The following is a 115,343-nucleotide window of genomic DNA, read 5'->3' on the forward strand; positions in this document are numbered from 1 at the left end:
ACCAGCTTTTCTTAAACGATATGCAAAAGCTTGGCAGACTACTTGACATACTCTGCACCTTTTAGCAGACACTTATACACTAAATTTATACTTTTTCATGGGCTTGCACCCTTTTAAAATTTATTTTTAGTACGGGGGGGGTAGAATGCCTTTTTAAATCAAAAAGGAGATATCAAGATGAAAAAGCAAATTTTAGCTTCAGTCTTAGCTAGCGTGTTGGCCACAAGTAGCGTATATGCTTGGGGCTTTGGAGGAAGTAGTAAAGAAAAGCCTAATTATGATTATAGTGGCGAAAAAGAATTTATTCAGAAAAATACTCAAAAGCTTGGGACTAATGACGCAAAAAGATGGTGCTTTGATAAAGGTAACGATCTAGGTTGTCTTTGGCTAGAAAAATTAGAGGCTATGGAAAGCAAAGATCTTAAAAAAGTTGTAAATTTTTATGAGAAGACTATTCCAGAGTATTGTTATGATAAAAAATTTGCCCCAGCTTGCAATATACCAGCTCTTGATTTGATAAAATGGAAAATAGTTTATTTTGCAAAAAAAGATAAAAATACCAAATCTATTTATTCTGACTATGCAAAAGCACTTTCTGAGTCAAAAGCAGATGTAAAAATGCTTGAATATGGTTGTAATGAACTAAAAAGTTCCTATATATGTAGAGATCTGCGTGATATGTATAAAAACTTAGGCGATAGAGAAAAGACTAAAGAATATAACGACAAAATGAAAAGTGGTGATGAAAAGTGGAATTCGGTCCTTTATGATTATCAGCACATGAGATATATAAATAGTAATAACTCTGCATGGTGGCTTTTAGAAGATTAGTTATTTAAATATGCAGGAGAAATTCCTGCATATTTTTAAAAAATATCTATTTTTAAGTTGGGATTTTCGCTTTAGCTGACTTGTAAATTTAGTAAATTTCTCCATTTTCAAGTCAGCCACTTTAAATTTAAAGCTAAATTTAGCTCCCCTGCTCTTTTAAATTTAGCGCTCGCCTCAAGAAAGACAAACGCCAAATTTATCCTAAAGCATCTCTATAAATGCCTCCAGCCTTGTCTTGATCTGCCCAGCGTCGCTCGTCGAAAAGTCCGTCTCAAGCGCCATATAAGGCGTATCCACATCGTTGCACGCTCTTTTTATATTGGTAGTTTCTACGTTATAGGTGTGACAGGCTTGCAGCACAACGTCGATCACGCCGTCTGCCTTATACTCTTTTATCATCTCTTGTAGCACCTTTTCTCTCTCTTTATTTGGCGACATGATCGAGCAAGGTATCGCCATGTAGCGTTTTGCTATGGCGCTCACTGGATCGTCATTTTCATCGACAAGGTTGCCAAAGTTTTTAGTGCCAGTGCAGTTTTCGTAAGCTACCACGACGCCGCCTGCCTCTTCTATGGCTGGCACGATCTTATCATAGACCCCACCACTTGGACAGCCTGTGATGATGATGCGTTTGGTATCCTTATGCACGGGTGAGATTTTATCTCTCACACACTCTTTTAGCTTCTCAACGATGATCTCAAGGTCGCTTATCTGCTCGGCTTTATCAAAAATAAAGCCATTTCCATATAGCAGTGCGTGCAGCTCTTTGCCGTTCATTGGTGGTGGCGTTAGTTTCATGAAATTTTGAATTTCCCCCATTAGCTCTCGCTCTTTGTTAAATAGCCTGATAGAGTTTCTAAGCTCCTCGTCGCTCACGCTCACGCCAAATTTAGCCTCCAGACGCTTTTTTAGCTCCCTGACCTCATCTTGCCAAAGCTCCAGGCTCTTTTGGCTCTTGAAGTGTGGCAAATGCATAACATGCACATCTTTAAATTCTCCCATTAGCTCATACATCTTCTTCTTGCCGTCGCACGTCGTCTCACCGATAACGATATCAGAGTTTCGCACAAATGGGCACTTGTTCGCTTTTGCAAAGCCGTAGCTTGCCTTTATGAGCGGGCAGAGGTTTTTAGGCAAGTACTTTTCGCCCTCGACCACGGCATTATCGCCAGTTGCGCAGACACTCACACTATAAGCGTTTGCCGCGTGGATGACCTCCCTTGGCGTGTAGGTGCAAAAGATAGCAGCGATCTTTTGGCCGCTATTTTTGACCGCTTCGACGTTTTGGGCTAAATTTTTCTTAGCGCCATCATAGGTAGCGAAAATTTCACTCAAACTCATATTCTCATTTATCGCCATTTTCTCTCCTTAAATTTCTTATCCCTGCAAGGCTAGCGCCTATCGCACCGCAGTAGATCGCATCTTTGTGCGTGCTGACTTTAGCTTGCAAGCACGCTTCTAAATTTTCTCTCACATACTCGCTCTTACTAAAGCCACCGCTTAGAAAATAGCTCGTATTTGCCTGTTTTTTGACCAAATTTGAAATTTTATTTATAGCTGAAATGATCACCGCTTTTGCGATATTTTCTCGTGAGACGTTTTGAGCGATGAGACTTATGATCTCAGACTCTGCAAAGACCGTGCACATCGAGCTTATGGATATATCTTTGTCGCTATTTTTAGCAAGGCGTGTCAGCTCATCAAACCTAACTCCAAGGCGGTTTGACATCACTTCAAGAAATTTACCAGTGCCGGCTGAACATTTATCATTCATCGTAAAGTCCGTCACCGCGCCATTTTCAAGCTTTATAGCCTTCGTATCTTGTCCGCCCACGTCTATAACCGTGCAGTCGCTTTTGCAAAAGTAGTGCGCCCCAAGAGCGTGACAGGTGATCTCTGTAAGGGTTTTATTGGCGTATGGCACCGAGACTCTGCCATAGCCTGTCGCTGTAAAATATAGCTCGCCAAGGCTTAAAGCTAAAACTCGCTCTTTTATAAGCATGGCCGTATCTGCGCTGCTCCAGCCAGTCGGGAGTAAAAATAACTCCTTTATCTCGCCGCTACTTGCCTCCATGATCGCAACTTTTGCAGATGTTGAGCCTATATCGATTCCGATTGAGTGCATTTTGTATCCAAAAAAGGTTTTTCTAAAACTTAGAACTGGCGTGATTTTACTCACTTTAAGACAAATTTGTCAATAAATAAGACTAGATTTACGGCTAGATTAATTTTAAAGCTATTTAAAAGGAATTTTAGTAATATATGAAGATTTTTATCATAAAGGATATATATGAAAAATGTTTTAAAATTTAGTGTAGCTCTAGTGATCGCAGCGCTTTTTACTGGATGTGCAAGTGAGAGCTCAAGAGTGGTTGAAACTCCAAAAGTAGCAAGCTACGGCTCAGTCTATAACGGCAAAAAGGTCTCAGTTTCTATTGGCCGCTTTAATAACCAATCAAACTACAATAGTGGCGTTTTTAGTGATAACGAAGATAGACTTGGCAACCAAGCTCAAAGCATCTTGATCACAAATTTACAGCAAAGCGGTAGATTTTCGGTGCTTGAAAGATCAAATATGTCAGTCCTCAAACAAGAGAGCGAGCTAAGCAAAGAGGCTCAAAATTTAAAAGGCTCAAGATATGTGATAACTGGCGATGTGACCGAATTTGGCCGCAAAACAACAGGCGATCACCAGCTATTTGGCATACTTGGCAGAGGCAAAAAGCAAACCGCCTATTCAAAGGTAAATTTAAACGTTGTTGATACCAAAACCGCTGAGGTCGTCTACTCAGTTAGCGGCGCTGGCGAATACACCCTTTCAAACAGAGAGATCATAGGCTTTGGTGGCACCGCAGGATACGACTCTACACTAAATGGCAAGGTGCTAAGCCTGGCTATCATAGAGGCCGTAAACAACTTAGTAAACGGCATAGAGAGTGGAGCATGGCAAGTAAAATAAAACTTGCCTGCCTTGCGCTTTTTGCGCTATTACTTGCAGGCTGCAATCAACCAGATACACCAAGGTCGCTTTACTACTGGGATGGCACGTATAATAATGCTTTATACACTTATCTAAATGAGGGCGGCGATACAAACGAGCAAATTTCACACTTAGAAAATTTGGTCCAGACATCTATACAAAAAGGATACAAGGTTGCGCCAGGGCTTTATGCGCACCTTGGACTTTTATACCTAAATAATGGGAATTTAGGCGTTGCAAATGCAAATTTTGACAAAGAGGTGCAAAATTTCCCAGAGTCAAGGGAGTATATAAATTTCATCAAGGGCTCAAAAAATTTAGTTCAAACGCCTAAAGTAGAGGAGGCTAAAGATGAAAAATAGCCTTAAATTTATAGCTGTGGCAATTTTGGCGATATTTTTTACTGGATGTTCCGTAAAAGAGCCTGAGCCATACGACTACTCAGCCTTTTTACAAAAAAAGCCACGCTCCATCCTAGTGCTCATGCCAACAAACGATAGCACTGATGTGACAGGTTCAGCAGCAGTTTTGGCTAATGCAGTAGCTCCACTTAGTGAGGTTGGATACTATGTATTCCCAGTGGCTCTTGTAAATGATACATTTAAACAAAATGGCATAACCGAGCCAAGCGAGATCGCAGCCGTGCCACTAAATAAGCTTGATAAAATTTTTCATGCCGATAGCGTGCTTTACATAAACATCAAAGACTACGGCACAAGCTACGTCGTGGTCTCAAGCTCAACAAAGGTAGTGCTTGAAGCAAAGTTAATCGATATAAAAAGCGGTGCTAAACTCTGGGAAGGAACCGCAACGGCCATAGAAGATAGCAGTAGCGGTCAAAGTAGCCTGCTTGGCATGCTAGTCTCAGCTGTCATCACACAGGTGGCAAACACCATCTCAGATAGATCATACGACCTAGCAGTAAGGGCCGATGCCTACCTCTTTTCTAGAAACTGCCACGACTGCATACTTTATGGGCCATACTCGCCTCACTACGGCAAAGATGCCCAGCTACATAAAGATAGATAAATTTAATGTCCAGCCATCAACTTGGAGTGCTTCTTACGCTAGTTGGTGGCGTTCTTTGGGGATTTAGCGGAGTTTGCGGGCAGTATCTCTTCTCGCAGGGCATTAGCGCTGATTTTCTAGTGCCTTATAGGCTCTTGCTAGCTGGCGCTTTTATCGTGCTCTACTACGCTTTTAAGGCACCAAAGGCCGTTTTTGCGCCAGTTACTGACGTAAAACTGATGGCTGAGCTTCTCACATACTCCCTACTTGGGCTAATGATGACGCAGTATGCCTACTTTTACTCTATCGAGCTCTCAAACGCCGCAGTTGCAACGGTCATTCAATACACAGCTCCAGTTCTTATCCTAGCTATCGTCTGCCTAAAAGAGAGGCGAGCGCCAAGACCGCTTGAAATTTTAGCTTTGCTTTGCGCGATGCTTGGCGTCTTTTTTCTTGCTACGCACGCGCAAATTTCAGCCCTTGTCATCTCGCCAGAAGCGCTATTTTGGTGCTTAGTAAGCGCTGTTTGCGTCTGCGTTTATAACCTAGCTCCCACAAGACTAAACGCCAAATACTCAGTCACGCTCACGCTTGGCTGGGGCATGGTGATAGGTGGCGTGGTGCTTTGCCTTTATATGAGAGTGTGGGAGTTTGCGGGGCTTAGTGGCACGGCGCAGTGGCTAGCATTTTTCGCCGTCATCACGCTTGGCACGATATTTGCATTTAGCTTTTATATGACTGGAGTTAAGCTCATAGGCGCCTCAAAGGCCAGCATGATAGCCTGCATAGAGCCATTAAGTGCCGCATTTTTTGGCTACTTTTGGCTTGGGACGAAGTTCGTCTTTTGGGACTTTTTAGGCTTTGCTCTCATCATATCATGCATATTTTTACTTTCAAAGAAGAGAGATGATATACCTAGCGCAAACTGACACGACAGCTGGCTTTTTAAGCAAGGACTACAAGGAGATAAACCACGCCAAAATGCGAAATGAAGGCAAACCTTGCCTCATCACGACGGCTAAATTTAGCGTTTTACATGAGCTTGCTAGAGCGCCAAAAAAGTATAAAAATTTTATCCGCCGCTCAAGAAAGACGACATTTTTATATCCAAATTTAAAGGCGATCAGGGTCGTAAAAGAGTGCGAACATGAGAGATTCTTAAGCAAATTTGACTGGCTTTACTCAAGTAGCGCAAACAAAAATGGCATGAAATTTGATGAAGCTTGGGCTAGAAGCGTGGCTGATGAAATTATTGATGAACGATTTTTTGAAGATACGCCATCAAAAATTTATAAAATTTCAAAGAGCAAACTAAAAAAGATCCGCTAGTTAAATTTATGCCCTGCACTTTTTAAATTTAGGTAGCTTTGTTGTGGTTTGAGATGATAAATTTGCTAAATTTCATCACTAACAAGAGCGGTTTTAGAAAAGTATTTTTTGTTAGAATGTAAATTTAAACCAACAAAGCTCTGCTAACTAGATAAATTTACAAATAGCTGGGCTAAATTTAGCCTATCTCTTACAATAAACCTCGACCTTCCCACTTTTTGAAATTTAAGGTCAGCAACTTTAGCCAAACACTGGCTGATATAAATTTGCGCCAATATCTAAAGTTGCCCACTAAAACCAAAAATTTATATCGCTCAAATCCTATCAACTCGCATAAATTTACAAATTTAGAGCGAGAAAGGACTAGATTTCATTAAATTTAGCTCATTTGTGCGGATAAAGTAGCTATTCTACGCTACCGCCACTACAACCATGCAAGTAAAATCAGTCACGCCACAAATTTAAAATTTTAGCCACTACAAAAAATTTGGGTGCAGAGATAGTCAAATAAGCAAATTTAATAGCTCTCAAAACCTAAATTTAACCCTTTTGCAAATTCAAAAAAGCAAATTCAATCACCACAGCTACTTGCTTTTTCACGGGCAAAAATAATCTTTGTAAAACGCAAACTACTCTATAAATTTCTCGTGACGGCATCAGATCAGACAAATTTACTTACCAAGCATAAATTTATAAATTTAAAACATCAAAAGCCCATCATTCTAAAAACTAAAATTTGACTAAATTTAGCCAGCTCCATTTGGCACAAACAGATAAATTTACAAACTAGATTATTAAATTTGCTTTTGGGATTAAATTTCACTTGCTAGCCCTTTGGCTGGCACCAAAGGGATTTTGCTAGCAAATTTGGATTATAGTTTTGCTTTTCTTTTGCGCTCTGTTGGGTCTAGATAGCGCTTACGAACGCGGATATTTATAGGCGTAACCTCGACTAGCTCGTCATCCTCTATCCACTCTAGCGCGCGCTCTAGGCTTAGTTTTCTAGGTGGGACTAGCTTGATCGCATCGTCGCTACCGCTTGCACGCACGTTTGTTAGGTTTTTGCCCTTGATAGGATTTACATCAAGGTCGTTTGGACGGCTGTGCTCGCCGATGATCATGCCCACATAGACCTTTGCCTGCGGATCAAGAAAGAGCACACCACGATCTTGCAAGTTAAATAGCGAATAAGCAAGCGTTACGCCGTTTTCCATAGAAACTAGCGCGCCGTTTGTCCTGTGCTCGACGGTGCCGCTAAGTGGTCTAAACTCCAAAAAGCTGTGGTTCATAACGCCCTCGCCTTTTGTATCAGTCAAAAACTGACTTCTAAAGCCGATAAGGCCACGCGCTGGGATCTCAAACTCGATCCTTGTTTGGCCGTCCCCTGTTGGGTTCATAGAGACCATTTCAGCTTTTCTTTTACCTAGTTTTTCTATGACTGTGCCTGTCGTATCATCAGGCGCATCGATCACTAAAAGCTCGTATGGCTCGCATTTTACGCCGTTTATCTCTTTTACGATGACCTCAGGTCTGCCAAGTAAAAACTCATAGCCCTCACGGCGCATATTTTCAGCCAAAATGGTGATCTGAAGCTCGCCACGGCCGCTTACTTTAAATTTGCCCTCGCCGATGTTTTCATACTTCATCGCGATATTTGTCTTCATCTCGTTTGCAAGGCGCTCATCGATCTTGTTTGATGTGACGTGTTTGCCCTCAGTGCCTGCTAGTGGGCCGTCATTTACAGAAAATACAACGCTAAGGGTTGGCTCTTCGATGTGAAGAGGATCAAGCGGATGTGGGTTGTTTGGATCAACGACGCTATCGCCAACGTCAAGTGCGTCAAAGCCAGCGATCGCTACGATGTCGCCAGTGCCAGCCTCGTTTATATCGATCCTATCAAGTCCCATAAAGCCGATGAGCTTTGAAATTCTACCAGTTGTCTTTGTGCCATCAGCTTTTGCAAGCATGACGTTTTGGTTTTTAGCTATCTTGCCGTTAAAGATCCTCGCGATGCCGATCTTGCCGACGTAGTTGTCATAATCAAGCGTGAAAACTTGAAGCTGAAGTGGGTTCTCGTCACTACCGCTTGGAGCTGGTACGTGAGCTAGGATAGTCTCGAAAAGTGGCTGCATATCTTTATTTTCATCGCTTAGTTTTAGCTTTGCGTAGCCATTTTTTGCAGCTGCGTAAACGACTGGAAATTCTAACTGCTCGTCGTTTGCATCAAGTGCGACAAAAAGGTCAAAAATTTCATTTATAACGCGGTCTGGGTCGCCTGCAGGTTTGTCTATCTTATTTACGACGACGATTGGGCGAAGTCCTAGTGAGAGCGCCTTTTTGACGACAAATTTAGTTTGTGGCATAACACCTTCTTGCGCATCAACAAGTAGTAAAACGCCATCAACCATCTTAAGAACACGCTCTACTTCGCCACCAAAGTCGGCGTGGCCTGGGGTGTCGATGATGTTGATCTTTGTATCTTTGTAGCGAATGGCGGTGTTTTTAGAAAGGATCGTGATGCCACGCTCTCTTTCGATGTCGTTGCTATCCATTACACGCTCGCCAAGGTTTTGATGCTCGTTAAATGTTCCTGACTGCTTCAAAAGCTCATCAACCATTGTTGTCTTACCGTGGTCGACGTGCGCGATAACGGCTATATTTCGTATCTTTTCCAAATGTTTCTCCGTTTATTAGTTTGATATTTTTCGCTTTATCAGTTTTAAAATAGGGGCAGATTATAGCCAAATTTTTATAAATTTTAAGCTGATATCAAGAAATTAATTTTTGGAATAGATTTTGCATGTAAGCGTTAAGTTTTTAAATTTAAAGGGATTAAATGCAAGCTTACACAGCGAAAAACAACGTAGATTTGCTAGCTCCTGCGGCTACTAAAAAGCCTACGGCTGCGAAGAAGTCTCAAAACAACGGCGAGTTTTTGTCGATGGTTTTGGATGCGGCTGCGAGCAAGGCAAATAGCGGTCAAAAGATCACCGAAAAGGATGTCAAAGAGATAGTAAAAACTGTTGATATCCAAAAAGAGACGATAGAAAAGGCGCAAAACGAAAGCGTGGCAAAAATTTCAGCCGCACTTGAAGAAAATTTGGACGAAGATACAAAAAATGAGCTCTATGAAAATGCAAATTTCATGCAGCTTTTGCAAGTTTTAGAGATACTAAACGGCAATGAAAAGGTAAGTAAATTTCCAAATTTCAGCGACAAAATAGCAAATTTCTTAAGTGTGCCCCAAAACGTCGAAGAGCTTAGCAACGTTAAAAGCGTTAGCGATCTTATCGATCTTGCTAAGAAATTTGACCTTGGCCTTGAAAATATAGAAATTTCAAATGAAGATGTGCCAAAACTAAACGAGATGTTTAAAAATTTGGGCAAGCAGGAATTTTTCACGCCGATAAAGACTGAGGACAAGCCTTTTTACTTAAAAGAGCTAAAAAACGAGGTCGAGCAAACTATCATCAAAAACGAGCCAAAAGAGGTCGTAAAGCTTGATACTTTGCTAAAAGAGGTGGTGGCAAATCCAGTCAGCGAAGTTAAAAATTTAGTCAAAGAAGAGCCTAAAAAACTAGATGATAGTGAAGTAAAGCTTGATGATGAGATAGTGGATATTGAGCCAGATGAGCAGCCAAAAGAGCCAAAAGTAAAGGCAAATTTACACGAGCAAAAGGCGCAAAAAGCCCCAACTCTTGAGTCGCTACTCTTTCCTGAAAGAGAGCAGATGAGCGAGGCTGAGCCAAGCGAGGAGACATTTAGTAGTGATAATAAATCAGAGCTAAATCAAATGGTAAAAGATATCGCAAATAGCGCTAAACACCAGCTTCAGACAAAGGCGGAGATAAAAGAGACGCTTAGTAATTTCTCTTCTACGCTAAAAGAGCAGGTGCAAAACTACAAAGCACCGATCACTCGCTTTAACATCACGCTTAACCCGCTAAATTTAGGCGAGGTCGAGATCACGATGGTTAATCGCGGCAATAATTTGCATGTAAATTTTAACTCTACAACGGCTACGATGAACCTCTTTTTACAAAACCAAGCTGAGTTTAAAAACAGCCTTGTAAATATGGGATTTACCGAGCTTGAGATGAATTTCTCAGACCAAAACCAAAGACAAGAAAAAAGAGAACAAGCAAAGAACAAATATAGCTCAAATCAAAGCGACGAGAGCGAAAACGCCCAAGCGGAACAAAGCTTGCTTGAGCTAGTAATACCAAGATATATTTAGGAGAGATTATGGCTTCAGTTTCAGATATAACCACACAAACAACGCAGCAAAAAAACGCCGAGAAAAAGGCAAAAGCAAGACAAGACGCTGCAGCTAGCACAGGAACTAATCCAAATGGACAGCTAGACAAAGATGCATTTATGAAGCTACTTTTAACAGAGCTTCAGCACCAAGACCCAACAAGCCCTATGGATACTGAAAAGATGCTCACTCAAACTAGCCAGCTAGCGTCAGTAGAGATGCAAGAGAACACAAACAAAGCGATGAAAGAGCTAGTAAGTCAGCTAAAGTCAAACGCAAATGCCTACGCTATCTCAGCCCTTGGCAAGATGGTTTCAACTGGCTCAAATGCAGTCACGCTAACAGATGAGAAAAAAGATGCAAAATTTGCGCTTTATTTTAAAACAGATCTTGCAAATGGCAAAATCGAGGTCAAAAATGCAAATGGTCAAGTCGTAAGAACAACCGATCTAAACGAGACAAATGCAGGCGTTCATAACCTAGCTTGGGACGGCAAAGACGCATCTGGCAACCAAGTGCCAAATGGCTCATACACTATCTCAGCGACCTACACTGGTAAAGATGGCAAAGAGTATAAAACACAAGTAGGCAACTACCCAGTCGAGGCGGTGAAATTTGTAGATGGCAAGGCTATGATGAAGGTAGCTGGCGAATACGTTTCAATGGATAAAGTATCTGAATATTACGAGGGCTAAAAGCCATGATGAGAGGTTTTTACAACGGGGTTAGCGGCATCAAGACGCAAAGCTTTGGCATGGATGTTTGGTCAAACAACATCTCAAACATAAATAATGTCGGTTTCAAAGCTTCAATCCCTGAGTTTAAAAATTTAATCAACCAAAACCTAGTCTCAGCAGGAAGTGGCCCAACTAGCGATCAAGTGGGACTTGGAGCTACTAAACAAACGACTGCGCTTGACATGTCAAATGGCAGCTTTCAAAGCACTGATAACAACTTTGACCTTGCTATAGGCGGAGATGGCTTCTTTGGCGTTGTCGATAAAACAGGCAAAAACTACTACACAAGAACAGGCACTTTTGACATAGATGCGGCTGGAAATTTAGTAGATACTAGGGGAAATTTACTCCTTGGCACGCTTGCAAATTTCACTCCGACCACGCCAAGTGCAACCGCTCTTAAAAAATATGGTCAAACCTCAAGCGCCCCACAAGCTTACACGGTCTCACAAGAGGAGCTAAGTCTTGGCGATCCTGGCTCACAAAAGGGCATAACACTGCCTCATTTTTTATTTATGCCAGCAGAAGCTACTAAAAATATCAGCCTAAAAGGCAACCTAAACTCAACCCGCATAACAGATAAAAAAACGACAGCGCTTGATGCTAGCCAATACGCCTACACGCTTGATAATACAAACAAGACGATCTCGCTAAACGGGCAGATCCCGCTAAGCACCACATCTCTTGGCGCAAAAGCTGGCGACAGCGTGGTCGTAAAAGTAAAAGATGGCGATGGTAAATTTAGCGAGTTTTCTACCACGCTTGAGGGTGACGGCACTTGGCAGATAAACGACAAGAGCCTTAAATTTATGGATTTTGCAAATTTAGAGGTAAATGCTGAAGTCACCTCGCTCGTTGAAGTGCCAAACAAAGAAAAGCTAACCTCTGATATCTACAACGCAGACGGCACAAAGAGTTTGGTCACTATAAATTTAACCAAGCAGATCCCTCAAGCTGGCGACCAGACTATCTGGGACGCGGTGGCAACGATAACTGATGCTAGCGGAGCCGTGCAAAATACCGCGATGGGCTCGCTTACATTTAATGGCAGCGGCAGGCTTGTCGCAAATACGCTAACGAGCGTTGGCGGCGTAAATTTAAACTTCGAGGGCGACGGCGATGCGGACGTTTATAACGGCATGACAAGCTCAGCAAACGCTAGAAAAGATTTCAACATAAAAAGAGATGGCTACGCTGAGGGGCTTTTATCAAAATATAGCGTCGATGACCGTGGCAACATCATGGCAAATTTCGACAACACTAGGGCATTCCCCGTGGCAAAAGTGGCGCTTTATCACTTTATAAATGACCAAGGCGTGGCAAAGGTTGGCGACAATCTCTATGAAGCCACAGCCAACTCTGGCGAGCCATTTTTTTACAAAAACAAAGCTGGCGAGACCGTTTATGGGGCGCAAATTTTGGCAAATAAGCTCGAGATGAGTAACGTCGATCTTGGTCAAGCACTAAGTGAGGTGATCGTCACACAAAAGGCCTACGAAGCGAGCGCAAAAAGCATCACAACAAGTGATGAAATGATACAAACTGCGATCCAGATGAAGAAATAATCCTTAAATTAAATTTGGGCGAGCAATCGCCCTATTTTTATAACTTTAAATTTACTTTAGACCTTTCAAATCCCCTAAAATACTTACTTTTCTCTAAATATAGCAATATAATTTTAAGCATGCTGGTTATAAAATTCATTTAATTTCTTTTTTTAAGGATTGTCAAATGAAAATGCTATTTTTAGCCCCAGTGCTAGCTTGTAGTCTTTCCTTTGGTGCTGATGTGATCGCAAAAGATGCAAACATAACACTTGATGGCAAGATGATCGGTAAGATCGAGGTTTTAACGCCAGTTGAAGTCATAGAAAAAGGTGATAAAACGAGTAAGATCAAGGTTAGTGGCGTAGTGTCGGCAAACTACTTGGCTCAGCTTCAAAGAAGCGTAGAAGATCCTGAAGTTTTTGTAGCTTTTGATGACGAGAGCGAGGCAAATTTCAAAAAAGTAAAAGACCTTGAAGATGACTATGGCGAGGTTTGGTACCAAGCTGATGGCGTTTATGAAGTGCCAAATGACGCGCTTGGTGGCAACCAAAAAGAGCTTTACGCAAAGGCAAAGAAAATTTATGAAGAGACCTGCTCAGCATGTCACAGACTGCACGAGCCAAACAGCTTTACAGCCGCTCAGTGGCCAGCAAATTTATCTGGTATGGTCGATGCGAAATTTGTTGCACTTGATGAAACTGATCTAAATTTAGTGCTTAAATACCTACAACACAATGCCAAAAAAGTAAAATAAATTTTCATAAGGGAGAAAATATGAAAAGACGAGATTTTATAAAATTTTCTGCACTTGCTGCCACAGCAGCGCAGGCAAACAAGATAGAGGGCGTGACTAAGACCATCTTTGACCAAAACAAAACCTTTGGCGCAAATAGATTTGGTCTATTTTGGGCAAATACCAACTCAAACCAAATCGTCTCCGTCGATCCATTTGAGGGCGATAAATTCCCAAATACCATGAACAACAGCTTGCCAGACCTCATCCAAAACGAGAGCCGCGTACTCTATCCATACGTAAGAAAGAGCTATCTAAAAGCAAAAGGCGCAGCAAAGAGCGAGCTTCGTGGCAAAGAGGAATTTGTGCGCGTTAGCTGGGAGACTGCCCTTGATCTAGCAGCAAAAGCTTTAAAAGAAAATTTTGATAAGTATGGCCCTGAGAGCATCTACGGCGAGTGCTACTGGTGGGGCGGTAGCGGCAAGATCAGCTGGGGTAGGACTGTTGGTCACAGGATGCTAAAAGTGCTTGGCGGATACGTAGAAGAGAGCGGCGACTACTCAACGGGTGCTGGCCTTGTTATCATGCTTCACGTCCTAGGCAACAGCGCCGTTTATGATGCTCCGACAAAGTGGGAGGCTATCGCTAAAAACGCTAAAAATGTTGTATTTTGGGGCACTGACCCACTTGTAACTGATCAAATTTCATGGCAGCCACCAACACATGATGGCTATCTTGGCATCAAAAAGATAAAAGAGGCAGGCATAAAAACTTATAGCGTTTGCGTCTTTAAAAACGACACCACAAGATACCTTGACTCTGAAGCTATCATCGTTCGTCCAAATACCGACGTAGCAATGATGCTTGGCATGTGCCACTATCTATATGAAAACAAGCTTTATGACGAGGAATTTATCAAAAAATACACAGTTGGCTTTAATAAATTTAAAGACTACCTACTTGGCACAACCGACAAGGTGGTAAAAGATATCAACTGGGCGAGCAAAATTTGTGGCGTAAAAGCTGATGATATCGCTAAATTTGCAACAGCACTTGCAAAAGAGCCAAGTGTCATCATCGCAGGCAGATCACTTCAAAGACAAGATCACGGCGAGATGAGCTTTTGGGGTATAGTAACGCTTAGTGCGATGCTAGGTCAGATAGGCAAAGAGGGTCTTGGCTTTGAGTTTAACCTCTACTACTCAAATGGCGCTACAGACAAGATCGCTCCGTCACTAAAAGGCATCAGCACTAGCATAAGCGAGAAATACGACAACGTAGATGGCGCTCCTTGGAAGAAATTTAAAAACGTCACCATCCCATCTTCAAGATCGATCGAGGCTTTGCAAAACCCTGGCAAAGAGATAGACTATGACGGCTCAAAGATCAAGCTACCACACATGAGAGTGGCTTACATGGCGTCTGGATCGATGTTTACAAGGCATCAAGACGTAAATAACGCCGTAAAAGCGTGGCGTAAATTTGACACCGTAATAACAGCTGAGCCATTTTGGACAAGCACAGCAAAACTAAGCGACATCGTCTTGCCAGTAGCCCTTGAAGTCGAGAGAAATGACATCAACCAAAGCGTGCCTACAAACGAGTACATCGTGGCTTACAAGCCTGTCGTAGAGCCTATGGGCGAGAGTAGGAGCGATTACTGGATCTGCTCACAAATCTGCAAACGCTGGGGCAGAGAAGAGGTCTTTACAGAGGGCAAAGATGAGCTTGGCTGGGCGAAAGAATTTTACGCAGACGCAGCCGAGCAAGCCAAGGGCATAAATGTCAAGATGCCAAGCTTTGATGAGTTTTGGAAAGAGGGATATGTTAGATTTGAGCAAGATGACGAAGTGAACAGATACTACACAAGACTTAGCGCTTTTAGAGAAAATCCTCACAAAAACCGCCTAGGCACGCCATCTGGTAAGATAGAGCTCTACTCTCCAACTATCGCTAAATTTGGCTACAAAGACTTTGCGCCACACGTTGCTTGGATCGAGCCATTTGAGTGGCTTGGCAGCGAAAAAGCCAAAAAGTATCCATTTAGCGTCACAACCCCACACTCAAGATACCGCCTCCACTCACAGCTAAATAACTCAATAATCAGAAACTACGCTGAAGTATGCGCTAGAGAGCCAATGCTAATAAACATAAATGACGCCAAAGCAAAGGGCATCGCAACTGGCGACGTGGTGAGAGTATTTAACGACAGGGGCGAGATTTTGGTTGGGGCGCTAGTCACCGACATCATCCCAGAGCACGTCATCGCCATCTGCGAGGGTGCGTGGTACGATCCTGAAGTGCTAGGCGAAAAGAGCCTTTGCAAGCATGGCTGCATCAATGTCCTAACTCGTGACAAAGGCACATCTAGCATCGCTCAAAGCAACTGCGGACACACGATCCTTGTAAATTTAGAAAAATACAAAGGCGAGATCAAACCGATCACTGCGTTTTCTAAACCAAAAATTTTGCAATCTTTGTAGAATTTATATAAATTTAGCCCTCGCTTGGGGGCTAAATTTGATCATTTGCTGTTTTAATCAAAATCATCTTGTGGCTTAAATTTATAATCAACCTGCTCTAAGGCACTAAATATCACTTATTGAAAACAACTGGCGTCAGAACTTATCTAAAAAATCAAAATGATCGTTACTAAATTTATATTTTCGTAAATTTAGGCACGCTTTATCGCCCAACCAAAAGCTACAAAGCAAACGAATTTTAATATCTTTAAAAAGGCAAACTGCTACCTAGATGTGCTTTTAGATCAAGATGATTGCAGAGCAAATTTCAAAGTCAGTGTAAATTTGACTAAAAATTTGTTAGTAAAATTTTAGATTCAAGTCTGAAGCGACTAAATTTAGTCGTAAATTTTCATGCTGCTAAGTTTTCTCGTTAAATTTAATAAGAGCAGAGCTATCATGGCTAACTCCATTGTCGCTAGTTCTTAAAACACTGCAAGCGACACAAGGCAACTATTTTTAATAGCCCAAATTCACAATCCACCTTGTTTTTACTATTTAAATTTAGCTCAGGATGTAAATTTACGAGTAGAATTTGGCTCCAGAAATGTTTAAATTTAGGCGTAAATTCTATGTTATTAAAAATTTTGATGAGAATACATCAACTATAACCAACTTCGTTGTAGATAGCCACAAGCAATGCCCTCGCACATAATATCAGCATTTTCTAGTAGTTTAAATTTATTACTTCTTTTTGTAAATTTACCCTGTTTTATCTTTTTGAATTTAGCTCCCAAAATGGTTAAATTTAGACGTAAATTTCTATATTATGATGTTTTGTAGTCAAATTTAGTAAGTGCATATCAAACGTAACTATCCACCATTATCACGAGCCATTAGGACATCGCAGAAATAAACCATAAAAAAAATATCTTTTTCTGGTAGCTCAAATTTAGCGTTTTCGTTGTAAATTTGGTCTCTTTTTAAGTATCGTAGCTTCAAAAATTAAGCCACAGCAAACAAATTTAGCCATAAATTTCTATCTCATTTGGTTTTGTAGTTAAATTTAGTGGGCATATCAACCGCAACCAATTCGCTACATTGATAAACCTTGCCTTCATACAACCTACAAAAGCCGTCTTTACCAGATAAATTTAAAGCCCACATTTCAAATTTGGCTTATTTTATTATTTGAAATCACAGCGTCCAAATTTTTAAATTTAAACCCAAAAAAACTAGATTTAGCCCTAAAATTTTATGTTTTTAGCCTTTAGGACTAATTGCCACAAACCGTACAAGAATATGCTTATCCAATAGTTCAAATTGACTGCCTCTATTGTTTTTAAGTATCACAGCCTTAACGTTTTAAATTTACGCCCAAAATGACTAAAATTAGCCCCTAGATTTTTAAAATTTACGCTCAAATTTAGCAATAGCGCCTCATCTGCAACCAGCCGATCTTTCTATCCCGCACTGATCGATCTTGTTTAAGTCAAAAGTATGCTATCAAACTCATCAAAAATGGCTCAAAATGTTTACTAAACCCGATCAACGCGCGTCTTTAAGCATTGCTAAAAGCGGCAACCTCGACACTAACGCACTTGCTCTAGGTTTTTTATTATCTATTTATTTCTAATGGCGTAAGAATTTGATCTATAAATTTTATAAATTTAATGCAGATCATTTGATAAATGAAAATTTCTACTAAATTTTAAATAAGCAAATTTGATAAATTCAAATGAAAATTGAGTTTTTTGGGGATTTTAAAAAGATTTAAAAAGATGGTGCGGATGAGAGGACTTGAACCTCCACGCCGTGGGGCACCAGATCCTAAGTCTGGCGTGTCTGCCAATTTCACCACATCCGCACAACAATAATAAGTGGTACGCCCATCAGGATTCGAACCTGAGGCCTACGGCTTAGAAGGCCGTTGCTCTATCCAGCTGAGCTATGAGCGCATAAAGTCTTTTAAGTGGCGCGCCCGATAGGAGTCGAACCCATAACCTACAGATCCGAAGTCTGTCGCTCTATCCAATTGAGCTACGAGCGCCCAAAATGGGGTGAGTGATGGGAATCGAACCCACGACCCTCAGGACCACAATCTGATGCTCTAACCGACTGAGCTACACTCACCATTTAACATGGTCGGGGTGAAAGGATTCGAACCTTCGGCCCTCTGGTCCCAAACCAGATGCGCTAACCAGACTGCGCTACACCCCGCCTGAGTCGTGTTTGTAAGTTTATGCCACTACCTCATTAAAAAGTCGCATTGTATCTAAAAATGTTATTGTTGTCAAGAAAAAATTAGTTTTGGACTTTATTTTTATAAAATTTCAAAAAAAGAGATATAAATTTTCAAGGGTTAAAAGTTTTAGTAAATTTATATGCTCAAAATTAGCACAAATTAATTTGGCTTTCTTTTTAAATTTAATTCGTAATTTTGTTAAATTTCTTTGCTAGTAGTTTTAATGTCTATTGTTAGTTTTTCGTAGCTTTGTAACATTTACGCTTAAAAATTGGGATTGTAAATTTTATATAGTTTTGTATAAATAATAGAAGTGGCAAGGATTTTCCTTGCCAAAAAAGTGGAACTATTTATTCCAATCAATACCTATGCCACCAAATTTCAAATACTTTTTGTTATCCTTTTCAGTTAGCCCATCTTTAACGCTTTTTAAACCAGGTAGTCCCCATACTTTACTACACAAACCAGTTGTTCCAACCACTACTTCGATAGCACCTGCTAGATCAGTTACTGTTGCTGGTGCTGGCTCTTTTACCTCTAAGCAATTGTCAGTTTTTGCCTTAACCGGATTTGCAACGTTTGTCATAGCTGATAAATTAAGTGGATCACTAGCATTATCACCAGCTTTAGTAGTAAATTTACCTTGTGAAGTATAGTAAGAACCTAGGTCAGAAATGAGTGTTTGTATATTTGAAGCAACTTTAGCAACTTCTGCATCGTCCCTTGTTGCAGCTAGTTTTGGTATAGCGACTGTGGCTAATATGCCTAAAATCACGATCACGAAGATCAACTCGATCATTGTAAAACCTTTTTTCATGGTTCCTCCTTGAAATTTGTGTAATTTTTCGCGGATTATACAACATTTTTTTCAAAAGGCAAATAAAAACTAAATTTTTTACAATTTAGCCGATTTGGTAGTTATGAAAAAGAATTCCGCTATAATGACGCTCAAGAATATGGAGATTTTATGAAAAAAGTTTTATTTTGGATGGTAGTATCTTTTTGTATTTTGAGCGCAAATTCATCATTTGAGCCAGTGCTTTCATCAAAATATGACGAAAAACAAGCCTACATCGGTAAAAAGCTCTTTTTTGACAAAAGACTAAGCACCACTGAAAACTACTCATGCGAAACTTGCCACAACTTATACTGGAATTTAAGTGGCACAAACTCATCTTACACCAGCCAAAAGGGCGTCATAAACCCGCCTAGCGTGCTAAATTCGGCTTTAAATTTTCTATTTTTTACTGATGGCAGAGTAAGAAGCTTAAAAGATCAAGTAAAAGAGTCGATAAATTCTAGAAATGAGCTAAATTCAAACAAAGATGAGATAGTAAAAAAGGTAAAAAGCATAGGCGAGTATGGGATTTTGTTTAATGACGCATATGGTGATGGCATAAACTACGAGAATATAGTAGATGCTTTGGTGGAATTTGAAAAGGCGGTTTTGAGCATTGATTCGCCATTTGATGAGTATCTAGCTGGCAATGATGACTCCATAAATGCTGAGGCAAAAAAGGGCTTTGAGCTCTTTAATAAAATAGGCTGTGTGGCATGCCACAATGGTAGAAATTTAGGTGGAAATTTGATGCAAAACGTGGGCTTAAAAGATGCAGGTGAGAGCAGACGCCTTATGCGTGTGCCTTCACTTAGAAATGTAGCAAGAACGGCTCCATATCTAAGTAGTGGCGAAATGAGCGATCTAAAAGAGGTCATAGGCTTTGTGAGCTATCATCAGCTGATCCACACACTAAGTAGCGAAGAGCTGGAGCAAATTTATAAATTTTTGCTAACACTAAATGGACGCAGACCTAGGATACTAAATGAATAAAAGACAAGCAAATATCATCTTAATCGTCCTAGCGATCGTCTTTTTCTTTAGCTCAGCTTACATCTATATGGCAAATAGAGCAGTTACTGCTGTTAGTAAATTTAACGATACGATCTTAAGCCTTATCTTGCTAGATAACGAGCTAAGCTTTAGCTTAGAAAATAACGTACTTCGTCTAAACTACGACGATGTAAATAAAAATTTAAAAAGTTTTGATCAAAATTTAACCAGACTTGATGAGCTAAACGAGATCATACATGTCTTTTACCAAGAGAAAAATGCCAAAACTTTAAAGGTCATAAACGACGACTTTTTAAAAAAACAAAGGCTTGTAGATAGGTCAAACTACGCTAGCTCGTCAATGGCTGCTTACATCTTATCAGGTGAGTTTGAAATAGCATCAGAGAAGAAGCTAGATGCACTTAATGTGATATTTCACGCGATAAAAAGCTCAGCCCTAATCAGCCCTGAGACGCTAAATCAAACAAAAGAGCAGATAGAAAAGTATAAAGATACTTACAAAAACGACACAAAAGCGATCTTGGTGCTAAATAAGGCAACTTACGCGCTTGAATTTGCAAAAAACCTAAGTGCCGTAGCTCAAGACTCTGTTGATCTAAAACTTGGAGAAACACTAAGAAAATTTAGAGATGACACCCTAGCCTCTTACAGCATAATGATACGAAATATAGTGATAATGCAAGTGCTTTGTTTTATCAGCTTTGTGCTATTTTGCGCACTGGCCTTTTACCAAGCAAGAGTGCTAACTAAACAGCTAAAGCAGATAAAACTACTAAAAACGACAGTGGATGCAGGACACAGCTCGATAGTCTTTTGCGACAATAACAATAAAATTTTATATGTAAATAAAACCTTTGAGGCAAAAAGTGGATATAAACTAAAAGATGTTGTCGGCAAAAGTCCTAAAATTTTAAAATCAAATATGCACCCAGAGAGCTTTTACGCTGAGATAAGAAATGCTATAAATAAGCACATCTCATGGGAGAGCGAAGAGCTCATAAGCAGGACAAAAAACGGCAAGCTGCTCTATGAGAAGGTGCGTTTTGCGCCATTTTTCTTTGAGGGTAAGCTAGAGGGCTACATGGCTATAAAGCTTGATAGGACAAAAGAGCTTAGCATGCTTAAAGAGCTAACTCAAAAAAATGAGCAGATAAAAATTCAATCCTCAATCGACAAGCTAACTGGCTTTGGCAACTACTTTGCCCTAACTGAGATGATAGAGGCGAAAAAAGATGGAATTTTGATCAGCATAAGCATCAAAAACTATAAGATGCTAAGATTTTTCTACCAAAACAAGGTCATCGAAGCCATGCTAAAAGCGGTGGCAAATACGCTAAAACTCTGCGTTGATACATACTCTATAAATGCTGAGCTATTTAGGTTTCAAGATGATGCGTTTTACATCTGGTATCAAGGCGATGACATCGTTAGAGATATCGGCTTTATAAAAGAGTATTTTAACTTTAGCAGGATGAATATCGAGATAGACGGTAAATTTGAAAACCTACCTGGTATCAAGATAACTCTTGGCGTCTCTTTGTCAAATGACACACCGCAAACAAACCGCCTAATGCAGTCAATCCTAGCTAATCAACAAGCAAGCGATAGCGGCAACGAGATCTACTACTACCTAGAAAACGATGCGATCGAGATGAGATACTATAAAAACCAACTCATAACCGAACTCATCGAGTACGCCCTAGAAAACGACAAGGTGATAGTCGAGTGTCAGGGAATTTTTAACGTGCATGAAAATGAGACAGAGGCAAAATACTATGAAGTTTTGGTGCGCATAGTCGATCAAAACGGCAAGATCCGCTACCCAGGCGAGTTTTTAGAGATCGCGATGAAAACGCAACTTTATCTTCAGATAACAAAAAAAGTGATCGCTCTAGCCTTTGATCTAGTGAAAAAATATCCAGACTATACATTTTCTATCAACCTCTCAAGCTCAGATCTAACTGATCCTGGTGTGAGAGAAATTTTAGATGAAAAGCTAGAGAGCTGCCCAGATCCTAGTAGAGTTTGCTTTGAGATGCTAGAGAGCGAAGAGCTTAGCGACTACGGCATGGCAAATGAATTTATAAAAAGAGCTAAGAAATATGGATGTAAAATCTCGATCGACGACTTTGGCTCTGGCTACTCTAACTACTACCGAATTTTAGAGCTTGATATAGATAACATCAAGATAGATGGCTCGATCATCAAAAAGCTACCAACCGATGAAAACGCAAGGGTTTTGGTTGAGACTATCGTGAGCTTTGCTAGAAGACAAGGCTATAAGATAGTGGCTGAGTTTGTGAGCAACGAAGAAATTTTAGAGTATATAAAGAAATTTGGAATTTCATACGCACAGGGATTTTTACTAGGCAAGCCACATCAGATGTAAATTTTGCAGTTACTTTAAAGCCTATTAAAAGGCTAAATTTAACTGCTTTTTACTTTTATACTTGCGTGAAATCTACTTTTTAAATTTTGCTAGACGTGAAATTTGATCTCTTTTACAACAATTAAATTTAAGAATTTGTCTTTAAAAAAGCTGAAAATTTGGATTAACTAGATTTTAAAGCTTATGTGGATAAGATTTTGTCTTTTAGAAGTGGTGACCCATACGAGACTCGAACTCGTGTTACCGCCGTGAAAGGGCGATGTCCTAACCGCTAGACGAATGGGCCACGGTCGGTTATGAAGTTGGGATTATATTACTTTTTAACTTAAATTTACATAAAAGGACAAATCGTTGAAGAAATTTTCACTTGTTTTATTATTTGCTCTCATTTTTTCAGGCTGTGTTGCGACTAAAACGCCACAAAGCTCACAAGCTTTTCAGGTCACTTTATTTTCTCCGATGATAAAGATAAATGATGTTGGATTTTTTCACACATACAAAAATGAACTAAATTTGCAAATTTATAGCTCTGGCGTAAATACCGCAAATATAAATATAAAGGACAAAATTTGCGTAAATAGCGCTTGTTTTAAAAAGACTGAATTTAACGAGAAATTTTTTCTAGCGCCGCATTATGAGAGCCTTTTTGAAGAGATTTTGCAAAGGCAAAAAATTTATGACGGCAAAGATCTAAGCACCACAGAGTGCGGCTTTAGACAAGATCTAAGTTCTTATTTTATAAAATACGAAGTTTGCGATAACTACGTCAAATTTATCGATAGCAAAAATAAAATAAAAGTGATAATAAAAGAGTTAAAATGAGATACATAGGAGCTCACGTAAGTGCGGCTGGAGGCGTATCTAACGCACCGATAAACGCTGCAAAAATAGGAGCAAATGCCTTTGCACTTTTTACAAAAAATCAGCGCCAGTGGAGCGCAAAGGAGCTGAGCGAGGGCGAGATAGCGCAGTTTAAAGCAAATTTAAAAGCCTCTGGCATAAGCGCCGATCACGTCTTGCCACATGCAAGCTACCTCATAAATTTAGGCCATCCAGAAAAAGAGGCAAGAGCTAAGTCCCTTGAAGCCTTTATCGATGAGATAGAGCGAGCTAGCCAGCTTGGATTAAAACTTTTAAATTTCCACCCTGGCTCACACCTAAAGCAAATAAGCCAAAATGAGTGCCTAGATAACATCGCAAGATGCATAAACGAAGCGCTAAAACGAACAAGCGGCGTAAAACTAGTCATCGAAAACACGGCCGCACAAGGCTCAAATTTAGGCTTTGATTTTGCGCAGCTGGCGTATCTGATCGAGCGTGTGGATGATGAGAGCAGAGTTGGCGTTTGCATCGATACTTGCCACGCATTTGCCGCTGGATACGATCTAAGAAGCAAAGAGGCTTACGCTAAGACGATGGGCGAATTTGATGCGATCATCGGCTATAAATTTCTATCTGGCATGCACCTAAATGACGCTAAATTTGGGCTTGGCTCAAAAAAAGATAGGCATGAGAGCCTTGGCAAGGGCGAGCTTGGCCTTGGCGCTTTTGAAAATATAATAAATGATGATAAAATAGGCGAAATTCCCTTGATTTTAGAGACGATTGACGAGAGTATTTGGGAAGATGAGATCAAAATTTTAAGAAACCTAGAAAAGGAAAAGCTATGAAAAGAGTGCTTTTAAGCATTGTTGCGACATGTTCTTTATTAAATGCTGGGGGTTACAAGGTCCCTGAGCAAAGTGCTGACTCTTTGGGGCTTGCTGCTAGTAACGTAGCCTTTAGTTTTGGGGCTGATGCGGCTTATTTTAACCCTGCAAATATGATGTTTTTAGACGGGCTTCACCATTTTGAAAGCACGCTTGGTTGGTTTCATATAAATTCCATCGATTTTAAAAGCGATGGTGGCAAGAGCTACAGCTCAGAGAAATTTGACTCACTAGCTGGCACATTTAGCTTTGTAACGCCAGAAATTTATGAAAACTGGAGATTTGGACTAGCCCTTGCTGTGCCCGCTGCTGTTGGCATCTCGTGGGAGGATCCAGAGACGGCATTTACTGGAAAGAGATTTAAACTACAAGTTGTCGAGCTAAATCCAACCGTGGCTTACCGCATAAATGACAAACTTGCCATTGCTCTTGGCGCTAGAGGCGTTTATAGCAAGGGTAAGATAGCAAGCGACTTTGGACGTTTTGGTTACAGAGAGATACAAGGTGATGGCATAAACTACGGCTACAACGTCGCTCTTACATATAGACCTATCGAGGAGCTAAGCTTTGCGGTGACTTACCGCTCGAAGGTAAATTTAGAGCTTAAAGGTAACACTGATGCTGATTTTAACGGAGCTCTAGCACCTATAAGCTATCATGGCAAAACAAGAGTTGAGATCCCACTGCCTGCTCAGCTAGTGCTTGCGACTGGATATAAATTTAGTGATTTTACTCTTTTGCTAGCTTTTGAGAGGACTTACTGGTCTAAATTTAAAGATTATGACTTTGAATATGACGACAAGACGGCTATTCATTCACACCACCCTGCTTTTAAAATGTTTATGGACGATCCAGTCGTTAAAAACGCAAAGGATACAAACACATATAGGATAGGTCTTGCCTACGATGTAAATGAGAAGCTTAGACTAATGGCTGGCTTTTCATACGATGAGGATATAACTAGCAGCGAACACACTGGCTTGGAGCTTCCAAATACCACCTCTCAGGCATATTCGTTTGGGGCAAACTATAAATTTACGCCGAATTTAGAGCTAGGACTAGGCTATCTCTATCAGCACCGAGACAAAAAGCGTGCGACAGATATAAAAACTGGCGCTGGCTCAATGTCTGGCGAATTTGACGCAAGTAGCGTTCAGATAGCTGCAATGACATTTAAATACTCTTTCTAGGGCTAAAAATGCAATACTCTTATAATAATTTTTATGAAATTTTGACCAAAGTAGCAAAGCAGAGTCCAAACCAGATAGCGATCTTTGACGAAAAAGAGAAGCTAAAATACCATGAAATAAAGCAAAACGTCGATAAAGTGGCAGCTTACTTGCAGCTTTGCGGAGTAAATTTTGGCGACAAAGTGGCTATGGCTGTGGCAAATTCGAAAGAATTTATCATCTCATACCTTGCTATCACGGCTATCGGTGCGGTTGCGGTGCCGATGAATACCTTTTTAAAAACAAATGAGTTTGAGTATATCTTAAACGACTGTGGCGCAAGGGTGCTTTTCGCCTCTAGCTCACTTGCAAAGGAGCTAATCGCACTTAGCGAGCTTGAGATTTTAAGAAAGATCATCTGGATCGGTCAAACGCCTAAAAAGCTTCAAAGCGCCTCAAAAGACGACTATGTAAGCGTTGATGAGGAGTATGGCGAGAGTGCTTATCTATCTTCTACACCACAAATTTCAAAAGAGGATATGAGCAAGGGCTATGAAAATAGCGGCGTTGTAAAAAATGTAAATTTCAGCGAAGCACTAAATCACAAATACACCCTAAGCATCACAAAATACCCTAAAATAGACGATCTCATGCACATCATCTATACCTCAGGCACTACAGGCAAGCCAAAAGGCGCGATGATAAGCTATAAAAATATCTTCTCAAACGTCATCGGCGCTCATGAGCGTTTTAAGGTTAAAAAAAGCGATAGATTTATCGTATTTTTACCGATGTTTCATAGCTTTACGCTCACAGCGATGGTGCTTTTACCGATATATGCGGGCGCTTCGATGGTGCTTGTAAGATCGGTCTTTCCATTTTCAAATGTGCTAAAGCAGACGCTGCTTAAAAGAGTTACTGTATTTTTGGGTATCCCAGCCATCTATACAGCCATCGGCAAGGCAAAAATTCCTTGGTATTTTAGATGGTTTAACCGCATAAGGCTATTTGTAAGTGGCGCTGCTCCGCTTGCTAAGCAAACGATCGATGATTTTAGAGTGAAATTCCCACGTGCAACGCTCGTTGAAGGATACGGCCTTAGCGAATGCTCGCCAGTCGTAGCGGCAAATTTATTTGACAAGCAAAAGCTTTTAAGCGTCGGCCCTGCGCTAAATGGCTATGAGGTCAAGATCGTAGATGATGAGATGATGGAGCTACCAGTCGGTCAGATCGGCGAGATCATTGTAAAAGGCGACTGCGTCATGCAAGGCTACTACGGCATGCCAGGTGTGACTGATGAGACCATTATAAATGGCTGGCTAAAGACTGGCGATCTTGGCAAGATCGATGAAGAGGGCTTTATCTACATCGTTGATCGCAAAAAAGACCTCATCATATCAAAGGGCATAAACATCTATCCGCGCGAGATCGAAGAGGTCATTTATAAGCTTGAAGCAGTCGAAGCTGCAGCAGTCATCGGCGTAAAAGACGTGCATGCAGACGAAGAGGTCGTCGCTTTCATACAGGTAAAAGATGGCATGGATCTTGATGAAAAGACGGTTAGAGAGCATCTAAAGAAAAATTTAGCAAATTTCAAAATTCCAAAAAGTATTTATTTTGCCGAGGAGCTACCTAGAAACGCGACTGGCAAGGTGCTAAAACGTGTGCTAAAAGAGCAGATAAAGGATAAAATTTAGTGAAGTATTTGCTTGATTTTCTAAACCAAGACCTCAAAAAAAGTAAAATTTACGAGCTTATAAAATGTGGCGATGAAGAGGGAGAAATTTTAAAATACCTAAGCAAAGCCTACGTGCAAGGCACGGCTAGCATGAGCGTTTTTGAGCTACTTGGAGCTGTCTTTGGCACGCAAAATGACAAGCAGCTTTTATACCTTAAATTTATAAAAAATTTGCTGGGTAGCGGCTGGATAGTGCAAAACTACAGCCTCTTTAAAATGCCAGAGAACTCGCAAAAAAGCTCTAACCAAGGGCTACTCTCGCTACTTCACTCTGAAATTTCACTCTCAAGCACATTTTTAAAGATCCTTGAAGATGGCAACGCTGATATAAATTTACCAGAGCTTGCACCTTATGAAGATCATTTGGAGTATTTAAAAGATCAGTTTTTAAAGATAGAGCTTTACTCAAAGGCTGCGATCTTTGAAGGTGGCTCAAATGACGCTAAAAAGCGCATAAACGAGCAAATTTCTGAGCTTACAAAGCGCATAAACGAGCGTGTAAAACTAAGCAAGATCAGCCTAAAAATAGAACAAATTTTTAAAGAAAACTCACTTGATGAAAAAGAGCAGATCATATTTTTAGCCCTTTTAAAAGAGGAGTATGCGGGTGATTTTGAAAATGGTCGCGACCTAAACACGCTAGTTGGGCTAATAAGCAAAGACGAGCTTGAACGCATCAAAAATCGCACTCTTTTAGAGGATGGCTCAAGGCTCATCGAGGGTGCCCTCATTGACTACGACGAGGTTTTAAACGCTTATGGCAACGTTAGCAAGAGCTTTTTTATAAACGAAGAAATTTTGCAAAGCATAATGCACCCAAAAAATGACAAAAACAGCAAGAAAATCAAGATCGAAAGCCTAGTAAAAGAGCAAGAAATTTTTGAGCTCATTGAGCCAGCAACTAGCCTAGAAGACGTCGTGCTAAACGAAAAGACAAAGCAGCTTTTAAGCACGATACTAAAGCAAGTCGATAAAAAAGTGCTCGCTAGACTTAGCAGCTGGGGCATAAAAACTAGGAAAAATATAGACGCAAAGATCATCTTTTACGGCGAACCTGGCACTGGCAAGACGATGAGCGCTGTTGGGCTTGCAAAGAGCCTAAAGAAGCAAATTTTAAGCTTTGACTGCTCAAAAATTTTAAGCAAATATGTCGGCGAAAGCGAGCAAAATGTAAGGAAAATTTTTGATACTTACAAAGAAATTTGCAAAAAAAGCGGCAGCGAGCCAGTGCTTTTGCTAAACGAGGCCGATCAGTTTTTAAGCACAAGAGTGGAGAGCTCGAGTGGGGCTGAGAAGATGCACAATCAAATGCAAAATATCTTCTTAGAGCAGATCGAGCGCTTTGAGGGCGTGCTCATAGCTACGACAAATTTCTTGCAAAGCCTTGATGTGGCATTTTCTAGAAGATTTGACTATAAGATCGAGTTTAAAAAGCCTGATTATAACGGCAGGCTTGCCATTTGGCGTAAAATTTTGCCTGAAAATGCGAGCTTTGAAGATGGCTTTAGCGTAGAAAGGCTGGCTGAGTTTAACCTAAGTGGCGCGCAGATCGTCCTTGCGCTAAAAAATACCGCTTTAAAAGTAGCGATAAAAGATGATGGGATTTTTACCTTTGAGGACTTCAAAATCATGATAGAGCGCGAACTAAACTCAAGCTTTGGCGAGGATAAAAAGATGGGATTTGGCTCTTAGACCTTATCTTATTTTATAAATTTGATTTTGTGCTGTAAAAAAACCACTGATATTTATAAGAAATTTGCTTCACTCAATAAAATTTAGATGAGTTTTGCCGCTAAAATCACGGAAAACACGAGTTAAATTTAGGCTTTGGCGATAAGAAATAGGTTTTGTTCTTGTGCTTTTTAAAGCTTTTTTGCAAGGTTTGCTCTGTAACAAAGACAAAGTGCGGATATCAAATTTGCTTTTATCTATTAAATTTACAAGAAGCCTACCACTAAAAATTTATAGAAAAGGCGAAACAAATTTGATCTTTGGCGTAATTCTCTTGCGCTTTTTTTAAATATACGCTTTGCGTCACAAGACAAAGTCTAAAATATCGATGCTTGCCAAACTAAACGTGGAATTTTTTACAATTAAATTTTAGCAAAAGCTACGATAGGATAGACACTCGCCCATAGGCTTTTTGTATAAATTTAACTCGATCACTTGCCTCAAATTTATAACCTCAGCCTTTGCAAAATGGTAGCTTTTATCCATTTGAAATTTATCTGCTCTGCGACTCACGTTTAGGCAGATAAATTTTTACATAAGCTGTTTTATCGCTTTTTTGCTTATTGCGGGCTTTTTCATTAAAGCAGATGACTGCGGGTCAAAGTGTGAAATTTTGCTTTTTTATTAAATTTGAGCGAAAAACTACAGCTTGGCAGATGCCAACTTATAGGCACTAGCATAAATTTACTACCCTAGTCTTTTCAAAATGGTAGCTTTTATCCAAAAACCGCAAAATTTTGAAATTTATCTACTCTGCCTTAAACATCAAGCGCACAAAGTGCATATCTCTAGTTGCGTATGTTTTTGCATTAAATTTTTGTTTTTATCTGTGCAAATTTGCAAAAACCACAAGTAAGACAAATCCCACTTACAACTTCAAATTTACTACCGCATTTTTTATTAAAAAGCCAAAAATTTTAAATTTATCTGCCGTGTGAAGCGTGGGCGTGACTATTTTTTATAACGTTTTATCATTTTTACTAACACAAAAGCCGCCCACTCCATGAAATTTAACCCAAAAAACACAGTAAATTTAAAACACGCTTCCGCGACTTTTATAGCATCACTTTTCGCACCAAAAAAGCAAAATTTACCGATCTTTTTTAATAAAAGGCTATGAAATTTTAGTAGTCAAATTTATAGAGAAATTTACTGATTGATCTTATCAAGCAGCTCTTCAACCTCTTCAAGCGCAAAGGCCTCTTCTGAGCTTTGTTTTAAAAAGCTCTCCATAAATTCTTTCTTAGATATCGCAAGGTCAAGCTCCTTGTCGCTGCCCTTTTGATATGCGCCGATGCGAAGCAAAACCTCATTTTCTTTTAAAAGCGAGTAGAGGCGCTTAAATTTCATCGCATTTAGCTTGTGCTCTTTGCCGATCACGTCGCCCATGACACGCGAGGCCGAGTTTTGGATATTGATAGGTGGGTAGATGCCAAAGTCCGTTAGCTCGCGACTTAGAACGATGTGGCCGTCTAGGATAGAGCGGCTTTGGTCAGCTATCGGGTCGCTCATATCATCGCCCTCGACTAGCACGGTGAAAAACGCCGTGATACTGCCTTTGCCCTCCTCTTTGCCGGCGCGCTCCATTAGCTGTGGCAAGAGTGTGAGCGAGCTTGGCGGATAGCCCTTTGAGGTCGGTGGCTCGCCAAGTGCAAGGCCGATCTCACGCTGCGCCATCGCAAAACGTGTGACGCTATCCATGATGAAAAGCACGTCGTTGCCCTGCTGTTTGAAGTATTCAGCCACGCTCATCGCACAAAATGCGCCATACTTTCGCATGAGCGAGCTATCGTCACTGGTCGCTACGATGATGACCGTGCCCTCTAGGTCGCCGCCTAGGTTTTTTTCGATAAATTCAGGCACCTCACGGCCACGCTCGCCTATTAGCGCGACTACTTTTATGGGAGCTAACGTATTTTTTACGATCATGCCCATGAGGGTTGATTTGCCCACGCCTGAACCTGCAAAAATTCCTAGCTTTTGCCCTTTGCCGCAGGTAAGCAGCCCATCTATCGTCTTTATGCCAACACTAAAAGGCTCGTTTATAAGCCCCCTTTTCATCGCATCTATGGGCGCTCTCATGATCGGCATATATTCAGTCGTATCGATCGCCCCTTTGCCGTCAATTGGCTTCATAAATGGATCGACCACGCGACCAAGTAAATTTGGCCCCACCGGTATGCTCATGCCCTGATCGCTCTCATAGACAAAGTCGCCTATCCTAAAGCCCTCGACAAAGCCAAATGGACTGATATAAGCGCCATCTGTCTTTATCTGCGTGACCATGCCAAGGCCGTTTTTACTCTTGTCTTTTGCCACTATGCGCACGATGTCGCCGATACTTGGGCGAAGTCCGGTGATCTCTATCGTAGTAGCTGTGATCTTTGTGATGACGCCGAAGGTATTTGAGAGCTTCACGCCCTCTTTAAGCCTTGAATTTATGCGCTCTAAACTCAAAAATGCGTTTCCCTAGGCGAATTTATAAGCGAGAAAAACTCCCGCCTTGTGTCTGCGTTTTTGATAAAGCAGCCCCTAAGCGCAGAGGTCGTAGTAGTCGAGTTTATCTTCTCCACACCTCTCATCTCAACGCACATGTGCCTTGCCTCGACAACAACTCCAACGCCTTTTGGAGCGATAACGTCCTCAAGCGCCTTTGCGATCTGCTCGGTCATCTGCTCTTGAATTTGTAGGCGTCTGGCGTAGATATTTACCATGCGTGGAATTTTACTAAGGCCAACGACCTTACCATTTGGGATGTATGCCACATGCACACGGCCGATAATAGGCAGCAAATGGTGCTCACAAAGGCTGTAAAACTCGATATTCCGCATTAAAACCATCTCGTTATTTGAGCTGGTAAATAGAGCGTCACCAAGGACCTCTTTTGGGTCTTGAACGTATCCGCTAGTTAGAAATTTAAAAGCTTTATAAACGCGCTCTGGGGTTTTGATAAGCCCCTCTCTGTTTGGATCTTCGCCGATGATAGTTAGCATATTTTTAACTGAATTTTCAAAACTCTCTTGCATAAATTTTCTCCATAATTTTATCGCCAAATTCTACGTTAAAACGCCTTTTATATCTATAAAAATTTACAAATTTACAATGAAATAAGGAAAATTCTGCTATATTTTGGGCTAAAAATTTGTATTCATAAAGGAATTCGATGGAAATCAAAATCAAAGCTCTAGATAGCGTAAATACCCTAGCAAGCACAACTATAAGTGCAGGTGCTATAAAGTCTAGCGTGGAAAAACTAGCAAAAAAAGCAGCAAAAACTATGAAAGTAGATGGCTTTAGACAAGGCCATGTGCCAGTCGCTGTCGTGCTAAAACGCTACGAGAAAGAGCTGACAAACGACGCTGAGCAAGATGTCTTAAGAGATGTAGTCGAAGAGGCTATCAAACAAGCAGGCAAGAAAAATGACGACCTTATCGGCGAGCCTATCGTTTCAAAATTTGATAGAAAAGATGACAAGATCGATGTTGAGCTAACAGTTTCATTTAAGCCAAGTGTAGATGTGAGCGGCTATGAGAGCTTGATACCAGAGTTTTCAAACCCACGCGTTTTGAAAAAAGATATCGATGAGAAAAAAGCTGAACTTTTAAAAATGATAGCTCCACTTGAAAAAGTAGAGAGCAAAAGAGGCCTAAAAGTGGGCGATTTTGCTAAATTTGACTTTGAGGGCTTTGTTGATGGTGTTGCATTTGAAGGTGGCAAGGCTGAAAACTACGTGCTTGAGATCGGCTCAAACCAATTTATCCCAGGCTTTGAAGATGGCATGGTAGGCATAAAAGCTGGCGGCGAAAAAGATATCGAGGTTAAATTCCCAGAAAACTATGGCGCTGCACATTTAGCTGGTAAAGATGCTGTTTTTAAAGTCAAACTTCATGAAATTCAAGAGAGAAAGATCCCTGAAAAACTAGACGAAGAGATGCTAAAAACTATCCTTCCAAACGAAGAAAAACCAACTGAAGAGCTACTTGAAGAGCGCATAAAAGAGCAAATCCGCCAAGAGAAAATTTATAAACTTATAAACGAAGAGCTAAAACCAAAATTTGCTGAAGCTGCGGTTGAAAAATTTAAATTTGACGTGCCAAAAAATATCGTCGAGCAAGAGATCGATATGCAGTTTAGAAACGCATGGAGCTCATTTACTCCAGACGATATGAAGAAATTTAGAGAAGACAAAGATGCTCTAGCTAAAAAACGTGACGAGTATAGAAAAGACGCTGAAAATAGCGTTCGCCTAACTTTCATCATCGATGAGCTAGCTCGCGTAAGAGGCGTGAAAGTGAGCGATCAAGAGGTCGTTCAAGCGATCTATTTTGAGGCGTATAGAAGCGGACAAGACCCAAAAGCACACCTTGATATGTACCGCAACCAAGGCATGCTTCCAGCTATAAAGATGTCTATGATCGAAGAGAAGCTATTTAGCGAGCTTTTTAGCAAAGAAAAAGAAGAGAAAAAAGCAAGCAAAAAAGAGAAGGCTGAGTAATGAGCTATTACGTTCCTGTCGTAGTTGAAAGAACTAGCAGAGGTGAGCGAAGCTATGATATATACTCCCGTCTTTTAAAAGACAGGATCGTTATGCTAAGTGGTGAGATAGAGGACGGCATGGCTGCTTCTATCGTCGCTCAACTGCTATTTTTAGAGGCTGAGGATCCAGATAAAGATATCTACCTTTACATAAACTCACCAGGCGGCGTGATAACAAGTGGCTTTAGCATCTATGACACGATGAACTACATAAAGCCAGATGTTTGCACTATCTGCATCGGTCAGGCCGCTAGTATGGGTGCATTTTTACTAAGCTGTGGCGCACCTGGCAAGAGATATGCACTGCCAAATTCTCGTATCATGATACACCAACCACTCGGCGGTGCTAGAGGACAAGCGACTGATATCGAGATACAAGCTCGTGAAATTTTACGTTTGAAAGAAATTTTAAATGGAATTTTGGCAAAAAATACAGGCCAAAAGCTAAGCAAGATCGTAAAAGATACTGAGCGTGACTTCTTTATGAGCTCAGCAGAGGCTAAAGATTACGGACTTGTCGATAAAATTTTGGAGAAAAGTTTTAAATAAGGCCTAAAGTGATAAAGATAGATAACGCCCCAGAACCAAAGAGAAAAGCGCTTGAACCAAAACATTCCATTAAAAAAGAAAAGGCAAATATCTATAAATTTTCAGAGGGTGTTTTAAACGAACTAAGTGGCGACAACGTCCCATCTACGCCAAACAACTACTCTATCTATTTTGAAAAGATGCTTGATAATCAACCTGAAGAATTTAGAAAAGAGATCGGCGATATCATCGTGGCAAATTCCGAAAGTTCAGTGCCAACAAATGGCAACATCTCTATCGAAAAAGAGATCAAACAAGGCTTTATCCAGATAAAAGGCATGCTTCAAGCGGTTGTGCTAATCTATAAAAATTTAAATATTATGAGAGGCCTAGTGCAAAAGCGTATGGATGGGCTTAAAAACAACACAAATGTCCTTGCGCTCCAAAACGTTTTAAGCGCCTTTAACCAAGACCTCATCAAGCTAAACGACCTCATGGATAAGCACCTTGACGTCATCAAGATGAGCTATGAAGAGGTTGGCAAGATGTTTAAGGCGATTGAAGAGCAGTCGATCTACGATACGACTTATGAGGTCTATAACAAGAAATTTCTAGTAGTGACCATAAGCAGCGAGATCGAGTCTGTTAGACGTTATGGCTACAATGCCTCATTTTTGCTAGTTAAGATAAAAGACAAATTTGCTAACCGCGTTAAAAATTTAAAAGAGCGAAACAATATGTTTAAAAGCATGTCGCAGCTTCTTTTAAGAACTTCGCGTAGGAGCGATATAGTCGCACACTACGGCGATGGCTGCTTTGCTATGGTGATGAAATACACCGATGAAAACGGCACAAAGCAAGCGTGCGCGAGAATTTTAAACATGCTCTCATCTATGCCTTGGAAGATCGACAACGAAGAGTGCAAGCTCGAAGTGCAGATAGTCTCAAGCATGATCTCAAAGACAAAGAGCACCGAAGAGTTGCTCTCTCACGCACTTGACAAGCTAGAGACCAACCAAGAGCTAAACGAGCCACTATTTTTAGACGAGAAAGCAGAGAATTAGTTTGATCCTAGAAGTTTTATCCTATCCAAATAAAAAACTTTATGAAATTTCAAAAGAGGTTGAGGTTTTCGATGAGAATCTTCACAAACTTCTTGATGATATGTATGAGACGATGATCGCAAAAGAAGGCATCGGTCTTGCGGCCATACAAATAGGCGTTGCAAAGAGAATTTTCATCATAAATTTAGCCAACGAAGAGGGCGTGCAAGATAGAGAAAATTTAATCGAGATCATAAACCCAAAATTTGAGCTACGTGAGGGCGAGTGCGTCTATCAAGAGGGCTGCCTTAGCGTGCCTGGCTACTACGAGGACGTTAAGCGAAGTGAGGTAGTTGCTATCAAATTTCAAGACCGCTTTGGCAAAGAGCAGACCTTAAAAACTGATGGGCTACTAGCGATCGCTATCCAGCATGAAAATGACCACCTAGACGGGCATCTTTTTATAGAAAAAATAGGCTTTAACAAACGCAAGAAATTCGATAAGGAATACAAAAAGCAGAAAAAAGAAAAGACATCATGAAGTCCTTAAAATGTGCTACTTACGGCGACGGACTAAAGATCATTGATGTTGAGTCGATCTTTTCTCGTGGGCTTCCTGGCTTTAGTATCGTGGGTCTTGCAAGCACCAGCATCAAAGAGAGCACAGAGCGTGTAAAAGCGGCACTTTTAGCGCTTGACTTTGCCTTTCCAGCTCAGAAAATAACCATAAATTTATCCCCCTCAGACCTGCCAAAAAGTGGCTCACATTTTGATTTAAGTATCGCACTTCTCATCGCCCTTCAAAAGGCAAAAAGCTTAGAGAAAATTTTTGTTTTTGGAGAGCTTGGGCTTGATGGCAGTGTAAAAAGCACGGCAAATTTGTTTTCGATCCTACTTTTTTTAAGCACGCAGGTTCAAAATGCAAAAATTTTAGTGCCTAGTGAGATAGCCGCCAAAGCTTCGATGATCCCAAATTTAGAGGTTTATGGCGTTAGCACACTAGAAGAGGCGATCAAGTTTTTTAGTGACGCAGAATTTGCTAAAAGCACGCATTTTAGCGCCACACACGAGCTATTTTCAAATGTGATAGAAATTTCTGGCAAAAGATACGTTCCAAATTTAAACTTCGAGCTTGATTTTAAGGATGTTTTGGGTCAAGAAAGAGCCAAAAGGGCCTGCGTCATCGCAGCCGTTGGTATGCACAATATCCTATTTGAAGGCAGCCCAGGTAGCGGCAAGAGCATGTGCGCAAAACGCCTAGTTTATATCATGGCGCCACAAAGCCTAGAAGAGGTGCTAAAGTCCGCCGCCTACCGCTCGCTAAACCTGCAAGATAGCGAATTTACAAGCACTAGAGCCTTTCGCTCGCCGCACCACACCTCGACAAAAAGCTCGATCTTTGGCGGTGGCTCAAACGTCGCAAAGATCGGCGAAATCGCACTTGCAAATGGCGGAGTGCTATTTTTTGACGAGTTCCCACACTTTCCTAAACAGGTGATCGAAAGCCTTAGAGAGCCACTTGAGGACAATCAAATCCACATCGCAAGGGTAAATTCAAAAGTGACTTATGAGACTAAATTTATCTTCGTAGCCGCGCAAAATCCCTGCCCATGTGGAAATTTATTCTCCCGCAATCTAAACTGCAAATGCAGTGAAAATGAGATCAAAAACTACAAAGCCAAAATTTCAGCCCCAGTGCTTGACCGCATAGACTTAAAAGTCGCGATGGACGAGAGCTCGCCAAATGATAAGGCAAGCTTAAGCTCGCAGCAGATGAGCGAGATGGTCTTAAAAGCCTTTATATTTCAAAAAAAGCGCGCTCAAGACGAGCTAAACGGCAAGCTAAATGACGCGCAGGTGGCTAAATTTTGCACGTTAAACGCCGAGGCGAGTGAGATTTTACAAAAGGCCGCCACGAAGTACAACCTCTCTCAAAGGGGCATAAAAAGGACGCTTAGAGTAGCTAGAAGCATCGCCGATCTTGATGAGAGCGAGCAAATTTTAAAACCTCACATCCTAGAGGCGCTTAGTTTTAGGGCATAGAATGAAAAATTTATATTTAGACACGAGAGTTTTGGACGAGCGAGCGAGCGAGAAATTTGGCCTTAGCGAAGAGATTTTAATGGAAAATGCAGCCACAGCCATAGCAAATTTTATCCGTAAGAAATTTAAAAAAGGCGAGAGAGTGCTTGGCGTTTGCGGTGGCGGAAACAACGGCGCTGACGTGCTTTGCGCTTTAAGGATGCTAGAGGGCGAGTATGAGTGTGAATTTATCCTAGCTAGTAAAAATTTAAAGCCACTTGCCATTAAACAGCTTGAAAGGGCTAAATTTGCTGGTGTGCGTGAGAACAAAGAGATAGGGAATAGCTTAAATAGCGCAAAATGCCTCATAGACGGGCTTTTTGGCTCAGGGCTAAATAGAAATTTAGACGAAACGCACATAGAGTTAATCTCAAAAATAAACGCCAGCCCCGCTTACATCATCGCTTGCGATGTGCCAAGTGGGCTAAGTAGTGAGGGCAAGGTGCTTGGCGCTTGCGTAAAAGCAGACGCTACTATCACGATGGGAGCTAGAAAGCTAGCTCTTTATAGTGACGTGGCAAAGGACTACGTTGGCAAGATAAAGGTTGCCACACTTGGCATAAGCGCTCAAAACTACGAGTGCGAAAGCGACTATCATCTGCTTGAAAAATGCGATCTCATGCTTCCAAATAGAAAAAATCAGTGCGTAAATAAGGGCGACTTTGGCCACGCATTTATCATATCTGGCGAGCACATAGGAGCTAGCAAGCTTTGTGCAAAGGCGGCATTTGCCTTTGGGGCTGGGCTAGTTAGCGTAATAGGCGAGCAAGGTTTAAATTTACCAACGCATATCATGCAAGCTAGCAAGATAAGCGAGAAAATGAACGCTGGAGCCCTTGGCATGGGGCTTGGCAAAAGGGGCGTAGAAGAGCTTGAGGTGCAAATTTTAAAAGGCAAAAGGCTTGTGCTTGACGCTGATATCTTTTACAACCCAAAAGTGCTTGACTTGCTAAGCGAGAACTGCGTCTTGACGCCTCATCCAAAGGAGTTTTGCTCGCTTTTAAAAATTTGCAAAATAGCCGATATAGATGTGCAAACTTTGCAAGAAAACAGATACGCTTATGCGAGGGCTTGGAGCGAGAAATTTAATGCCGTTCTTGTGCTAAAAGGGGCAAACACCATAATCGCCAAAGATGGGCAAATTTACGTCATGTCTTATGGTAAAAGCGCGCTTGCAAAAGGCGGTAGCGGCGACGTGCTAAGCGGCCTTGTGCTAGCACTTTTGGCTCAAGGCTACGAGCCACTAAATGCTGCCATCTCAGCCACTTTAGCTCATGCGCTTAGTCTTAGAAATTTTAACAAAAACAGCTACGCGCTTGAGCCAACAGACATCATCAAAGGAGTAAAATGCTTACGAAAAAGATAGCCGTGCTTTTTAGCGGCAGTGGCTCAAATTTAGAAGCGATACTTAAAAAAGTTCATAATCAAATTTTTAACGGCGTAAAGATCGAAGTTTGCCTTTGTATCTGCAACAAGCCTGGTGCATTTGGCATCGAGCGAGCTAAGAAATTTGGACTTGAAACGCTCGTCATAGAGAGCGCTAAATTTAAAAACCGTGAGGAATTTGACGCTGTTTTGGTGGAGCAAATTTTAAAAAGTGGGGCAGGTCTTACGGTGCTTGCAGGCTTCATGAGGATACTAACGCCAGTTTTTACGGCGCAGATAAAAGCCATAAACCTTCATCCATCTATCCTGCCGCTTTTTAAGGGCGCGCATGCGATAAAGGAGAGCTTTGAGAGCGACATGATGATAGGCGGTGTGAGCGTGCATTATGTGAGTGAGGAGCTTGACGGGGGCAAACTGATCGCGCAAAGGGCGTTTGAGCGCGAGGATGGCATGAGTTTAGATGAGTGGGAGGCTAAAATTCACGACATAGAGCATGAAATTTTGCCTGAGAGCATAATAAAAATTTTAACAAAGGAAGTAAATGTTTGAATGGTTGAGTTCGCCAGAGGCGTGGATATCGCTACTTACGCTAACTGGCTTGGAGATAGTTTTAGGCATAGATAACATCATATTTATCGCTATTTTAGTAGGCAAGCTGCCACCAGAGCAAAGGGGCAAAGGCCGCATTTTAGGGCTTGGCTTTGCGATGATCACTAGGATCATCCTGCTACTTTCGCTATTTTGGATCATGAAGCTTACAAAGCCGCTCTTTAGCATAGGCGAGCTTAGCATCACTGGGCGCGATCTGGTGCTCATAATAGGCGGTCTATTTTTGATAGTAAAATCATCAATGGAGATCCACGCAAACGTCACTGGCAAGCATGAAGAGGCTCACGAGAGCAAGTCTCATCCGGGATTTTTTGCAACTATCCTTGAGATAGGCATTTTAGACATAGTCTTTTCACTCGATAGCGTTATCACCGCAGTTGGCATGGCTCAGCACATCGATATCATGATACTTGCCGTCATCATCGCGGTTGGCGTGATGATGTTTGCCTCAAAGGCGATCTCAGAATTTGTCGATAACAACCCAACCATAAAAATGCTCGCACTAGCATTCTTGGTGCTAGTTGGCTTTGCGCTCATACTTGATGGCTTTGGCGTGCATGTGCCAAAAGGCTACATCTACTTTGCGATGGGCTTCTCGCTAGCGGTTGAGTGCCTAAATATCTACGCTAGAAAAAGGGCATCAAGAGATCAAAAATAAAAATGTGAGCTAAAATTTAGTTTCAAATTTGGCTCACAATAGATAAATTTAGATAGGTTTGAAGGCAAGCTTTGCTAGCGACATATAAAGCTCTCGCCTTCGCCTAATATAAAGATGCACTTTAAATCAAGCTTAGTAAAGTGGAGCGAAACGGAGCACTTAAAGCAATGAAAATTTATACATTTGTGGCAGAAATTTGATAGAACTTAGCCCAGATGAAATTTAACAAGAAGACAGCTTGGACCTACTAAAAGACCCACTAAATAAACTAATCATCTCACTATCGCTGCCAGCTGGCGTGGGCATGATGTTTAACACGCTTTACAACGTCACTGGCACATTTTTCGCCGCTAAAATTTCAACCCTTGCAGTTGCTGGCATGGCGATGAGCTTTTTACTCTACCTAAGTGTCGTTGGTATCGGGCTTGGCTTTGGCTCGGCACTCACCGCGCTAATAGGCAACAGCCTAGGCGCAAACAAACCAAAAATGGCTAAACTTTATGCGGCAAATGGCATCATCTTTGTGCTTCTTTTTGCCCTATTTATGGGACTTTGTGGCTACTTGCTAGCGCCAAATTTACTAGTCATTTTAGGAGCTGATCATCACTACATCAATGAAGCACTTGACTACGCTGGCGTCATCTTTCTTGCAGCTCCATTTTTCTTGCTTATAAAATCGCTTAATGGCATACTTGTCGCACTTGGCGATACTAAAAGCTACCGCAACTGGCTATTTTGTGGCCTTTTTATCAACGCATTTTTTTGCTATCTTTTTGCTTTTATCTTTGCTCTTGGAGTAAAAGGTCTTGCTCTAGCAACGGCTAGCGTGCAGTTTTTAGGCATGATCTATCTCTTTCTTAAAGTAAGAAAGAGCAAGATGATAGAGCCTAGAAATTTAGGCTACTTCGTGCCAAATTTAGCCATCTGGGCAAAGATACTAAAGCAAGCTTTGCCAGCTTGTCTAAACTACCTCTCAATGTCACTTGGCTCGCTCGTGCTTTTAAAATTTGTAAGCTTTTACGGCGTCAATGCAGTGGCAGGTTATGGCATAGCCTTAAGGATCGAGCAAATTTTAGTGCTTCCGACCATCGGCATGGCAGCAGGAGTGCTTAGCATCATCTCAAGAAATTACGGCGCTAAGAGCTTTCAAAGAGCGATGCAGTGCTACAAACTATCGCTTCTTTTTTTGCTCATCTACTGCGCCTTTGCCTACATCTTTATCAGGCTTTTTGGCGAGAGCGCGATCAAGCTCTTTGACAGCACGCCAGCCGTGCTAGAAGTGGCAAAGCTCTACCTTGGCATCAACTCACTTGCCTACATGGCTTACGGCACTATAAACATCTCAGGCAGCACGCTACAAGCGATAAAACGCCCAGTGGCGATCTTTTTGCTAAATGGCTTTAGACAGCTCGTGCTTCAATGCTTGCTCTTTTACGTGGTGGTCTTTTGGCTGGGGCTTGAGATCAAATTTATTTGGCTAGCGCTCTTTTTTAGCGTCTATTTTACGGCGATTTGCTTTTTAGTTTGGACGCTTTTTAGGTTAAAAAGAGCTACGAGCGCAAGCTTTTAAATTTAAAACTAAACGCGAAAAAGCAAAGCGAGGCGACTAAGATGATGCTAGCTCCGCCTGTGAGATTAAAATAAAAGCTGATCACAAGGCCGATAAAGCAAAAGATGATAGAAAAAATAGTTGAGATTAACATCATTAGCCCCAGCCTTTTGGCAAAAATTTGCGCTATATAAGGCGGTATGGTAAGTAACGCGATGACAAGTATTAGCCCCACAACGCGTATCGTAGCCACCACGCAAAGCGCCATCATACAAACTAGCAGATAGTGAAAAAATGTCGTATTTACCCCGCGAAGTTTTGCAAACTCCGCATCAAAGCTGATCGCCACAAACTGGCGGTAAAAAAGCGCGATGAGCGCCAAAAACAAGAGGTCTAAAACGCTCATAAAGATAATATCTGTGCCGCTAACTGCAAGGATCGAGCCAAAAAGATAGCTCATAAGATCGGCGTTATAGCCAGGTGTGAGATCGATGAAAATGATGCCAATAGCCATGCCAATCGCCCAAATAGCGCCTATAACAGAGTCGATGTTTGTCTTGTCTTTTAGCGTGATCGTGGCGATGATGAGCGCTAAAAATAGTGAAAATATACTCGCACCAAAAAGTGGCTCTAGTGAGAAGAAAAATGCAAGCCCTATGCCGCCATAGGCGCCGTGTGCGATGCCTCCAGCGATGAAAGTCATCTTGTTTATCACCACAAGCGAGCCTATCATGCCGCATATTATGCTTACTAAAATGCCAGCAATAAAGGCATTTTGCATAAAATTTAACTCTAAAATTTCACTCATTTTCTCTCTTTAAAATTTAAAAACATTGCTCTTTGTTTTTTCACAACCGCACTCGCCAAGCGCGATCTCGACATCACAAAAATGGCTGTGTGTTCTAGCTAGATGCTCGATAAATTCCCTCTTTGCAAGATTTTCATGCGTTTTATGAATGTGTAAATTTTTACTCACGTAAGCGATCTTTGTAGCATAATTTAGCACGATATTTAGGTCGTGACTTACTAGAACCACGCCCACGCCATTTGCGTTTATGCCCTTTAAAATTTCATAAATTTCAGCCTGCCCTTTCGTGTCGATGCTGGCTGTTGGTTCGTCTAAGATGAGCACTTTTGCATTTGCGCAAAGCGCTCTAGCGATATATACGCGCTGCCTTTGACCGCTACTTAGCTCGCCGATCCTTGCGTTTGCAAACTCCCTCATGCCGACCTTCTCAAGGGCACTTAGCGCTAGAGCTTTTTCATCTTTTGAGTAAAAGCCAAAGATTTTTTTATCGATTAGCCCCATTAAAACGACTTCTAAAACCATCATTGGAAAGCTTTGATTTGAGAGGAAATTTTGCGGCACATAGCCTATAAATTTACTAACCTCGCTTGGCTCTTTACCAAAGAGCTTTATCTCGCCACTTTGAGGCTTAAGCAGACCCAAAATGAGCTTTAAAAGCGTGCTTTTGCCCCCGCCATTTGGACCGATTATCGCTAAAAACTCGTCACTACTATAGTCTAAGTTAATATCCTCTAAAACGACTTGTTTATCGTAGCTAAAGTTTAAATTTCTAATTTTTATAATATCTTTCAAAACAGACTCTTTTGCGTAAATGTCGTGACAAAAATGAAAAGTCCAAGCCAAAGCATGATGCAAAGGGCTGCAAATTCTGCGTAGATTTTAAACTTTTTTAGCTTAATGTTCGTGCTGATCTTTGAGCCAAAAACTGCCGCTACAAATATCACCACGCTCATGCCAAGCGCCATAAACAGGCCACTTATCACGCCTGCAAAGTAGCTACCTATCTCATTTGCCAGCACAAAGACTAGTATCGTGCCAGGACAAGGCACAAGAGCCGCAGCAGCCGCTACTAGCCACTCCTCTTTGCTCTTTGGCTTTTTAGTAGAGCAAATTTGACAGCCACATTCGCTTTTAAATTTTGTATTTTTACTCAAATTTTGGTTCAAATTTGAGCTAAAAATATAAAATTTAGTCTCTTTTTTGTTTGAGAGATAAAATTTGATCTTTTTAACGAGCATAAAAATCGCCACAAAAAAGATCACAACTCCAGAAAACGCGGTCGTTATGCTAGCTGTGTCCTTTGTAAGGTCGTTACTCACCTCTCGTAGCAACAAAAAGCTGGCAAATACAAAGACAAATGCGCCCACAACATGCAAAAAGCCGATCTTTAACGCAAATAAAAACGCCCTTTTGTAGCTACCACCAGTTGCGGCAAAATATGAGCTTGTTAGCACCTTGCCATGACCTGCGCCAGCAGCGTGCAAGAAGCCATAGCCAAATGAGATAAACGCTAAAAATAGCAGCGCAAGCGGACTTTTGTAATCCACGCTTCGCAAAATTTGCTTTAGTCTATCAAGTAAGCTTAGGCTAGTTTTTGAGACGATGTCAAATTTAGCCTCATCGATCTTATCTATCTGGCTTAAATTTTCATCGCTCGTGCCTACTGCTGGCTCTTTTAGCAGCTCTTTAAGCGCTGGCTTTTCGTTGTGAGCTTTGGCCGCTTCTTTGCTTGAAAATGTAAAAAATATCAAATTTGAGTTTGAATTTGGTATCGCCCAGAAGCTTTCACCCACCAAAAATGCGTTATTTTGCGTAAATTTGAAGTTAAAATAGCCCTCTTTATCCTCCATATCAACCGACACGACAAGTCCGTCAGCGACCACTAAATTTGTTTTAAAACTCACGTCAAATTTAAGCCTGCCCTCGTCAAAGTAGAGCTTGTATTCGTTTAAATTTGGCTCTATTTTAGTGGCATTTTCGTCCTTGTAATAATACTCAATGTCCGTCAAATAGTGCCTTGGCACGAGGTAGTCTAGCAAATTTAAGCGGATCTTTCTAAGCTCTTTTTCATCTATCTTTTCATCTTGATTGAGATCAAAATTTTGCTTCATAAGATCTGAGAAATTTTGCGAAAAGGTCCAAGTAAAGGCTATTTGCGTGATGTTATTTTCGTGTGCGACAAATTTCGCGCTAACGTGAGCTGTTGGGCTGTAAAGCGAGCATAGAGCACACCCGAAGGCATTTATGGCTAGTAGGCAAATGACGATCAGGCGTGCTAACATTTCTATAGACTTTTTGCGAAAATTTCAGCCGTTTTTTTCATCTCGGCTAGCCAGTTTTCAGGCAACTGATCTATCATGACGACCTTTGCACCAGTCTCTTTTGCGATCAAATTTGCAGCCTTTGTTGGAAACTGTGGAGCTACGAAAATGACCTTTACACCGTGCTCTTTAGCCTCTTCTATAAGCTCTTTTAGCTCAGCTGGCTTTGGCTCTTTGCCCTCTATTTCAATGGCTATTTGCTCTAAGTTATAGCGCTTTGCAAAGTAGCCCCAAGATGGGTGATATACGATAAATTCGCGAGTTTTGACATCTTTTAGCTCGTTTTTGATAAAGCTATCAAGCTCGTCAAGGCTAGCCTTAAATTTAGCCAAATTCTCCTCATAAAGCTTTGCATTTTGCGGGAATTTCTCTATTAGCGCCTTTGCGATGTTATCAGCTTGAGTTTTTACCAAGATAGGATCAAGCCAGATGTGCGGGTCAAGGCCGTCATGGTGGTGATGATGGTGCTCGCCCTCGTGGTCATGGTGCTCATGCTTATGCTCACCCTCATGTTTATGCTCGTGGTGCTCTTCATGTTCATGCTCCTCGCTCATAGCGATCTTTTCGATGCCCTCTTGCGTCTTTACGATGCGTAAATTTTTAAACGTCTTTGAGAAGCGATCCAGCCACGCGTCCTCAAACTCGATGCCGATAGCAAAGTAAAGCTCGCTCTTTTCAAGCTCCTTCATCTGCTTTGGCTTTGGCTCGTAGGTATGCGGATCAGCGCCTTTGCCAACCATAGCATTTACATCTAGCGTATCTCCAGCGATCTGCTCGACAAAAAATTTCGTTGGCAGTATGCTAGTAGTCACAACCGGCTTTGCAAAAAGAGACAAAGCACAAACAGCTAAAAAAACGATAATTTTTCTCATTATCTCTCCTTTAAAAAATAATTGCGAAGTTTAGCAAAATGCAACTTGGTTGCAACTTAAAAAGCAAATGCCTAAATTTAGCCTTTTCTTTTAAATATAGTTTAAATCTTTTAGCGTTAATATACGAAAAATCAAAAGGGCAAAGATGAACGCGAGAAATTTCTTAGAAGAGCACAATATCAAGGCTACGACGCTTCGCATAAAGCTTGTTGAAATTTTACAAAACGCCAAAGCGCCGCTAAGCTACGACGAAATTTTAGAGAGCCTTGACGCAAACAAGACGACCTTTTATAGAAGTATGGAAATTTTCGAAAAAGAAAATCTCGTTATAAAAACCGAAAACAACCACAAGAGCTACTACGAGCTGGCAAATGAAGCCAAAGCCTACTTCATCTGCGACGTCTGCCACAAAGTAACAAACATCGACATGCCCCACCTAAGTGTCGCTAAAAATATAAAAAGCGCCGTGATAAAGGGCGTTTGCGACGAATGCGGTCACGAGTAAAGCGCGATGATCTCAGCCGGGATAGCTTTTGGGCGGTTTGTCTTTAGATCGATATAGACAAACTCCGTCTTGCCAGTTGCTATTAGCTCGCCATCTTTTTTAAACTCGAAATATCTGCAAGATGTCGCCTTGCCCTCAGTTTGCGTGTAGGTGTAAATTTCTATCTTGTCCATCAGCTTTGCGCTTTTTATATATTTTGCTTCATTTTTTCTAATGAGCCAAATTTCTCCCCTTTTATACTGCGCCTCGACCGTGTCGCCAACAGCGGCGGAGTGGGCAAATGCAGCCTCTTGCATAAGGGTAAAATAATAGACATTATTCATGTGACCATGCATGTCGATGGCTTGTGGCGGGATGATGACGTGATATATAAAATCTCTCATTTTTGACCTTTTTTGCTAAAATTATAACCAAAAATAAGGAGCTAAAATGCAAAATTTATGGGATAAAAAGGCGTCAAACTACCAAAGATTTGACGGCAAGATCAGCGCTATCCAGCAGCAAATTTTTGGTAAAGCCTTGGCTTGGGGAGTTGATTTTAGTGGCAAAGATATCCTTGATATCGGCTGTGGCACGGGCGTTTGGAGCATATTTTTATCAAAAACGGCAAAGCATATAACTGGCATCGATAGCTCAGAAAAGATGATAGAAATTTTAAACGAGGACGCAAAGAGATTTGGCGTGACAAATTTAACCAGCGAGGTTTGCTCGTGGAGAGAATTTAAGCCCCTTAAACACTTTGATATCGCCATTTGCACGATGAGTCCGGCCATTGCGAGCGATGAAGACTTTGCTAAATTTCAAAACTGCGCCAAGCAAAAGCTCTATCTTGGCTGGGACAAGCCTAGAAGCTCTGATCTGCTTGAGCCATTTTTTGAAAAATTTGGCCGAGTGCTCTCCCAAAAAAACGTAGTAGATAGGCTCGAAGCGTGGCTAAATGAGCAAGGCATCGCTTTTAAGAGTCAAATTTTAAATGAGACAAGGATCGCTAGACGAAGCGTGCAAGAAGCAGCTGAAAATATCTGCTGGCACCTTGAGATAAACGGAGCTAAAAACTACGATGAAAAGACGGTTTTAGCGATGTTAAAAGAGAGATTTGAGGGCGAGTTTATAGATGAGAAAATAGACTCGCAAATGAAGCTTTTTGTCTTTTAGAGCTTAAATTTAGAGCAAATTTGCTTGCCAAATTCGCTAAAAATGACGCCAAAGATGATGAGCATAGCTCCAAAAATTTGCCAGATACTAAGTAGTTCGCTAGCAAAAAAATAGCCGATAAATCCTGCTGAGACTGGCTCTAAGCAGAAAAACAAGGCCGCCTTGCTAGCGGTCGTGTATCTTTGAGCGATCGTTTGCACAAAGTAGCAAAATATCGTGCCAATCACCGTCGTGATAAATATCGCTATAAAAAATTCCCTATCAAATTTTGGCACGATACTGCCCTGAAAAAGCGCGAAAACAAGCGAAAGCAGGGCATTTGTAAGAAAGACCACAAAGACAAGCAAATAAAGCTCGCTCTTTCTTACAAAGTGGCCATTTAGCGTAGTATAAAGTGCATAAAATATCGCACAAGCAAGCGCTAGTGCCTCGCCAGCCCCAAGTGCGAGCGTGGCGCCACTTAGTAGCCAAAGCCCAAAAATAGCGATCATAGCGCCAAAAATGGCAAAAATGCTTATCTTATTTTTAAAAATAAAAGCCGCCATAAAAGGCACTATCACGCACTCAAGCCCCGTGATAAAGGCGACGCTAGAGCTAAAAGTAAGCTTTAGAGCGTAAGTTTGCATGGCAAATGATAAAAAGAGCACCGCTCCAAGGATAACGCCGTAGATGACGCTCTTTTTGTCAAATTTCTTAGCAAATTTAAGCGCGACAAAACCCATAAAGATAGCCGAGAGAAAAAACCGGCAAAATAGCATGACAAAGACGCCATTTGTCTTTAGCGCGTTTGCCATGGGTAAAAACGTAGCGCCCCAAACTATGGCAACTACTATAAGAGCGATGTCGGCTCTGTTTTGAGCGCTTAAATTTCTCATTTAAAGATCGAGTCAAGCACCTTTTTACCGCTATCTAGGCTAAAGCCGCTTCTTAGCCCCTTTTCTTTCTCGCTCATCACGTTAAATAGCCCATCTAGCGTCTTTCTCGTGATATATGCGTTTAGATCCTCGCCCTCATCTGGCACATATTCACTTGCGCCTAAATTTTTAGCTAGGCTTTTGACTGATTTTATCGTTTCGTTGTTTTTTACTGAGCCACCGATGAAAGAATTTAGCCCATTATAGGCAGTCGCAAAGCTATTATCACTCATCATTTTTTCAATTATCGGTGTAAATGCCGCCTTTAGCTTTTGGCTGGAGCTTTGCTGCAAATACTTCGTAACGCTGTCGCTGCCGTCATTAAAGAGCTTTTTGACATCGGCCTCGCTCATATTTTTTATGCTCTCACTAAAAATTTCAGCAGCCTTTGGCACAGCCGTGGTCGCAGCGTTGTTTATCGACTTGCTAAGGTCCTGCGCCCACTTCTCGCCGCCCACTTTTTTGGCTAAATTTGACGCCATCTCAAGGCTTTTTGGGAGTGGGATTTTAGCTGTGGCGTTGTTTATAAAGCCCTCTTTTGAAAGCTCACTAACAGCGGCATTTAGCGCCTCGCTAACTAAGCTTTTATAGTCGCCGCTTGATGCGTGAGTGGCGATTTTGACGCCTTTGTTTATCATATCATCCATGCTTGCGGCTTGCAAATTTAAAGCAAGCGCGCCACAAAGAATAACAAGATATCTTTTCATCTTCTCTCCTTTTTTAAATTTAAAGCAAAATCATACAAAAAATATCTAAACGCTTAAAATAAATTTAATATTTTTGCACTAAAATTTGCTCTTTTTTAAAGGGAATTTATGCAGCTTTTACTTCTTAGCTTCGCTCTTAGCATGGATAGCGCAGCTCTAAATATGGCAAACGGCGCAAGGTATAAAAGCCTTGGCTTTAGCAAAATTTTATTTATTGCTTTTATGCTCGGCTTTTTTCAGTTTCTCATGCCGCTTTTTGGCTATTTTCTAGGCATTAGCTTTGCTAAATTTATAAGCTCTATCGATCACTTCATAGCATTTTTTATACTTTGTTTTCTTGGCTTTAAAATGCTAAAAGAGGCCTGTAGCAGCGAGGCGGGCGACTCTTTGGGCATGGATATTAAGACCATTTTTGTAGGTGCATTTGCCACGAGCATCGACGCACTCGCCGTTGGTGTCACGCTTAGCTTTGAAGCGGTTAGTATATTCAAAAGTGCGCTCATCATCGGCGTAGTCTGCTTTGCGCTAAGCCTAGCTGCCTTTTATATCGGTAAATTTATGGGTGAAATTTTAGAGAAAAAGGCGCTTTTTTTAGGCGGAGCGATACTTATATTTTTAGGCTTTAAAATCCTAATCACCCACCTGCTAGAAGAGGGAGTGCTCTAAATTTCTATCTCTATGCCAACTGGGCAGTGGTCGCTACCGGTGATCTCTGGCAGGATAAATGCGTCTTTTAGCCTATTTTTTAGCCCTTGTGAAATAAAGAAATAATCAATCCTCCAGCCAACATTTTTTGCCCTTGCGTTAAAGCGGTAGCTCCACCACGAGTAGGCGTCTGCAACGTCGCCATTTACGGCTCTAAAGGTATCTATAAAGCCACTTTTTAGCACCTCATCTATCCACGCGCGCTCGATAGGCAAAAAGCCAGAAGTTTTGGCATTTGCCTTTGGGTTTTTCAGGTCGATCTCGCGGTGAGCAGTATTTACGTCGCCACAAAATATCACCTCTTTGCCGCTTTTTACTAGCTCTTTGCAGTAAGCTAGAAATTTCTCGTAAAAGTCCATCTTGTAAGCTAGCCTCTCATCGTCCTTTTGGCCGTTTGGAAAGTAGATGTTAAAAAGCACGATATCATCAAATCTATGCTCCAAAACTCGCCCCTCCGTGTCGTCAAAAAAGGCTGCTTTTTGCGTTTGCACGTCAAATTTAGCAAGGCTCATCACGCCAGAGTAGCCAGCTCTCGCGCCTGAATTTACACTTATATCTTTAAAGCCAAGGTTATAAATTTCTTTTGGCACATCATCTTCTTTGACCTTGATCTCTTGCAGTCCCAAAAAATCAGGCTTAACCTCATCAAGCCAGCCAAAGCCATCTTTTGCCACCACTGCGCGCAGCCCATTTACGTTCCAGCTAATAAGTTTCAAATTTCATCCTTTTTTTAATTATAATTATGCCAAAAATCGCAAAAAGGAAAGTTATGAGAAACCAGCCAACGTATAAATTTTTTAAAAATTTTGGCTACGCAAGAGAGGGTTTGGCTGAAATTTTTAAAAACGAAAAGAGCTTTCGGATAGAAATTTGCATATTTTTGATAGCTACGATCTCGCTATTTTTTTGGAAATTTGACCTTATTTTTAACCTATTTTTGATCTTTAGCATGGCATTTGTGCTAGTTTGCGAGTGTTTAAATTCAGCCATTGAACGCGTAACTGATCTTGCAAGCCCAGACTATCACGCCCTAGCAAAGGCGGCAAAGGATGCTGGAAGTGCGGCCGTGATGATCGCAAATTTCTTATGTGGCGCGCTTTGGTGCGTGGCGATAGGATATAAAATTTGGAGCTAGAAAAAGAAATTTACAAAGCGCTTCTTGGCGAGAAAAAGGCAGAGATCATAAATTTACTTTGCGAGCTAAGCGATGAAAATGGCTTTATCATGCTTAAAATTTCAGAAATTTGTGAAAAGCTAAATGTGAGCAAACCAACCGTGATAAGCACGTTTAAGTTACTTGAAGAGAAGAAAATTTTTGAACGAGTAAAAAACGGAGTTTATAGATTTAAAAATTTGTAGTGGCAAGCAAATGCCTGCCACCTTTTTTAGCCGATAGTCTCAGCAGCGATCATACCAAATGTCAAGCAATCAGTTATAGCCACTGATCCTAGACGGCTGGCTCCGTGAACGCCACCAGTGATCTCGCCAGCTGCATATAAATTTGGTATAGGCATAGCTGTTTGAGAGTTCATGACTTGAGCTTTTGTGTTGATATTTAGGCCGCCCATTGTGTGGTGAACTTTTGGCGTGCCACGCTCTGCGTAAAACGGCGGAACTGAGATATCAATGCCCTTTGTCGTAGTCGCAACAACTGGCTTGCCAAAATCCTCATCGACGCCTTTTTTAACAAATTCGTTGTATCTTGCGACTGTTTTTTTGAGCTCATCAACTGGGATCTTATACTCAGCTGCCAAAGCATCAAGTGTGTCAAATTTCTTGCAAATTCCAGCTGCGATAGCCTTTTCATAGTGGGCTGGAAGCATGTGAGGAAGGGCTCTTGAGTCGCAGAAGTTGATAGGGAAGTTTTTATCGTCTTCGCCTTTTTCGTGGATGACTTTAAACATCGCTTCTGTTCTTGTCCTGCGGTCAGCTAGCTCGTTCATGTAGCGTTTGCCAGTTCTTGGATTGACTGAAATTCCAAACGGAAAAGCACCATTTACGTTAAACATCGATCCCACGCCAAAGCCTGTCTCATCGGCACATCCCCAAGGGCCGTATTGGATCCAGCTTGGCTGAACTGGATAAGCACCAGCTCTAAATGCTGCTAGAAGCGCGCCTGCTGTTGAGCCTGGTTGGTTTGTCGAGTCTGTCTCAGGTGTAATCCTTGGATCTTGAAGGCGTCTAAAAATTTTATCCCTACAAAAGCCACCAGCTGCTAGCACAACGCCTTTTTTGGCTTTTATATATTTTGTATCGCCGCCTTTGTTTTCGACATCGTCACTCATCAAATTGCCATCAAATTTGTAGTTTTCTCTGACGATGACGCCCACAACTGCGCCCTTGTCGTCAAAGACGAAATCATCAAATTTTGTCCTTTTTTTGATCGATGCGCCTTCTAATTTTTCAAATGTCGCAGTCATAGGGAGCACGATGCCAGCGCCGCTGCCGACCTCTGTTTGAAGGCTTCTTGGCACTGAGTGACCGCCCGCGTGAGTGATCTGGTCGATATATTTTGCACCACAATCAAGTGTGAGTTTGTAAGCATCTTGCGCTCTCTCGCCGATCTTTGCCAAAAGATCAACGTGGTTGATGCCTCGTCCTGCTTTCAAGCAGTCTTTGATAAATAGCTCGGTGCTATCTTTGATGCCAGCTTTCTTTTGCATGTCGCTGTTTGGAACGGCAAAAATTCCGCCATTGATGACAGAGTTGCCACCTGTGCGACCCATCTTTTCGATCATGACGACTTTATTGCCTTTTTTGGCTGATGTCACGCCAGCTGCAAGAGCTGCAAAGCCTGAGCCGATGATGACTACGTCATACTCCTCGTCCCATTTGACATCTTTTTCGTTCATTGCGCTAGCCATTAAATTTGTAGCGCCCATGCCAAGTGCTGTGGCTCCTATAGCGCTAAATTTCACAAAATCTCTTCTAGATAAACCTGAATTTTTCATGCTCTCTCCTTTGAAGTAAGATAATTGCTATTAAGCATTATAGGGTAATTTATTAAAATTTGCAATTTAATTTTTATAATTAAATTTTATTAAAGTTTTTCTCGAGCAGGACGTAGTTTGATAATATTTAACGGGGTTATATTCATTTAAATTTGACTTTAGATTTACGCTAAATTGGCTTTTAAAGTAAATTTGGCATAAAGTTTGGAATTTTTATTTTTAAATTTACAAAAAATAAGTATTAATTAAATTTTGTATTTTGAAAAATTTATGAGAAATTTTAGGATTTGATTTTAGATATTTACTTAAGTTTAGAAATTAATTTAACAAGAGGATCGGAGCAAATTTGCCCCGAGAAATTATTTAACGCCAACTATGATTTGAGTTGCTTTGATGATAGCAGTTACTTTGTCGCCTGCTTTTAAAGCTAAGTTATGAACTGACTCTCTTGTGATGATAGCTGAAATTTTGCTGCCATTTGCATCAATGATAACCTCAGCATTTACAGCACCGTCTTTTATCTCGCTAACAACGCCTTTGATTTGATTTGTTGCGCTAAGCTTGATGCTGTCGTCTTTTGAAACGATAACGCTTGAAGCTTTGAATAAAAATATAGCTTGCTTGCCAACTTTAAGATCAAGGCTCTTCTCGCTATCAACTGTTACAGTTGCTTTTAGCACCTCGCCACCTGCGATTTTGCCAGCGATTAGCGAATTTACCGCACCTGTTCTTACTTCTGAAATTTCAACGTTTAATTGATTTCTAGCGCTTATGCACATGTTTTTCCTTTTTTGTGATTTAAATTGAACTGGTATTTTAAAGTAATATTATTAATAAAAACTTAAATTTGATATATGAAATTTCGTAATATCAAAAATAAAATTTTATAACTTTATAAATGCCTAAATATCGCTATTTATGAGCTAAAATTTATAAATTTAATTTTGATAATTTATCAAAAAAATATTACTAGATATTGTTTTAGTCTTATTTTATATAAAATTTCAGCACAAATTTAGACTAGATGAAATGTTAAAATTTGATTGTATAAAATAAATAAAACTAGTAGTGTTTTAAATGCCAGCTTCAAGCATAGCTTCTGCTTGATAGTGAGTGATAAGCGGTTCGATGATCTCATCAAATAATCCTGCAGCCATGATCGCATCAAGACGGTAAAGTGTTAAATTTATGCGGTGATCGCTTATGCGGTTTTGCGGGTAGTTGTAAGTTCTTATCCTGCCTGAGCGGTCTCCAGTGCCGACCTGACTCTTGCGCTCGCTAGTCTCTTTAGCAAGCCTCTCTTGCTCTTGCATCTCGTAAAGTCTAGCTTTTAGCACCTTCATCGCAGCTTCTTTGTTTTTGTGCTGGCTCTTGCCGTCTTGGTTTGTCACAACAAGTCCTGTTGGTATGTGCGTGATCCTAACGGCACTATCAGTTGTATTTACTGACTGGCCGCCGTGACCCGAGCTTCTCATAACATCAACTCTTATATCATTTGGATTGATCTCGATCTCGCTATCTTCAACCTCTGGCATGATAGCCACAGTCACAGCCGAGGTGTGCACCCTGCCCTGGCTCTCAGTCTCTGGCACACGCTGAACCCTATGTGTGCCACCTTCAAATTTTAGCCTAGAATAAGCGCCTTTGCCCTTTATAAGCACGATGATCTCTTTAAAGCCGCCAGTGTTGCCCTCACTTTGGCTAACGATCTCAAATTTATATCCACGAAGCTCTGCATATCTGATGTAAGCGTTAAAAAGATCTCCAACAAATAGTGCAGCCTCGTCACCACCAGTGCCTGCGCGAATTTCTAAAAATATATTTTTGTCATCGTTTGGATCTTTTGGAAGAAGTAAAATTTTGATCTCTTCTTCAAGCTTCTCTCTTGAAATTTCTAAATTTTTAAGCTCATCTTTTGCAAGCTCGCCAAGCTCAGAGTCCTCAAGTAAGGCTTTATTCTCTTCGATGTCGTTTAGAATTTGTAGATATTTTTTTGCGGCAGTTGCGACTGGTTCGATAGATGATTGCTCTTTTGAGAGCTTTGTCATCTTTTCGATATCGTTTGCTATATTTGGATCGCTTAGAAGCGTAGAAATTTCATCATAGCGATCCAAAAATGGATGAAGTTTATCAGCAAACATTAAAATTTAATAGATTAAGCAGCTTTTAGAGTGTTTACTAATTGAGCAAGGCGACTAACGCGGCGAGCAGCAGTTTGTTTCTTCAAAAAGCCTCTACTTACGAAGCTATGGATGCTTTTGTTAGCAACTTTTAAAGCTTCATTTGCAGCATTTAGATCTTTAGCTTCTACAGCTACACGCACTGCTTTTGTGATGTTTTTAAGTCTAGTGCGGTAAAATCTGTTTCTTTCTGTTCTTTTTATAGTTTGTCTAGCTCTTTTTTCAGCAGATTTATGGTTTGCCATAATATACCTTTTTTGATAATTTTAGTCCGTGATTATATGAAAAATATATTTAATTGTAACTGAATTTAAGTCTGCTTTAAAACAAATAAAATTTTAGATTTTAAATTTGATAATTTCTGATAAAATAGCACCATTTTATAATAAAAAGGATAAATTGATGAAACTTTTTGGAACAGACGGAGTTCGTGGTAAGGCTGGCGAAAAGCTTTCAGCTCAAACATCTATGCGCCTTGCAATGGCTGCTGGAATTTACTTTAGAAAGACCTCAGCGACAAATGTGATTTTGGTTGGAAAAGATACTAGAAAAAGCGGCTATATGATCGAAACCGCCATCGTTGCAGGGCTAACTGCAGTTGGCTACAACGTCCTTCAAATAGGCCCTATGCCAACACCTGCGATCGCATTTTTAACAGAAAATATGCGCTGTGACGCTGGCATAATGATAAGCGCCTCACACAACCCATACTACGATAACGGCATCAAATTTTTTGATAGCTTTGGCAACAAGCTTGATGAGACGATAGAGGCCGAGATAGAAAAAATCTTCTACAACGACGAGCTCATCGCAAACGCCCAAAAAACGATGACAGAAATCGGCGCAAACAAGAGGATTGACGATGTTATCGGCAGATATATCGTCCAGATCAAAAATTCATTCCCAAAAGAGCTAAATTTAAAGAATTTACGAGTAGTTTTAGATGTTGCAAACGGAGCTGCTTACAAGGTCGCACCAACTGTATTTAGCGAGCTTGGAGCTGATGTCATCGTCATAAACGACGAGCCAAATGGTAGCAACATCAACCAAAACTGCGGCGCGCTTCACCCAGAAGATCTAGCAAGCGAGGTAAAAAGGCTTCGTGCTGACATCGGCTTTGCATTTGACGGCGATGCTGATAGACTTGTCGTTGTCGATGAAAACGGCGAAGTTGTGCATGGAGATGCGATACTTGGCTCACTTGCAGCATTTTTACACGAGCAAAAGGCGCTAAAAGGTGGAGCTATCGTGGCTACGGTGATGAGTAATGCCGCACTTGATGACTACCTAAAAGCTCACAAGATCAAGCTACTTCGCTCAAACGTAGGCGATAAATACGTGCTTGAGATGATGAAAGAAAATGGCATAAATTTTGGCGGCGAGCAAAGCGGCCACGTCATATTTAACGACTACGCTAAGACTGGCGATGGCCTTGTTACTTCGATGCAAGTAGTTGCTATGATGCTTAAAAAAGGCAAAAAAGCTAGTGAAATTTTTGGCGAGCTAAAGCCGTATCCACAAATTTTGCTAAATTTAAAGATCACAGAGAAAAAGCCGCTTGATAAGATAGAGGGGCTAAAAGAGCTTGAGGCTAGCCTCGCAAAAGAGGGCATAAGATCGCTCTTTAGATACTCTGGCACTGAAAATTTGATCAGACTTTTACTTGAAGGCAAAAATCAAACTTTAGTTGAAAAACGCATGGATGAAGTTGAGAAATTTTTTGTAAAAGCCCTAAATGCGTAAAAGCTTAATTAAATTTTTCATTGCGTTTTTTCTCATTTTTATCGTTGATCAAGCGATAAAGATGATATTTATAGATGGTTTTTCGTGGGAGGGCGAGTTTTTCTCGCTAGTTCTTACATATAATAAGGGTGTTGCATTTTCGATGTTTGCCTTTTTAGATGAGTGGCTTAAATTTATCCAGATAGCTCTCATTTTAGGCGTTTTTGTCTATCTGGTCGTTGAAAAAAAACTGCTTTGCTCGCATGCCATTTGGCTTGGAGCTTTGCTAGGAGCTGGCAGTTCAAACATCACAGATAGATTTATCCATGGCGGCGTCGTGGATTATGTCTTTTGGCATAAATGGTTTAACTTTGCGGTCTTTAACTTCGCTGATGTGATGATCGATCTTTGCGTTGTGATGATACTTTGGCAAAGTTTTAGAAAAAGGAGAGAGAGTGGGAAATAATATCTACGTCGCATACGCGCTTTGGCTACTTACTGGCTGGCTTGGGGCGCATAGAATTTACCTTGGTAAATTTATCACTGGCTTTTTGATGATGGGACTATTTTTCGTTGGCTACCCTACGTTTTATTTCATTATAGGCATACCGTTTTTAATAATTTGGGGCATTTGGTGGCTTATAGATGCATTTTTAGTTGGTGCTTATGTCGAGAAAAATTTACAAAAAGTCGAGCTAAAAGAGAGACTAAAACTAAAAGATAAAGAAGATGACTTAAAAAGGCTTTACGAGCTTTTTGAGAGTGGTGCGATCAGCAAGGCTGAATTTGAAGCTAGAAAAGAGATACTTTTTAGATAAGGAGACGTTATGGCAGAATATTATCTTTACTTAAAATACCTCCACTATTTGTTTTTCATCTCGTGGATGGCAGTGCTGTTTTATCAGCCAAGGCTCTACGTTTATCACGTAGAAAACATGGACAAACCTGACTTTGTCAAAGTGGTTGAGGTGATGGAGTATAAGATGTATCACTACATCGGCTGGGTCGCACTCATCGGCTCATTTGTCACTGGCATATTGATACTTATCGCGATGCCTGATCTTATAAAAACTGGTCACATCCACGTTAAAATTTTAGTCGTCATCTTAATGGCTATCTATCACCTAGACCTTGGACGCTACATGAAGCAGCTTAAAGAGAAACGCTGTAACAAAAGTGGCATCTTCTTTAGAGCTTACAACGAAGTGCCAACTATCGCGATGCTCATCATCATCTGGGTAATGATAGTAAATCCATTTTAAAGGAATTTGATGAAGAAATTTTTAGCATTTATCGCTTTGCCAGCGCTCTTGCTCGCAGCAACTCAGTATTTTGAGCCGATGCAGATAAAATTTGACAACAGACTCTACTCGCTAGCAGGCTCAGCCAAACCTGTGCCAAATTTATTCACGCAGGAGTACTTGCTCCCTGGCGAGAAGCTAGATAGTTTTAGCTACATGCTCTCGCTAAATACCCTTAAATTTGACGCTACGCCAGAGCAAGCGGTCGAGCAAAAGATAAATGATCTAAAAGAGCTAAAAGCAAAAGGGCTAAAAGTGGCTTATAAAAAGGGCTCGCTCGCAAATGAAATTTATCTTGATATCACGATATTTTCAAACCTAAATGGCGTGCCAACAGCCGAGCACTCGATATATCGCTACACCAAACAAGGCGGAAATTTAGTCCTTTTTACCATCCAAAGGCGTGCTTATAAAAAAGAGGGCATTCAAAGATTTGCTACAAATTTCACGATCGAGTCGCAAGACTTTAGCAAAAAAGCCCTAGCCACACCTTTCCCCCAAATCATCAGCAAATAAAGAAATTTGAGTGTAAATTTAACCTTTGCACTCAAATTTTAAAACCAGACTTAACAAATTTATCTAAAAATAAAACGAATAGTTATATGATAAGAAAAACTCAAAAAGGATAGCCTATGATACATAAAATTCTTATCGCAAATCGTGGTGAGATCGCAGTTAGGATAGTCAGAGCTTGTAGGGATTTACACATCCAAAGCGTAGGAATTTACACAGCACCAGACAGCGAGTGCTTGCATGTCAGGATCGCTGACGAGGCCTATCAAGTGGGTGAAGATCCGATCAAGGGCTATCTTGACGCCAAAGCTATCGTAAAGCTTGCAAAAGAGTGCGGAGCTGACGCGATACACCCAGGATACGGCTTTTTAAGCGAAAACTACGAATTTGCAAAGGCAGTTGAGGATGCTGGGCTTATCTTCATCGGTCCAAAGGCTGAAGTCATCAAAAAAATGGGCGATAAAAACATCGCTAGATATCTGATGAAGAAAAACGGCATACCGATAGTTCCAGGCACTGAAAAGCTAAATGATGAGAGTATGGACGCCATAAAAGAGCACGCTAGACGCATCGGCTACCCAGTCATCTTAAAAGCAAGCGGTGGTGGTGGTGGCCGTGGCATCAGGGAAGTCTGGCAAGAAGAAGATATGCAAGATGCCTTTGAGTCGTGCACCAGAGAGGCAAAAGCATACTTTAACAACGACGAAGTTTTTATGGAGAAGCTTGTCGTCAATCCTCGCCACATCGAGTTTCAAATTTTAGGCGATAACTACGGCAACATCATCCACCTTTGCGAGCGTGACTGCTCTATCCAAAGGCGCCACCAAAAGATCATCGAGATCGCACCTTGCCCATCAATTAGCGAAAATTTAAGAAAGATCATGGGTGTGACTGCGGTGGCTGCTGCAAAGGCTGTGGGCTACTCAAACGTAGGAACTATCGAGTTTTTGCTAGATGACTACAATAACTTTTACTTCATGGAGATGAACACCCGTATCCAAGTGGAGCACGGCATCACTGAAGAGATCACAGGCCATGATCTAGTAGTTAGACAGATAAGGATCGCAGCGGGTGAAATTTTAGAGATCGAGCAAAGCGACATCAAGCCACGAGGCTACGCGATAGAAGCAAGGATCACAGCTGAGAACGTCTGGGAGAATTTCATCCCAGCACCAGGCACTATCGAGGGCTATTACCCAGCCCTTGGCCCATCTGTGCGCGTCGATAGCCATGTCTATAAGGACTACACCATACCGCCATTTTACGACTCACTCATCGCAAAGCTGATCGTAAAAGCGACCGACTACGATCTTGCGGTAAATAAGCTTGAAAGAGCACTTGAAGAATTTACTATCGAGGGCGTGCGAACGATCATCCCATTTTTGCTAACGATCAGCAAAAGTAAGGAGTTTAGAAGGGGATTTTTCGATACTAGCTACGTCGAGAAAAACTTAAAAACTATCCTTGAAAACACCTATGATGATATGAACAAAGAACCAAATGACGACCTAGAAGAGGTCATCGTAGAGGCGATAAAAAGATATAAAAAGAAGAGATAAATTTATCTCATTATGGCTTTGGCGATAAATTTCGCCAAGGCTAAATTTCCGCACAAACTGCGTAAATTTTAGCTCCGTCATTTGCCACAGCGTAGAGCCTACCACCGCTTACTAGCATGATCTGATCTGCGCTAAGGCTAAATTTCTCAAACTCTATCTCTTTTAATAGCAAGCCATCTTTGGCGCTTATCAAAACTGGCTTATTTTTGCGGTTTGCAAGCAAAATTTGACCCTTGATCCAAACAAAATGCTCCGTGCCACTGGTTTTAAACTTAAACACCACTTCGCCACTTTTTGCATCCACGGCGTATAGATCTCCGCCCTTGCCAGCGGTGCCAAAGTAAAGCACCCCATCATTCAGGCAAACTGGCGTATAGAGATATGCGCCAAGCTTTAGCCGCCAGATGGTTTTGCCTATCCTTGCGCCCTGCTCTTTGGGCGGCAAATTAGCGTTTAAATTTTCATCTTTTGCCGCACTTTTGAACTCTGCGCCGTCTAAAATTTCTTTGCACTCCATCATAAATGGCGAGCTCATGCGCACGCAAAAGCCATCAAATTCATACGTTTTAGCGTCGTTATATATCTCTTTTACAGGCTCCTTAGCAACGCCAAGCTCGCTCATCAGCCCGTCACTTATCTTTATAAGCTTTGCTGGGGAGTTTATGTAGCCCTTGTAGTATCTAGTATTTAGCACGAAGTAGCCATTTTCTAGGTAACAACGCGCATTGCTAGCTATAAAAATTTCTCTCTCTTTATAGGCAAGCGTTGATCTTTTATGCTCGCTAAAGTCGCGTGAAAATGTATCTAGTAGCACGTAGTTTGGCGTTAGTTTTTGAGCTATCTCTAGCTCGCTAGGCACCCCAAAAGCAAAATGCACAAATGCAATGCGCTCACCCATCTCATAAATGCCGGTTACGCCGTGTCCGCGAAACTCCACGCCAGGCATATCAAGAGGATATGATCTAACCACGCTAGCTCCTTAAATTTATGGCGATTATAACCCAAATTTAAAAGCGCACTTGGTTAAATTTGATAAAATTTGCCAAATTTAGCAAATTTAAGGACTGGTATGTTTTTAAAACTAGATGAGATCGCTAGAAAACTAGATCAAATTTTCTTGCCGCTAGAGCAAGAGGGCATAACTGGTATGAGACTTTTGCCGCAAAAGGACGCTTTGGCGTTTATGCAAGCACAAAAGAGCCTTGGCGTAAATTTACCAGCTAAATTTACAAAGCTTTTAAGCAAATTTGACCTTGGCAATTTTGAAATTTGCAATGTCAGCTTTGGCTCCAGAGGCGACTACGAAAGCGAGCTAGTGCGGCTAAACAGCGTAGATGAGTTTGGTGGCAAATGGTGGCAGGGTGAAGCTCGCCCAGTAAATTTGATAGTTTTTGCCGTGGGCGATCCGTGGATATTTTTGCTTGATTGCACGAGTGGTGCGGTCTATGCGTGGCTACTTGGAGATAAAAAACTTTGCAGCAGACGCGTTGCGAGTGACTTTGAAAAATTTTTCGTAGCGCTTGCTAGCACCTATATAGCAAGGCTAAATGACGAAACCCTGCCATCAGCCAAGCAAATCCTAAATTTTGTCCAAGCAGACGACGTGGCACTTGATTTTTGGCAAGAGATGGCGCAAATTTAGTAAATTTAGGCTCACTCTAGCCAAATCCTCTTTTATAAAATTATCCTAGCAACCAAAGCAAAAACCACTTTTTATAAATTTAGTTTCGATATGTAACACTCATTGCCCAAAATAAAAATATTAAAATATCTTTAAATAAAAATTTTTTCTAGTCGAGCTAATATTTAACTACAAAAAAAAGGAAAAAGGAGCAAAAATGAGCGAGTACATCGAACAAACGATGGAGTGGATAAAGAAGACCAACCCAGGTCAAGGCGTCTTTGTCCAAGCTGCGACTGAGGTTTTAAACAGCCTAGAGCCGCTTATCAAAAGAGAGAGCAAGTACCAAAAACACGCGATCCTAGAGCGTATCGTCATCCCTGAGCGTACGGTGATCTTTCGCGTGACATACACAGGCGACGATGGCAGACCAAAGGTAAATAACGGCTACCGCGTGCAATTTAACTCAGCTGTTGGCCCATACAAAGGCGGTCTAAGGCTCCACCCAAGCGTCGATCTTGGCGTGCTAAAATTTCTTGGATTTGAGCAAATTTTCAAAAACTCGCTCACTGGTGTAAATATCGGCGGCGCAAAAGGCGGCAGCACCTTTGATCCAAAGGGTAAGAGCGAGGGCGAGATAATGCGCTTTTGCCAAGCATTTATGAGCGAGCTATATCGCCATATCGGCAACACCGTGGATGTGCCAGCAGGCGACATCGGCGTGGGCGCTAGAGAGATCGGCTATATGTTTGGCCAGTATAAAAAGCTAACTGGCAGATTTGATGGCATCCTAACTGGCAAAGGGCTAAACTGGGGCGGCAGCCTAGCGCGCACAGAGGCTACTGGATACGGACTAGTATATTTCACTCAAAACATGCTAAAAAAAGCTGGACTTGATCTAGAGGGCAAAAAATGCAGCGTCAGCGGTAGCGGAAACGTCGCTATCTACACAGTCGAAAAGCTCTATCAAGCAGGCGCACTGCCTATCACCGTCTCTGACTCAAACGGATATGTCTATGACGCTGAGGGCATCGATCTAGCGGTGCTTAAAGAGCTAAAAGAGGTTAAACGCGCTCGCCTTAGCGAATACACCAAATTTAGACCAAACGCAAAATACGTAAGCGTGAGCGAATACAAAGAGGGCAGAAACGGCGTCTGGGACGTGCCATGCGACGGAGCCTTCCCGTGTGCGACACAAAATGAGCTTCACCTAGCTGACATAAAAGTGCTTTACGCAAATGGCTGCCGTTTCGTGGCTGAGGGCGCGAACATGCCAAGCACGCTTGATGCGATAAATTTCATGCTTGCGCAAAAAGACTTTCACTTTGCTCCGGCAAAAGCAGCAAACGCTGGCGGCGTGGGCACGAGCGGACTTGAGATGATGCAAAATGCCGGCATGACTTCGTGGAGCTTTGAAGAGGTCGATCGCAGACTTCATGGCATCATGAACCACATCTTTGAGCTAAGCTACGAAACGAGTAAAGAGTTTGGAGATGAGGGTAACTTGGTGCTTGGCTCAAATATCGCTGGCTTTAGAAAAGTGGCTGATGCGATGATAGATCAAGGATATGTGTAGGACAATTTGGCTTTGTAAATTTACGTCCAAGCTAAATTTGGACGTAAATCAATATGGGGTTGGCTTGGGATTTTTAGTTAAAAATAGCTTGCTCTTTGAGTGGCAAATTTTACTGGTAAGCTAGCAAATTTACGCTAGCTTGAAGCATTTTATGCCGTGTATATAGAGCGTTTGTTTTGACAAATTTTCACTGGCGTGGCAGATGTGAATTTGAAGCTTGGTTGAATTTCACTAGGGTGGCGAGCATACCACTTTTTTTAGAGCTTTTAGTGTAAATTTTGCTAAAAGAGCTGATACGGCGGCAAATGGTGGAACAGCGAGGTTTGTGCAGTAAAATTGAAAGTTTTTGCTGTGGGTGATCCGTGGATATTTTGCTTCATTGCACGAGTGGTGCGGTCTATGCGTGGCTGCTTGGCGATAAGAAGCTTTGTAGCAGGTGTGTCGCAAACGAGAAATTTTCATAGCGCTTGCAACTTCGACATAGTAAAGCTAAATAACAAAATCCTGCCAGAAAGCGAGCAAGACCTAAAATTTCTCAAGCAGATAACAGAGCACATTTTTGGCAAGAGATAGTTAAATTTTATAAATTTAAGCCACACCTAAATTTCTCTTATCAAATTTTGCTACCACATAAAACAAAAGCAGTCAAATCCTTCGCAAAAAAGCATTTTAAAGCGATAAAAACTACTCGCATTTTTACAAGAAAAACCAAATTTCACTTATTAAATTTAACCAGCTATTAGGCAAAATTTAGCTCAAAGCACTCGCATAAACACTACAAATATCGAATTTACTCAAAAGAAGCTTTCATTTTTACTCTAGTATGTGGCTCTCACCCAGTCAAATTTCTGTAAAGCATCCATGCGAGCGATAAAAAATAGAAAAATTCCAGCAAGCAAAAATTAAAATTTTATAAATTTAAGCTATAAACAAAGAAATTTCTTGCTAAATTTAGCTCCAAATAAAATAAAAGCAGTCAAAAGATTTGCAAAGGGCACTTATTAAAGCTATATTCCTCTCGTCAAGTTTAGCAGCCTATTAAATGAAATTTGGCTCACGACACTCGCACACGCACCATAAATCTACAAACTCACAAGAAGTTCAAATTTACTCTAATAGGCTGCGTTTGCTTGGCTAAATTTCAATAAAGTAACCCACGCTAGCGACAACAAGACAATCAAATTTGGATAAGGGAATTTAAAATTTACTAAATTTAAGCTATAAATAATCAAGTTTCTTACCAAATTTAGCTTGCAATTAGACAAAATTTGGTTTCAAACACCCACGCAAACACTTAAATTTACAAACTCACAAGAAAGTCAATTTGTCTAGATTATTTTCAGCACAAAGTCTATGCAAGTGATGTCAAAGTATTAAATCCCAGCAAGTAAAAATCAAAATTTACTAAATTTAAACACGACTAAATTAATCCTGCAAAATTTAACCGCAAGCCACATCAATAAAGCAAACGCCATCGCGTAAATTTAGCAAATATAAAAATGATAGAATTTTTGAAAATAGTTATTTGTGAGTTTTTGTATTAAAAATTTAATGAAAAAGAGCAAGCCTTAGCCTGCTCTTTGTAAGAATTTAACCCTTTTTTGGAGTTACAAGCATATTTACATAACGACCTTCTATTATAGGCTCTTTGTCGCGGTCAGCTTCATCTTTGATCATCTCCCAGACCTTCTCAAGCATGGCTACGCCAGCCTCTGGGGTGCTCATCTCGCGACCCTTTAAAAATACACGAAATTTAACGTGTTTGCCATCTTGCAAAAACTCGCTTGCGTGTTTAACCTTGTAGTTTATATCGTTTTGGGCGATCTTGACAGAGAGTTTTATCTCTTTTATCTCGATGGTTTTTTGCTTTTTCTTGGCCTCTTTTTGCTTTTTCTCTTGCTGATAGCGGAATTTGCCGTAGTCCATTATCTTGCAAACTGGCGGCTTCGCATCTGGCGCTATAAGCACTAGATCAAGCCCAAGCTTATTTGAGATCTCTAAAGCCTCATCTCTTGAGATGACACCGTATGCCGTGCCATCATCCCCTACACATCTTACCTCTCTCGCCCTTATGTCCTCATTGAGCAATACTTCATTTTCCTTACTCAAAAATGTACCTCACTAAGTTTCTCCTTCGTTAAATTTATAAATTCCGCCAAGCTCATATCGCTCTGCGTCCTAGCCTGTCTGTCACGCAACGCAACGCTCTTGTTCGCTACTTCGTTGTCTCCTAGCACGACTATCATAGGCACCCTTTGTTTTTCTGCCGTTCTTATTCTCTTATTTAAACTCTCATTTTTACTTGCGATCTCGCTATCGACGTTGATCTTTCTTAGCTCGCGTGAAATTTCTTTTGCGTAGTCTAAATGCGCGTCGCTAATAGGCACGATGACAACCTGCGTTGGAGCTATGAAAAATGGTAGCTCGCCAGCAGTGTGCTCAAGTAAAATTCCTATAAATCTCTCAAAACTGCCAAGCAAGGCTCTGTGAAGCATTACAGGGCGCTGTCTTTCGTTATTTGCGTCGATGTAGCCTAGATCAAAGCGCTCTGGCAAGTTAAAATCGACTTGTATCGTGCCGCACTGCCACTTTCTCTTAAGCGCGTCAGTTATCTTGATGTCGATCTTTGGTCCATAAAATGCGCCGCCACCCTCGTCGATGCCGTACTTAAAGCCATTTTCATCAAGAGCTTCTTTTAGCGCTTTTGTAGCTGTATCCCAAATTTCATCGCCACCGATCGCTTTGGCTGGCTTGGTTGATATCTCCATCTCATAGTGGAAGCCAAAATTTTCCATTATCGTGCCAGCAAATTTTAAAATTTCTAAGATATTTTCTTTGATCTGGCTTGGCATACAAAAGATATGTGAGTCATCTTGAGCAAATTCGCGAACCCTGAAAAGTCCGTGAAGCACGCCGCTTTTCTCATGGCGATGCACGACGCCGTATTCAAAAAATTTAAGCGGCAAGTCGCGGTAAGAGCGGATGTCACTTTGATAGACTTTGATGTGACCAACGCAGTTCATCGGTTTGATGCCATACTCTGTCTCATCGATCGTTGTAAAGTACATATTTTCTTTATAGTTTGCGTAGTGGCCGCTTCTTCTCCACACATCAGCCTTTAAAAGCTCAGGACCTCGCACTGGCTCGTAGCCGCGGTCGCGGTGAGCTTTGTATAAGAGCTGCTCTAGTTTTGATCTCAAGCGTCCGCCATTTGGTAGCCAGATAGGCAAACCGCCACCCACTTCTTCATCAAATGTAAATAGCTTCATCTCGACGCCAAGCTTTCTGTGATCGCGCTTTTTAGCCTCTTCGATGATGCGGATGTGCTCTTTTAGGCTCTCTTTGTCTGCGTAAGCTGTGCCGTAAATTCTAGTTAGCATCTCACGGCTCTCATCGCCGCCAAGATATGCGCCAGCCACGCGTGTAAGCTTGAAAAATTTTAAAAATTTAGTATTTGGCACATGTGGTCCGCGGCAAAGGTCCTCAAAATCGCCTTGTGCGTAGCTGCTCACTTCGCCATCTGGAATTCTTTTTAAGACCTCTTGTTTTAGATCGTCGTTTTTAAATTTCTCACTCATATTAGCTTTAGTTGAGCAGGTTTTAACGATGTCAAATTTCTTCTCAGCAAGCTCTTTCATCTTATCTTCGATCGCTACTAGATCGCTCTCGCCTAGCTTCGTGCCCTCATCATCAACTCTAAAATCATAATAAAATCCATCTTCTACGTTTGGTCCGACAAAGAATTTCGCCTTTGGATAGAGTGATTTGATAGCTTGTGCCATGAGGTGTGCACAGGAGTGTCTGATAACGTGTAGTGCCTCTTTTGAGTTGTCGAAATAGATAGGCTCAGCACTACTTTCACGCCCTGCGATACTTTGAGTATCGACTATTTCGCCATTTAGTTTGTATGCGATGATATCGCTCATTGTTTTTCCTTATATCAAATTGTCTTTTTTACGATAAAAGAACGATTAAGGATTTTATCGAAATGGGCTTTAAGCTAAACTTAATAATTGCTAAGCAAATTTTTATAAATTCTTTTTAAATTTAGTAAAATTTGAGCCAAAATTTTTGGATTTTAAAATATATTTTTTTATATATAAAGATAAATATCCCTAAAATATGCATATTTTATCAATATAATTTATTATATTTTAAGATTATCCCTGATAATATTTGCTCCTGAAATGAATTTAGCAATTTCTCGTCTTTGCATTACTTAAATTCATTTTTCTCCCGACTAATTTAGTGCTAGGAAGTGGTTAACCTAGCACTTTTCTTTTGCAAATTTAACAAACACTGGCTTTACTATCCTGGCGTAGTCTTTGGCATTTAAGATGAGCGATCTATCAAGAAGCCCCGCATTAAAGGCGATCTCCTCGTTTCGCTCTAGCAAACTCTCATCCACAACAAGGTGTAAATTTTTATGAAAGCTAAATGGCGGAACCGAGCCAAATACGCAATCAGCAAGCGCCGTAACCTCCTCTGGGCTAGCAAGGCTCGCTCTTTTACCATCAAATTTTTGCGTAAGCGCATCGAGATCAGCCTGCTCGTCCGCTGGTAAGACCGCTAGCAAGTAAATTTTACCAGCCTTCATCGCTGGCTTTTCGTCATCTAGCAAGTAACCATCTAGCACATTTTCATCTTTAAAAATTTGCCTAAATTTCTCCTCATCTACGCCCTTTATAGAGCAGACCAGCGCCTTTGCGCCCTGACTCATCTTAGTGCCTCTTATCTTAGCGACCTCCTCTGAAGTCCTAGCGCTCTCATGCTCTATCACTCTAAATTTAGCCCCATTTTTGCTAAGTAGATCGTGGATTTTATTAAAAATTTGCTCTGACACAGCTCTTTCCTTTGGATAAATTTAGTTAAAATTATAGCGCTAAAACTAAAAAAGGGCAGGAAAATGCAGATAAATTTAGATGACGTAAAGATCGAGCCAAGCTGGAAAGAGGTGCTAAAAGATGAGTTTTTGAGTGAAAATTTCGCTCGCATCAAAGAGAATTTCTTAAAAGCAAAGAGCGTTGGCGTCGTCTATCCACCAAGCGGGCTTATATTTAACGCATTTAACCTAACGCCGTTTCATGCCGTAAAGGTCGTCATCCTAGGCCAAGACCCATATCACGGCGCAAATCAAGCCATGGGGCTAAGCTTTTCAGTGCCAAGTGGCGTGAGAGTGCCGCCAAGCCTTGTGAATATCTATAAAGAAATTTACGCCGATCTTGGCATAAAAGAGCCAAATAGCGGCGATCTTACAAAGTGGGCAAAACAAGGCGTGCTGCTTCTAAACTCTACCCTTAGCGTAAGTGCGGGGGCGGCAAATTCTCACGCTAGCTTTGGCTGGCAGGGCTTTACAGACGCTGTCATAAGAAAGATAAGTGAAAATTTACAAAATGTAGTCTTTATGCTCTGGGGCAACCCAGCCAAGGCAAAAGCACCGCTTATAGACGCCAGCAAGCACCTTATCTTAGAAGCAGCCCACCCAAGTCCGCTAGCGCGCGGGGCATTTTTTGGCTGCAGGCACTTTTCTAAGGCAAATATCTACCTAGCAAACCACGGCAAAACGCCCATCGAATGGGACTTAAACGCTAAAATTTGAGCTATTTTTTAAGCTCAGTAAGAAGCTTATTTACCTTTTCAAGCTCGCTTTTGCAAAATTTCTCATCGTTATTTTGCATTATCATCGCTTCTTGGCCGATTTGCCTTTGCTTAAACTCGTCAAATTTAAGCTCAAAAAGCCTTAGCGCTTTCTCATCACCTGCAAGCTTCTTGCTCTCTTTGGCGTAAAGCTCATCAAGATAGAGCCTGCTTTGCTTTACATACTCCTTGCAAACCTCGCTTGCACCAAATAAATTTACGCCCAGCAAAAGGGCAAAAATGACAATTTTTTTCATATTTTTCCTTGAAATTTTTGCGTTATACTAGCCTTTAAGCACTTAAATTTTAAAATATTTTGCAAAAAAAGGATGAAAATGAGACGAAAAGACAGAGAACTAAGCCATGACGAGGCGCTTGAGATCATCGATAGTTGCGAATACGGCGTGATCTCATGCGTAGATGATGAGGGAGAAATTTTTAGCGTGCCTATCTCGCCTGTTAGGGTTGGTGAGAGCATTTTTGTGCACGGAGCGACCGCTGGTAGCAAGGCAAAACTGCTACAAAATGGGCGAAAAGTGGAGTTTGTCTGCGTTAGCTTTAATAAAGTCCCGCACCTAAATGATAGCGAGCTAGAAATGATAAAAGACGACGGCAAGGCGCTTGGCGGCAAGGTCTTTACGACTGAATACAAAAGCGCCATCGCAAAAACAAGAGCCTACGAAGTGATAGATGAGGCCAAAAGATATGAAATTTTAAAAATTCTAAGCCTTAAATACACCGCCTACGCGATGAGCACCTTTGACGTGGCGGCAGAGTATGGGCTAAAAAATATGAAAATTTACGAGCTAAAGATAGAGAGCCTTAGCGCAAAGGCCAAAATTTTGCCAAAAGCGGTAAAGGAGTAAATTTGAGCTCACTTGCACTGATGTTTAGACCAAAAAACTTGGATGAAATTTGCGGTCAAAAGGCGGTTAAAGCGGCTTTTTTAAAATTTATAGCTACGCAAAAGATTCCGCACTCCATATTTTATGGTCCAGCAGGCTGTGGCAAGACTAGCTTTGCAAGAGCCGTGGCGAGTGGGGCAAACTACGACTTTTACGAGTTTGACGGCGGAAATTTAAAGATAGATGACTTTCGTAAAATTTTAAAAAACTACGAAAACGCCCTAAATAAACCGCTCTTTTTCATAGACGAGATCCACCGCCTTAGCAAAACCCAACAAGAAGCGCTTTTGATCCCTATGGAAAACTACAAAGCCCTAGTTATCGGTGCAAGTACCGAAAATCCCTTTTTCACGCTAAGCTCAGGCATCAGAAGCCGCTCGATGCTCTTTGAGTTTAGACCGCTTAGTAGTAGCGATTTTGAAGAGCTTTTAGCCAAGATAAGGGAGCAAATTTCATTTAGCATAGATGAAGATGCCAAAGAGTATCTTTTTAAAAGTAGCGGCGGCGACGCAAGAGCTATGCTAAATTTACTCGAATTTGCCGTCACGCTTGATGAAAATGTGAGCTTAGAAAATTTAAAAACACTTCGCCAAAACGCCCTAAAAGAAGGGGCAAAAGAGGATGACACGCACTACGAGCTAGCAAGTGCCTTTATAAAAAGCCTGCGTGGAAGCGACGAAAACGCCGTCATATACTACCTTGCAAGGCTCATAGACTCTGGTGAGAGCGCTGACTTCATCGCAAGACGCATGGCGATATTTGCCAGTGAAGACATCGGCAATGCAAACCCAAATGCGCTAAATTTAGCCGCCAGTACGCTAAGCGCGGTAAAAGAGATAGGCTTTCCAGAGGCTAGGATCATACTGGCTCAATGCGCCGTCTATTTAGCTAGCTCGCCAAAGTCAAACTCCAGCTACAACGCGATAAATGCCGCCCTACGATACGTGCAAAGCGAAGAAATTTTAAAGATCCCGCCATATCTTAAAAATCACACAAAAGAGAGCAAAGACTACCTTTATCCGCATGATTTTGGCGGCTGGGTCGAGCAAAAATACCTAGAAAAACCGCTCGTTTTTTACAAAAGCAAGGGCATAGGCTTTGAAAAAACGCTAAATGAGTGGTTAGAAAAGATAAGGTCAAAGGGCTAAATTTTAGGCTTTACTCTTTCAAAATTTAAAAAGGTGCGCAAATGGTCGAGCAAAATTTAGAATATATCGCAAATTTAAAACTAAAAGACGTGCCATGGGATAGACTAAGCTGCAGTTACGGCACGGCGGAGCTTTTTGCGCAAATTTTAAACACACTTACAAAGGCTGTGAAAAAGACCAAATTTGATGAAAATGAGCTTGCCGACCTGCTTGATGAGATAGTGGCTCAGTGCGAGTATCAAGAGACTTTTTGGCACGCCACGCCCTTTGCACTCGTTTTTCTAGTGCGAATTTATAAAAGTGCGCTAGACGAAAAAGGCGAGGCAGCTAAATTTATCTCACGTAAGCTCGAAGTCTTTTTTAAGCTTATGCTTGAAATTTGCGAAAAAGTAGAACAAATGGATCATGCAAAGCCGCTTACTAAAATGGAGCAAATGCTAGAGCCAAAGTATCTTGATATCGTGGATCAAGACGAGCTAAGCTATGACGATAGGCTATTTTACAGCTTTTACTACTATTCAAGCGTGGTTTTGCAGGGCGCATTTGTAAAAATTTAGCTTGGGCATGATTTTTTAGCTATTAATTTAAATTTTATATTTTTTCAAATATACTTCTCAAATCCAAATCAATCACGAAAGTTAAAAAATGCCTACAAATTTTGCTGAAATTTTAAATAACTGCGTTGAAAGTATAAATTCATTTCTTTGGGGTCCATACTTCCTCATCGCCCTACTTTGCGGCACTGGACTATTTTTTACCATTAGACTTGGCTTTGTTCAAATTTTTAAATTTAAGATGGGTTTAGGCAAGCTTTTTGGAAATTTCTCACTTCACGGCGAGGCTGCTGGCAAGGCTGGTATGAGCTCGTTTCAGGCAGTCGCAACCGCTATCGCAGCGCAAGTTGGCACGGGTAACCTAGTGGGTGCGACGACAGCTCTTATCATGGGCGGTCCTGGAGCCATATTTTGGATGTGGTGCGCAGCCTTTTTGGGCATGGCTACAAATTTTGCTGAAATTTGCCTCGCTCAAATTTACCGCACCAAAGATGACAGCGGTCACACGATAGGCGGTCCAGCCTTTTACATAAGCCGCGGCTTAAAGGGCAAATGGGCGAAATTTCTAGCTGGATTTTTCGCTATCGCTATCATCATCGCACTTGGCTTTATCGGCAACATGGTTCAGGCAAACTCCATATCAGACGGCTTTAGTGGCGCTTTTGGCATACCACAGTGGCTAACAGGGGCGTTTTTAGCCGTAGTCTGCGCAGTCATCTTTATAGGCGGCGTAAAAGCGATCGCAAGGGTCGCTGAAAAGATCGTGCCACTAATGGCGCTACTTTACATCGTTGTTGGCGTGGTTATCATCGCTTTAAATTTTCACCAAATCCCAGAGGCGATCTCACTAATCTTTAGAGCTGCATTTGATCCTTCTGCTGCTTGGGGCGGCGCAACTGGCGCTAGCATCGCAGCTGCTATGAGATACGGCATCGCAAGGGGACTTTTTAGCAACGAAGCTGGCATGGGCTCTACTCCGCACGCACACGCTGCTGCAAACGTCAAACACCCGGTCGATCAAGCCGTCCTTGGCATAATGAGCGTCTTTATAGACACCTTTGTCATCTTAAATATAACCGTTTTTGTGGTGCTAACCGCAAACGTCATCAGCTTTGAAAACGGCAAGGCAGTCTTTACTGGCATCACCTTGGTGCAAGAGGCGTTTTCGTCACATATCTTTGGCAAAACTGGCGGTTATAGCTTCGTGGCGATCTGCCTATTTTTCTTTGCATTTACGACGATCATTGGCTGGTACTACTTCGCTGAGATCAATGTACGCTACCTTTTTGGCGCAAAGGCGGTTAAAATTTTTAAAATTTTAGTTGTTGTTTTTGTCTTTTTAGGCAGCTTGCAAAAGGTTGATTTTGTCTGGAGCTTAGCCGATATGTTTAACGGACTTATGGTCGTGCCAAATTTAATCGCCATAATACTTCTAAGCCCAGTCGTGGCTAAACTTTTAAAAGATCACGACACTGGCAAAGAGTACGACGTAAAAGAGTATTTGAAGTAAATTTAAGAGTCGTGGAGAGAGCTCTCTCCACATTAAATTTGTGATTATAGGTGGTCTGTTGGGGCAAGTTCTATAGGCTCAAGTGGCATATAGAATGTAGTTGCTTGAGGCTCTGAATATTGGTTACCAGCTTCATCTACTGATGAGGCTTGAACTGTATATTTGTTAGTACCACTATTATCCAACACACTACTCTCAGCTCTCCAGTTACCATCAGCATCAGCCCTAGCACTTAGTCTTTCAACTACATGAGCTTCGTTGCCTTGCTCTACCCAAGAGCTACCTAAGCCATCATTGTAAACAACTTCAGCTTTTGTGATGACTAAATTTATATCAGCAAATGGCTCTGCCTTACCCTCGATACTTGGTGATAAGTCATATTCTCTATTTTTTTCTTTTTCTATACCATCGTATGTTATATCAGGAAAGTCATCAGTAGATATTTTTGTGATAGACAAGGTGTTATTGTTTGTATCAACAGTTATCTCTTGTGTGCTAGTAGCTTTTAGCTCTTCGCCGTTTGCAGCTACTTTGCTAGCTTCAATCGTAAATTTATGATCTCCATCAGCTAAAGGCGAAGTTGGAGTATATGACCAGTTGCCATCATTATCAGCAGTTGTCGTACCAAGTAGTGGTGCATTTTCACCTTCACCATCAAATATGCTTATAGTAGCGTTTGAAGTAGCCTTGCCTACCAAAGTTGGAGTATTATCGTTTGTGATATGCAGACCTGTTCTTTGTGAATTTTCATGCTCTAAGATATTGCCCTCGATGTCAAGGTTGCTGCTTACTGCCTGATCTGTATTACCAGTTACTACGTTATCATCAACTGCTGTGACAGATACTTCTAGTGGCTGTGGCAATATATTGTTATATGCATTGTCTATCGCAGCTGCAAGTGTATCAAGACTAAAGCCCTCCTCGCTTGCGCCACCGCTTACATTTGTAAAAGCCTCTGCACTTGCATTTGCTTGAGAGCTTAGGTTTTCAAAATTTGCATTGATGTTTGAGTAGTGACCGCCTTGCGCAAAGCTAGCAGCACCAAGGCTAACACCATCTCCACTATTGCTACCACCTGCTGAGGCATTACCACCAGCTGCAGTCTCTTCAAGATCAGAGATATTTTTACCATTTAATAATTGCTCTTGTAGTGATGCTATCTCTTTGCCAGTCTCATCGCTAGCTTTTTCATTTTGAGTTTGCGCAGCTTGCACCTCGACCTTTACGCCGTCTTGCTCTTTTATGACCTCATTGTCATAGATCACGTCGCCTGCTTTTAGAGTTCTTTGATTTCCATTAGCATCAACTGCGACGATGGCATCCGTGCCGATTATTGATTTGATTAGTCCTTTAACTTTACTCATAGTATTTCCCCTTTGCGTATTTTTATGTTGTCAATTATAAGTAAAAATTTTATTTTATAGCTATTGTACTTTGGTACAGTTGTGACATTTTAGAAATGTGAAGTTGTAAATTTTTGAGTTAAATTTAGTAAAAATTTGCTGTATTTTAGGGATTTAGTTGAAAATTTAAAAATGGTAGAGTTACAAAAAATATTTTTTAAATTTATTTTTTGGATTTTGTATTTTGGAGAATTTGATATAAAAATGGTGGCCCCGAATGGACTCGAACCATCGACCACTACCATGTCAAGGTAGTGCTCTACCAACTGAGCTACGGGACCAAAGATTTGGGATTATATTTTATTTTCCTTTTTATTTAGCTTAATTATCCTTTTCTTTAAAATGCAAATGCTTTATTTCTCTTACCTTATATAAATTTTATTACTAAAAGATAAATTTATATATTCAAGGTAATATTAATTTTTACTAACAAATTTTCTTTTCTTACCGAAATAATGGCAATATATTTTTTATTATTTCTCATATTGTTCTCATACTATCCTTGTATAATTCTCATGGAGAAACAAAATTTTATCCAAAAGGAGATCTTATGAAGCAAATTTCAAGACGTGAAATGCTTAAGATGAGTGTTGCAGGTGCTGGTGCTTTGGCTTTAGGTGCTGTAAATGCACAAGCTTCTGCTATAGATGCAAAAGATGTCAAATTTGACGAAGAATATGATGTTGTCATCATCGGTTCTGGATTTGCTGGGCTTGCAGCTGGCCTTAGCGCAGCTAAAAAAGGAAACAAGGTCTTGATCATAGAAAAAATGGGCAGGATCGGCGGTAACTCTGTCATAAATGGCGGCGGTATGGCTGTTCCAGTAAATCCAGTCCAGGAAAAAACTGGCATAAAAGATAGCAAAGAGCTATTTATCGAAGACTGCCTAAAAGCAGGCCTTGGGCTAAACCACCCAGAGCTACTTGAGACCATAGCTAATCGCGCGATGGAGTCATTTAACTTCCTAGTAGATTGTGGCGTTCAGTTTAAGATGGATCACTGCGCTCACTTTGGCGGTCACAGCGTGGCTAGATCAATGCTTACGACAAACGACAGCGGCTCAGGCTACATCCAGCCTATGCTTGAGAAATTTGAAAAAACAGATGGCTGCAAGCTAGTAAGAAGAACAAAATTTGACGACTTTATTGTCGATGAGAACGGCAAAGTAGTGGGTGTTGCGGTAAGAGAAGAGTATAAATTTGATGATAAACTTTATAACGACGACTTAGAGAACACAAGTGGCACCAAAAAAACGATAAAAGCAAACAAAGGCGTCATCCTTGCAGCTGGTGGCTTTTGCAGGGATAAGGCGTTTAGAAAGCTTCAAGACCCACGTATCCCAGACAACGTCGATAGCACAAACCACGCAGGTGCGACAGCTGGCGTGCTTTTAAAGGCATTTGAGCTTGGCGCATACCCTGTGCAAGTAGATTGGATCCAGTTTGGTCCATGGGCGAGCCCAGATGAGAAAGGCTTTGGCACAGCTCCTATCCTAACTCAACAAGGTACATTTAAATACGGCATCGCAGTAGACGTAAGAACTGGCAAGCGCTTCATGAACGAGCTGGCTGATCGCAAGACAAGAGCGGACGCTGAGTTTAAAATTTTAAGAGCTGCACCTGATAAATTCCCTATCACATTTGCCGATACAAAGATGGCTTTTAAAGACCTTAGCGAAGAGATCATAAGCAAAGGCATGAGTAGCGGCAAGCTAGTTGGCGAGTGCAAGAGCCTAGATGAGATCGCCAGCAAATACGGCGTCCCAGCTGATGCGCTAAAAGAGACGGTCAAAAAATATAATGAGGGCGTAAAAGCCAAAAAAGATGAATTTGGCAAGCAAGAGAGTGCGCTTTCTGAGATCAACGAAGCTGGTCCATTTTACGTCATCCGCCTATCTCCAAAACCTCACCACACAATGGGCGGCCTAAAGATCAACGAAAAAGCGCAAGTATTATCAAGCAAGACTGGCAAGCCAATACCAGGCCTTTACGCAGCTGGCGAGATCACTGGTGGTACGCACGGGGCAAGCCGCTTAGGCACTGTTGCGATCACTGATTGTATAGTATTTGGCATGATCGCTGGAGAAAATATCTAAATTTAGTGTGCCTCTTTTGGCACACTAAATTATTATTAATGCAGATTTAATCAAGCGAAGACTATAATTTTATAAAAATAAGTTTAAGTAAAAATATTAGTTTTCCATTGAAATTTGATGTTTATAAAATCTTAATAGAAAGGAAAAGGGTATGAATAAGCTTAAATTCATCGCTATTTTTGCCTGTTTATTTTCGCTTCATCTCTTTGGTGCCGATATGCCAAAGGGCGATCTAAACGTCACAAAAGTAGCAGTCTCTGATGAGCTACGAGCCAAATATAAGATCAAACCTCATCACGAACATCTAAGCTTTGACTGCGTTGATTGTCACCAAAACCAGGGCGATGATCCTAGCAAATTTAAAGCGATCGGCGACGCTGGCTGCCTATCCTGTCACAAGAGTAAAAAGCTCTTAGCCCAGAGGCTAAAATTTATGGATACTCTAAAGGCAAATCCTCACAACTCTGTTCACGATGGTCCGACTTTGTACTGCGACGAGTGCCACAACGAGCACAAACCATCTACAAACATGTGCTCTGAGTGCCATGAACACGAGGTGCCACAATGGATGAACGGAGTAACACCATGAAAATTTCAAAAAAATTACTAGCACTTATAATTTTCATAAGCGGAATTGTTGGATTTTTAGTCGTTCTGCCAGTTCATTATGCGCTTGATGAGACGAGTGGGGATAAATTCTGCGTAGTTTGCCACGAGATGGATCCTATGGTGATCGCCTACAACGACGACATCCACAGCGGCAATGGCAAAACCGGCATCAAAGCAAGATGCGTGGATTGTCACATACCACATGACAACATCGCAAAATACGCCCTAACAAAGGCGAAAAACGGCATTTTAGAGGGCTGGGTGCATTTCTTTGGCGATCCTAATGCGATTGATTGGCACAAAAACCTCAAAAACCGCGAGCATTTCGTCTTTGACAACGGCTGCACAAGCTGCCACACAAACGTGATAGATAGTAACAACACTTCAGCGCAAGCTCAAAAGATGCACGCGCACTACAAAAAGCTTCTTGGCAGCGATAAAGAGCTAAAATGTGTAAGCTGCCACTATGACGCAGGTCACAGCGCTGGCTTTAGAAACTATCTTGAGTATTGGAAGCCGTCATATAAAATTTATGATAAAAAGATGCTTGAAAAGAGGATCGAAACTAAACAAAAATTCTTTAAAGATGAGTACAAACCTACAAAAGACGAAGAGGAATTTTTAAAACAAAAGGCTGAAAAAGACGCCAAAAAACCAGCCGGTGGCGGTCTAGCTGGCTGATGAAGAAGATCTTGCTGCTCTCAAGCAACTTTGAGCAAAATGTCATCCTAAATGCATCGCTTTACCGCTTTGGGTTTAGGATGATGCAGCTAAAAAGCACTAGCGAAGTCATCAAGGACTTTGAGCGCGGCAACAGATATGACCTGTACGTTTTTGACGTAAAGGCTAGAAATTTAAACCTTGATCTGGTTAAATTTATAAGAGATAGCCAAAATATCACTCCCATTATGCTTTTGCGGGGCATTAGCGTCCCTAGCGTTTTTAAGAGGATTTACTACGCTAGGGTTAATGATTTTATCATTAAGCCATTTTGCCCTGAATAGTTTTTATTTCACGTTTTTAGGCTTTGCAAGGTGCTTTTAGGCTCTAAATTTGAGCTAAATCTTTGACAAAAACTCCCAGTGTATAAGAAAAGAGGACGAGGTCATCTACCTTGGCAAAAAAAAGAGAGACAGCTACTTGAAATTTTATGCAAAAACTCGCCCCACGTCGTTACCTACGACGAGATAGATCATCACCTATATAAAAACGAAACCTTATCGCAAGACCGCACAAGATCGCTCGTGCGAGAGATAAGAGCAAAAATCCCCGCCATCTGCTTAAAAACCGTGCGAGGCACTGGATATAAAGTGGAGTGAGGGGTTTAGTCAAATTTAGATCTTATTTGAGGGGCAAATTTCTATACTTTTGGATCAAATTTTCTTAAATTTGCAAAAACTCTTGCCTTGTTTGGCTATTTTGACTTCAACGATTTTTCGGGCAGCTTTGATAAATTTGCCTTGCCAAAGCAGCGCCTTTTTTCTCTTAGCAGTTTGCCGTATTCGTATATCTCGTCAAATTTCTTACATAAAGCCATATCATTTTTGCTATAGCAGTTTTTTGAAATTTGCCAAGTGTCAGCCAATAGACCTTTAAAATGGTCTGCATGCCACGTTATCGCTTTTTAGCCTATACCAAAATCAATAATTATAACGACTTTTTTGTGTGGATTTGTGACGGCATTGCACCATCAAGAAAGAATTTGTAGAAATTTATAGCAAGAGCTGGCTTTACACCAACTCTCTTATACTTTTTGTTAGCTCAAGGCTCGCTTCGATCTCGGCGCGTTTTGCCATGACACTTTCAACATTGACGCCGACGTTTATACCAAGCTTTTTGGCAAATTCATAAAGCTCTGCGAAATTTTCAAGGCAAATTTGCGATGCCATAGCTAAAAAATCATCACATTCAAGCATCCTTTTTTCGCTCTTTTTATCAACGCTTATGCCTAGCCACTTGATAAATTCTAGCGTTTTTGGCGTGCCGCAAGTAGTAAATGTCAAAATAATAGGCAAATTTAACCCGCTTTTTGCCACGCTTGTTAGTAAATTTTTAGCCAAATTTATATCAAAAACCGCCTGCGAGATGAAAAATTTCGCCCCCATTTTGGCCTTTTGGCTCATCCTTTGCTCTTCATCGCCCTTTTTAGCGTGCCTCTCAGCTATACAAACACCGCCTACTACAAGCTCTTTAAACTCATCTCTAGCGATCTCATAAGCACGCTCTAAGCTCATTTTAGGCTCTACTTTACCAGAAGCAACGCCAACAAAGACATTTATATCGCTACTACTTTTGGCTAAATTTGCTCTAAATTCACTCTCATTATATTTGTTCGCGACCCTATAAAAGATGCTTGGCGTCTTTAAATTTAGATATTTTGAATAGTAAATTTCAGGGCTTAATGTATCGCTAAATTCAAAAGTTCGCTCGCTTTTTATGCGGCTACTTTCGTCTTGGATCTCGTAAAGTACCAAGCCGTCAGCCTGCACGTCTGTGATCCTCTTATCCCATTTTGCAGCGATCTCTTTAAGCTTTGCCTCGTCAAATTCAGCCTTTGGCGGCGTTAGGCCGTAAAGCACTATGCCACTTTCATTGTTTATGATCTTATCTTTTAACATTTTCTAACTTTTTTGAAATTTAAATGGAGTTTAGCGCCTAGGCTTGCTAGACGCTAAAAATTTGTATTATAGACCTCTTACGATCTTGACAGCTTCTACCATGTTTTTAAGGCTTGGCTCGACCTCTTCCCATTTACGCGTTTTTAGGCCGCAGTCTGGGTTGATCCAGAGTTGCTCTTTTGGCAAGACTTCAAGCAGAGCTTTGATCTGAGCGACGATCTCCTCGACACTTGGCACGCGCGGGCTGTGGATGTCGTATACGCCAGGTCCGACCTCTTGTTTGTAGCCAACGGCTTTGAAAATTTTAAGTAGCTCGTTGCCACTTCTTGCAGTCTCGATACTGATAACATCAGCGTCCATTGCCTCAATAGTCTTAATAATATCGTTAAATTCAGAGTAGCACATATGCGTGTGGATCTGAGTTTTTGCCTCAGCCGAGCTTACTGAAAGCTTGAAGCAATCAACCGCAAATTTCTCATAAGCTGGGATATTTTCAGCTCTTAGCGGATAGCCCTCTTTAAACGCTGCCTCATCGACTTGGATCACTCTGATGCCCGCATTTTGAAGGTCTGCAATCTCGTCATAGATACAAAGTGCAAGCTGTTTTGCAACCTCACTTCTTGGAAGATCATCACGCACAAAGCTCCAGTTTAGCATAGTCACAGGTCCAGTTAGCATGCCCTTCATTACGTGTTTTGTGATACTTTGAGCATATTTCATCCACTTAACAGTCATCGGCTCTGGGCGGCTTACGTCACCAAAGAGAAGTGGTGGCTTGACGCAGCGGCTGCCGTAGCTTTGTACCCAGCCATTTTGGCTAAATGCGTATCCGCTGATCTGCTCGCCAAAGTACTCGACCATGTCGTTTCTCTCTGGCTCGCCGTGTACTAGCACGTCTAGGCCGATATCTTCTTGGAATTTCACGCAGTGATCGATATATTTTTTGATGCCTGCTTCATAAGCGGCCGCGTCGATCTCGCCTTTTTTGAAATTTTGGCGAAGTACGCGAAGATCAACCGTTTGAGGGAAGCTACCTATCGTTGTTGTTGGCAAGATGCCGTAGTTTAGCGTTTCGCGTTGAATTTTGATGCGGTCTTCAAATTTCTCATCACGCTCAAATTTGCTTAAATTTTTAACGCGGTTTTGAACGCTTTCAGAGTGGATGAGCTTTGAAGTGGCGCGAGTTTTAACAGCATTTTTGTTCTCTTCGTAAATTTTTGTTTCGCTCTCATCAAGCTTCTCGCCATTTGCTAGTTTTGTGATTATCTTGATCTCATCAAGCTTATCGACCGCAAAGCTTAGCCAGCTTTTGATCTCAGGATTTAAATTTTCTTCATATTTTAGCGTGTATGGCACGTGAAGAAGCGAGCATGAAGTGCCGATGTAAAAGTCTTTGCCACCTATTTTTTCTGAAATTTCACCTACAAGTTTTACCTTATCATCGATGTTGCTTTTCCAGATATTTCTGCCGTCGATCACGCCAGCAAATAGTGTCAAGTGGCTATTTTTGATAGTCTCAAGTGCTTCGAAATTTCTCTTGCCGTGGATGAAGTCAAGTGCGATGCCATAAATTTTAGTTTTAGCCACTTCGCTAACTGCCTTGATCGCATGCTCAAAATATGTCGCAAACACGATCTTGATGTTGCTAGCAACGCCTGTTAGCTCGTTATAAACCTTTGTGATAAGTGGCAAAAGGTCGCTTTCATTTTTGTCTGTTACAAAGATCGGCTCGTCAAACTGCACTAAAATTTCATCATCAAGCTTAGAAATTTGCTCAAGTAGCTTTTTGTACTCGCCTACAAGCGCGTCAAGATGCTTAAATGGGCAGCTGCCGTCAGTCGTCTTTGAAAGAGCCAAAAATGTGATAGGGCCGATCAAATTTACCTTGCCTTTTACGCCGTTAGCCTTCGCCTCTTTGTATTCATTTAAAATTTTGTCCGCTTTTAGGCTAAATTTACTCTCGCTACTAAGCTCTGGCACGATGTAGTGGTAGTTTGTGTTAAACCACTTTGTCATCTCCATCGCAACGCCACTTTTGTTGCCTCTTGAGCAAGCAAAATATTGCTCCAAGCCGCTTAAATTTGCAAATCTTGGAGGCGTAGCGCCAAAAGCAATGATGTTATCAAGCATTAGGTCGTAAAATGAAAAATCATTAACGCTAATAGCCGAAATGCCAGCGTCTTGTTGATATTTCCAGTGTCTTTGGCGAAGCGTCTTTGCAGTCTCTTGCAAATTCTCTTCGCTAAAGCCCTCTTTACCAGCCCAAAAGCCCTCTAATGCGCGCTTTAACTCTCTTTTCTCTCCGATTCTTGGAAAACCTAAAACATAACTTTTTATCATTTTTATCCTTTATAAATTTCTATTTTTAATTAAAACTGCGCAAGGCGCAGCAACCTTGAATATTTTTATGCGGGTATATCCCTTCGACCCAAACCACCAGCACGTTCAATGTTGTTGCGCTGCGCACAAGTCTGGGTCACCCAAAATACGGTGGATGACACCCACTTCTTCTTAAACTAAAGTAAAATTTATAAAAAGCCCTGCTAAAAAGATCCTTGCCAAATTTCAAGCATTGTTTAGCTTTGCTATTAAAAATGCAGTTACAATGCAGCGGACCTGCTAGCAAAAATGGATTTATCTCAATGTGAAAAAATGTAAAATTGTTTAAAAATTTGCGTGTTTTTTGAAAATCGCTGATATGTTTTTTGCCGAGATTAACGAGCTTTATGCATGGGACAAGGCATCAGCGTTTTTCCTTTGTAGTGAATTTTTGTCGCATTATAAACGCTCTTTGCCAAATTTTTGTTTAAAGTTTGGGCGCTACTAAATTTCACGCCCAGAGTTTTTAGTCTTTTTTACCTTTATTTAGGGATTTTAGCTTAGCGTCCATATCAGCTGTAAGCATAGTAAAGACCTTGTTTGTAAGCTCCTGGGTTAAATCCTTAGCCTCTTGCATAGTCTTTTGGCTAAATTCATTTAAGAGTTTGTCAGCTTTTTTCTTATCTTTTTTATAAAGTTTGACGTACTCATCTTCAAATTTAGCCTGTTTTACCGCCAACTCTTTTTCAAATTTAGCGTAGGCCTCTTTAACCACTGGCGAATACTTCTCATAATCAGTCATCACAAGGGTTTGAAGCTTTCTATAAACCCAGTATATCGAAGTGTCATCAGCGTCGTATGAGCCATCAGAGTAGCCTTTTATAAAGCCATCAAGCCCCTCGTAATACGGCAAATAAACGCTAAGATCAGCCATACCAAGAGCGACGTAGGTCACGCGGCCGATCTCTTTTGGTAGCCACGGGCGCACCTGCATGACGTGAGACTCATACGTTCTAAAGACGCTTATAGCGCGGTAGATGTTTTTCTTATCTTCATCTTTGCTAGCGTAGTTATCAAACGCAGTGCCGTCGTAGTGGGCTCTCATCGCAGCTTTTAGATCTTCTACACTTAGTTTTTTCTCTGGTTTTAAAAATACTGGAAATTTCTGACCGTCAGCGAAGTCTTGTTTTAGACTTGGGTTAAACATGCTTTGCACCCAGCAAACACGTGGATAGTTGTAAGTCACATCTCTCTCATCATCCCTTGTATAGGCCTTTGTGAAGTTAAATTCGCCATCTTTTGCAGGGTCATAAGTCTTGTTATCGATCGCAAATTTGATGACATCTTTTGCGCCCATGAAATTTGGATCATTCTCTTTATAAGCGTGAAGGCGGCCTTGGTTTGCAGTGACGAAGTACTCATCTTGTGGGATCTTTGAAGCGATCCACTTATGGCCTGTGCCAGTTTCAAAGTACCAAAGCTCATTTGCATCGACAAATACCACGCCAAAGCCCTCGCCAGCACCTTTTGTCTCAACTATCTCGCCAAGAAGCTTAACGCCCTCTTTTGCACTTTTGATGCGCGGCAAAAGCACGTCTGGGATGTCATCTTCTGTGATGCCAGTCTCTTCGTTGTATGGATCAACTTTTAAAAGCTCATCTTTTGCGTAGATGGTCTCAGTGCCACTAAGTCCAACGCCAGCCTCGTTGTAGCCGACTGCACCGTGAAGTTTTGTGTGTGAGTTTGCGATAGTTGTGTATCTCATGCCATCTTTTGGGAGCGGATATGTAAAGTCATTTGCGCCGTCATGTGCCTTTGAGCTGTGCATGCCAGTTTGGTTTTTCGTAGCTGGGTGTATCAAAAAGACTTGAGCCTTTATAGCCTTGCTATCAGCGCTTCTAGCCACTAGCATAGAGCCGTCGTTTGAAGCTTTATCTCCTACTAAAATGGTAGTGCATGCCAAGCTACTTGTGCCTAAAATCGCACTCATAGCGACGATTGATGCGAGAATTTTCCCTTTCATTTTTACTCCTTTAGTAAAATAAATTTCTTATATGTGATTATATGCCAAATTTAATAATTTAATTATAAATTTTAAAATTCTTTTAAGTTTAATGTAAATTTATTGCAAATTTGTCTAAGTGAAATTTAAATTTTCTAAAGGATTTTTCGCTATAATCCAAACCTTACGCACTTGCGTATAAAATTTCAAAAAGGATTAGCATGCCAAAGATGAAAACCGTTCGCGGTGCTGCTAAGCGCTTTAAAGTAGGTAAAAATAAGATAAAAAGAGGCTCTGCTTTTAGAAGCCACATCTTAACAAAAAAACCTACTAAGCGTATGAGAGATTTGCGTGGCCCAAAATACGTGGACAGCACAAATGTCCCAGCCGTTCGCAAAATGCTCGGCGTATAAGCAGCTGTAGATTTAAGTTTTTGACAAAAAGTCATTCAAACTCCCCCAAATTTAGGGGCAAGACTCACTTCGTGAGCGCCAATTTGTAAAAGGATAAATATGGCAAGAGTAAAAACAGGCGTAGTTAGAAGAAGACGCCATAAGAAAGTTTTAAAGCTAGCACGTGGCTTTTTCAGTGCTAGACATAAACACTTTAGAAAAGCTAAAGAGCAACTAGAGAGAAGTTTAGTTTATGCATACCGCGACAGACGCCAGAAAAAACGTGATTTCAGACGTTTATGGATCGTTCGTATCAACGCAGCTTGCAGACTAAACGACATTAGCTATTCAAGATTTATCAACGGCTTAAATAAAGCTAAGATCGAACTTGATAGAAAAATTTTAGCTGATCTAGCTATGAATGACGCGAAGGCATTTGCGGCACTTGCAAAACAAGCAAAAGATGCTTTGAAATAACACCTTTTCTCCGCTTCGGCGGAGATCTTCTTTTTTATACACTTTAAATTTTAATAACAAAATCTCTATAGAACTCTTTGTTTTAATTTACTACCCGCGACTTTTACAAACTACTAGCCAAATTTAACTACCAGCAGCCAAAATAGCTAAATTTAGAACTCGTATCAAAGCAGTATTTCAAAGCTTCAGTAAATAAAATTTCGGCGGAGATTTTTTCACCCCACTAAATTTCATAAATTAATTCTTGAGATATTTAAGTAGCTAAACTCTTAAATGGTTTGTATTTAAATTTTAATCAGTACCGCTGCAAATTTAGTTCGGTTGTTGAGCGCAAATTTAGTGATATAAATTTGAAAATTTACTTGCTCTGACTAACCACAAAGCAAGCGTTAGAAGCTCGCTCTAAAAGCTAAATTTCGATACTCGTATCAAAGCAGTGTTTCACCGCTCCGCTAAATAAGATTTTGCCGTTTTCTAGCCTAAGTCCAAGCTCCGCTCCGCTTTTTGGATAGACTTTTAGGCTTTGCGCTGCGTTTAAATTTAAAGTAGCGCCGTAAAAGCAAGCCGCCATGCCAGTGCCACAAGCTAGCGTCTCGTCCTCCACGCCCCTTTCGTAGGTTCTTACTTTTAAAACTCCGCCATCAAATTTGGCTAAATTTACATTTGCATTGTATTTTTGACGAAGCGCCCTGTACTCTTTGACGTCAAATTCATCTAAATTTTGCGTGAAATTTACAAGATGCGGCACACCAGTATCGTAAAAGTACCAAGTTTTGACACCTTCATTTAGTGGTTTGCTTAAAATTTTTGGACTTGTTAGCACGACCTCGACGCACTCACCTTTCACGCTTGCCATCACCTCGCCGCTACCAGTCAGCAAGGCAAATTCGCTTGAACTCACAAGCCCGTTTAGATAGGCATATCTAGCAGCCGCGCGCGAGCCGTTGCCACACATCGCAGCGTAGCTTCCGTCGCTGTTGTAAAACTCCCATTTCACGCCCTTTTCGTAAGGCAAAAGTACGATGAGCCCGTCAGCTCCCACGCCGTTTGTTCGGCTGCAAATTTGTCTTGCAAGCTCGCTTCTATCTTTGCTCAAAAATGTGTGAAATATGACAAAATCGTTGCCGCTAGCGTTATATTTTGAGACTTGCATGAGCCATCCTTTTATTTTTTGCGTGATTTTACTAAAATTTAGATAAGAGTTATTAATAAATTTAAAGGAGCCACTTTGAAAAACTACATCTTAAATTTAGAAAAAGAGTTTTCTTTGATAGAAAATGGCTTTAAAGAGCAAGAAAAAAGGGCCTTGACTGACTATAAAGCAAAGGGAGCTGCGCACTGCAAAAAGCTTGCATACCTAGCATACGGCTCGAATGTCTATCAAGTGCGGATGTATGCGGTTTTTCTCTTTGGGCACTTATCAGATAGCGAAGAAATTTTGTCGTTTATGAGAGATCAGATTTCAAAGGATAAAAACTGGAGGGTTCAAGAGGTGCTGGCAAAGGCGTTTGACGAGTTTTGCAAGAAAATTGGCTACGAGCAGGCACTTTTAACGATCGATGAATGGCTAAAAAATGGCAATGCAAATGCAAAAAGAGCCGTAACAGAGGGCCTTAGGATATGGACAAACAGGCCCTATTTTAAAGATAACCCAGATGAGGCCATTAGGCGGCTAGCCAGCCTAAAAGAAGACGATAGCGAGTATCTTAGAAAGTCGGTTGGCAATGCTCTAAAAGATATAAGCAAGAAATTTCCAAATTTAGTAAAAACCGAGCTTGATAGCTGGAATTTGGGTAATAAAGAGAGCTTGCAAACATATAAATTTGCTAGTAAATTTATCAAGAAATAGCGCAAATTTGCTTTAGAAATTTCTCTAGCTCGAGCTTTAAATTCTCCATGTCGCTGCTATTATCGATAATAAATTTTGCCATTTTTTTCTTTTGCTCAATGTCCATCTGAAACTCTACTCTAGCTTTTGCAGCTTCTAAATTTAGAGCATTTCGGTTCATTAGACGGCTTAGCAAAAGCTCTTTTGGCGCGTAGATAACGGCTACATTTTTAAACTCAGCGTAACGCTCCTTTTTTTCAAAAAACAAAGGGATATCGACAAAATAAATCTCCCCCAAGCGCTCAAATTGCGAAGCTTTGAAAAAAATTTCAGCCTTTATCTTTGGATGTAAAATTTGCTCTAAATTTTTAAGCTTTTTTGGCTCGTTAAAGACGGTATCACCCAGTTTCTTACGATCTATCCTGCCAGTCTCATCTAAAATTTGCTCGCCAAAAACTTCTACTATCTCACGTTTGCAAATTTCAAGCTGCTCGTGCGCGATGAGGTCCGCATCTATCACGCTAAAACCTCGCTCTTTTAGTAAATTTACAACCGTGCTTTTGCCGCTAGCGATCGAGCCTGTGATAACGTAGGCGTTTGGAAATTTCTGCAAACTCGCTCCATTTTTGAAAATTGATAACAATTTTAGCAACTTTTGGCTAAAGTTTTAAAAAATAACCAAAAGGGTGAAAATGATAAGTTATAAAGATGCCGGAGTCGATATAGATGCTGGAAACAGCTTTGTTGAGGCGATCAAGCCTTTCGTAAAATCTACGCAAACACCAAACGTCATAGGCGGCATCGGATCATTTTCAGGTGCGGTCAGACTGCCAAGCGGATATAAAAATCCAGCCATTTTAGGCGCGACAGACGGCGTTGGCACGAAGCTTCGCCTAGCTATCGACGCTAAGAAATTTGACGGCGTTGGCGAGGATCTAGTCGCTATGTGCGTAAATGACCTCATCTGCAACTTCGCCACACCACTCTTTTTCCTCGACTACTACGCGACTGCAAAGCTTGAGATAGAAAGCGCCAAAGAGGTAGTAAAAAGCATCGCAAATGGCTGCAAAAAGGCTCAGTGCGCGCTGATAGGCGGTGAGACAGCCGAGATGCCGTCGATGTATGAAAAGGGCGACTTTGACCTTGCTGGATTTGCCGTGGGTATCGCTGAGGCTGACGAGATCGACAGGAGCAAATTTGTAAAATCTGGTGACGTTTTAGTCGCACTTCCTAGCAGCGGCCTGCACTCAAACGGCTTTTCGCTTGCAAGAAAGGTTGTAAGCGAGCTTGGGCTAAAATTTGATGAAAAAGTGGGTGATAAAAAACTTATAGACGTGCTTCTTGAGCCAACTAGAATTTACGTGAGCGACTTTTTAAGATTAAAAGACAAGATCACAGCGATGGCGCATATAACTGGTGGTGGCATAGTTGAAAACTTGCCTCGCGTTTTCCCTGCCGGACTTGGCGCGAAGGTGCAAAAAAGCGCTATAAAAACGCCTGAAATTTTTAAAATCCTCGCGCAAAAAGTAGAAGATAGCGAGATGATGAGGACATTTAACATGGGCGTTGGCATGATCCTTGTTGTGCCTAAAGAAAACGTAGATGCTGTGCTAGCAAATAGCGATGGCTACGTGATCGGCGAAGTGGCAAGTGGCAAAGGCGTTGAGCTAGTTTGATGCAAGAATTTAGCAAAAAACGCCTGCTAAGGACCGAAAATAAGAGCTATTTTTTCTTAGTGTTTATGCGTGTATAGGCTGTTTTGGCGTGCTAAAAAGCGAGATAAAAAAGCTTGATCTTTATAACGTCTATACTGTGCTTTGCGCCACGCATGATAACGGCTAGAAATTTAGCCAAATTTTTATAAATACAGGAAAGTAACTTGGCAAAACAAAAGGCGAAAATCGCACCGATCTGGGCTAGAGTAAAGGCTTCTATCATCGATCTTTTCATCATCGGCATGCCAGTATTTTACATCAGCACATATCTTGTTCTTGGCGGCAAAGAGGACTTTTTAAACAACCAGCTTGCAATCTTTGTGGTAAATAGCATCATATCATTTATAATGTGCCTCTTTTTTAGCATAAAGGCGCAAACTCCAGGCTACAAGGCGCAAGAAATTTATCTCATAAATTTACAAACCGGCAAAAAACTAAGCCTTTTTCACGCGATCTTGCGCCAAATTTGCTTTGCATTTGCTGGCTTTAGCATCATCGGACTTTGCCTTTGCTTTTTTAGAAAAGACAAACTAAATTTACACGACATCATAACCCACTCAGCCGCCGTGCAAAAAGCAGCTTAAATTTACTTTGCTCCGTGCCAAAGTAGGCGGTTTTTGCCTAGCTTTGTGTCGATACTCTCTTTTATAATGGAGCAGATATACTCTCTAAAAAGCCATATATCTTGTCCTTTGCAGGGTAGCAAGCAAGTGCCACTAAGAAGTTACAAAACGGGCTAATCTATGCTCTTAATTTTTTATCTTAGCAACAGGTTTATCACAAAATAATGCACATTTATCAATGTAAATTTAGCTGATGAATTGTTGTTTCAAATTTTTGGTCACGAATCGCCCAAACTAGCTAGATAAATAGAGAAAATCAAGGTAAAAAACGAGAAAATTTAACTACAAGCCACGAAAAATTTTTGATTAAATTTAGGATGAAATTTAAGCGCTTTGCGAGTAGAGTTTGACCTCGTTTATCAAAAACTCATATACCCTTTGCTGCACTAAAATTTCCTCCTCGCAGCCACTCATCAAGCGACGAAGGTGCGAAAAGTCTATCTTTTTAGCATATCTTTTATGATCTTTCATATCTTTATCTATGCTTAAAAGAAGCGTGTCAAGCGTGATCCTATCGCTTCTTTTAACCCTTGCCACGTACTCTCTAACGGTTTGGATTAAGAAGTCTTTTCTAGTCTGATCGTTTTCATAAATTTCACTTACGATGTCATTTAAGATGGAAAAATCATCCTCATCTGGGTCAAATTTAGCCGAGATAATCGCAGCAAAAATTTTGGCACGAAACTCTAAAGACTTGTGATGATAGACAAAAAAATCTCTAAAGGCCGATAAAAAACGAAGTTTGATCTTTCCTGACATTGCCCTACTTTTGGTGAAATTTATGTGAGATTATATACTCTTAAAGCTAAATTTTTAAAAATGTAACTATAAAACTAAATTTAAGTATAGTTTTTGTATGATTGCGAAGCTCCTTCTTAGACCTGTGCAATGCTTTTTATGAGCACCGCTTCAGGGTGGGAACACAGCAGAGCACTTGTATTAAGTGTGTGCCGCAGTCATCTGAGAGGGGGTCTTTCTAAACCAAAATGCTCATTAAAATCATCGCAAATTTCTAAAAAATCCACTCCATCGATCTTAGGTTTTTCGCTAAAAAATTTATACATATTATTAAAGCCATCGGTTAGCTCTTTTGACTTGACGCCGTAGCTTATAGAAATTCCAGCTTCGATGTAGGCTGAGAGCTTGTCGCAGTATTTTAGCGCTTTGCCATCGATCGGGTTAAATTTATCCTCATTTACGTTCTCCATAGTCCCTTCGTGACAGATGATCTTGCGCTCGAATGTCCTATTTTCAAACTCATCTTTGATAAATTTCTCGCCATCTTTTCTGATGCCAAGGATGTAGCTAAACTCATCTTTTATCTTTTCAGGCACAAATGGCAAAATCCTCTCATCAATAAGCCTCATCTCATACTCGCTAATGATCTCATTTAGCCCCTTTACGCCGTATTTTACAGGGCTTATGATATCTCTTGTGAGGCTCTCTGGTAGGTCGTGAAATAGTGCGCAAAAGAAATTATTTTCTAAGCGTTTTTTGCAAGCTTTTGCTTTTAGTGAGTAAAAGTAGCTAAGTATCGCAACAACTAACATGTGTCCTAAGACCGCAGTTTCAGGGATGCGTGGCGTTTGTGCCCAGCGCTTTTGAAACCTTAACCTGCCACTTAGATCTACAAGGCGGGCTAATTTTTGATTCATAGCGATCTTTCTAACGCCAATTAACTCGTAATAATCCTCCATCTCCTCCTCAACCTTCGCCTTAAGCTCGTCGATGTCGCTTAAAAACTGGCTCGTTTGATAGACGATAGAAAATTCCCACCTCGTGGCAAGATAGCTTGCTGCTTTTAGTATAAGGCGCTCTTTTTCGTGAGTTTTGTCGTTTTTATAGTGGTTTTTAAACCTCTCCAAAAACTCGCCGTCCTCGATATCTGAGATGAGCGTCTCAAGGTTGCTTAAAACCCAGCTATTTATCTGCTCTTTTTTTGTCTTTTGGATGTGGTGAAAGACGTCAGGGCGTATGTCTGTGACTACGACCCTGCTTAAAAACTCAAAAATTCCAGCCTCGATAATGTAGTTCATGTCGGCATTTTGCTCTTGTTTTGCTATGAAATAAGCGATGATAAATTTATGAGCCTGCTTGTCAAGCTCGACTAAATTTGTCATCTTTGGATAGTCGTTCCAACGTGATATAGATGCTGCTTTAAAGATATGTTCTATAAGCTTAGCACTTATCATTATTTATCCTTTTTGACTACTTTTGGCTTCTTATCATCGGCGTAGCTTATCTTTCTAAAGCCCTCTTTGTTTGAGCTTCTTCTTGGTTTGTCATCTTTTTTAAATTTATCATCTCTGCTGCCTCTACTGCTAGCGCGATCGCTTGTGCTACGTCTCTCGCGTGGCTTATCACTAAAGCTTCTCTCCCTACTTCTTGGAGCGTATTCTTTCTCTTCAGCTGGCTTTTTTACCACTAGATCAGAGCTGATCTCGATAACTGTATGGACATTTCCACGTGGGTTAAAGTCGCCAACTATCTTCATAAATTTAGGCTCAAGTTTTTTCTCTAAAACAGAGTAAATTTCATTTATACTATCTTCGTGGCTGATGTTGCGGTTCATAAAGCTATTTATATAAAGCTTTATCGCTTTTAGCTCGACAACTAGCTTGTTAGGGATGTACTCAAGGTATATAGTCGCAAAGTCAGGATAACCAGAGCGAGGGCAAAGACAGCAAAACTCAGGCAGAGTGATCTTTATGACATAGTCCCTTGTTTGCTTATTTTCCCAGACCTCAAGGTCACTCTCTACGTCAAATTCTTTTAAAATTTTCTCGCCATACTTCATCTCTTCGCTCATTTTTTATCCTTTTTCTTTTATATATCCAAGTGTTTAACGTCTTTTGCGTGATCTTGGATGTAGTTTCTTCTTGGCTCGACCTCATCGCCCATGAAGAGATTAAACGTATCAGAAGCGCTTATAGCATCGTTTATATCGATCTTTAAAAGTCTTCTGTTCTCAGGGTTCATCGTAGTCTCCCAAAGCTGCTCAGGGTTCATCTCACCAAGACCTTTGTAACGCTGGATATATGCACCTTTTTTCGCATTTTTCTCTACTTCATCAAGCACGTCTATAACGTCACTATGCAAGTCTAGGCCGCGCTCTTTTATCTTTTGGCTGATGTAAAGCGCCTCTTCATAGAGTGGATTTGTAAATAAATTTTCATTTACCACAAGCTCTTCTAGGCCGCTTTCAGTTTGGACATAAATTCTAACCTCATCTTCGCTAACGTAGTGGTTTAGGATGTTGTGACCCTCAGCTTTTAAGAAGTCTCTTAAAATTTCAAAAATTTCATTGTAGCTTTTTGAGACGATGTCTGGATTTTCTATCATATAGCGGATCGCTGAAAGGACATTAAAGCGTTTTTCAAGCTCTTTTAAGACGCTTCTATAAGCTGCAACGATCTTTAAAAAATCAATCAAATCCGCACTGCCAATGCCCTCTATATCAACGCCCTCGATGCCAGTTTCAATAAGAAATTCGTTTAACGCCTTTTCATCTTTTAGATAAATTTCTTTCTTACCTTTTTTATAGCGGTAAAGTGGCGGCTGAGCTAGATAGATGTGACCGTTTTCTACAACTTTATTTAAAAATCTAAAGAAGAATGTTAAAAGTAGCGTCTGGATGTGGCTACCATCGACGTCAGCATCGGTCATGATGATGATCTTATGATATCTAAGCTTTTCAGCGTCAAATTCATCTCCGATACCGCAGCCTAGCGCTGTTATCATATTTTTTATCTCATCAGATTTTAAAATTTTATCTAGTCTTGACTTTTCAACGTTTAGAATTTTACCCTTAAGCGGTAATATCGCTTGAAAAACTCTATCACGTCCTTGCTTTGCTGAACCGCCAGCAGAGTCGCCCTCCACTAGATATAGTTCGCTAATGACTGGATCTTTGCTCTGGCAGTCAGCTAGTTTGCCAGGGAGCGTGCCTACGCTCATGCTCTCTTTTTTGCGAGTTAAATCTCTAGCTTTTTTAGCGGCCTCGCGACCACGAGCTGCCATTAGAGCTTTATCCATTATCGCTCTTGCTTCGATAGGATTTTCTTCAAAATACTTTGTAAGCACGTCAAAAACCATCTTTTGAACGATAGGTTTTACGTAGCTTGAGCCTAGTTTGCCCTTTGTTTGTCCCTCAAACTGTGGCTCTGGCACCTTTACACTAACAACTGCGATAAGTCCCTCGCGGATATCTTCACCAGTTATCTTTGTATCTTTTTCACGTGCAGCAGCATTTGCTGAAACGTAGTTTGTGATAACTCTTGTAAGACCCGCTCTAAAGCCTGCCTCGTGAGTACCGCCATCTGGAGTTTTGATATTATTTACAAAGCTTAGTAAATTTTCACTATAAGTGTCGTTATAAAGTAGGGCAAAATCAACAAGCACATCATCTTCGCCGCCGCTAAATGAGACTGCTTTGCTGACAGCGTTTGCCTTGTTCATATCAGTTACAAAGCTCTCTAAACCGCCCTCATAGTGAAAGCTCTCGCTTCTGCCATTTCTTTGATCTTTAAAATTTATAGTTATCTTTGGGTTTAGATATGCTAGCTCGCGAAATCTTTTTACTAAAATTTCATCATCAAATTCAGTCACTTCAAATATGCTATCATCTGGCCAAAACTCGACTTGCGTGCCTGTGCGGTTTGTAGTTTTTATCACTTCAAGATCGCTTTGAGGGATACCTTTTGCAAATTCTTGTCTGTGAAGCTTGCCATCGCGTTTGATATTTACGACTAGTTTTTTAGAAAGGGCATTTACGACAGATACACCAACGCCGTGAAGACCGCCTGAGACCTTATATGTGTCCTTGTCAAATTTACCACCAGCGTGAAGCACAGTTAGAACAACAGTTGCAGCTGAAATTTTCTCAGTCGGGTGCATATCTACCGGGATACCACGGCCATTATCGCTAATGATCGCTGAGCCCTCACGTGTAAGCTCAACATCTATCGTATCGCAGTATCCTGCCATTGCTTCGTCGATAGAGTTATCAACGACTTCGTAGATCATGTGGTGAAGACCGCTTATGTTAGTATCGCCTATATACATGCCTGGGCGCTTCCTAACCGCCTCAAGTCCTTTTAGTACTTTAATATTTTCTGCGCCGTAATTATTTTCCATCATAAACCTTTTTTAACTTATATATTTAATGGACTTATAACCGTTAAAAGCTCTTTTGAGCTAACAACGAAAGGTAAATTTTTATCTTTAAATCCAAACTCAAATTTCTCATCTTCTATGCTTTGTAGGAAGTCTATTAAATTTCTATTTTTTACATTTATGCTGATATCTTCTTCAAGTCCTGTTTGAAACTCTATCATTGTTTTTGCTTCTGAGTTGTCCTCTATGATGCTCTCAAACGTGATGCTCTCTTTTGAAAAAGTTATCTTCATCTGATCGCTTAGCATAGAGATAGTCTTGATGCCTTCAACCATCTTATCTCTGCTTAGCTCAAATCTTATAGCGATATCTTTTGGTATAACACGCTCATAGTCAGGGAATTTGCCGTTTATCAGTTTTGTGAAAAACTCAAAATTTTGGCTTTGAGCTATGAGGACGTTTTCATCATAGTAAATTTCTATCTTGTCGAAAAATAGCTTTTGAATTTCATTTATTGCTTTTTTAGGGATGATCAGTGAAAACTCATTGCTCGCTTCATTTGCAAATTTAAATACAGCTAGTCTTTTTGTATCGGTGCCTACTATATTTATATAGTTTTGTTTTATGTCTAGTAAAGCGCCGTTTAGTTCAAATTTAGGGTTATTGCTATCAATGCACGGCAAAATTTTCTTTAAGCTTCTGCCTAGCATTATGGCGTCTATGTCAAATTTAGCCTTGCCTTCTATCGTTGGAAACTCTGGGAAGTCTTCAAATTTATACATAGGAAGTTTGTATTTTGAGTTTTTTTGCTTGATGTAAAGATAGTTATTAACAGTTTCAAGCGTTACCTCTTCATCTTTTAGGCTTTTGATGATGTCAAGTAGTTTTTTACCATTTGCAGTTGCATAGCCCTCATCAACGATCTTTGCGTTGCTTAGTTTATATGCTAGTCCTATCTCATGATCAGTTGCTTTTATGTTTAAAACTCCATCTTTTGCAGAGATATAGATGTGAGAAGTTATAGCACTAAGATCTCTTTTTTCGAGATATGGATTAGTGTTTGTTACTATGCTCTCAAGCATGTTTTTGTTTATTAAAACCTTCATTAAATACTCCCTCTTATTTTTAATTTTCTTTTTGTTGTATTAGTTGGTAGCGTGAAAGTGTGAAAACAATCTTTTCTCACGCCAGCATCGTTATTTAAAATGTGAAAAGAATTTTTCATTTCTTCACATTTATTCACGAATTTCATTCTGTTTTTATCCTTTTGTTAAAATTTTATTTTTTATCTCAGTCACTCTGAGGTTGAAAATTTCGTTGCTCTCCATGAGTTCGTTTATCTTTTTTATGTTGTGACTAACGGCGCTATGGTCTTTCATACCAAAATAGTTTGCGATCTGCGGCATCGAATTTGTAGTGAGCATCTTCGCAAGGTAGATGATGATGCGTCTAGCCTCGACGATGTTTTGCACTCTTGACTTGCTTTTTATGTCGCTTGGCTTGATATTTAGCTCTTTGCTAACGATCTCTATAATGGTTTCAAGATTTATATTTTCATGTTTCTCTTTGATGAGATCTTTTAGTGTATTTTTAGCAAATTCAAGCGTTATCTCAACTCTCATCAAGCTTGCATAGGCGTTTAAATTTATGATAGCGCCTTCGATCTCACGGATATTATCGCCCATGTTTGTAGCGATATAGTCGATGACCTCTTTGTTTAGGTAAATTTTGTCAAATTCACATTTTTTGATGATGATGGCTATCTTTGTATCAAGCTCAGGCGGGGTGATATCAGCCATTATGCTTTGTTCAAACCTAGACTTTAACCTCTCATCAAAGCCTTTTAGTATCTTTGCTGGGCGGTCTGAGGTCATGACGATCTGACCTTTTTTGGCGATGAGCTCGTTAAAGGTGTTGAAAAACTCCTCTTGAATTTTATCCGTTTTGCCGAGAAACTGCACGTCGTCAATTAGCAAAACATCGCAGTTTCGGTATTTCTCACGAAATTTAGTCATCGAGTGGCTATTTAGATGCGTGGTAAAATCAATCATAAACTGATCGCTCGTCACGCAGATAACGACCTTACCTTGATCTAGGCAGTAGTTGCCAACTGACTGAAGCAGGTGCGTCTTGCCAAGACCGGTTGTGCCATATATAAAAAGTGGGTTGTAAAGCACGCCAGGCTTGTCTGCAACTGCCTTTGCGTTTAAAAATGCAAACTGATTTGAGTCGCCGCAGACAAAATTTTCAAATGTATATCCAGGGTTTAAGATGCTGCTTTGTGCCTTGATCTGCTTTACATTTACTTGGCTTTGTTTTATATTTTTTAGCTTTGTTTGGCTTGTTATCTCGACCTCTGGCTTTTTGCCGGTTTTTACTTCGTAAAGGTAGGCGATCTTTTCTGCGTATCTAGTTTTTATAAATTTAGCCATCAATTCACTCGTGGCGTTAAAAACTATAAAATCTTCGTTTGAAGCCTTTTCATTAAATTTTAATTGTTTGATGTAGCAGTCAAATTCATTAGCTGATATTTTTGTCTGTAAAAGCTCTAAAATCTCGTCTGCTAGCAAATTTCAACCCTTTTTATTTAATGAATTTTATTAGCGATTTTATCTTAAATTTAATAAAACCTTTGTTAAACTCTGACAAACTTTTTCACGGCGTGAAAAAGTCGTGAAAAAGTATTGAAAAGATTGTGATGAAAATTTTAGGAATCGATCCAGGCACGAAAAATTGCGGTTACGCGATACTTGAAAAGAGTAAATTTAAAATTACTCTTCTTGAAGCTGGGCTTATAAAGATAAAGCCAAACACGCTTCAATACCAAATAACAGAGCTTTGCGAGGGGCTTGACCTCATCTTTAAAAACCATAAATTTGACGAGGTCGCGATAGAGGACATCTTCTTTGCCTACAACCCAAAAACGGTCTTAAAGCTAGCTCAGTTTCGCGGGGCACTTAGTCTTAAAATTTTGCAGCTTCATGGGGACTTTGCCGAATACACGCCGCTTCAGGTGAAAAAGACGGTCACTGGCAAGGCAAAGGCTGACAAAGAGCAGGTGGCATTTATGGTGAAGAAAATTTTAGGCATAAACAAAGAGATAAAACCGCTTGACATCACCGATGCGATCGCAATCGCACTAACTCACGCGAATAATTTAAGAATAAACTAAATTTGATAGGAAAAATATGGCAACACTAAAAGCTTTACTAATTGGAGATGTGAAAAACTATGGCTCGCAAAATGCAACTGATAAGCTAAATTTACCTTGGAGCTCAGCTATTTTTAAAGTAGCTAAAAATGGCGAAATTTTTGCAAATGAGCTTGGCTTTGAGGGCGATAGCGTCGCTGATACGAAGCACCACGGCGGCCCTGAAAAGGCAGTCTTTGCAAATTCATTTGCAAACTACGCCGAGTGGGAGAAATTTTTAGGATTAAAAAATATGGCTTATGGGGCGATGGGGGAGAATTTATGCGTTGATGGGCTTGATGAGAGCTGCGTCTGCGTGGGCGATATCCATAAGGTAGGCTCGCTTGTGCTTCAAGTCTCGCAGCCTAGAAAGCCATGCTTTAAGCTCTCAAAAAGATGGGGCAATGAAAATATGGCTACTCACATCTTTGAAACAGGACTTACTGGCTGGTACTACCGCGTTCTTACGCCAGGCTCGTGCAAAGCAGGCGACATGATAGAGGTTGTAGAAAGTGACCCCGTTCATATGAGCATTTTAGAGATAAATAGGCTATTTTACGCACCAAGTGAAAATTTAAATTTACTAGAGAAATTTAACGCCCTCACCACTCTTACAAATGGCTGGCATGATGATATGAAAAGACGCATCGAGGGAATTTATAGCACCGAATTTATGAGAACACTATAAACATTTATACTTTTGCTCCGATTTTGTTTTGCAAATAGATTTCAAACAAAATTTAAAGGAGCAGAGGTGTTTCGTTCTATCACAAATAAGATAGCACTAGCCTTGATGATCTTACTCATCATCTCGTTTTGTGCTATCTCGGCGGTTAGTTATTTTACTTCAAAGGACAAGATCGTTGAGCTTGTCAGTGGCAAAGAGGATCAAGTCCTTAAAGATATAAAGAGTGTTGCAAACACTTTTTTTGATGAAAATTTAGAGCATATCAAGAAAATTTCATCAGTCGTTGAGAGCGCTCAAAGTGGTGATGAGATAATGAACTTTGTCTTATCAGAAAAAAAGGTCGCAAACTCTGCAGTGAGCTATATTTATTACGGCGATGAGGATGGACACTTCTTCCAATCAGATGGTAAAAGAACAACCGTAGCTGATAACTACGATCCAAGAACTAGAGGCTGGTATAAGAGCACAAAAGAGAAAAATAAAGAAATTTATACCGAGCCAAGGGTCACTTCTACAAATGATCTTGTTATGAGTTTTACTGCTCCTGTTAATAAAAATGGTAAATTTGTTGGCGTTGTTGGTATAGATATAGATGTAAAAAAAGTTAGTGACAAGATCATCGAGATAGGCAACACTGGCGATGGTGGATATGCTTATGTGATGAGAAAAGATGGCACTATGCTCTTTTCTGACGTAGCTTCAGAGGTTGGCACTATCTTGCCTGTTACAAAGGTCGTATCAGAAAAATATGCCAATAAAGAATTTGACGAAAATGGCCTAATAGCTTACAAAAACTCTAAAGACCAAGATGTAACGGCTAAAATTTTACCTATCAACGAAGAGGGCTGGCTAGCAACCGTTGCTATAGGTGCAGATACTTTTTCAAAGCATACTATGCCTATCTTAAAAGCGCAACTAACCCTTGCAGTGCTCTTTATAGTCATACTTTCAGCTATTGTTTTCGTGCTACTAAAACGTTCACTTAAACCTATCGGAGTTATACAAGAGAAGCTTTCTGATACCTTTAAATTTATCACTTATGAGAGCAGCACCGCTCCAAGCAAGCTTGACATCCACACAACTGATGAATTTGGCGTGATGAGTGAAGAGATAAATAAAAATATCGACAAAGTCATAGCTGGCATCAAAAAAGACAACACCATGCTTGAAGAGCTAAATGTAGCTGCAAATAACATGATAAGAGGAAATTTAGGCGTCAAACTAAGTGAGAATCCAAACAACCCATCACTTATCAAGCTAAAAGATCTACTAAACACCTTCTTTAGCTCTATCAGTCAAAATTTAGGCAGCGTCATAAATATCCTAAAAGCCTACTCAAATAATGACTACACCGCTAAGATCGAGCTAAGAGATGACATAGAGGCTGATTTGAAAGCTATGATGGTTGGCATAAATAACGCAGGTGATGCTATAAGCGCTATGCTAAATAGCAACCTAAATCAAGCTCAAATTTTAGAAGAAAAGGCAACTATGCTTGCTGGCTCTATGAGAAATTTAACTGATGGTGCTAGCAAACAAGCTGACTCTATCCAAGAGAGCGCGGCTGCGGTTGAGCAGATGAGTAGCTCTATGAATGCCATCTCACAAAAGACAGGGGACGTCATAAGACAAAGCGATGAGATCAAAAATATCATCGTCATCATCCGTGACATCGCTGATCAGACAAATTTACTAGCCCTAAATGCCGCCATAGAAGCAGCCCGTGCAGGTGAGCATGGACGTGGCTTTGCGGTTGTGGCTGATGAGGTTAGAAAGCTAGCTGAGCGCACTCAAAAGAGCCTTGGCGAGATCGAGGCAAATACAAATGTATTGGCTCAGTCAATAAACGAGATGAGTGAGAGCATAAAAGAGCAGGCTGAGGGCATAAATATGATAAATAGAAGTGTCGCTCAAATAGATAACGTCACAAAAGAAAATAGAAGCGTCGTTAGTAACACAAACGACGTAACTAGCGAGATAGATAGCATGGCGAAGGTCATACTAACAGACGTTAGAAAAAATAAATTTTAATACCCAAAATCTCTCAAATATTACCAGGCTCATGTAAATTTACGTGGGCCTTTAAATTTTAAATCTTTTTTACGCTAAAATTACCAAAAATTTAAAGGAGAATATATGCCACTACTTGATAGTTTTTGCGTAGATCATGTGAAGATGAAAGCCCCAGGAGTAAGACTAGCAAAGAGTATGAAGACCCCAAAGGGCGATGATATCAGCGTTTTTGACTTGAGATTTTGCAAGCCAAATGAGGAAATTTTGCCAGAAAAGGGCACTCACACTTTAGAGCACCTATTTGCTGGATTTATGAGAAATCACCTAAATGGCAACGGTGTAGAGATCATAGACATTTCGCCGATGGGTTGCAGGACTGGCTTTTATATGAGTGTGATCGGCACACCTAGCGAAGATGCGGTCAAAAACGCATGGCTTGCTTCGATGAAAGATATCTTAGAGGTCAAAGATCAAGATAAGATCCCAGAGCTAAATAAATTTCAATGCGGCACTTATAAGATGCACTCACTTGATGAAGCGCACGCCATAGCAAGCAAAATTTTAGATCAAGGTCTAGTCATCATAAACAACGACGAGATCAAGCTCGATCTTGACGCTATGGGACTAAAAAAGCACTGATTTGAAACCAGTAAAACAAGAAAATCAAGCCTATCTAAAAGAGCAAATTTTAACCTATCTTGGTAACAAACGCTCTCTTTTAGGCTTTATCGAGCGAGGCGTAAAATACGCAAAAGACGAGCTTAAAAAAGAGAAGCTTAGTTGCTGCGACCTCTTTAGTGGAAGCGGCGTTGTGGCTAGGTTTTTAAAACAAAATAGCGAATTTCTAGTCGCAAACGACTTGGAGCTTTATAGCTTCATCACAAACTCATGCTACCTGCAAAACGCCACAAATGAGCTAAGAGATGAGATAAATTTCTGGCAAAAAAAGCTTGAAAAAGAGATAGAAGACAAGCTTTCTGAGGGCTTTATAACAAGGCTTTATGCCCCGCAAGATGATGAAAATATAGCTTTTGGCGAGCGGGTCTTTTACACGAAAAAAAATGCCATATTCATCGACACTGCAAGAAGGCTCATAGATGAGATATTGCCAGAGGAGATGAGAAAATTTTTCATAGCTCCACTACTTTATAATGCAAGCGTTCATGCAAATACGAGTGGAATTTTTAAAGGTTTTCATAAAAATAAAGAGGGTATCGGTCAGTTTGGTGGCAGGGGGCAAAATGCCATCTCAAGGATCACTTCTGATATAAATTTGACTAAGCCAATTTTCTCAAATTTCAGCGTGCCATTTGAGGTCTATCAAAAGGACGCAAATTTACTGGCAAAAGAGCTTGATGGCCTTGATCTAGTCTATCTTGATCCACCTTATAACCAGCATCCATACGGCTCAAACTACTTCATGCTAAATCTCATCGCAAGCTATGAGGAGCCAAGTAAAATTTCAAAAGTTTCAGGCATCGCAAAGGACTGGAACAGATCAGTTTTTAATAAAAAGTCATCAGCAAGCGAGGCATTTTTCGAGCTCATAGCAAATTTAAAGGCGAAATTTGTGCTTATCTCGTTTAACTCAGAGGGCTTTATCAATCAAGATGAATTTGATAAAAATCTAAATAAAATGGGCAAAGTTCAACTACTGCGCCAAAAGTATAACGCCTACCGCGGCAGCAGAAATTTAAAAGCTAGAAACATCCACGTAGACGAGCTTCTTTACGTTTTGAAAAAGTAAATTTAGACAAAAACACAATAAAACAAAAAATGATATAATCCCTAAAAAAACAAAAAGGCATACTATGCAAACAATAACAATAATAGGCGATAATATCAGTCAAAAGGCTATTGAGGCATTTAAAGCGATGGCACAAGCTATGGATCCAAAATATAAAATCAAGTATGTCAATAGTTCAAAAGAGCAAGAGATACCGACAGAGCAGACATTGCTTGATTTAAAAAACGCAAAAAGTGTTGGGTTTTACAAAAATCATGATGACTTGATCAATGAAATAAAACAAGAAAATCATTGATGAGAGTTTTAGAAATTTTTAGCACTTACAAAAAGGATTTGAAGTTAGTTTTAAAGCAAGGATGGGATGAAAAAGCGATTTCAAAGGTGGTTTTTCAACTACAAAATGATGAAAAATTAGCTGATGATTTAAAAGATCATCAGCTTACTGGAAGTTTGAAAGAATTTAGAGAGTGCCACGTTTTTGGAGATTTGGTAATAATTTATCAAAGAGATGATGAAATTTTAAAGCTTTTTAAAATAGGCAGGCACCAAGATATTTTTAAAAGATACTAGAATACTTTTTTACATATCTAAATTTATACTTTGGTGCTGTTTTGCACTTAATTTTAACCCTCATCCTCTGGCAAGCACTTCTCAAAGATAAATTTATGCTCATTTGGCAAGGCGTCGTAGATAGCATTTGCTAAATTTCTTATCTCCCAAAGGGCTGACTTTGAGCTTCTTAGAGAGATGAAATTTTGCAAGCTTCTAGCGTTTATGCTCCACGTAAGCTCGGTTTTATAGCACTCTGGCAAGCAGTATTTAACTATATCAAGGCTTTTTGTGGTTGAGGCTAAAATTTCACGTAAGTTTTCAAGCGCTTTTATACTTGCGTTATCGACCATTTCGTCATTTGTTAGCACGATAAATTTAGCTGCACGCTCAAACTGCCCTACTTCAAATTTCTCTTCTTTTTTTAGCTCTTTTAGCGTGTAGCGGGTTGATTTGACGCTTAGGCTCGCTATGCGGTGGCGGGCTAGCTCTTGAAGTAGTGCGCGCGAGATGCCTTGGATGTAGAAGTTGTAGTAAAGATGCTCTAGCGTTGAAGCGTGTTTAAATTTATTACCCACCCTATCTATCAGCTCGACATCTTTTTCGCCGCCATTGTCGCCTTTTTCAAAGCTTTGCCAGCATGTGCGGATCGCGTGAGAGCAGATATTTAACGGAGTGTGGTTTAGAAGTGTTACTTGCATATTTTCTCTTTTTGTGAAATTTTTTAGCATTTTACAAAAAGAAGGCTGATTTTATTTGTAAATTTAAAAGGGAGCGAGCGCCCCCTTTATTATTGTTTTAGTTGAAGAAGTGTGTTTAGCATCTCATCGCTTGTTGTGATCGTTTTTGAGTTTGCTTGAAAGCCTCTTTGGATGACGATAAGATCTGTTAGCGCACGACTTAGATCGACGTTACTAGCTTCTAGTTTTGAAGCTGCGATCGTTCCTTTATCGCCAGTGCCTGCTGCGCCGATGACTGCTTCGCCTGAGTTTGCAGTTTGTGAAAAGACGTTTCCGCCCTCACTTTGAAGACCCTCGTTGTTTGTAAAGCTAGCAAGTGCCACTTGAGCTAGACCAAAGCTTTGTCCGTTTGTAAATGCACCGATGATAGTGCCAGTCTCATCGATCTTTAGGTCATTTAGTGTGCCGCCTGTATAGCCATCTTGTGAGATAGAGTCAGTTGATGAGTCTTTATCAAAGCTTGTTAGCCCATTAAAGTCTGTTCCCAATCCAAAATTTAGATTGACACTTTGTCCGCCTTGTGAGCCGTTGTTAGCTGAAAAAGTTATAGTTGATGGGTGAAAACTTGCAAGCGAGCCATTTGAGTTAAATCTAACTGAACCAGTCACAACGTTGTCTGGACCCTCGCCTGAATAGTTTATCTTAGCAGGCTCTGGCACTTGGATGATCATATTCCACTCAGTTCCACCATCTTTTGTAGTGCCTGTCTTTGCCCATTTTATACTAACAGTGTGTTTTGAGCCAAGCGAGTCAAAAATTTCAGCTGTTGAGCCGTGGCTAGACATCATCATCTTACCACTTGCTCTTTGAGCTTGACCTGGGCTTAGTGCGCCATCAAGTGCTTTCATCATTGTTGTAAGTCTAACGTTTTCATTTACAGCAGCAGTGCTAGCATCCTTTGCTGGCTCTGTTAGTCCAGTGACTGTCATATAAAGAGCTTGATCAGCTACATCATCTGCTGGATTTTCTAGTTGAAATTGACCAGATTTATTTACTGTTATCTTAACACCATCATTTAGGTTTCCAGCTGCTGCTTTAAGGCCAGCTTTTATTTTATCGTCTTCACTTGTAGTAGTAGGGAGAGCTGCTACAGCTGCGTCATATTTGGCTTTATAAGGTGGGTTGATCACACCAGAAACAGCAGCACTTGTAGTTAATCCAAGTGCTTTTACCCTTTTTATCTCGGCTACAGCACCAGTATCGGCTGGTATTGTTCCATTGCCATCGCCATTATAATCAACATATTCTCTAGCGTCTTTTTGCATAGCAGCACGAAGATCTTCTGTGGTGGTTACTTGTCTTGGCATCGCATCAGTATTTTGATGAATAGCTGTTGTTTGAGAGCTTGTATATACATATTGGTAGGCTGTGATAATCTCTTGATTTCTTAAGCCACCATTTGGTTCTCCGAGTGCTGTCATAGCGGCTACTAACGTATCACCACCATTTACTGTTAAGTGTATGTTTTTTGTCTCTTTTGTAGTGCCAGAGTTATTTCTATTGATAAGTGTTAGTTTGTTGCCCTCTGAAATTTCAGCACTAACGCCAGTTTTGTTATACTGGGCATTTATAGCAGCTGCAATATCGCTGATACTATTTACAGTTTTTGGACCTATTTTTTCGCCGTTTAAAGTTATGTTCAAGGTTTGATCCCCACGAAGTGAACCAACATCGTGCGGATCACCGCTACCAATAATAAATTTATGTGTTTTAGCATTTGCATAGCTTACCCATATGCCTTGTTTGTCTCTTAGAGCAAGACCGTTTCCAAGCTCGTCAAATGTAACACCAAGATCGACACCACGCTCTGTTAAAATTTGCTCGTTCCTTGAGTTTGTATAAAATTTATCGTTATTTACATCGTTTTCATTATGCGCTTCATTTGGACCCACTTTGCCATCATTGTCATAGTCTATGCCGCCTGCAACTGAGTCAAGTGCATATATAGGCGTGCTTCTTTGACCGATGCTGTTACCTGAGTCAAGGTTGCCTTTTATCTTAACTTCTGTTGTCGCTCTTGCTGGAGTTGTAAGACCTTCTTTGATGACGATGTTGCTTATAGGGCCAGTTGAGTCGATAGTGCCAGTCTCGTCATCTCTAGTCCAGCCTTGAACGATGTAACCGCTATTATTTACAAAGTTACCAGCCTTATCACGAACAAAGTCGCCATTTCTTGTATAGTATCTTGTCGTTCCGCCATCTGGAGAGACGACAAAAAAACCATTTCCTTGAAGAGCAAGGTCAGTTTGCTTATCAGTAGCTGTTAGTGTGCCTTGTGAGAAAATTCTTGTAGTTGAGTTTATAGTCGTTCCTAGACCTATTTGCATAGCGTTTTGACCGCCTAGCTGACCTTGTGGAGCGGTAGCAACTCTTGGAGTTTGGCTTAGTATATCAGCAAAATTTGCGCGGTTGTATTTAAAACCATAGGTATTGACGTTTGCGATATTGTTGCCTTCTACGTCCATGGCTATCTGGTGGGCTTGTAGGCCTGAAACACCAGACCAAAGTGATCTCATCATGAGCTTATCCTTTTTCTCGTTTTAAAATTTTTATAATCTTTCAAAGCAAAAGATGTTCCAAAATTTATATCGGCAAAATTAGAAAAAGGTAAAAGAGAAATTTGGCGCTTTTAACGCCAAATTTTATCCAAGTATCAACGCACCTACGATGCCACCGATGATTAGTGGGATGTTAAAAAATACAAACGTAGGCACACAAGTATCATATATGTGGTTGTGCTCACCATCAGCGTTTAGACCGCTTGTCGGCCCAAGTGTGCTGTCGCTTGCCGGGCTTCCAGCGTCGCCTAGAGCTGCTGCTATACCAACTAGCAAGATGATAGCTGGCACGCCAAAGCCAAGGCTAAGGCAAAGTGGTACGTAGATAGAGGCTAAGATAGGGATAGTGCCAAAGCTAGTGCCTATGCCCATCGTGACTAAAAGTCCGATAAGTAGCATCAAAAATGCTCCGCCTATCTTGCCGCCAGATACCAAGCTAGCGTATTTTACAAGCTCGTCTATACCGCCACTCTCTCTTAAAATAGTGCCATATCCCGCAGCAACAAGCATGATAAATGCGATAAAGCCCATCATAGCAAGGCCATTATCCATGATCTTATCTACTTTTTTGTATTCGATGCCTCCAAAAACGACCATGACCAAAAGCCCAAGTAGTGCGCCAAGTGGCAAGAGCGAAGTATAAATTTGCACGACAAAGGCGACAACTGCACCAGCTAAGACCGCCCACTCTTTTTTAGTCATCTCAAGGCTTTTTGCGCGCTCGATCTCATCAAGCTCGGCTTTTTCAAATTTAGAAGTTTTATAAATCCTTTTTTTACTATAAAAAAGTATAGCTAAGATGAGCCCCACAAACATCGAAGCCCCACCTATCCACATGACTGATGAGATGTCTGAGATGGTTGTGTTTATGCCGTTGTTGGCTAGCTCTTTTTTAAGGATATTGTGAAAAAGCAGACCAAAGCCAACGCTAATGCTCACATAAGGCGCTTGCAGTCCAAATGTAAGAGCACAAGCCACCGCGCGTCTATCTATGCCCATTTTGTTCATAAGGGCAAGAAGTGGCGGGATCAAGATAGGTATAAAAGCTATATGAACTGGGATCAAGTTTTGAGACAAACAAGCGATAAATGCGATAGTTAGCGTAAAAATGACCTTGTTTGAGCTAAGAAATTTACTCATTGCATTTATCAAAATGGCTGTTAAATTTGTATTTGCGATGGCAGCTGCAAGAGCACCTAGCAAGATGTAGCTAAGCGAGGTTTCAAGGTTGCCTTGCATGCCATTTATGAGGCTTTGCGTGGTCTCTTTTAAGGCCGTAAAAAAGCTCTCAAAACCGCTTGCCAAACCACTTTCAAATCCACTAAAACCATGCTTATACATAACCCCAGCGACAAGGGCTGAGATGAGGATAGAAAGTAGGATGTTAAAGCGCAGCAAACATAGCACCGTCATCACCAAAATGCTAAAAACAACAGGGTTAAAGAGAAACATGTGTGTCCTTTTTGTATGAGTGCAAGAATTATACAAGGGCGGGGCTTATTAAATTTTAAAAAGAGTGGCTTAAGTGGGTATGTGTTAAGATTTTTGGCAAATTTTAAAAGGAAAAAGCGATGGATTTAGAGAAAATTTATAAGGACGCTGGGGCGTATTTAGAGGGGCACTTTTTGCTAAGTAGTGGCAACCACTCGCAGTTTTATCTGCAAAGTGCTAAGGTGCTTGAAGACCCTGCACTTGCTGCAAAGCTAGCAGATGAGCTAGCGCGTGTGATAGAGAAATTTGGCATTAAATTTGATAGTGTTTGTTCTCCAGCACTTGGTGGAATTTTAGCTGGATATGAGCTAGCTCGCGCGGCGAAAAAGCGTTTTATATTTACAGAGCGTGTTGATAGGGTGATGAGTTTAAGGCGCGGCTTTGAAGTGAAAAAGGGCGAGAAATTTATAGTTTGCGAAGACATCATCACGACTGGTGGCTCAGCACTTGAGGCAGCGCATGTGATAGAGAGCCTTGGTGGCGAGGTAGTTGGCTTTGCGGCACTTGCAAACCGCGGCTTTTGCAAGGTTGCAAATTTAGACAATGAAGCTAAGGCAAATGCAAAACTGCCAAGCGATAAGCCATTTTTCGCTTTAGGAAATTTTGAATTTGAAATTTATGAGCCAGAGTGCTGTCCGCTTTGCAAAGGCGGTAGCAAGGCTATTAAGCCTGGAAGCAGAGGTAACTAAAGGCTAGTTAGGAAATTTAGCCAAATCTTTGGCTAAATTTAACTTTCTCTTTTAAATTTATCACTTAAGTAGTGAGCCTATTTTTTACTTTAATCTTACGATCATGATGTAAATTTATGAAATAATTTTTATTTTGTGTTATTTAAGTCGGCATTTTGGCTTAAGAGATGAGATGACGTATGCAAGAGTATGATATTTTAGATGTTTTATCAAACAAAAAGGTCCTTTGCTTAGAGGATGAAGAGGCGATTTTGCGAAATATCTGCGCCTCGCTGGAGCTCTTTTTCGCAGAGGTTAAAGGCGTGACAGACGGCTTTGATGCGCTTGAGCTTGCAATGAGCGGGGCGTATGACGCGCTAGTGCTTGATATCAGCGTGCCAAATATCGACGGTCTTGAGATCGCTAAAAAAGTAAGAGCTATCAATCAAAAAATCCCTATCGTGATCCTTTCTAGCCACGTCGAGCAGGACTATTTGTGGCGAGCAGTTGAGCTAAAGATCACGAGATATCTTGCAAAGCCATACGATAAAAAATCTTTCATCAAAGCGCTTGAAGATGTGGCTTTTGAGCTAGTTGGGCGCACGCCAACTATCAGGCTAAATGACGAGCTTGAGTATGACTTTGGCAAAAAAGCGCTTTACGTAAATGGTCAAATTTCTCATCTAAGCAAGAGCGAGAGCCGCCTTTTTGAGTATTTTATAAACAATAAAAATAAAACCATCACTTATGAGCAGATATTTGACTACATCTGGGAGTACGAGCAGCCTACAAAAGAGGCGATAAAGACCATCGTAAAAGAGCTTAGAAGAAAGCTTGGCAAAGATGTGATCAAAAATTTATACGGCGTGGGCTATCTTTGTGAGATATAAATTTCAGCTAATAGTCGGTGCTTTTATCTTTGTCTATCTGCTAGTTTCGGCACTTGTTTTAAATTTTTACAACGATCTTGCGATGAAAGATGCCAAAAAAGAGGCATATTATGTTTTAGAGGGCATAAATTCTGTAAGAGAGTACATCGCTGGAGTTCAGCGCCCACTAATCGAGCAGTTAAAAGAGCAGGGCATCTTAAAAGAGGACTTTTTTGACGAGAGACTTTTGTCATCTTCATATATAAGCCGTGAAATTTACAACATCCAAAAGAAAAAATACAACCTTGAATTTGACTACAAGCTAGTTGCTATCGCTCCGCTAAACAAAGCCCACGAGCCAAATGAATTTGAAGCTGGCGTCTTGCATGGCTTTAAAGAGAATAAATTTAAAGAATTTGTAAAGATAATAAAAGATGAAAATGGCTCACAGCTCTTTGTGGGTCTGCCTATAAAAAACCAAAGTCCAAGCTGTCTAGCCTGTCATAGCAGTGCAAATGCCCCACAACAAATGCTAGAAAAATACGGCATGGAGGGCATAGAGATCCCAGACGTGAACGAAACAGTCGCGATGATCTCTTTTAAGATACCAATCCGCGCCATTTTTACCTACCACTTGCAAGAGGTCATCGTCATAATGAGCGCTATAACGCTTATCTTTGGGCTATTTTTGCTACTTGTTTATAAGATGCACAGGCGTGGTGAGGAGAGCAAAAAGCAGACTGAGCAGCTGATGATACATCAAAGCCGCCTAGCCTCTATGGGCGAGATGATAGGCAATATCTCGCACCAGTGGAAGCAGCCGCTTGCTCAGATAAGCTCAGCTTTGATAAATTTAGAGCTCTATCAGGAGCGAAAAAAGCTTGATGAGGCGAAAATTTATGAATTTATAGAAGAGACTAGCAAGCAGATAAATTTCATGTCAGAAACAGTTGATGACTTTAAAAATTTCTTTAGTCCAAATACCTTGAGAAAAGAATTTAAGGTGCTTGAAGTGATAAATCAAACGATAAAAATTTTAAACGCAACGCTTAAAAAGTATCAGATCGAAGTGCAGCTTGACGTGAGAGAAAATTTTGAGGTATTTGCAAATTTTAATGAGATAATCCAAATTTTAATAAACATCATAAACAACGCCAAAGATGCATTTAAGCAAAGCTATACAAAGCCAAGAGTGATAAAGATAAGCGCCTTTTTAAAAGATAATCGCAAGAATTTATGCGTGCAAAATAACGCAGGAGCGATAAAAAATTCATTTTTAAAGGTCATCTTTGAGCCACACTTTAGCACAAAAGAGAGCGGTAGCGGGCTTGGGCTATATATGAGCCGTCTTATCGCTCGCAAAAATAACGCCCTAATCTTTGCTAAAAATGTGGATGAAAACCACGTTGCATTTACAATTAGTTTCGAAAATTTATAATTTGTTAAATTTCCCCCTTTTCTGCCCTTTTTTGGTGTTAAGATTATCAGTATGAAATCATTTTGATTTTAGGATAAAAATTCAAAGGAGGAGACGTGAGAAACTTACACAAAGCCTTAGCAGGCTTACTCATGGGTGTTAGTATCTTTGCTTCACAAGCCTGTTGCGAAGAGCATAATATGCAGATGTCCGATAAAGCACGTGATGTTATCGCAAATCCTAAAGGCACACTGCAAAGTAGAGGTGTTGTCTCCTTGCAAGACTACGTCGTAGAAGAGCAAGAGATGTATAACTGGCTATTTAAAAACCACCCTATTTTTACAAAGTATGGTGGCAAAACCGTCGGCAAAATGGTCGTTCATGACCGCGGCTTAGAGTGGCTTGCCGAGGGACATGGCTTTGATATGTCAAAGCTTAGTAAAAGAGATGGCGGTAAGGGCTATAGCTCTATGATGTATAGAATTCCAGCTGCTTCATCACTTCAGTTCCCTAACAAATTTGTAGGTCCAGAAAAGTGCGGTGAGTGTCACCCAGCTCAGTATGAGGTCTGGAGCAGATCTCGCCACGCAACTACTATGCGCTTCCCTGGCGAGCACCCAGAGGTCAATAACAACCTAACTGAGCCAGTATTTGACAAAGATACCGCTTCTATCCTTCCAAAAGGTATCACTCCAGACGTCATCTACGCAACCGTTGGTCACTTAAGAACTAAGATGGGATACGTCGATGCATGGCTACTTCGTGGTACTTACTACGTTGAGGGCGGCTTGCTAAGAGATGGCACAGGTCAGATCGTGGCTGGCGGTAACCAATGGCAAAGAACATGGGCGTTAAATTTAGACGACGCAACTGTTAAAAAGATAAAAGAGCTTGTCCCAGAATTTCCTGGCACGCTTGAAGAGTATGGTGATAATGGCGGATATGTCAGAGGTCTAGCCTCATACGCCGCAAAACATAAAAAATCGATGTTTTTCCAAGCAAACTCATCATATTGTGAGGTTTGCCACCCAGTTAAATTTGACTTTAAGTCAAAAGCAGAATTTTACGCAGCACTTGGTAATGCCAAAGAGCTTCAAAAACACACTATCTCAAAAGGCGTAAGCTGTGAGGAGTGCCACGGAGCTGGCGGTCACCTTGATGGAGCTACAAATTTTAGAACATCAAACTGCGAACGCTGTCACCAAAGATTTAACTTTAGCCCAGATCTAATGCGAGCTAACCCACTTAATAACGGCAAGCTTGATCTCTCACTTAGCTCTAAATTTAAATCAATGGGACCAGGATGCGGCTCAGAAGGTTCTCAATCATACTTTACCGCTCACTATGATAAAGGTATGAGATGCGTCACTTGCCACGATCCACACGACAACACAGGTAACGTTGTAGGTGATAAGAGCGTAACTGGCATGAATTACAACCCAGATCAAGGCTATCTAAGTGCGTTCTACACTAAACCAAAGATCAAAAAAGATTGTAAAGATTGTCACGAGACTCAAGCATATATCGCAGCAAAAGCAGATACTCACAAAAACAACACTTGTGCATCTTGCCACATGCCATTTATGATGAGCTGCGAGAATTTCTACGCTGTTCAGTTCCAAGACAACGCTGGCTTTGATACTCAAAGACGTTCTCACATCTGGAAGATCATGGTCGATCCAAAAGAGAAATCTCTTGTCCCAGGCGACGCTGCTAAAGGTCCAAGAGATGCTAAAGATTGGCACTTTGAGAGAGATAAAAATGGCCACAACTATGTTGATTTGATGTGGGCATGCGCTAGAACATCTTGGGCTGATAAAGATATGAAAGATAATAAAGGCTGCCATAGCCCAGTGCTATCTGAGCTAAAACCAACACTTCACTTCAAAAACCAAAAACAAGTTTATGATGAGGTTATGGGATGGCAAACTCCAGTTAAAAATGAATTCTCAGAGGTCAAAATAGGCATCGAGGGAATTTACTCACTACTAGAGACTAAAAAGCTAGATCCAAGTGATAAAGCAAGAGTTTATGAGCTTGTCCAAAACGCTCAAGAGATCATCGATATGGTCGAAAAAGATGGTTCGTGGGGTATGCACGGATTTAAATTTACTAAACAAAGACTAGATGCATCTAAAGAGTATATAAAAGAAGCTCAGAGAATTCTAAACAAAAATTTATAGCATTTAGGGGCTAGTTTTAGCCCCTTTAATCTTAAGGGTTTGAAATGAAAAATGGGTTTTTAAAATGTTCGCTACTTCTTAGCCTAAGCGTGGCTAGCCTCTTAGCAAATGTCGATACAAACGACTCTTATGCCATAGGCGCAACAAGTGGCGGATATGTTTTAAAAGGACTGCTAGATCAAAAACAACTAGGTGTTGGCTATGACGCTGATGCAGTGATAAAAGGCTTTAGCGATGCGCTAAAGAGTGAGCTAAAACTAAGTGATGATGAGATAGCAAAGCTACTAAACAAAAGGGCTGAAAGCTTAGAGAAGATAGTAAAAGAAAAAGAGGCTGCCAAGCTAAAAGAAAATTTAGCCCAAGGCAAAGCCTACATGGAAAAAAATGCAAAAAACAAAAATGTAAAAACAACAAAATCAAATTTACAATATGAGATCATAAAAGGTGGCTCAAAAGGGGCTACACCAAAGCCTGAGAGCATCATCATAGTAAATTATAAAGCAAGCTTTGTCGATGGCAAGGTCTTTGACGAGACAAAAGAGGCTCCAGCTCATCTTTCGATGCTAAATTTGATCCCTGGACTTGAAGAGGGACTTATGCTTATGAAAGAGGGCGAGAAGTTTAAATTTGTCATCCCACCTGAGCTTGCATACGGCGATAGCGGCATGGAGGGGATACCTGGTGGCGAGACTATCGTTTTTGAGATAGAGCTTATTAAGGTCTTAAAGCCTGGCGAACTAGCTGAGGCGGCAAGAAAAATTCATGAAAAAGAGCAAAATGAGGGCATTAAAAAGCCTCATTAAGGCATAAATGGAGTTAAAAATGCAAAATCAAAATAGCAGAAGAGCCTTCTTTAAACGCATGGCAGTTGTGGCTGCTGGTGCTAGCGTGGCAAGTAGTGGTTTTGCTTTTAAGAGTGAAGAGAGTGCGAAAAAACCACATTTTGGCATGATATTTGACCAAAACAAATGCGTTGGCTGCACGGACTGTGAAGTGGCATGTAGAAAAGTAAATTTAGTCCCAAAAGGGCAGATGAGACTTTTTGTAGAGGATAAGACTGATCCAAAGAATTTGCTTGATAAAAGATATGTAAGAGTATCTTGTCAGCAGTGTGAGGATGCGCCTTGCGTGGCTGTTTGCCCAACAAAAGCCTGTCACAAGGACATAAAAACTGGCATCCAAACTACAAACATAGATGACTGCATCGCCTGTAAATACTGCATCGTAGCCTGTCCTTACGACGTGAGATATATCGATAAGTTTAGTCACTCAGCCCAAAGCTGTAACTTCTGCATAGATACAAATTTAAAGGATAAAAAAGATCCAGCCTGCGTTGAGGCGTGCAGATATGAGGCTTTGGTATTTGGCGATTTAAACGATGAGAGCTCGCACATTAGCCAGCTTTTAGCTGTCAAAGATAGCATAAGGCTAAGAGCAGAACTTGGCACAAAACCAAGCCTTAGATATATTCCTAAAGTAAAAGTGGGGGTGTAAGATGGATGGTGCATTAAATTTCACTGCGACATTTTCGCACGGAGTTGAGTGGGGCTGGCCGATCGCTGTTTATCTTCTGCTAGCTGGTATGAGTGGCGGAGCGCTAATAGCTGCCATACTTCTAAAGCGCTACAAAAGACAAGAGAGCTTTAGCCCATTTTTCAAGGCCGCTTCGCTTCTAGCCTTTGTTAGCATCATGCTTGGTATGGTTTGCTTGATAGCTGACCTTGAAAAACCACTTTTGTTTTGGAAAATTTTGATTAATTACAACTTCACGTCAGTTATGTCTATCGGTGTTGCTGGACTTTGTGTCTTTATACCGCTGAGCTTTTTGATGTGTCTATACGCCTTTGGCGCGGAGTTAAAGCCATTTTGTGGCTTTGTTGATAGCGTGATGAAAATTTTATCGCCACTTTATCCGCTCTTAAGTGCGCTTTGCTTGCTTTTTGCGGTTATCATTTGCGCATATACAGGCTTTTTGATCTCGGTGCTTATTAGATTTCCACTTTTAAACACCGCCGTTTTACCAGCGCTTTTCATAGCTTCAGGACTTAGTGCTGGCATAAGTGGCAGCAGCTTGATAGCGGCACTATTTTTCAAAGAAGATCCACGCTCAAGCGACCTTGGCTCGCTTCATGGCGTGGAGTTTTACGTCTTATGCGCCGAAATTTTACTCATTTTAATGCTTTTTGTCTCACTTTTGCTTGGTTCAAGCTATCAGCAAGGCGCGGCAGTTGCATTTTATAGTGGAGTTTGGGCAAATTTCTTCTGGCTTGGGGTTGTTTTAGTTGGCTTTGTCTTGCCTCTTGTTTTAAATTTCGCACTTGGCAAGATGAAATTTAGCTTCTACCTTGGCTCATTTGCAGCAGTCGTTGGCGTTTTATTGCTTAGGGTTTTTATACTTTATGCAGGACAGACTTATAGCATTTAAGGCTTAAGGGCAGGTGATGAAAATTTTAAATATTTATCGCTTGTCTTTAATATTATTATTTATCCTTGCTTTTGGTGCAGGGGTGGCGACCTTTTTGGAAAATTTTTATGACACACAGACGGCTAGAGTGCTTGTTTATGAGGCGCTCTGGTACGAGTGCGTCATGGCAGCTTGTGCTATTTGTTTAGCTATTAGCATCGTAAAAACCAAGATGTATAAGAAATTTGGCGCATTTTTGATACATCTTGCTTTTATTCTGATCTTCATCGGTGCTGCGCTTACAAGATACTTTGGCGAAGAGGGCGTTATGCACTTAAGAGTTGGCGAGAGCGGCAACTCTATGCAAAGCACAAAGCCCTATTTAAGGGTGCAAATTTCAAATGAAAGTTTTGAATATCCACTAAAACTTAGCCTGCTTGGCAAAAACGACTTTGGCTTCAAAAAAGATATAAACGGCAAAGAATTTGAGATAAAGATAGTTGGCTACAAAAAGGATGAGAAAAACGCTCCAGCCACGCTTAGCATAGAGGCTGGCTTTGCTGGGCAAAAGAGCAAAACCGCCAAGCTAAAAGGTGGCGCTGGATATGATCTTGAGCCAAGCATTTTAAGCTTTGACGGGCAAGAGGCAAAATTTTACTTTAGCTCACGAACGATAAATTTACCATTTTCACTAAGGCTTGATAAATTTATCCTAGAGCGCTACGCAGGGCTAAATAGCCCATCATCTTACACGAGCAGGGTAAATATCGCAGGCAGCGAGCATGAAATTTCACTAAATCACCCACTAAGCATCATGGGCTATAAAATTTTTCAGTCATCATACGATGCTGACGAGCTTGGAAGCGCCTTTGAGATCAGCTTTGATCCTGGCAAAGTGCCAACTTACATCGGATATTTTCTGCTTTGCCTTGGCTTTGTGGGAAATTTATTTAGCAAAAAGAGCCGATTTTTTAGACTTTGTAACTTCATAAAAGGCACGCAGTTTGCATTTTTAGCCATGATTTTGCTAAACGCCACGCCAAATTTCGCAAGCGATGAAGCTATAAATTTTAAAGCTCACGCAGATAAATTTGCCAAAATTTTAGTTCAAACTGATAGCAGGATCGCACCAGCTGGCTCTTATACAAGGGCAGTAATAAGCAAAATTTCAACCAAAACCACGCTCTTTGGACTTAGTAGCGATGAGCTGATGCTCTCTTTTGCCATCTCGCCACAAGAGTGGATGGATAAAAGGATAGTGAAGATCACGAGTGAGCGCGTGGGCGAGCTTCTTGGAGTTAGTGAGAAATTTGCTAGTTTTAATGACGTCTTTAACGAAAATGGCGAGTATAAGCTG

The 115,343-nt window shown here is 40.8% G+C and carries 112 protein-coding genes, 7 tRNA genes, 1 other RNA gene and 1 pseudogene (2 of these 121 cut by a window edge); 74 read left to right on the forward strand and 47 right to left on the reverse strand.

Annotated features, from left to right (window positions below; translation table 11 throughout):
- Positions 1–65 carry the 3' portion of a hypothetical protein gene (locus CVS91_RS01670; protein WP_107829862.1) on the forward strand. Its footprint begins 598 nt before the window's first position, so the window shows 65 of its 663 coding nt (coding positions 599–663); the start codon falls outside the window, past its left edge; its stop codon occupies positions 63–65.
- Between the two features lie 112 nt (positions 66–177).
- Complete coding sequence (locus CVS91_RS01675; protein ID WP_107829864.1) at positions 178–831, forward strand: hypothetical protein; 654 nt, start codon at positions 178–180, stop codon at positions 829–831.
- Positions 832–1,032: 201 nt separating this feature from the next.
- Here CVS91_RS01675 and CVS91_RS01680 read toward each other — a convergent pair whose 3' ends face one another.
- A complete protein-coding gene (locus tag CVS91_RS01680) occupies positions 1,033–2,190 on the reverse strand; it encodes a double-cubane-cluster-containing anaerobic reductase (protein WP_107829866.1) in 1,158 nt (385 codons plus the stop codon).
- Entirely contained in the window at positions 2,177–2,956 is a 780-nt protein-coding gene (locus tag CVS91_RS01685; RefSeq protein WP_107829868.1) for an acyl-CoA dehydratase activase, read from the reverse strand. Before CVS91_RS01685 ends, CVS91_RS01680 begins: the two co-directional genes overlap by 14 nt.
- A 165-nt stretch (positions 2,957–3,121) precedes the next feature.
- Here CVS91_RS01685 and CVS91_RS01690 point away from each other — a divergent pair, with 165 nt between their 5' ends.
- The 5 genes from CVS91_RS01690 to CVS91_RS01710 are packed head-to-tail and all read left to right on the forward strand — an operon-like array spanning position 3,122 to position 6,148.
- A complete protein-coding gene (locus CVS91_RS01690; RefSeq protein WP_107829870.1) occupies positions 3,122–3,790 on the forward strand; it encodes a CsgG/HfaB family protein in 669 nt (222 codons plus the stop codon).
- Positions 3,775–4,173, forward strand: coding sequence for a DUF4810 domain-containing protein (locus tag CVS91_RS01695; protein WP_107829872.1), 399 nt, complete (start codon positions 3,775–3,777; stop codon positions 4,171–4,173). The genes CVS91_RS01690 and CVS91_RS01695 overlap by 16 nt, the downstream gene beginning before the upstream one ends.
- A complete protein-coding gene (locus CVS91_RS01700; RefSeq protein WP_107829875.1) occupies positions 4,163–4,840 on the forward strand; it encodes a DUF799 domain-containing protein in 678 nt (225 codons plus the stop codon). The genes CVS91_RS01695 and CVS91_RS01700 overlap by 11 nt, the downstream gene beginning before the upstream one ends.
- Before the next feature lie 5 nt (positions 4,841–4,845).
- Positions 4,846–5,748, forward strand: a complete 903-nt coding sequence (locus tag CVS91_RS01705; RefSeq protein ID WP_107829877.1) for a DMT family transporter — start codon at positions 4,846–4,848, stop codon at positions 5,746–5,748.
- Entirely contained in the window at positions 5,726–6,148 is a 423-nt protein-coding gene (locus CVS91_RS01710) for a Sua5 YciO YrdC YwlC family protein (RefSeq protein ID WP_107829879.1), read from the forward strand. Before CVS91_RS01705 ends, CVS91_RS01710 begins: the two co-directional genes overlap by 23 nt.
- Before the next feature lie 872 nt (positions 6,149–7,020).
- Here the strand turns inward: CVS91_RS01710 and typA are convergent.
- Positions 7,021–8,823 (reverse strand): translational GTPase TypA, encoded by a 1,803-nt coding sequence (gene typA / locus CVS91_RS01715; protein WP_004317297.1) that lies wholly within the window; start codon positions 8,821–8,823, stop codon positions 7,021–7,023.
- Between the two features lie 161 nt (positions 8,824–8,984).
- On the opposite strand from typA, the gene CVS91_RS01720 reads away from it, so the two are divergent.
- The 5 genes from CVS91_RS01720 (at position 8,985) to CVS91_RS01740 (ending at position 15,906) form a co-directional block, all read left to right on the forward strand.
- Positions 8,985–10,385, forward strand: coding sequence for a flagellar hook-length control protein FliK (locus CVS91_RS01720; protein WP_107829881.1), 1,401 nt, complete (start codon positions 8,985–8,987; stop codon positions 10,383–10,385).
- Between the two features lie 8 nt (positions 10,386–10,393).
- Complete coding sequence (locus CVS91_RS01725; protein WP_021084043.1) at positions 10,394–11,101, forward strand: flagellar basal body rod modification protein; 708 nt, start codon at positions 10,394–10,396, stop codon at positions 11,099–11,101.
- A 5-nt stretch (positions 11,102–11,106) separates the two neighbouring features.
- Positions 11,107–12,708, forward strand: a complete 1,602-nt coding sequence (locus CVS91_RS01730; RefSeq protein WP_107829884.1) for a flagellar hook-basal body complex protein — start codon at positions 11,107–11,109, stop codon at positions 12,706–12,708.
- A 166-nt stretch (positions 12,709–12,874) separates the two neighbouring features.
- A complete protein-coding gene (locus CVS91_RS01735; RefSeq protein ID WP_103620831.1) occupies positions 12,875–13,444 on the forward strand; it encodes a hypothetical protein in 570 nt (189 codons plus the stop codon).
- A gap of 20 nt (positions 13,445–13,464) precedes the next feature.
- Positions 13,465–15,906, forward strand: coding sequence for a molybdopterin-dependent oxidoreductase (locus CVS91_RS01740; RefSeq protein ID WP_107829886.1), 2,442 nt, complete (start codon positions 13,465–13,467; stop codon positions 15,904–15,906).
- 852 nt (positions 15,907–16,758) lie between these two features.
- Here CVS91_RS01740 and CVS91_RS10550 read toward each other — a convergent pair.
- From CVS91_RS10550 to CVS91_RS01770, 7 genes are all read right to left on the reverse strand, one after another.
- Positions 16,759–16,887, reverse strand: coding sequence for a hypothetical protein (locus CVS91_RS10550; RefSeq protein WP_265094386.1), 129 nt, complete (start codon positions 16,885–16,887; stop codon positions 16,759–16,761).
- A 780-nt stretch (positions 16,888–17,667) separates the two neighbouring features.
- Positions 17,668–17,752, reverse strand: a tRNA-Leu gene (locus CVS91_RS01745).
- Positions 17,753–17,766: 14 nt separating this feature from the next.
- Positions 17,767–17,843: transfer RNA gene (locus CVS91_RS01750), tRNA-Arg, on the reverse strand.
- A gap of 15 nt (positions 17,844–17,858) precedes the next feature.
- Positions 17,859–17,935, reverse strand: a tRNA-Arg gene (locus CVS91_RS01755).
- Between the two features lie 6 nt (positions 17,936–17,941).
- Positions 17,942–18,018 (reverse strand) — tRNA-His (locus CVS91_RS01760).
- Between the two features lie 9 nt (positions 18,019–18,027).
- A tRNA-Pro gene (locus tag CVS91_RS01765) sits at positions 18,028–18,105 on the reverse strand.
- Positions 18,106–18,476: 371 nt separating this feature from the next.
- On the reverse strand, positions 18,477–18,947 hold the full coding sequence (locus CVS91_RS01770) for a type II secretion system protein (protein WP_107829888.1): 471 nt from the start codon (positions 18,945–18,947) through the stop codon (positions 18,477–18,479).
- A 150-nt stretch (positions 18,948–19,097) separates the two neighbouring features.
- On the opposite strand from CVS91_RS01770, the gene CVS91_RS01775 reads away from it, so the two are divergent.
- Together CVS91_RS01775 and CVS91_RS01780 are read left to right on the forward strand one after the other, a co-directional pair.
- Complete coding sequence (locus tag CVS91_RS01775) at positions 19,098–19,961, forward strand: cytochrome-c peroxidase (protein WP_103568729.1); 864 nt, start codon at positions 19,098–19,100, stop codon at positions 19,959–19,961.
- Complete coding sequence (locus tag CVS91_RS01780) at positions 19,954–22,371, forward strand: GGDEF domain-containing phosphodiesterase (protein WP_107829889.1); 2,418 nt, start codon at positions 19,954–19,956, stop codon at positions 22,369–22,371. The genes CVS91_RS01775 and CVS91_RS01780 overlap by 8 nt, the downstream gene beginning before the upstream one ends.
- 211 nt (positions 22,372–22,582) lie before the next feature.
- On the opposite strand, the gene CVS91_RS01785 is transcribed toward CVS91_RS01780, so the two are convergent.
- Positions 22,583–22,657, reverse strand: a tRNA-Glu gene (locus tag CVS91_RS01785).
- Between the two features lie 65 nt (positions 22,658–22,722).
- On the opposite strand from CVS91_RS01785, the gene CVS91_RS01790 reads away from it, so the two are divergent.
- The 5 genes from CVS91_RS01790 to CVS91_RS01810 are packed head-to-tail and all read left to right on the forward strand — an operon-like array spanning position 22,723 to position 28,679.
- Positions 22,723–23,193 carry a hypothetical protein gene (locus CVS91_RS01790; protein ID WP_107829891.1) on the forward strand — a complete coding sequence of 157 codons (471 nt, stop codon included), beginning with the start codon at positions 22,723–22,725 and terminating at the stop codon, positions 23,191–23,193.
- Positions 23,190–24,041 (forward strand): deoxyribonuclease IV, encoded by an 852-nt coding sequence (gene nfo, locus CVS91_RS01795; RefSeq protein WP_107829893.1) that lies wholly within the window; start codon positions 23,190–23,192, stop codon positions 24,039–24,041. Before CVS91_RS01790 ends, nfo begins: the two co-directional genes overlap by 4 nt.
- Positions 24,038–25,270, forward strand: coding sequence for an OmpP1/FadL family transporter (locus tag CVS91_RS01800; RefSeq protein ID WP_107829895.1), 1,233 nt, complete (start codon positions 24,038–24,040; stop codon positions 25,268–25,270). The genes nfo and CVS91_RS01800 overlap by 4 nt, the downstream gene beginning before the upstream one ends.
- Positions 25,271–25,278: 8 nt before the next feature.
- Positions 25,279–26,946, forward strand: a complete 1,668-nt coding sequence (locus CVS91_RS01805) for a fatty acid--CoA ligase (protein ID WP_107829897.1) — start codon at positions 25,279–25,281, stop codon at positions 26,944–26,946.
- Entirely contained in the window at positions 26,946–28,679 is a 1,734-nt protein-coding gene (locus tag CVS91_RS01810; RefSeq protein WP_107829899.1) for an ATP-binding protein, read from the forward strand. Before CVS91_RS01805 ends, CVS91_RS01810 begins: the two co-directional genes overlap by 1 nt.
- 1,188 nt (positions 28,680–29,867) lie before the next feature.
- Here CVS91_RS01810 and fliI read toward each other — a convergent pair.
- Together fliI and folE are read right to left on the reverse strand one after the other, a co-directional pair.
- On the reverse strand, positions 29,868–31,175 hold the full coding sequence (gene fliI, locus CVS91_RS01815; RefSeq protein WP_004317323.1) for a flagellar protein export ATPase FliI: 1,308 nt from the start codon (positions 31,173–31,175) through the stop codon (positions 29,868–29,870).
- Complete coding sequence (folE, locus tag CVS91_RS01820) at positions 31,172–31,744, reverse strand: GTP cyclohydrolase I FolE (protein ID WP_107829901.1); 573 nt, start codon at positions 31,742–31,744, stop codon at positions 31,172–31,174. Before folE ends, fliI begins: the two co-directional genes overlap by 4 nt.
- Positions 31,745–31,881: 137 nt before the next feature.
- Here folE and tig point away from each other — a divergent pair, with 137 nt between their 5' ends.
- The 9 genes from tig to CVS91_RS01865 all read left to right on the forward strand — a co-directional run bounded on the left by tig (position 31,882) and on the right by CVS91_RS01865 (position 41,130).
- Positions 31,882–33,213, forward strand: coding sequence for a trigger factor (tig, locus tag CVS91_RS01825; RefSeq protein WP_107829903.1), 1,332 nt, complete (start codon positions 31,882–31,884; stop codon positions 33,211–33,213).
- Positions 33,213–33,803, forward strand: coding sequence for an ATP-dependent Clp endopeptidase proteolytic subunit ClpP (gene clpP / locus CVS91_RS01830; protein WP_107829905.1), 591 nt, complete (start codon positions 33,213–33,215; stop codon positions 33,801–33,803). The genes tig and clpP overlap by 1 nt, the downstream gene beginning before the upstream one ends.
- Before the next feature lie 8 nt (positions 33,804–33,811).
- Positions 33,812–34,846 (forward strand): GGDEF domain-containing protein, encoded by a 1,035-nt coding sequence (locus CVS91_RS01835; protein ID WP_107829907.1) that lies wholly within the window; start codon positions 33,812–33,814, stop codon positions 34,844–34,846.
- A 1-nt stretch (position 34,847) separates the two neighbouring features.
- Positions 34,848–35,366 carry a peptide deformylase gene (gene def / locus CVS91_RS01840; protein ID WP_107829909.1) on the forward strand — a complete coding sequence of 173 codons (519 nt, stop codon included), beginning with the start codon at positions 34,848–34,850 and terminating at the stop codon, positions 35,364–35,366.
- Positions 35,363–36,868: a YifB family Mg chelatase-like AAA ATPase gene (locus CVS91_RS01845; protein WP_107829911.1), complete on the forward strand. Its 1,506-nt coding sequence runs from the start codon at positions 35,363–35,365 to the stop codon at positions 36,866–36,868. The genes def and CVS91_RS01845 overlap by 4 nt, the downstream gene beginning before the upstream one ends.
- Before the next feature lies 1 nt (position 36,869).
- Positions 36,870–38,273, forward strand: a complete 1,404-nt coding sequence (locus tag CVS91_RS01850; protein ID WP_107829913.1) for an NAD(P)H-hydrate dehydratase — start codon at positions 36,870–36,872, stop codon at positions 38,271–38,273.
- On the forward strand, positions 38,255–38,842 hold the full coding sequence (gene purN, locus CVS91_RS01855) for a phosphoribosylglycinamide formyltransferase (RefSeq protein ID WP_107829915.1): 588 nt from the start codon (positions 38,255–38,257) through the stop codon (positions 38,840–38,842). The genes CVS91_RS01850 and purN overlap by 19 nt, the downstream gene beginning before the upstream one ends.
- Positions 38,835–39,560, forward strand: a complete 726-nt coding sequence (locus CVS91_RS01860) for a TerC family protein (RefSeq protein WP_087583407.1) — start codon at positions 38,835–38,837, stop codon at positions 39,558–39,560. The genes purN and CVS91_RS01860 overlap by 8 nt, the downstream gene beginning before the upstream one ends.
- Before the next feature lie 238 nt (positions 39,561–39,798).
- Positions 39,799–41,130: an MATE family efflux transporter gene (locus CVS91_RS01865; RefSeq protein WP_107829917.1), complete on the forward strand. Its 1,332-nt coding sequence runs from the start codon at positions 39,799–39,801 to the stop codon at positions 41,128–41,130.
- Here the strand turns inward: CVS91_RS01865 and CVS91_RS01870 are convergent.
- The 4 genes from CVS91_RS01870 to CVS91_RS01885 are packed head-to-tail and all read right to left on the reverse strand — an operon-like array spanning position 41,111 to position 45,110.
- Positions 41,111–41,917, reverse strand: coding sequence for a metal ABC transporter permease (locus tag CVS91_RS01870; RefSeq protein ID WP_004317440.1), 807 nt, complete (start codon positions 41,915–41,917; stop codon positions 41,111–41,113). The genes CVS91_RS01865 and CVS91_RS01870 overlap by 20 nt on opposite strands.
- 9 nt (positions 41,918–41,926) lie before the next feature.
- The gene (locus CVS91_RS01875) at positions 41,927–42,709 is read right to left on the reverse strand and encodes a metal ABC transporter ATP-binding protein (protein WP_107829919.1); all 783 of its coding nucleotides are present in this window, start codon (positions 42,707–42,709) and stop codon (positions 41,927–41,929) included.
- Positions 42,706–44,199 (reverse strand): nickel/cobalt transporter, encoded by a 1,494-nt coding sequence (locus CVS91_RS01880; RefSeq protein WP_107829921.1) that lies wholly within the window; start codon positions 44,197–44,199, stop codon positions 42,706–42,708. The genes CVS91_RS01875 and CVS91_RS01880 overlap by 4 nt, the downstream gene beginning before the upstream one ends.
- 2 nt (positions 44,200–44,201) lie before the next feature.
- On the reverse strand, positions 44,202–45,110 hold the full coding sequence (locus CVS91_RS01885; RefSeq protein ID WP_103610291.1) for a metal ABC transporter solute-binding protein, Zn/Mn family: 909 nt from the start codon (positions 45,108–45,110) through the stop codon (positions 44,202–44,204).
- A gap of 145 nt (positions 45,111–45,255) precedes the next feature.
- On the opposite strand from CVS91_RS01885, the gene CVS91_RS01890 reads away from it, so the two are divergent.
- Complete coding sequence (locus tag CVS91_RS01890) at positions 45,256–45,615, forward strand: Fur family transcriptional regulator (RefSeq protein ID WP_103568709.1); 360 nt, start codon at positions 45,256–45,258, stop codon at positions 45,613–45,615.
- On the opposite strand, the gene CVS91_RS01895 is transcribed toward CVS91_RS01890, so the two are convergent.
- A complete protein-coding gene (locus CVS91_RS01895; protein WP_103570552.1) occupies positions 45,606–45,998 on the reverse strand; it encodes an acyl-CoA thioesterase in 393 nt (130 codons plus the stop codon). The genes CVS91_RS01890 and CVS91_RS01895 overlap by 10 nt on opposite strands.
- Before the next feature lie 46 nt (positions 45,999–46,044).
- On the opposite strand from CVS91_RS01895, the gene CVS91_RS01900 reads away from it, so the two are divergent.
- Positions 46,045–46,770 carry a class I SAM-dependent methyltransferase gene (locus CVS91_RS01900; RefSeq protein ID WP_103570553.1) on the forward strand — a complete coding sequence of 242 codons (726 nt, stop codon included), beginning with the start codon at positions 46,045–46,047 and terminating at the stop codon, positions 46,768–46,770.
- Here CVS91_RS01900 and CVS91_RS01905 read toward each other — a convergent pair.
- Both CVS91_RS01905 and CVS91_RS01910 read right to left on the reverse strand, forming a co-directional pair.
- Positions 46,767–47,645 carry a DMT family transporter gene (locus CVS91_RS01905; protein ID WP_107829923.1) on the reverse strand — a complete coding sequence of 293 codons (879 nt, stop codon included), beginning with the start codon at positions 47,643–47,645 and terminating at the stop codon, positions 46,767–46,769. The genes CVS91_RS01900 and CVS91_RS01905 overlap by 4 nt on opposite strands.
- Positions 47,642–48,391, reverse strand: coding sequence for a DUF4197 domain-containing protein (locus tag CVS91_RS01910; RefSeq protein WP_107829925.1), 750 nt, complete (start codon positions 48,389–48,391; stop codon positions 47,642–47,644). Before CVS91_RS01910 ends, CVS91_RS01905 begins: the two co-directional genes overlap by 4 nt.
- A gap of 108 nt (positions 48,392–48,499) precedes the next feature.
- On the opposite strand from CVS91_RS01910, the gene CVS91_RS01915 reads away from it, so the two are divergent.
- Entirely contained in the window at positions 48,500–49,057 is a 558-nt protein-coding gene (locus CVS91_RS01915; RefSeq protein ID WP_107829927.1) for a manganese efflux pump MntP family protein, read from the forward strand.
- Here the strand turns inward: CVS91_RS01915 and CVS91_RS01920 are convergent.
- A complete protein-coding gene (locus CVS91_RS01920) occupies positions 49,054–49,812 on the reverse strand; it encodes an exodeoxyribonuclease III (protein ID WP_107829929.1) in 759 nt (252 codons plus the stop codon). The two genes, CVS91_RS01915 and CVS91_RS01920, sit on opposite strands and share 4 nt — an antisense overlap.
- A 53-nt stretch (positions 49,813–49,865) precedes the next feature.
- Between CVS91_RS01920 and CVS91_RS01925 the strand changes: the two genes are divergently transcribed.
- Both CVS91_RS01925 and CVS91_RS01930 read left to right on the forward strand, forming a co-directional pair.
- The gene (locus CVS91_RS01925; protein ID WP_107829931.1) at positions 49,866–50,231 is read left to right on the forward strand and encodes a diacylglycerol kinase; all 366 of its coding nucleotides are present in this window, start codon (positions 49,866–49,868) and stop codon (positions 50,229–50,231) included.
- Entirely contained in the window at positions 50,222–50,455 is a 234-nt protein-coding gene (locus tag CVS91_RS01930) for a replication/maintenance protein RepL (protein WP_012000996.1), read from the forward strand. Before CVS91_RS01925 ends, CVS91_RS01930 begins: the two co-directional genes overlap by 10 nt.
- A 26-nt stretch (positions 50,456–50,481) precedes the next feature.
- Here CVS91_RS01930 and CVS91_RS01935 read toward each other — a convergent pair whose 3' ends face one another.
- From CVS91_RS01935 to rpsT, 4 genes are all read right to left on the reverse strand, one after another.
- Positions 50,482–52,047 (reverse strand): flavocytochrome c, encoded by a 1,566-nt coding sequence (locus CVS91_RS01935; protein WP_107829933.1) that lies wholly within the window; start codon positions 52,045–52,047, stop codon positions 50,482–50,484.
- A 359-nt stretch (positions 52,048–52,406) separates the two neighbouring features.
- Complete coding sequence (locus CVS91_RS01940; RefSeq protein WP_107829935.1) at positions 52,407–52,826, reverse strand: TOBE domain-containing protein; 420 nt, start codon at positions 52,824–52,826, stop codon at positions 52,407–52,409.
- Positions 52,827–53,120: 294 nt separating this feature from the next.
- Complete coding sequence (gene prfA / locus CVS91_RS01945; protein ID WP_004317452.1) at positions 53,121–54,188, reverse strand: peptide chain release factor 1; 1,068 nt, start codon at positions 54,186–54,188, stop codon at positions 53,121–53,123.
- 14 nt (positions 54,189–54,202) lie between these two features.
- Positions 54,203–54,472 carry a 30S ribosomal protein S20 gene (gene rpsT / locus CVS91_RS01950; protein ID WP_004317319.1) on the reverse strand — a complete coding sequence of 90 codons (270 nt, stop codon included), beginning with the start codon at positions 54,470–54,472 and terminating at the stop codon, positions 54,203–54,205.
- A gap of 157 nt (positions 54,473–54,629) precedes the next feature.
- Here rpsT and glmM point away from each other — a divergent pair, with 157 nt between their 5' ends.
- From glmM to CVS91_RS01980, 6 genes are all read left to right on the forward strand, one after another.
- Entirely contained in the window at positions 54,630–55,970 is a 1,341-nt protein-coding gene (gene glmM / locus CVS91_RS01955; protein ID WP_107829937.1) for a phosphoglucosamine mutase, read from the forward strand.
- On the forward strand, positions 55,963–56,415 hold the full coding sequence (gene lspA / locus CVS91_RS01960) for a signal peptidase II (RefSeq protein ID WP_107829939.1): 453 nt from the start codon (positions 55,963–55,965) through the stop codon (positions 56,413–56,415). The genes glmM and lspA overlap by 8 nt, the downstream gene beginning before the upstream one ends.
- On the forward strand, positions 56,405–56,767 hold the full coding sequence (locus tag CVS91_RS01965) for an NINE protein (RefSeq protein WP_107829941.1): 363 nt from the start codon (positions 56,405–56,407) through the stop codon (positions 56,765–56,767). The genes lspA and CVS91_RS01965 overlap by 11 nt, the downstream gene beginning before the upstream one ends.
- 9 nt (positions 56,768–56,776) lie before the next feature.
- Positions 56,777–57,211, forward strand: coding sequence for a CopD family protein (locus CVS91_RS01970; protein ID WP_004317437.1), 435 nt, complete (start codon positions 56,777–56,779; stop codon positions 57,209–57,211).
- Between the two features lie 9 nt (positions 57,212–57,220).
- Positions 57,221–57,766: a hypothetical protein gene (locus tag CVS91_RS01975; protein WP_021092665.1), complete on the forward strand. Its 546-nt coding sequence runs from the start codon at positions 57,221–57,223 to the stop codon at positions 57,764–57,766.
- Positions 57,767–57,882: 116 nt separating this feature from the next.
- Positions 57,883–59,322, forward strand: coding sequence for an acetyl-CoA carboxylase subunit A (locus CVS91_RS01980; protein WP_004317286.1), 1,440 nt, complete (start codon positions 57,883–57,885; stop codon positions 59,320–59,322).
- A gap of 40 nt (positions 59,323–59,362) precedes the next feature.
- Here CVS91_RS01980 and CVS91_RS01985 read toward each other — a convergent pair whose 3' ends face one another.
- Positions 59,363–60,292, reverse strand: coding sequence for a PQQ-binding-like beta-propeller repeat protein (locus CVS91_RS01985; RefSeq protein WP_107829943.1), 930 nt, complete (start codon positions 60,290–60,292; stop codon positions 59,363–59,365).
- 99 nt (positions 60,293–60,391) lie between these two features.
- Here CVS91_RS01985 and CVS91_RS01990 point away from each other — a divergent pair, with 99 nt between their 5' ends.
- The 3 genes from CVS91_RS01990 to CVS91_RS10175 all read left to right on the forward strand — a co-directional run bounded on the left by CVS91_RS01990 (position 60,392) and on the right by CVS91_RS10175 (position 63,092).
- Positions 60,392–60,964, forward strand: coding sequence for an SMI1/KNR4 family protein (locus CVS91_RS01990; protein WP_107829945.1), 573 nt, complete (start codon positions 60,392–60,394; stop codon positions 60,962–60,964).
- A 196-nt stretch (positions 60,965–61,160) separates the two neighbouring features.
- Entirely contained in the window at positions 61,161–62,519 is a 1,359-nt protein-coding gene (gdhA, locus tag CVS91_RS01995; protein WP_021084055.1) for an NADP-specific glutamate dehydrogenase, read from the forward strand.
- Positions 62,520–62,918: 399 nt separating this feature from the next.
- The gene (locus CVS91_RS10175; RefSeq protein ID WP_159071389.1) at positions 62,919–63,092 is read left to right on the forward strand and encodes a hypothetical protein; all 174 of its coding nucleotides are present in this window, start codon (positions 62,919–62,921) and stop codon (positions 63,090–63,092) included.
- Between the two features lie 1,017 nt (positions 63,093–64,109).
- On the opposite strand, the gene infC is transcribed toward CVS91_RS10175, so the two are convergent.
- The 3 genes from infC to CVS91_RS02015 all read right to left on the reverse strand — a co-directional run bounded on the left by infC (position 64,110) and on the right by CVS91_RS02015 (position 67,362).
- Positions 64,110–64,628, reverse strand: coding sequence for a translation initiation factor IF-3 (infC, locus tag CVS91_RS02000; protein WP_009295104.1), 519 nt, complete (start codon positions 64,626–64,628; stop codon positions 64,110–64,112).
- Entirely contained in the window at positions 64,625–66,445 is a 1,821-nt protein-coding gene (thrS, locus tag CVS91_RS02005) for a threonine--tRNA ligase (protein ID WP_107829947.1), read from the reverse strand. Before thrS ends, infC begins: the two co-directional genes overlap by 4 nt.
- Before the next feature lie 341 nt (positions 66,446–66,786).
- Entirely contained in the window at positions 66,787–67,362 is a 576-nt protein-coding gene (locus tag CVS91_RS02015; RefSeq protein ID WP_107829949.1) for a YbaK/EbsC family protein, read from the reverse strand.
- 63 nt (positions 67,363–67,425) lie between these two features.
- Here CVS91_RS02015 and ung point away from each other — a divergent pair, with 63 nt between their 5' ends.
- Complete coding sequence (ung, locus tag CVS91_RS02020; protein WP_107829951.1) at positions 67,426–68,118, forward strand: uracil-DNA glycosylase; 693 nt, start codon at positions 67,426–67,428, stop codon at positions 68,116–68,118.
- Position 68,119: 1 nt separating this feature from the next.
- Here ung and CVS91_RS02025 read toward each other — a convergent pair whose 3' ends face one another.
- The gene (locus CVS91_RS02025) at positions 68,120–68,413 is read right to left on the reverse strand and encodes a hypothetical protein (RefSeq protein WP_107829953.1); all 294 of its coding nucleotides are present in this window, start codon (positions 68,411–68,413) and stop codon (positions 68,120–68,122) included.
- Between the two features lie 78 nt (positions 68,414–68,491).
- On the opposite strand from CVS91_RS02025, the gene CVS91_RS02030 reads away from it, so the two are divergent.
- The 4 genes from CVS91_RS02030 to CVS91_RS02045 all read left to right on the forward strand — a co-directional run bounded on the left by CVS91_RS02030 (position 68,492) and on the right by CVS91_RS02045 (position 72,273).
- Positions 68,492–69,022 (forward strand): pyridoxamine 5'-phosphate oxidase family protein, encoded by a 531-nt coding sequence (locus tag CVS91_RS02030; RefSeq protein WP_107829955.1) that lies wholly within the window; start codon positions 68,492–68,494, stop codon positions 69,020–69,022.
- A 20-nt stretch (positions 69,023–69,042) separates the two neighbouring features.
- Positions 69,043–70,209: a replication-associated recombination protein A gene (locus CVS91_RS02035; protein ID WP_234409648.1), complete on the forward strand. Its 1,167-nt coding sequence runs from the start codon at positions 69,043–69,045 to the stop codon at positions 70,207–70,209.
- 41 nt (positions 70,210–70,250) lie between these two features.
- Positions 70,251–70,766: an ATP-dependent DNA helicase RuvA gene (locus CVS91_RS02040; protein WP_107829959.1), complete on the forward strand. Its 516-nt coding sequence runs from the start codon at positions 70,251–70,253 to the stop codon at positions 70,764–70,766.
- Between the two features lie 88 nt (positions 70,767–70,854).
- Positions 70,855–72,273, forward strand: coding sequence for an alanine/glycine:cation symporter family protein (locus CVS91_RS02045; protein WP_107829961.1), 1,419 nt, complete (start codon positions 70,855–70,857; stop codon positions 72,271–72,273).
- A gap of 44 nt (positions 72,274–72,317) precedes the next feature.
- On the opposite strand, the gene CVS91_RS02050 is transcribed toward CVS91_RS02045, so the two are convergent.
- A complete protein-coding gene (locus CVS91_RS02050; RefSeq protein WP_107829963.1) occupies positions 72,318–73,637 on the reverse strand; it encodes an Ig-like domain-containing protein in 1,320 nt (439 codons plus the stop codon).
- 244 nt (positions 73,638–73,881) lie between these two features.
- Positions 73,882–73,957, reverse strand: a tRNA-Val gene (locus CVS91_RS02055).
- A gap of 269 nt (positions 73,958–74,226) precedes the next feature.
- On the opposite strand from CVS91_RS02055, the gene CVS91_RS02060 reads away from it, so the two are divergent.
- The 5 genes from CVS91_RS02060 to CVS91_RS10260 all read left to right on the forward strand — a co-directional run bounded on the left by CVS91_RS02060 (position 74,227) and on the right by CVS91_RS10260 (position 77,699).
- The gene (locus CVS91_RS02060; protein WP_107829965.1) at positions 74,227–75,771 is read left to right on the forward strand and encodes a flavocytochrome c; all 1,545 of its coding nucleotides are present in this window, start codon (positions 74,227–74,229) and stop codon (positions 75,769–75,771) included.
- Between the two features lie 151 nt (positions 75,772–75,922).
- A complete protein-coding gene (locus tag CVS91_RS02065) occupies positions 75,923–76,360 on the forward strand; it encodes a cytochrome c3 family protein (protein WP_103568684.1) in 438 nt (145 codons plus the stop codon).
- A complete protein-coding gene (locus CVS91_RS02070) occupies positions 76,357–77,061 on the forward strand; it encodes a cytochrome c3 family protein (protein ID WP_107829967.1) in 705 nt (234 codons plus the stop codon). Before CVS91_RS02065 ends, CVS91_RS02070 begins: the two co-directional genes overlap by 4 nt.
- Complete coding sequence (locus tag CVS91_RS10255; RefSeq protein WP_199906215.1) at positions 77,061–77,384, forward strand: response regulator; 324 nt, start codon at positions 77,061–77,063, stop codon at positions 77,382–77,384. Before CVS91_RS02070 ends, CVS91_RS10255 begins: the two co-directional genes overlap by 1 nt.
- A gap of 78 nt (positions 77,385–77,462) precedes the next feature.
- Positions 77,463–77,699 (forward strand): helix-turn-helix domain-containing protein, encoded by a 237-nt coding sequence (locus CVS91_RS10260; RefSeq protein WP_199906216.1) that lies wholly within the window; start codon positions 77,463–77,465, stop codon positions 77,697–77,699.
- A 95-nt stretch (positions 77,700–77,794) separates the two neighbouring features.
- Here the strand turns inward: CVS91_RS10260 and CVS91_RS10180 are convergent, their stop codons facing one another.
- From CVS91_RS10180 to CVS91_RS02095, 4 genes are all read right to left on the reverse strand, one after another.
- Positions 77,795–77,965, reverse strand: coding sequence for a hypothetical protein (locus CVS91_RS10180; RefSeq protein ID WP_159071390.1), 171 nt, complete (start codon positions 77,963–77,965; stop codon positions 77,795–77,797).
- 145 nt (positions 77,966–78,110) lie between these two features.
- Complete coding sequence (locus CVS91_RS02080) at positions 78,111–78,998, reverse strand: DNA-binding protein (RefSeq protein ID WP_107829969.1); 888 nt, start codon at positions 78,996–78,998, stop codon at positions 78,111–78,113.
- 66 nt (positions 78,999–79,064) lie between these two features.
- On the reverse strand, positions 79,065–81,338 hold the full coding sequence (gene metE, locus CVS91_RS02085) for a 5-methyltetrahydropteroyltriglutamate--homocysteine S-methyltransferase (RefSeq protein ID WP_107829971.1): 2,274 nt from the start codon (positions 81,336–81,338) through the stop codon (positions 79,065–79,067).
- 505 nt (positions 81,339–81,843) lie between these two features.
- The gene (locus CVS91_RS02095) at positions 81,844–83,340 is read right to left on the reverse strand and encodes a C69 family dipeptidase (protein WP_103571421.1); all 1,497 of its coding nucleotides are present in this window, start codon (positions 83,338–83,340) and stop codon (positions 81,844–81,846) included.
- A 200-nt stretch (positions 83,341–83,540) separates the two neighbouring features.
- On the opposite strand from CVS91_RS02095, the gene rpmI reads away from it, so the two are divergent.
- The gene (gene rpmI, locus CVS91_RS02100) at positions 83,541–83,732 is read left to right on the forward strand and encodes a 50S ribosomal protein L35 (protein ID WP_004317422.1); all 192 of its coding nucleotides are present in this window, start codon (positions 83,541–83,543) and stop codon (positions 83,730–83,732) included.
- Positions 83,733–83,831: 99 nt separating this feature from the next.
- Positions 83,832–84,188 carry a 50S ribosomal protein L20 gene (gene rplT / locus CVS91_RS02105; RefSeq protein ID WP_004317321.1) on the forward strand — a complete coding sequence of 119 codons (357 nt, stop codon included), beginning with the start codon at positions 83,832–83,834 and terminating at the stop codon, positions 84,186–84,188.
- A 409-nt stretch (positions 84,189–84,597) separates the two neighbouring features.
- Here rplT and dapF read toward each other — a convergent pair whose 3' ends face one another.
- Complete coding sequence (dapF, locus tag CVS91_RS02110; protein WP_107829975.1) at positions 84,598–85,341, reverse strand: diaminopimelate epimerase; 744 nt, start codon at positions 85,339–85,341, stop codon at positions 84,598–84,600.
- Positions 85,342–85,416: 75 nt separating this feature from the next.
- On the opposite strand from dapF, the gene CVS91_RS02115 reads away from it, so the two are divergent.
- Positions 85,417–86,037: a DNA alkylation repair protein gene (locus tag CVS91_RS02115; protein ID WP_107829977.1), complete on the forward strand. Its 621-nt coding sequence runs from the start codon at positions 85,417–85,419 to the stop codon at positions 86,035–86,037.
- Here CVS91_RS02115 and coaE read toward each other — a convergent pair.
- Complete coding sequence (gene coaE, locus CVS91_RS02120; protein WP_107829979.1) at positions 86,027–86,629, reverse strand: dephospho-CoA kinase; 603 nt, start codon at positions 86,627–86,629, stop codon at positions 86,027–86,029. The genes CVS91_RS02115 and coaE overlap by 11 nt on opposite strands.
- Before the next feature lie 79 nt (positions 86,630–86,708).
- On the opposite strand from coaE, the gene purM reads away from it, so the two are divergent.
- Complete coding sequence (gene purM, locus CVS91_RS02125) at positions 86,709–87,692, forward strand: phosphoribosylformylglycinamidine cyclo-ligase (RefSeq protein ID WP_107829981.1); 984 nt, start codon at positions 86,709–86,711, stop codon at positions 87,690–87,692.
- A gap of 203 nt (positions 87,693–87,895) precedes the next feature.
- The gene (locus CVS91_RS02130; protein ID WP_107829983.1) at positions 87,896–88,315 is read left to right on the forward strand and encodes an RDD family protein; all 420 of its coding nucleotides are present in this window, start codon (positions 87,896–87,898) and stop codon (positions 88,313–88,315) included.
- A 363-nt stretch (positions 88,316–88,678) separates the two neighbouring features.
- Here CVS91_RS02130 and CVS91_RS02140 read toward each other — a convergent pair whose 3' ends face one another.
- Positions 88,679–89,113 (reverse strand): hypothetical protein, encoded by a 435-nt coding sequence (locus CVS91_RS02140; protein WP_107829985.1) that lies wholly within the window; start codon positions 89,111–89,113, stop codon positions 88,679–88,681.
- Positions 89,114–89,226: 113 nt separating this feature from the next.
- Between CVS91_RS02140 and ffs the strand changes: the two genes are divergently transcribed.
- Positions 89,227–89,324: signal recognition particle sRNA small type (gene ffs, locus CVS91_RS02145), an RNA gene on the forward strand.
- Here the strand turns inward: ffs and CVS91_RS02150 are convergent.
- From CVS91_RS02150 to dnaA, 5 genes are all read right to left on the reverse strand, one after another.
- A complete protein-coding gene (locus CVS91_RS02150) occupies positions 89,311–90,546 on the reverse strand; it encodes an HD domain-containing protein (RefSeq protein WP_087583364.1) in 1,236 nt (411 codons plus the stop codon). The two genes, ffs and CVS91_RS02150, sit on opposite strands and share 14 nt — an antisense overlap.
- Positions 90,546–91,163 carry a preQ(1) synthase gene (queF, locus tag CVS91_RS02155; RefSeq protein WP_009295129.1) on the reverse strand — a complete coding sequence of 206 codons (618 nt, stop codon included), beginning with the start codon at positions 91,161–91,163 and terminating at the stop codon, positions 90,546–90,548. Before queF ends, CVS91_RS02150 begins: the two co-directional genes overlap by 1 nt.
- Positions 91,164–91,180: 17 nt before the next feature.
- Positions 91,181–93,490 carry a DNA topoisomerase (ATP-hydrolyzing) subunit B gene (gyrB, locus tag CVS91_RS02160; protein WP_107829987.1) on the reverse strand — a complete coding sequence of 770 codons (2,310 nt, stop codon included), beginning with the start codon at positions 93,488–93,490 and terminating at the stop codon, positions 91,181–91,183.
- Positions 93,491–93,507: 17 nt separating this feature from the next.
- The gene (gene dnaN / locus CVS91_RS02165; RefSeq protein ID WP_021088742.1) at positions 93,508–94,575 is read right to left on the reverse strand and encodes a DNA polymerase III subunit beta; all 1,068 of its coding nucleotides are present in this window, start codon (positions 94,573–94,575) and stop codon (positions 93,508–93,510) included.
- Positions 94,576–94,728: 153 nt separating this feature from the next.
- Positions 94,729–96,039: a chromosomal replication initiator protein DnaA gene (gene dnaA, locus CVS91_RS02170; RefSeq protein ID WP_103567040.1), complete on the reverse strand. Its 1,311-nt coding sequence runs from the start codon at positions 96,037–96,039 to the stop codon at positions 94,729–94,731.
- A gap of 122 nt (positions 96,040–96,161) precedes the next feature.
- Here dnaA and ruvC point away from each other — a divergent pair, with 122 nt between their 5' ends.
- The 8 genes and pseudogenes from ruvC (at position 96,162) to CVS91_RS02205 (ending at position 101,677) form a co-directional block, all read left to right on the forward strand.
- A complete protein-coding gene (ruvC, locus tag CVS91_RS02175; protein WP_107829988.1) occupies positions 96,162–96,641 on the forward strand; it encodes a crossover junction endodeoxyribonuclease RuvC in 480 nt (159 codons plus the stop codon).
- Positions 96,642–96,657: 16 nt separating this feature from the next.
- Positions 96,658–97,347, forward strand: a complete 690-nt coding sequence (locus tag CVS91_RS02180; protein ID WP_107829990.1) for an MOSC domain-containing protein — start codon at positions 96,658–96,660, stop codon at positions 97,345–97,347.
- Between the two features lie 105 nt (positions 97,348–97,452).
- Positions 97,453–98,184 (forward strand): annotated as a pseudogene (locus CVS91_RS10630) (cache domain-containing protein); the annotation flags it as partial.
- 753 nt (positions 98,185–98,937) lie between these two features.
- Complete coding sequence (locus tag CVS91_RS10635; protein ID WP_258031363.1) at positions 98,938–99,378, forward strand: methyl-accepting chemotaxis protein; 441 nt, start codon at positions 98,938–98,940, stop codon at positions 99,376–99,378.
- Between the two features lie 105 nt (positions 99,379–99,483).
- Positions 99,484–99,999, forward strand: a complete 516-nt coding sequence (luxS, locus tag CVS91_RS02190; RefSeq protein ID WP_107829994.1) for an S-ribosylhomocysteine lyase — start codon at positions 99,484–99,486, stop codon at positions 99,997–99,999.
- Position 100,000: 1 nt separating this feature from the next.
- Positions 100,001–101,107 carry a DNA adenine methylase gene (locus CVS91_RS02195; protein ID WP_107829996.1) on the forward strand — a complete coding sequence of 369 codons (1,107 nt, stop codon included), beginning with the start codon at positions 100,001–100,003 and terminating at the stop codon, positions 101,105–101,107.
- Between the two features lie 64 nt (positions 101,108–101,171).
- Complete coding sequence (locus tag CVS91_RS02200; protein WP_021088739.1) at positions 101,172–101,402, forward strand: hypothetical protein; 231 nt, start codon at positions 101,172–101,174, stop codon at positions 101,400–101,402.
- Positions 101,402–101,677, forward strand: coding sequence for a type II toxin-antitoxin system YafQ family toxin (locus CVS91_RS02205; RefSeq protein ID WP_107797449.1), 276 nt, complete (start codon positions 101,402–101,404; stop codon positions 101,675–101,677). The genes CVS91_RS02200 and CVS91_RS02205 overlap by 1 nt, the downstream gene beginning before the upstream one ends.
- Positions 101,678–101,730: 53 nt before the next feature.
- On the opposite strand, the gene thyX is transcribed toward CVS91_RS02205, so the two are convergent.
- The 3 genes from thyX to CVS91_RS02220 form a co-directional block, all read right to left on the reverse strand.
- Positions 101,731–102,357, reverse strand: a complete 627-nt coding sequence (gene thyX / locus CVS91_RS02210) for an FAD-dependent thymidylate synthase (protein WP_103632785.1) — start codon at positions 102,355–102,357, stop codon at positions 101,731–101,733.
- A gap of 89 nt (positions 102,358–102,446) precedes the next feature.
- Positions 102,447–104,915, reverse strand: coding sequence for a flagellar hook protein FlgE (gene flgE, locus CVS91_RS02215; RefSeq protein ID WP_107829998.1), 2,469 nt, complete (start codon positions 104,913–104,915; stop codon positions 102,447–102,449).
- 123 nt (positions 104,916–105,038) lie between these two features.
- Positions 105,039–106,406 carry a Na+/H+ antiporter NhaC family protein gene (locus tag CVS91_RS02220; RefSeq protein ID WP_107830000.1) on the reverse strand — a complete coding sequence of 456 codons (1,368 nt, stop codon included), beginning with the start codon at positions 106,404–106,406 and terminating at the stop codon, positions 105,039–105,041.
- Positions 106,407–106,525: 119 nt separating this feature from the next.
- Here CVS91_RS02220 and pyrE point away from each other — a divergent pair, with 119 nt between their 5' ends.
- The 8 genes from pyrE to ccsA form a co-directional block, all read left to right on the forward strand.
- Positions 106,526–107,134, forward strand: coding sequence for an orotate phosphoribosyltransferase (pyrE, locus tag CVS91_RS02225; RefSeq protein WP_107830002.1), 609 nt, complete (start codon positions 106,526–106,528; stop codon positions 107,132–107,134).
- Between the two features lie 179 nt (positions 107,135–107,313).
- Entirely contained in the window at positions 107,314–108,003 is a 690-nt protein-coding gene (locus CVS91_RS02230) for a response regulator transcription factor (protein WP_107830004.1), read from the forward strand.
- Complete coding sequence (locus CVS91_RS02235) at positions 107,993–109,420, forward strand: DUF3365 domain-containing protein (protein ID WP_107830006.1); 1,428 nt, start codon at positions 107,993–107,995, stop codon at positions 109,418–109,420. Before CVS91_RS02230 ends, CVS91_RS02235 begins: the two co-directional genes overlap by 11 nt.
- Positions 109,421–109,515: 95 nt before the next feature.
- Entirely contained in the window at positions 109,516–111,582 is a 2,067-nt protein-coding gene (locus CVS91_RS02240) for a cytochrome C (RefSeq protein WP_107830008.1), read from the forward strand.
- Positions 111,583–111,626: 44 nt separating this feature from the next.
- Positions 111,627–112,385, forward strand: a complete 759-nt coding sequence (locus CVS91_RS02245; protein WP_107830010.1) for an FKBP-type peptidyl-prolyl cis-trans isomerase — start codon at positions 111,627–111,629, stop codon at positions 112,383–112,385.
- 19 nt (positions 112,386–112,404) lie between these two features.
- Positions 112,405–113,076, forward strand: coding sequence for a 4Fe-4S dicluster domain-containing protein (locus CVS91_RS02250; protein ID WP_199906217.1), 672 nt, complete (start codon positions 112,405–112,407; stop codon positions 113,074–113,076).
- A 1-nt stretch (position 113,077) separates the two neighbouring features.
- Positions 113,078–114,007 carry an NrfD/PsrC family molybdoenzyme membrane anchor subunit gene (gene nrfD, locus CVS91_RS02255; protein ID WP_107830014.1) on the forward strand — a complete coding sequence of 310 codons (930 nt, stop codon included), beginning with the start codon at positions 113,078–113,080 and terminating at the stop codon, positions 114,005–114,007.
- 16 nt (positions 114,008–114,023) lie between these two features.
- Positions 114,024–115,343, forward strand: the 5' portion of a protein-coding gene (gene ccsA / locus CVS91_RS02260) for a cytochrome c biogenesis protein (protein ID WP_107830016.1). 1,299 nt of this gene lie beyond the right edge of the window; only the first 1,320 of its 2,619 coding nucleotides appear in the window; the start codon lies at positions 114,024–114,026; its stop codon lies beyond the right edge, outside the window.

Source organism: Campylobacter concisus, assembly GCF_003048985.1.
In the GTDB taxonomy this organism is placed as follows: domain Bacteria; phylum Campylobacterota; class Campylobacteria; order Campylobacterales; family Campylobacteraceae; genus Campylobacter_A; species Campylobacter_A concisus_AY.

Coding starts and splice junctions, on each gene's coding strand:
- CVS91_RS01675 (WP_107829864.1), top strand. CDS start 178: ATGAAAAAGCAAATTTTAGCTTCAGTCTTAGCTAGCGTGTTGGCCACA.
- CVS91_RS01680 (WP_107829866.1), bottom strand. CDS start 2,190: ATGGCGATAAATGAGAATATGAGTTTGAGTGAAATTTTCGCTACCTAT.
- CVS91_RS01685 (WP_107829868.1), bottom strand. CDS start 2,956: ATGCACTCAATCGGAATCGATATAGGCTCAACATCTGCAAAAGTTGCG.
- CVS91_RS01690 (WP_107829870.1), top strand. CDS start 3,122: ATGAAAAATGTTTTAAAATTTAGTGTAGCTCTAGTGATCGCAGCGCTT.
- CVS91_RS01695 (WP_107829872.1), top strand. CDS start 3,775: ATGGCAAGTAAAATAAAACTTGCCTGCCTTGCGCTTTTTGCGCTATTA.
- CVS91_RS01700 (WP_107829875.1), top strand. CDS start 4,163: ATGAAAAATAGCCTTAAATTTATAGCTGTGGCAATTTTGGCGATATTT.
- CVS91_RS01705 (WP_107829877.1), top strand. CDS start 4,846: ATGTCCAGCCATCAACTTGGAGTGCTTCTTACGCTAGTTGGTGGCGTT.
- CVS91_RS01710 (WP_107829879.1), top strand. CDS start 5,726: ATGATATACCTAGCGCAAACTGACACGACAGCTGGCTTTTTAAGCAAG.
- CVS91_RS01720 (WP_107829881.1), top strand. CDS start 8,985: ATGCAAGCTTACACAGCGAAAAACAACGTAGATTTGCTAGCTCCTGCG.
- CVS91_RS01725 (WP_021084043.1), top strand. CDS start 10,394: ATGGCTTCAGTTTCAGATATAACCACACAAACAACGCAGCAAAAAAAC.
- CVS91_RS01730 (WP_107829884.1), top strand. CDS start 11,107: ATGATGAGAGGTTTTTACAACGGGGTTAGCGGCATCAAGACGCAAAGC.
- CVS91_RS01735 (WP_103620831.1), top strand. CDS start 12,875: ATGAAAATGCTATTTTTAGCCCCAGTGCTAGCTTGTAGTCTTTCCTTT.
- CVS91_RS01740 (WP_107829886.1), top strand. CDS start 13,465: ATGAAAAGACGAGATTTTATAAAATTTTCTGCACTTGCTGCCACAGCA.
- CVS91_RS01770 (WP_107829888.1), bottom strand. CDS start 18,947: ATGAAAAAAGGTTTTACAATGATCGAGTTGATCTTCGTGATCGTGATT.
- CVS91_RS01775 (WP_103568729.1), top strand. CDS start 19,098: ATGAAAAAAGTTTTATTTTGGATGGTAGTATCTTTTTGTATTTTGAGC.
- CVS91_RS01780 (WP_107829889.1), top strand. CDS start 19,954: ATGAATAAAAGACAAGCAAATATCATCTTAATCGTCCTAGCGATCGTC.
- nfo (WP_107829893.1), top strand. CDS start 23,190: ATGAGATACATAGGAGCTCACGTAAGTGCGGCTGGAGGCGTATCTAAC.
- CVS91_RS01800 (WP_107829895.1), top strand. CDS start 24,038: ATGAAAAGAGTGCTTTTAAGCATTGTTGCGACATGTTCTTTATTAAAT.
- CVS91_RS01805 (WP_107829897.1), top strand. CDS start 25,279: ATGCAATACTCTTATAATAATTTTTATGAAATTTTGACCAAAGTAGCA.
- folE (WP_107829901.1), bottom strand. CDS start 31,744: ATGCAAGAGAGTTTTGAAAATTCAGTTAAAAATATGCTAACTATCATC.
- tig (WP_107829903.1), top strand. CDS start 31,882: ATGGAAATCAAAATCAAAGCTCTAGATAGCGTAAATACCCTAGCAAGC.
- clpP (WP_107829905.1), top strand. CDS start 33,213: ATGAGCTATTACGTTCCTGTCGTAGTTGAAAGAACTAGCAGAGGTGAG.
- CVS91_RS01845 (WP_107829911.1), top strand. CDS start 35,363: ATGAAGTCCTTAAAATGTGCTACTTACGGCGACGGACTAAAGATCATT.
- CVS91_RS01850 (WP_107829913.1), top strand. CDS start 36,870: ATGAAAAATTTATATTTAGACACGAGAGTTTTGGACGAGCGAGCGAGC.
- purN (WP_107829915.1), top strand. CDS start 38,255: ATGCTTACGAAAAAGATAGCCGTGCTTTTTAGCGGCAGTGGCTCAAAT.
- CVS91_RS01860 (WP_087583407.1), top strand. CDS start 38,835: ATGTTTGAATGGTTGAGTTCGCCAGAGGCGTGGATATCGCTACTTACG.
- CVS91_RS01870 (WP_004317440.1), bottom strand. CDS start 41,917: ATGAGTGAAATTTTAGAGTTAAATTTTATGCAAAATGCCTTTATTGCT.
- CVS91_RS01880 (WP_107829921.1), bottom strand. CDS start 44,199: ATGTTAGCACGCCTGATCGTCATTTGCCTACTAGCCATAAATGCCTTC.
- CVS91_RS01885 (WP_103610291.1), bottom strand. CDS start 45,110: ATGAGAAAAATTATCGTTTTTTTAGCTGTTTGTGCTTTGTCTCTTTTT.
- CVS91_RS01890 (WP_103568709.1), top strand. CDS start 45,256: ATGAACGCGAGAAATTTCTTAGAAGAGCACAATATCAAGGCTACGACG.
- CVS91_RS01895 (WP_103570552.1), bottom strand. CDS start 45,998: ATGAGAGATTTTATATATCACGTCATCATCCCGCCACAAGCCATCGAC.
- CVS91_RS01900 (WP_103570553.1), top strand. CDS start 46,045: ATGCAAAATTTATGGGATAAAAAGGCGTCAAACTACCAAAGATTTGAC.
- CVS91_RS01905 (WP_107829923.1), bottom strand. CDS start 47,645: ATGAGAAATTTAAGCGCTCAAAACAGAGCCGACATCGCTCTTATAGTA.
- CVS91_RS01910 (WP_107829925.1), bottom strand. CDS start 48,391: ATGAAAAGATATCTTGTTATTCTTTGTGGCGCGCTTGCTTTAAATTTG.
- CVS91_RS01915 (WP_107829927.1), top strand. CDS start 48,500: ATGCAGCTTTTACTTCTTAGCTTCGCTCTTAGCATGGATAGCGCAGCT.
- CVS91_RS01925 (WP_107829931.1), top strand. CDS start 49,866: ATGAGAAACCAGCCAACGTATAAATTTTTTAAAAATTTTGGCTACGCA.
- CVS91_RS01935 (WP_107829933.1), bottom strand. CDS start 52,047: ATGAAAAATTCAGGTTTATCTAGAAGAGATTTTGTGAAATTTAGCGCT.
- CVS91_RS01940 (WP_107829935.1), bottom strand. CDS start 52,826: ATGTGCATAAGCGCTAGAAATCAATTAAACGTTGAAATTTCAGAAGTA.
- prfA (WP_004317452.1), bottom strand. CDS start 54,188: ATGTTTGCTGATAAACTTCATCCATTTTTGGATCGCTATGATGAAATT.
- rpsT (WP_004317319.1), bottom strand. CDS start 54,472: ATGGCAAACCATAAATCTGCTGAAAAAAGAGCTAGACAAACTATAAAA.
- glmM (WP_107829937.1), top strand. CDS start 54,630: ATGAAACTTTTTGGAACAGACGGAGTTCGTGGTAAGGCTGGCGAAAAG.
- lspA (WP_107829939.1), top strand. CDS start 55,963: ATGCGTAAAAGCTTAATTAAATTTTTCATTGCGTTTTTTCTCATTTTT.
- CVS91_RS01970 (WP_004317437.1), top strand. CDS start 56,777: ATGGCAGAATATTATCTTTACTTAAAATACCTCCACTATTTGTTTTTC.
- CVS91_RS01975 (WP_021092665.1), top strand. CDS start 57,221: ATGAAGAAATTTTTAGCATTTATCGCTTTGCCAGCGCTCTTGCTCGCA.
- CVS91_RS01980 (WP_004317286.1), top strand. CDS start 57,883: ATGATACATAAAATTCTTATCGCAAATCGTGGTGAGATCGCAGTTAGG.
- CVS91_RS01990 (WP_107829945.1), top strand. CDS start 60,392: ATGTTTTTAAAACTAGATGAGATCGCTAGAAAACTAGATCAAATTTTC.
- gdhA (WP_021084055.1), top strand. CDS start 61,161: ATGAGCGAGTACATCGAACAAACGATGGAGTGGATAAAGAAGACCAAC.
- CVS91_RS10175 (WP_159071389.1), top strand. CDS start 62,919: ATGCGTGGCTGCTTGGCGATAAGAAGCTTTGTAGCAGGTGTGTCGCAA.
- thrS (WP_107829947.1), bottom strand. CDS start 66,445: ATGAGCGATATCATCGCATACAAACTAAATGGCGAAATAGTCGATACT.
- ung (WP_107829951.1), top strand. CDS start 67,426: ATGCAGATAAATTTAGATGACGTAAAGATCGAGCCAAGCTGGAAAGAG.
- CVS91_RS02025 (WP_107829953.1), bottom strand. CDS start 68,413: ATGAAAAAAATTGTCATTTTTGCCCTTTTGCTGGGCGTAAATTTATTT.
- CVS91_RS02030 (WP_107829955.1), top strand. CDS start 68,492: ATGAGACGAAAAGACAGAGAACTAAGCCATGACGAGGCGCTTGAGATC.
- CVS91_RS02035 (WP_234409648.1), top strand. CDS start 69,043: ATGTTTAGACCAAAAAACTTGGATGAAATTTGCGGTCAAAAGGCGGTT.
- CVS91_RS02040 (WP_107829959.1), top strand. CDS start 70,251: ATGGTCGAGCAAAATTTAGAATATATCGCAAATTTAAAACTAAAAGAC.
- CVS91_RS02045 (WP_107829961.1), top strand. CDS start 70,855: ATGCCTACAAATTTTGCTGAAATTTTAAATAACTGCGTTGAAAGTATA.
- CVS91_RS02050 (WP_107829963.1), bottom strand. CDS start 73,637: ATGAGTAAAGTTAAAGGACTAATCAAATCAATAATCGGCACGGATGCC.
- CVS91_RS02060 (WP_107829965.1), top strand. CDS start 74,227: ATGAAGCAAATTTCAAGACGTGAAATGCTTAAGATGAGTGTTGCAGGT.
- CVS91_RS02065 (WP_103568684.1), top strand. CDS start 75,923: ATGAATAAGCTTAAATTCATCGCTATTTTTGCCTGTTTATTTTCGCTT.
- CVS91_RS02070 (WP_107829967.1), top strand. CDS start 76,357: ATGAAAATTTCAAAAAAATTACTAGCACTTATAATTTTCATAAGCGGA.
- CVS91_RS10255 (WP_199906215.1), top strand. CDS start 77,061: ATGAAGAAGATCTTGCTGCTCTCAAGCAACTTTGAGCAAAATGTCATC.
- CVS91_RS02080 (WP_107829969.1), bottom strand. CDS start 78,998: ATGTTAAAAGATAAGATCATAAACAATGAAAGTGGCATAGTGCTTTAC.
- metE (WP_107829971.1), bottom strand. CDS start 81,338: ATGATAAAAAGTTATGTTTTAGGTTTTCCAAGAATCGGAGAGAAAAGA.
- CVS91_RS02095 (WP_103571421.1), bottom strand. CDS start 83,340: ATGAAAGGGAAAATTCTCGCATCAATCGTCGCTATGAGTGCGATTTTA.
- rpmI (WP_004317422.1), top strand. CDS start 83,541: ATGCCAAAGATGAAAACCGTTCGCGGTGCTGCTAAGCGCTTTAAAGTA.
- rplT (WP_004317321.1), top strand. CDS start 83,832: ATGGCAAGAGTAAAAACAGGCGTAGTTAGAAGAAGACGCCATAAGAAA.
- dapF (WP_107829975.1), bottom strand. CDS start 85,341: ATGCAAGTCTCAAAATATAACGCTAGCGGCAACGATTTTGTCATATTT.
- purM (WP_107829981.1), top strand. CDS start 86,709: ATGATAAGTTATAAAGATGCCGGAGTCGATATAGATGCTGGAAACAGC.
- CVS91_RS02140 (WP_107829985.1), bottom strand. CDS start 89,113: ATGTCAGGAAAGATCAAACTTCGTTTTTTATCGGCCTTTAGAGATTTT.
- CVS91_RS02150 (WP_087583364.1), bottom strand. CDS start 90,546: ATGATAAGTGCTAAGCTTATAGAACATATCTTTAAAGCAGCATCTATA.
- queF (WP_009295129.1), bottom strand. CDS start 91,163: ATGAGCGAAGAGATGAAGTATGGCGAGAAAATTTTAAAAGAATTTGAC.
- gyrB (WP_107829987.1), bottom strand. CDS start 93,490: ATGGAAAATAATTACGGCGCAGAAAATATTAAAGTACTAAAAGGACTT.
- dnaN (WP_021088742.1), bottom strand. CDS start 94,575: ATGAAGGTTTTAATAAACAAAAACATGCTTGAGAGCATAGTAACAAAC.
- CVS91_RS02180 (WP_107829990.1), top strand. CDS start 96,658: ATGGCAACACTAAAAGCTTTACTAATTGGAGATGTGAAAAACTATGGC.
- CVS91_RS10635 (WP_258031363.1), top strand. CDS start 98,938: ATGAATGCCATCTCACAAAAGACAGGGGACGTCATAAGACAAAGCGAT.
- luxS (WP_107829994.1), top strand. CDS start 99,484: ATGCCACTACTTGATAGTTTTTGCGTAGATCATGTGAAGATGAAAGCC.
- CVS91_RS02200 (WP_021088739.1), top strand. CDS start 101,172: ATGCAAACAATAACAATAATAGGCGATAATATCAGTCAAAAGGCTATT.
- CVS91_RS02205 (WP_107797449.1), top strand. CDS start 101,402: ATGAGAGTTTTAGAAATTTTTAGCACTTACAAAAAGGATTTGAAGTTA.
- thyX (WP_103632785.1), bottom strand. CDS start 102,357: ATGCAAGTAACACTTCTAAACCACACTCCGTTAAATATCTGCTCTCAC.
- flgE (WP_107829998.1), bottom strand. CDS start 104,915: ATGATGAGATCACTTTGGTCTGGTGTTTCAGGCCTACAAGCCCACCAG.
- CVS91_RS02220 (WP_107830000.1), bottom strand. CDS start 106,406: ATGTTTCTCTTTAACCCTGTTGTTTTTAGCATTTTGGTGATGACGGTG.
- pyrE (WP_107830002.1), top strand. CDS start 106,526: ATGGATTTAGAGAAAATTTATAAGGACGCTGGGGCGTATTTAGAGGGG.
- CVS91_RS02230 (WP_107830004.1), top strand. CDS start 107,314: ATGCAAGAGTATGATATTTTAGATGTTTTATCAAACAAAAAGGTCCTT.
- CVS91_RS02245 (WP_107830010.1), top strand. CDS start 111,627: ATGAAAAATGGGTTTTTAAAATGTTCGCTACTTCTTAGCCTAAGCGTG.
- CVS91_RS02250 (WP_199906217.1), top strand. CDS start 112,405: ATGCAAAATCAAAATAGCAGAAGAGCCTTCTTTAAACGCATGGCAGTT.
- nrfD (WP_107830014.1), top strand. CDS start 113,078: ATGGATGGTGCATTAAATTTCACTGCGACATTTTCGCACGGAGTTGAG.